This window comes from Fusobacterium necrogenes (genome assembly GCF_900450765.1).
GTDB classification, from domain to species: Bacteria; Fusobacteriota; Fusobacteriia; order Fusobacteriales; family Fusobacteriaceae; genus Fusobacterium_A; species Fusobacterium_A necrogenes.
The window spans coordinates 1,268,772-1,384,114 of record NZ_UGGU01000003.1 but is presented as its reverse complement, the minus strand read 5'-3'; the positions used below and the strand labels follow the sequence as shown (position 1 = coordinate 1,384,114).

Here is a 115,343-nt window from a genome sequence, read left to right as displayed (position 1 = left end):
GAAAAAAGTACATATGCATGGAAATAATAAAAGTATAGAAGAGTTGGAAATGTGTGTTGAATATGGAATAGGTAGTATAATTATAGATAATGAATTAGAAATTGAAAATCTCTCAAAAGTATGTGCTAAGAATAATAAAAAGATGAAAGTTATGCTAAGAATAAATATTGGAATAGATGCACATACACATGAGTATATAAAAACTTCAAAACACTCATCTAAATTTGGAGAGTCAATTTTTGATAAAAGATTAGTAGAAATGGTAAAAAGAATTGTAGAAGATAAGAATATGGAGTTTCTTGGATTTCATTGTCATATAGGATCTCAAATATTTGATACGCAGGCTTTTCATGAAGGAATAAAAGTAATGGTAGTAGAAACTAAGAAAATGGAAGAAAAATTAGGAATAAAAATACCAGAAATAAATTTAGGAGGAGGATTTGGAGTATATTACACTGCTGAAGATGTAGAGATAGATATAGAAAGCTTTATGAAGAGTATGATCGAAGTGCTTGAAAAAAATTTACATAAATATGATTTAGATGTGGAAAGAGTATCTATTGAACCAGGAAGAAGTATAGTAGGAAATGCAGGAAGTACTCTTTATACAGTTGGAGGAATAAAACAAACTTATGGTGGAACAAAATATATTTTTATAGATGGAGGAATGACAGATAATATAAGGCCAGCATTATATCAAGCTCAATATGAAGCTACTATAGCTAATAGATTAAATGAAAAAGATAAAGAAATAGTGACGGTTGCAGGGAAATGCTGTGAGTCTGGAGATTTAATTATAAAAAATAAAGAGTTACCAAAAGGAAAAGTAGGAGATTTATTACTAGTTACTACAACTGGAGCCTATGGTTATTCAATGGCTAGTAATTATAATAAATTAACAAGACCAGCAGTAGTATTTGTAAAAAATGGAAAGGCTTCTTTAGTTATAAAAAGAGAGACTTTTGAAGATTTAATAAAAAATGATTTGCTAATTGAATTATAAATTATTTTTAATAAATTAAGTAGATTTTTATAGAAAGGAGAGAATATGAAATTTTCAAAATTACAAGCTGCAGGGAATGATTTTATCTTAGTTAATGGAGTAGAATATAGAGATTTAAATTTGAGCAGTACAGCAAAAAAAGTTTGTGATAGACATTTTGGAATAGGTGCAGATGGATTCATGACTTGTGAAGAGAGTAAAGTTGCAGATATAAAAATGAATTACTATAATTCTGATGGATCAAGAGGAGAGATGTGTGGGAATGGAATAAGATGTTTTTCAAAATTTGTCTATGATAATGGAGTAGTAAGAAAAGAAAATTTTTCAGTAGAAACTGATGCTGGAATAAAATATATAAATCTTACTTTGGAGAATGAAGAGATAAAATATATATCGGTAGATATGGGAAGAGCCGATTTTAGAGCTGCTTCTGTTCCTTGTACGTTAGATAATGAAATTATTTTAGAAAAAGAGATAGAGGTAGAGGGAGAAAAATTAAAAATTTCATCTGTTTTAATGGGAGTACCTCATACTGTGATTTTAGTAGATGATTATGATAACTATGATATAGATAGATTAGGAAAAGCTATAGAGTATAGTATTGATATTTTTCCAAGAAAAACTAATGTAAATTTTATTCAAGTGGTAGATGATGAAAATATTACTATAAAGACTTGGGAGAGAGGAGCTTCAAGAACATTAGGTTGTGGAACAGGGTGTTGTTCAGCTGCTGTTATAGCTCATAAACTTGGAAAAATTAAAGGAAATAGTGTAAAGCTTACCACAGAGGGTGGAGAGGTTTTTGTAACTTTTGATAATGAATATAATGTCATAATGAAAGGTAGTGCAGAAACAATTTGCACTGGAGAGTTTTTAAAATAGTAAAAAAGGAGAAAAAAACTAATTTAGAGTGTTAGTTGATTATCTCCTTTTTTATTTTTTGAAAACAGGAAATAAAATTTAACTTAATATTTTTATAAAATTATAATTATTTTTGTTTTATAATTCTTTTAAATTATTCTATAATAGTACTTTTGTTATGAAAATATAAACATAAAAATCTAAAATAGGAAAAAATATTTTTGAATTTGGTGTACAATAAATTAGAAGTGGGGTATACAAGATTTTTTACTACAAAATTGGATTAAGGTAAGTACTGTTGTAGAAGTAATTACCTTTTTTCTATTTAAATAGATAGAAATATGGGTTAGGGAGGAATAGAACAGATGGATTTTAGGTTATATGAGAAAACATTAAAACGCTATTTAAAAAGAAAAAAAAGTGTTACAATTTCTCTAATTGTTTGTTTTTTAATAACGGGAGGAATTGAAGGAACAGAAGAGATAGCTTTAGCAAGAGACTTAAGAAGTAGAGGCATAGAAGCTAATAGTATTAGAGTTACAGGGGAAACTACACTCAATAACTCAGCTAATGGAATAGATGTAATTAATATTGTTACTCCAGATAAGCATGGTATTTCTCATAATAAATTTACTGATTTAAGTGTTGGTACTGGAAATGGATTGATTTTTAATAATAGTACTGAACATGGAATTTCTAAGATAGGTGGGTATGTTACTAAAAATTCAAATTTAAAAAATAATGCTTCTGTTATTTTGAATGAAGTTATGGGGAATAGAGCATCAAATATAAATGGAAGTATTGAGATTTTTGGTAAGAAAGCTGATTTTATTCTTGCCAATGAAAATGGAATAAATGTTAATGGGGCTACTTTTATTAATACTAATGGAATTACATTAACTACTGGTAGTGTATTAAAAGATAGTAGTGGAATAAATTTTGATGTACAGAAGGGGAATATTTTTTTAAATGGAGTCGGAACTAGTGGGAATTATTTCAATGTTTTAGCTAAAACTATAGAAATACATAATGAAATATCTCCTATAAATGGAGAAGAAAAGCCTGATATAACATTAATTTCAGGACAAAATAAAATTGAATTAAAGAAGGGAGATTTTAGTAATCCTATTATAAAATCTTCTTCTGATAGTAAACAAGATAAGTATGGTATATATGCAACAGAGTTAGGAGCAATGTATGGAAGAAATATCAGACTTATTAGTACTGGACAAGGACTTGGTGTAAAACATGAGGGAGCTATTTTCAGTGAAAAGGATATAGTAATTGAGTCAAATGGAGATATCTCAGTTGCTACTCTTAATTCTAGAAGAGATATAAAAATAAAAGGAAATAATTTTGAAACAAAAGAGGGAGTTGTAAAAGTTGCTAATAAGGAACAAATTAATTCTATTTCATCTAAAAATAATATCTCTTTAGATCTAAAAGGAGATGTAAGGTTAAGATCAGCAGTACAATCAACTAATGGAAATATAGTTATTACAGCTAGAGGTCTAACTTTACAAGATAAGAGTTCTGCGAGATTAATATCAACTAACTATATAACTATAAAACTTTCAGAAAGGCTAGATGTACAAGGGGTATTGATACCTACTATTTCAGGAGTAGATTCTGAAAATCTAGCTATCACTTCAAATCCTGATGGATCACTTCAAGTAAAAGATATTAACACTGGGAAGATTTACTCATCTGATCAGATTACTTGGCAAAGTACAGGGATTTTTGGTAAAGATGTAGAAATATTTGTAAAGGAATTAACTAATAAAGGAATAGTGTCAGCTGAAAATAAGTTAACTATTACTGCTGAAAATCTATTAAATGAAAAAGATGCTCTATTGAGAGCTAGAAATTTTGAATTAGGAGTTGGATATTCTTTTGTTAATAAAGGAGAAATAAGAGTAGATAGAAGAACTTTAAATGAAGTAGTAGATCCTAATGGAAAATTAAAAATTGAAGTTTTAAAAGGAAAATTTGAAAACTATGGAAATATATCAGCAAAAGATATAACTATCACTGCTCAAGAACTTATAAATGCTTTAAATGGAAAAGTTATTGCTAGTGATGGAAATATTATTCTAACTACTACTGTTGGAGAATTAGTTAATAATGGAGAGATATTAGCTACAAAAGATCTTAAGTTAATAAGCGCAAATAATCTAACAAATACAGGAAAACTAGGTGCAGATTCTATATTAATTCAAGCTGTACAAGGTAAATTTTTAAATGCGGGACATATAACGGCTGTAAAAGATTTAGTTATAAATGTTAAAGAACTTCTCAATGCTGGAAGCTCAGAAGAGATAGAGAAATATTTAGGAGCTCTATATCAATATTCTGAGGAGGAGTTAACAAAAGTAGAAAATTCTATATCAGAGTTAAATAAGAAAATAGCAGCTGAAAAAGATTCAGCGCAACTTGCAGAATTAAAAGCTACTTTAAGTGGATTAGAAGAGGTTAAAAATAAATTAAATAATTTAAAAGATATCTTATCTAAAACAGGAATGCTTGGGGTATTATCTGGAGATAATGTTAAAATAACTACAAAAGAATCTTTTGAAAATAAAGGAGTTGTTACTTCACAAAAAGATCTTACTCTAGAAACTGGTAGCGTTATTAATTCAGGGGTATTACAAGCTGGAGATAATCTTTTAATTGAAGCTCTTGGAAAAATAGTGAATACTCAAAGAATAACTGCTGGGAAGAAAATTATAATCAGTGGTGATAGTTTTGTTTCTAATGGAAATGAAGAAAGAATAAAAGAGTATTTAGAGTTATTACAAAAGTTAAATTCAGAAAATTTAAGCGCGGAAGAATTAGCAGAGCTAAAAGCTAAGATAGCAGCTTTTTCTGATTTAGGTGTGATAGAAGGAGAAACTTTAGCAATAACAACTAAAACAACTTTAGAAAATAATGGAATAGTAATAACTAAAGGTGATGTAAGTTTAAAATCAGAAGATTCAATAAAAAATAATGGAGTAATGTCAGTAGGAAAGAACTTAGATGTTAAGGGTAAGAGTTTTAGTTCAAAAGATTTAACAATTAAGGAGAACTTAAGCGCAAATATATCTGGAGATTTTAATTCATACAATTTAAGTGTTGGAGGTAATGTAGATGTTACTTCATCTAAGTTAGAAAACTCTGGTAAATTAGAAACTGGAGGAGGTTTAAATCTGACAGGAGACTTCTCAAATAAATCAGGAGCTACAGCATCTGTAGGAAAATCCTTAAATATAAATGGAGGAGTTAATAATAGTGGAGAACTATTAGTTGGAGAAACAATTAAGATAAATAGTGAAAATAGAAATAATGGAGAGAGTTTTGCAAATTCAGGAAATATTAATGCTTCTGGAGAGATAGAAATTGGTGGTAGTTCATTTGATAATACAGGAAAGATAACTACTGGTTCTAAATTAGATATAAATGTATCTGGAGATATAGATAATAGTGGAAATATTGAAGCTAAAAATGATATTTCTCTTGCTGGTAAAAACTTAAATAATAAAAATGGAGATCTTGTAACAGAAGGAAATCTAACAGCTAATATTTCGGAAAAAGTAACTAATGGTAATATGAGTGTTGGAAATGATATAAATATTACAAGTAATGGATTTCACAACTCTGGAAGTACAGTAGCTGGTGGAAATATTTCTCTCAATACTAAGACTGGTGATTTTGGAAATAGTGGAAAACTTCATGCTGCTGGTAAGATCGATTTAGATTCTAGAAGTGCTGCTAACAGTGGAGAAATTATTGGTAATGGAGTAGATATAAGTACTAAAGGAAGTTTCTTTAATACTGGGTCACTTCAATCAAAAGGAAGCATAGTTATAAACAATACTGGAGATGTCATCTTAACAAGTGGAGAGGTAAAAGCTTCTGGTGATATTTCTATTACAGGAAATAATTCTGATATAAAATTAAATGGAAAAGTACTAAGTGAAGGTAAGATAGATGTTAAGAGTAAAACTGGAGATATTGAAACAGGAAAAGTTCAAGCTTTAGGAGATATATCTATCTCTACTGAAAAAGATATTATCAATAAAGGTATGATAGTAAGTAATAGCAACATTAATTTAAGCGCTGATGGTATAGTTAACGAAGAAGGAAATACTATCTGGGCTGGAAAAGATGCTGTACTTAATGCTATGAGAGAGATATACAATAGTTTAAATGCTAATATTGTTAGCCAAAATGATATGAAATTAAGTGCTAAGTCTATTACAAATGATGCTGGAACTATTGCTGCTGGTGGTAATTTAGATATAAAAGCTGATAACTTAACAAATAAGAGTAGAGTTGATGTTAAATATGAAATTGTAGATACTGAAAGTTCTAAACAAACAGTTAGATGGGATGATACTTTTAACTACCATCTTGATTCTACAGAGATTTGGATACCAGTTATTGAAAATAAAAGTGTAGTTACTGATAAAGCAACTATAGAAGCAGAAGGAAACTTAAATATCTCTGGATTCTCTTCGGATAAAGCTAAGGTTAATAACTATTCTGGAACTATATTAGCTGGAAAAGATATGACAATCAAGGGAGATATTCTCAATGAAACTGCATACCAAAATTTAAATGTAGTTGATCTATTGAAACTTATACAAGTTAGACTTTCTTGGGAAACTAGACTTTACTTAACTAATGCTTATGGAAACTCTGGAGTATCTTTTGAAGGAAGTCTATATGATGCACTGACTAAAGGATATTTTGGAAGAGGTAGAGAAGCTTATTATAAGGCATTAGCTTTAGTAGATAATCCTTTACTTAACAAAGTACTTTCAAGTGTTCTTGGTAGCGACTGGAAAGGTAAAGATAAACCTATTTCTCAAGATAAATGGAATTTTGACGGTAGCTTCAAATATTATGCAGCTAATGGAAATGCGCAAATAATAGCAGGAGGAAACTTTACTCACACTAATGGAAGTTTAGTAAATAATGGTGGAGAAAGTGGAGGAAATAAAAATGTAAATGTCAATATTGGAGATAACTCTATAGAAGGAGTTGGCTCTAATCTAGATGTTGATATTTCAGATATTAATAGTATTAAAGAGGTTGGAGGAGTAAAATATCCTCATGATGTAGAATTAGCAACTGGAAGTATAACTATAGATGGAGTGACTATAACTGCAGAAACAGGAAACTTAGCAGGGGCAATAGCTGTATCAGGAACTGTAAACCCTATAATCTTTATAGATATACCAAAAGGTGAGAATGGTATATTTAAACCTGTAGAGGGAGAGCCACAACCTGGAAAACCTATTTATGAAACTAATATTGATTTTATTGACCCAGATAAATTCTTTGGTTCAGATTATTTCTTTGAACAATTAGGATATGATAAAAATAAAACATCTGCTGTTTTAGGAGATGCATATTATGATTATTTATTACTTAAGGACATAATTCAAAAAGGACTTGGTTACACTGGAAATGTTAGTGCTGAAGATATCCAAACTCTTATTGATAACGCAGCAGAAATATCTGCCACACTTGGATTAGAACTTGGAAAAGCTCTAACTCAAGACCAAATTAACAACTTAGAACATGACATAGTATGGTATGTTGAAGTAGAAGTTAATGGACAAAAAGTATTAGCTCCGCAACTATACTTAGGTAAGAATAGTAGAATAAATATAGCGCAAAACCAAGGTAATGGTGGAACTTCAACAATAAAGGTAGGAGGCGACTTAGTAAGTGACAACACGTCATTTGATAATACTAATGGTAATATTGATGCTGGGGGCAATATTATTATCAAATCTTCTGGAGATATTAATAACAATAGCTCTGGCGGAATGGGGGGTGGAATTAGCTCAGATAAAAACATTGCCGTAGATGCTGCTGGTGACGTTAATATGATAGGTGGTAGCCTTAAAGGAGATAATGTAATTGTTAGTGGAGATAATGTAAATATTGAATCTACACTAGGTGTTGATGAGAAAGGAAATCAAATTATCTCTGATAAAGCAGGTATAGAAGCTGATAATGGAATTCAAATAGATGCGAAAAATGATGTAAATATTAAAGGAGGTTCTTTAACTGCTTCTGGAGAAGAAATTAAACCTGAAGAGGAAGGTGGGGCACCTGGATTTGAAGAGCCTGCACCTGAACAGCCTGAAGTAGTAAAAGATGTTGATTACTATAAAGAATTATTTAAAAAAGAGTCAGCTGATATAATTGAAGGAGATGCTGGTAGCATAAATATTAATGCTGGTGGAGATGTAAATATTAAAGATATTCATACTGTGTCTTCTGAATTTAAACATGAATATGACAATGGAGGCTTTGCTCAATCTTCATCAACTTCTGCTACTTCTAATGGATCTAATCTTCAAGGATCTAATATTAATATAAATGGAGAAAATGTAAATATTGTAGGTAGCGATTTATCAACTAACGATACAAAAGAGGATGCTAATAAAGATGCGCTTCCAGGATCTATAAATATTAATGCAAAAAATGATGTTAATATAGAGGATTCAAAAGATCTTATTCATCAAGATCAATATCAGAAAAATTTAGGAACTGTAAATGGATTACTAACTCAAGAGTCTTCGCGTAAAGAATTAGAGGCTTCATTATCTCATGGATCAAGTATTAAAACTTCAGGAGATTTAAATGTTTCAGCAGGAAATGACGTAACTCTAAAAGGTAGTGATGTTACTGTTGGAGGAAATGCTAACATAGATGCTGAAAATGATTTAAATATACTTGATGGTAGAAATGAAGTTAAAGAGGAATTTAATGAATCTAGATACCAAGTTTTTGGTGGAGGAAGAACTGATGTTAAGAAGTCATCTTCTACGTCTGTTGGAAGTAATATATCAGTAGGTGGAGATTTAAATGCTAATGCTGGAAATAATATAAAAGTAGTTGGAGGAAATATTTCTGCAAATGGGGATACTAATCTATCTGCTGGTAATGATATTTCAATAGAAGCTGGTAAAAATGAATACCATGAAGAGAAAAAAGAGCTTAATATAGGACTATATGTTGAAGGAAGTGCTGGAATTGGTGGAGTTGGAGTCACTGGAAGTGCAAGCACAGCAGATATGTCAACAAGTAGTGAGATAAGTACTGAATGGGGTGGAGAGAGTGCCGCTGGTGAAAACTTAGACGGATCTAATGAAAAAACTCCAACAACTTCAGGTAGACCTCATATGGACCAAATTGTAAGTGGTGAATTTGGTGTTAAATTAGAAAGCAAAAATACTACTATAGATGAAACTACTTGGACAGAAAGCCAAATCTCAGGAGATAATATAAATATTAGCGCAGGAAATAAAGTTGATATAGGTGGAGGAGATTATAAGGCAACTGGTGATATAAGCATAAGCGGTAAACAGGTAGACTCTACTAAGTATACTGATGAAAGAACTGAAAACTCTTCAGGATTCTCAATAGCTGTAAAAAATACTGCAGGGGTTAATAGTGCTATTGTAGATACAATTAATAAAGGTGTTCAAATGGATAGTTCTATTAAGAGTGGAAATGCCAATGATGGTATTCTTGCAGCTCAAGGTGTAGGTGCTGTTACAAATGTAATCTTTAACGATGCGATAGGTGTAACTAATAAACAATCTATAAATGTTTCTATCGAGGATAGTACAAGTAAAACTACTAGTGAAAATGTAAGCTCTGTAGATGCTGGTGGAAGTGTAACAATTAAAGCTACTGAAGGAGATATTAATCTAAATGGTGTAGATGTAAAAGCTGAAGATAATATCAATTTAGATGCTAAAAAAGATATAAATATAACTGCAGCGAAGAAAACATCAACTGAAAATGGATTTAAAGTAGATTTAGAAGCTCAATTAGAAGAATCAGCAGGAGTAAGTGCACTTTGGGGAGCTAATACTGACATAGGAGTTGGAGGAAGTGCAAATCTAGATATTACAAAGAAAAATTCTACTGATTATGAAAATTCAACTATTAGCGCTGGAGGAAATATAAGTATCAAGTCTGGCGGAGATACTAATATTGATGGTGGAAATGTAGAAGCTAAGAAAGATGTAAATCTAGATATAGGTGGAAACTTAAATATAATAAGTAAAAAATCATCACATGATAACCACGAAATAAATGCAAATGCAGGAGCTAATGTTTCTATAGGAGCCGCATCTAATACTATAGGAAAAGGAGAAGTAGGATTAAGCGGTGGAGGAGGAGATATCTGGAGTAGTGGAGAAACAGTATCTCAATCTGGAATAAAAGCAGGAGGAAACCTAAATGCTGATATAGAAGGAGACTTGAATATAGAAGGAGGAATCCTAGGATCAGAAACAGGAGCAGGAAAAGTAGATGTAGGTGGAAATATCAACATAAAAGATATAACAACAAAAGAGCAAGCAGGAGGAGCGCATATAACTGGTTCTGGAGGATTTACAGGAGACTTTGGAGCAGACGGAACTATAGGAGATATAAAAGATAAAGAGGTAGTAAGTAAAGGAGTTATAGGAGTAGATAACATCACAGCAGGTGGAGATGTAAATATAAATGGAGAAGTAGGAAGTGTAGAAGATATCTATAAGGATATGGAAAATACACAAATAGTAACAAAAGATATCTACCAAAAAGGAGGAGATATTAGCTTATCAGGATCAACAAGTAACATAAAAGATGTAAAAGATAAGGTAGATAGTATCTCAAGTAAGTTTGGAGGAACATCAAAGACATCAGGAATAAATAAAGGAAACGATTCGGATGGAATAAATGTGGGAGGAAAATCAGTAGGAGATAGTGATAGAAATAGCATTATCAAAGGAGGAGACGATAAATATTCAGTATTGGATAAAGATAATGCATTTGATTTTCCACAAAGAGAAGATACTGGAACAGGAGATGTAGTATTAAAAGATACAGCAGGAGAAACTATTATTATTCCTGAAAATTATATACCATTAGGAATGAATCCTCCAGATAAAGAAGCTTCTCAAAATGATAGTTTTATGAATCAGAGCATAGATGAGGTTATTTCAAGCGTAGATGAAAGAATAAATGATATTTTGGCTAGGCAAGATGAACTAATTGAGAGACAGGTTGCTGGTGAAAAAGTAGAGAAAGGTTATTTAGATAAAAAATTAGAGAAACTTAAAGAAAGTATTGAGAGGTATATAGAAGCTAATAAAGATAAAAATCTATCTGATGACCAAAAACAAAAAGTTGAAGAACTTCTAGAGAGGTTTAATGAATATGATCAAAATAACGACAACTATCTTGAAGGAAATCTTCAAGTTAAAAGGAAAATAACAGATGATGTAAGTATTTTGGTTAGAAGTAATAAAGATATACGTCAAAATCTTAAAACTATAGCTAAAGAGAGTGATAAAATTCCTAAGGAACATTTACTAAATTATTTAGATGGAGTTTTAAATGACGAAGGGAAAAATAAAGCTTTAGAGGATGCATTAAAAAATACACCTAAGGGAGAAAAAACTATAATTTTACAAGCTCCTACTATTGAACATGATAAAGAGTCAGAAAAAAATTTAAATACAATTTATAAGGATATTTTTGATAAAACTGATGATGGTATAAGAAAAACTCTAGATGATAAATTTAAGGATAGAGTAGAAAATGATCAAGATATTAAAAAATTAGTTTCTGAAGGAGATACTTCACCTGAGAAGGTATTAGAACTTGCAAAGAAACTACAACAATTAAAAGCCGAAACATTTAAAGATGTGGTAGGTGCAGAGTATAAAAAAATACCAATAGATATTTATGAGGGTTATGGGAACATACTTGGAGGAAATGACGGTGTTAGTCTAAAAATTTACTTGGATAGTAATTATAGCTTTGATTATATATTTGGAACAATAGTTCATGAGTTGACACATCAAGATCAAAGAAGTTTAAAAGACTTAAAAATTGAAGGATTTAACGATAGAAATAAGTTATATGATTTGAACTTTTCAAAGGGTGGATATATAGCTTCTGATAGTGAAGATTACGAAACGCAACCAATTGAGAAAGAGGCATATGAGTCTGAGAAACTAGCTCATATATCTTTAAAGAATATTAAGGAAAAACAAGAAGCAGAGAGAGATTTAGATGAAGAAGTAAGAGTGTTAATGGATAGACAAATTGAATTAGCATCTAAAAAAGATAAAAGTGAAGCAGATAAAAAAGAGCTAAGTAATATAGAAAAGAAATTGATGGAAGTAATGGAAAAAATTAATGCTCAAATCAAGAAAGAGGATAAGAATTTAGCTGAAACAGATGATAAATATGATGTGCTTGATAGATCAAATGCTTTTGACTTACCACAAGATGATGGAATAAGGGCAGAAATAAAAGATATAGCAGGGGAAGAAGTGATAATTCCAGAGCACTATGAACCACTAAATGGAAATCCAGATAAATATAAAAAAGCTAAAGCTCCGCAAATATCTGCACCTATGAAGCATACAGTAACTATAAATGGAGAAAGAGTTCATAGAGAAGAAAATAATGCTTCTAATAGTACTTTTATCGATAAAAGAGGAGCAGTTGCTACAAATGTTGAGATTACATCTCCTTTAAAATATCCAGAATTGCTTGAATTAAAAAAGCCTTTAATTATAACTTCAAGTAAAGATAAAGAAAGTTTTGATGGAATTTCATTTAAAGATATTTTGACTTCATTAGATTTACAAGATAGCAATTTAGAAAAATTAGCTACCGAATTTTCAACAAAAAATTTAAACGAAGTAAATCTTGATATATTATTAAAGGAAGATAAAGAAGAGTTGAGTGAATTAGAAAAAGATATTTTAAAAAATACTCTTGGAACACAACTTGGAGCTCAAGGATTACAAAAAATTCATCAAAGTTTGAAAGAGTTAGAAAAAAATTCTAGTGATACTATTGCAAAAGAAAAACTTAGTGAGGGGATAACTGAAATTAAAGTTTCAATAGATAATACAACTTTAGATTTATTACTAGAACATGGGCACAAAGTATATGTTTCTCTTGCGGAAGTGATAACAGATTCATCAGGAAATGTAAAATTAGAAAATGTTTCTAAAATATTTGATCCTAATGAACCCAACTTTGAAACTGAAGAATATCAAAAATTAAGACATCTAATAGAAAAACATTTAGGTAATCTAAATTTAAAATTTGCTGTAGATAAGCAGGTTATTGATTTACCAAAAGATATAAAAAATATTAAATTTAATGATAAAGGTATAAAAAAAGATAAATATGTTTTATTAGATAAACCTAATCCATTTGACTTACCACAAGATGATGGAATAAGGGCAGAAATAAAAGATACAGCAGGGGAAGAAGTGATAGTTCCAGAGCACTATACACCATTAGGAATGAATCCTCCAGATAAAGAAGTTTCTCAAAATAATAAATTTAAGGATCAGGGTGTAGATGAGGTTATTTCTAGTGTGGATAGACAAATAACTGATATTTTAGATAGACAAAATGTATTAATTGAGAGACAATCTGGAGGAGAAAAAGTTGAAAAAACTTATTTAGATAATGAATTAGACGAACTTAGAAAAAATATTGAGGAATATATAGAAGTCAATAAGGATAAAAAATTATCTAATGAACAAAAGCAAGAAATAGAAGAGATTTTAGAGAAATTTAGTAAGTATGAAGAGAGTAATCAAAAATATTTTGACGGTAAGCCTCAGAGAATATTTGAAGTGGATGAAAAGATAAGTGTTTTAACAAGAAGCGATAAAGATATATATCAAAATCTTAAAACTGTAGCTAAAGAGAGTGATAAGATTCCTAAAGAGCACTTATTAAATTATCTAGATAGACTTTTAAAAAATACAGAAAAAAATGAAGTATTAGAGAAGATAACAGAAAGTACAGATGAGAAAAAAAATAAACAGACAATTCTTGAAAATCCTTTAATTGATCATAATAAAGAGTCAGAAAAAAATTTAAATAAAGTATATAAGAGTATTTTTGATAGAACTAATGGTTCTGTAAGAAAGGCTTTAGATACTGAATTTAGATATATAGCAGAGTATGATCAGAATATTAAAAGAATGGTTTCTAAGGGAGATACTTCACCTGAAGGAGTAAGAGAACTTGCAGAAAAATTACAAGAATTAAAAGCTGAAGCATTTAAGGCTGTACTAGGTGTAGAATATGAAAAAATACCAATTGAAGTTCAAAAATCGGATGGTAATTTTGCAGGTGGAAATGATGGTATTAAATTAAAAATTTATTTGGATGATGAAGATAGTTTTGACTATGTATTTGAAACAATAGTTCATGAGTTGACACATCAGGATCAAAAAAATTTGCAGAAAATTAATATTCAAGGCTTTGAAGATAGAAATAAATTATATGAGTTAAATTCTTTAGAAGGAGGTTATATATCTACTTTTGGTAAAGACTATGAAACACAACCAATTGAGAAGGAGGCACATGATTCTGAAAAAATAGCTGAGGAGGTATTAAAGAGTATAAGAGAGAGTGAAGATGCAGCAAGTTATGAAGACTCTTATGATGAGGATAATAGATTTGATATACTTGATGAACCCAATGCTTTTGACTTACCACAGGATGATGGAATAAGGGAAGAGATAAAAGATACAGCAGGAGAGGAAGTAATAGTTCCTGAATATTATGAACCTTTAACTGGAAATCCTGAAGATTATAAGGAAAAAAAGAAAAGTAACAATTTACTTGATAAAAATGAGAATAAAGGATTGGGAGAAACGCCATTAATCTATGGAACACAGAAAGGAAGAGCGATTCTTATTAATGAGGCCATGAGGTCTGAAAATAAAAATGTTCATGTTGCTAATGGATATTTAGGACAATTTAATTTGGAAGTTAAACCTCTTATTATTTTTGCAGAGAAAATTTTTACGAGTAATTTAAGTAATATGGAAATAGAAAAAATCTTAAAATTTACAGAAAGTGAGGAGTTCAAAAATTTATTTGAAGGTAAAAAAGGACAAACTTTATTATACAAATATGAAAAAGAGCAAATTTCTAGAGTTTCAGAGGAAGCTAATAGAAAAATTTTAACTTTACTCTTGGAAAATGAAAAGATTAAAACAATTTCAAAAGATATTTTAAAAGCATGGGATAAGTATAGTAAAAATTCTGAAAAAAGAGTTGAAAATAAAAAGGAATTAAATAAAGCAATTGATAGATTTTTTGAACTAAAAACAGTTACTATATTAGAAGAAACATTCAATAATGGTGGGAAAATATATTTTTCATTAGATGAAATTGCAACTTCAAATGGTAAAATTAATTTAGATAAGGTTTTAGAAGTTTTTAATGAGTCTCATCCTATGTATCATTCGATTACTTCAGCAGAATTAAGAACAGCTTTTAGAAAATATTTAGATCACCCAGATTTAAAATTTTTCTTATCTAAACAAGTTATAGAGCTACCTAATGAATTAAAAGAAAAAATTAAAAAAGAAGTAGAGTTTGAAAATTTTAAAAATCAAAACCCTATAAATAATAAAAATCTTTTATCTTTTATACCTGAAAGAGATTTGGGAAAAACAGCTCTTGTCTATGGAACAAAATTTGGTAGAGGAGGACTTTTAAGAGAAAGTTCAAAATCTTTGAATAAAAATCCACATTTTACAGATGCCTATTTAGGAAAATTAAATTTAGGAAATGAAAATCAAGAGATGATAAAATTTGCAGAAAAAGTAATTAATGGAACTCTTACAGATAAAGATAAAGAAGAGATTATTAATCCTTTTCCACTTTTAAAAAACTATAAAACTGATTATACTGAGAATCAAATTGGAAGAGTAAAAGAAAAAGCTAATGAAGAATTATTAAATTTGGTATTAGAAAAAGATGAAGTATTAAAGGCTCTTAATCAAATAACTTCAGGTGCCGAAAAGATAAAAAAAGATAAAAATAGTATAGAAGGAAAAAAAGAGATTGAAGAAGGAGTTCAAAATTTTATTAAGGAAAAGCAAATAATCATTTTAGAAAAAACTTTTGAAAGAGGAGGAAAGATATATTTTTCATTAGATGAAATAATTTTAACTCAGAATAAGGATATTAATTTTGATAGACTTTTAGAAGTGTTTGATAAATCTAGTAAAAATTATAATTCGATTACCTCTAGTGAGTTGAGGACTGTATTTGAAAAATATTTAGAACATCCAAATTTGAAATTTGTTTTAGGAAAGCAAGTTATAGAATTACCTCAAAAAACAAAAGAAAAAATAAAGGATATGGTAAGTAAAAATAATAGTCAAGAATTAATAAGTTTAGGTAAAGAGAAAAAACTAGAACAAGAGATGTATCAACCGGATGATGAACAAGCTGAGACATCAATGGATACAACACCGCCACCTCCAAGGAAGTTAACAGCAGATGAAATTATTAACTCAACAGATTTCCGTTATAATTTTGAAAAAATGAAAGAGTACTTAACCCAAAGATATGGAGTCGAGAGTGCTAGAATCATATATGAAGAGTTAAATTTGGATAATCCTATGATAAAAGAAAGAATTAAAATAGAGTTAGAGAATGAAATGCTTCAGAGAGAGGGAGGCATAACAGATGAAAATTTATTGGCTTTTTTAGATGAAATGGCTTCAAAATATATAAATTTTGAAAAAGAAAATCCAAGTGAGTATGAGCAGAGGAATGGTTTTGGCGGAAAAGTTTTTGTTAGAACTCGTGAGGGTATAAGGAAACAACTAGAAACTGTTGCTAAAAATAGAGATAAAATTCCAGGAGAACATCTTCAAAATTTTTTAGCTAATATCTTTATGAATAAAGAGGCTAAAGTAATTCAAAAAAATGGGATTGAAGGGAAAGCGATGATAGCAAGCGACTTGAAGCTTGGTAAAACTTATATAGATGATATCTATTTAAGTTCAATTTTTGAAATGATACCAAATAAATTTTCTGAAACTAGAAAAGAAATGAATAATTTACTTGTAGCAGAGTTAGGAGAGAATGAGTATTTAAAAGATTTTATAACACGGGAAGCAGGATTTAAAAAAGAAGCATTGACAAGAGCATATTCAAGAAATCCTGATTTACTTATAAACATGTTATACTCTCTAAATGCTAAGCAAATTCCAAATGATGTTATTGAAAAATTACTAAAGGAAATAGATGAAACAAGAGGAAAATATTTTGAAGAAAAAGTAGGGTTACCTTATAATCCAAATAAAATTAAATTTGTTGAAAATCCTAAGTTAAAGGGACAAGTAGCTCATCATGATCAAGCTACAGGAACTATAACAGTTTATAAAAGTAGTATTACAACACTAGGAAATCTAATTGATATGTTATTACATGAATCTCAGCATCATGAACAAGGAATAATCGCTACAAGTAAAGAAAAAGGAAAAGTTAGTGAGGAGGTTAGGGAATTTTATGATCTTGGACGTTTTGCTTATATAGATGGTAAAAAACCTACTGAACATTCTTTAAATATGTATAAACTACAACCTATAGAAAAAGAAGCATTTGAAGTTATGAGAAGTAAAGAGATAATAAAAGCTTTAGTAGAAAGTATAATAGCAGGGAGAGAAACTAATAGGGGATCAAAAGTAACTAAAGAAAATAATGGATCAACGGGGTATGGAAACTTTTATGGAATAAATAATGTATCTAGTAAATTTGATTTATTAGATAAACCAAATGCTTTTGACTTACCACAAGATGATGGGGTAAGAATAGAGATAGATGATACAGCAAATGAACCAGAAATAGTTGCAGAACATTATGAACCTCTCACAGGATTACCAGAGAAATATAGAAAGGAAGAAAAAGTTTCAAAAAATAATAGGAATATAGAAGCTGATGTTAAAAATGAGAAATTAGGGGATAGTCCTTTGAGTTATGGTCCTACATTGAGTAGAGGATATTTGTTAGAAGCAATTGAAGATTCTCCAAATAAAAATAATAAAACTGCAGATTCTTATTTAGGAAAATTGAATGAAGGAAATAATTATGAACATCTAATTGAGCTAGCAACAAAGGTAACTTCGAAAACTCTAACTTCTGAAGATATAGAAAAAGTACTAGATTTTGATTCAAGTAGTTTTAAAACTGCGGATAAAAGATATCAGAGAGAATACAAAAAAGTAAATAGTGAAGTGAATAGAGAGCTCCTTCAAGAGATTATAGCAGATAAAAGAGTTCAAAAGATATTTGAAAAAATTTCTAAAAGTGCTGAAAACATAGCTAGTGGAAAAAAAACTTTAAAGGATGAAATTACTTTAAATAACTCAATTCATGATTTTTTTATTGCAAAAACTAGTATTGTTTTAGAAAAGACATTGAAAGGAAATGGACAGGTTTATTTTTCTATAACTGAAGTTATAGCAGATAAAAAAGGAAATATTAATTTTGATAAATTATTAAATGTTTTTAATCCATCTAGTGTAAATTATGACTCAGTTACATCTGCTGAATTAAGAGTTATATTTCAGAAATATTTAGATCATCCAAATTTGAAATTTGTAATAGGTAAACATGTGATTGAATTACCTAGTGAAATAAAAGAAAAAATAAAAAAAGAAAGTTTATTATTTAATAAAAAGTATGCAAAAAATATGAATATGCTAGATGGAGAAGCTTCTCCTGAAATTGATATGGATACATATGATTCACCTTTGAATGTTGATGATATTTTAGATTCGGAAAACTTAGGACGTTTTGTTGCAAGAGTTAAAAATTCAATACTTTTGAGATATGGACCTGAAAATTTTAACAATGTAAAAGAGTATTTTAATTTAGAAAATCCAATTGTTAGAGATATGGTAAGAAAAGATTTAGAAAAAGCATTATTACTTAGTAATGAACTTGTAACAGGAGATAATTTAGATGCTTTTCTCTCAAAAAATATTTTAGAGAATATAAGAAAGCAAACAGAAAGACGTATTGAAGAATATACACTAACACCTGGATTAGAAGGAATGGTCTATAATAGAATGCATAGTGAAATAAAAAAACAACTTCAACTAGTATCAGAGGTGGCTGATAAACTGCCTTCTGAACATCTGCAAAATTTTTTAGCTAATATGTTTATGAATAAAGAAGCTAGAAAAACTTATGAAGTACATGGTAATGAAAATAAAAAAATAATAATTAATAAACAAGGTATGAAATTAGAAACTGAAGATTATATTGCTTTGGGAAATATTTATAAGTATATTAGGAATGACTTTGCAGAAGCTAGAGCGATGATGGATAATAAATTAATAAATGAATTAGCTACAAATAGAAAGCTTCAAGATTTTATTACACAGAATGGAATCATTGATAAAAACTTATTGAGAGAGGTCTATCTTGAAAATCCAGAGTTTGTGATTGAGAAAATATATAATTTAAATGTAAAAGATATTTCAGATGAAGATATAAAATTGTTATTGTCTGTAATTAGTGAAGAAAGAAAAAAAATTTTTGAGGAGTTATTACAAGTGAATTATACAGAAAGTCCACTTAATATTTTTGATTCATCTCCAATAGGGCAAGAAAAACAATTAGGTTTTCATAATGCAGTTGATGGAAGTATTAATATAGTTCGTACTGGAATATCAACTCTTGGAGTTTTGTTGGAAACAGTATTACATGAAACCCAACATCAAGATCAAAAGCTATTATCTGAGAATAAAGATTCGAATATGATTCCTGAAGCTACAAAAGAGTTGTATTTATTAAATCATTATGCGTATATTCAACCTGGGGATCTTCCACCACAATTATTTTATTTATATGAAAAGCAACCAAATGAGAAAGAAGCTTTTTCTGTAACAAGAATAAAGGAACTCATTAAACTATTAGTAGAAGATATGATAAATTAATTCCTAAAAAAGAATTTAAAAAATTGATTTTAAAAGTCAACTTTATAAAATGTTTTATATTAGATAAAAATGTTTTATTTATAAAAGAAAGGATGGTAAAAAAGATTAGTGAAATTCTTTAAATCAACATTAATGTTTTTATATAAAACTTAAAATGAAACTTTATTTTAATTTCTTAAAAAGAAAAAAAATTTTTATAAAGTATGATAAAATTAGTATGATTTCAAATATTTATTTTACTTATTGACAGAAGACTTTACTAGAAGGTACAACTGCTCCATACTGTTATATGGATTAATATAGTTGTACCTTCTACTTTTCTGAATATGATAAGATGTTTTAGGGGATATTTGGGTATGAGGTGATTTAATCAAATGAAAGACTTTAAACTGTCAGAAAAAATTTTAAAACACAATCTTAAAAAAAGAAAGAGTATTACACTAGCTCTAATCGTTAGCTTCTTAATTACTGGGGGATTGGGGACTACTGAAGAAGTTATTTTAGCTAGAGATTTGAGAGCTAGAAACACTGTTATTCCTGTTCAGGGAAACAATGCTCCAACTTTAGGAAATTCTGCTAATGGAACAGATGTTGTTAATATTGTTAATCCTGATAAAAATGGGATTTCTCACAACAAATTTACTGATTTAAGTGTCGGTGCAGGGAATGGGCTTATATTTAACAATAGTACTGAGCATGGAGTCTCACAAATTGGTGGGTATGTAACTAAAAACCCTAACTTAAATAGTAGTGCTACTACTATTTTGAATGAAGTTAGTGGAAATAAAGTATCTAATATAGATGGAACCATTGAAGTTTTTGGTAAAAGAGCTGATTTCATACTTGCTAATGAAAATGGAATAAATGTCAATGGAGCTACCTTTATTAATACTAATGGAGTTACTTTAAGTACTGGTAAAGTTCTAAAGGATGACTCTAATATTAATTTTGATGTACAAAAAGGAAATGTTCTTTTAAATGGAGTTGGAACTAGTGGAGATTATTTCAATGTTTTGGCAAGAAGTATTGAGATACACAACGAAATATCTGCTATAAAGGAAGAAAAAACTCCTGATATTACTTTAATCGCAGGACAAAATAAAATTGAATTAAAGAAGGGAGATTTTAGTAATCCTATTATAAAATCTTCTTCTGATAGTAAACAAGATAAGTATGGTATATATGCTACTGGATTAGGTGCTATGTATGGAAGAAATATTAGACTTATCAGTACTGATCAAGGACTTGGAGTAAAACATGAAGGAGCTATATTCAGTGAAGGTGATATAGCGATTGAAGCTAATGGAAATATTTCAGTAGCTACACTTAACGCGAAGAAAGGTGTAAAACTCAAAGGAAAAGATCTAGAAACAAAAGGTGGAATCATAAAAGTTGCTGGAAAAGATCAAATTAATTCTATTTCAGCAGAGAATGATATTACTCTTGAATTAGAAGGAAATGGAACTATAAGATCAGCCGTTCAATCTACTGGAGGAAATATAGTTATTTCTGCTAAAGGATTAACTTTACAAGATAAGACTTCTGCTAGATTGATAAGTAAAAATTCTATAACTTTAAAGCTTTCAGAGAAGTTAGATGTACAAGGAGTACTAATTCCTACAGTATCAGGAGTTGATTCTAATAAGTTAGTAATAGTATCAAATAGTGATGGATCACTTCAAGTAAAAGATATTGAAAGTGGAAAAGTTTATTCTTCAGAAGAGATTACATGGGTAAGTACAGGAATAATAGGTAAAGATGTAGAAATATTTACTAAAGAATTAGTAAATAAAGGAATTATTTCTGCAGATGGAAAATTAACTATTACTGCTGAAAGCTTATTAAATGAAAAGAATGCTTTATTAAAAGGAAGTGATCTTGAGTTAACAGCTAATTCTTCTTTTGTTAACAAAGGAGAGATTAGAGAAAATAAAAAAGAGTTAAATGAGGTAGTAGATCCTAATGGAAAATTAAAAATTGAAGTTTTAAAAGGAAAATTTGAAAACTATGGAAATATATCAGCAAAAGATATAACTATCACTGCTCAAGAACTTATAAATGCTTTAAATGGAAAAGTTATTGCTAGTGATGGAAATATTATTCTAACTACTACTGTTGGAGAATTAGTTAATAATGGAGAGATATTAGCTACAAAAGATCTTAAGTTAATAAGCGCAAATAATCTAACAAATACAGGAAAACTAGGTGCAGATTCTATATTAATTCAAGCTGTACAAGGTAAATTTTTAAATGCGGGACATATAACGGCTGTAAAAGATTTAGTTATAAATGTTAAAGAACTTCTCAATGCTGGAAGCTCAGAAGAGATAGAGAAATATTTAGGAGCTCTATATCAATATTCTGAGGAGGAGTTAACAAAAGTAGAAAATTCTATATCAGAGTTAAATAAGAAAATAGCAGCTGAAAAAGATCCAGCGCAACTTGCAGAATTAAAAGCTACTTTAAGTGGATTAGAAGAGGTTAAAAATAAATTAAATAATTTAAAAGATATCTTATCTAAAACAGGAATGCTTGGAGTATTATCTGGAGATAATGTTAAAATAACTACAAAAGAGTCTTTTGAAAATAAAGGAGTTGTTACTTCACAAAAAGATCTTACTCTAGAAACTGGTAGCGTTATTAATTCAGGGGTATTACAAGCTGGAGATAATCTTTTAATTGAAGCTCTTGGAAAAATAGTGAATACTCAAAGAATAACTGCTGGGAAGAAAATTATAATCAGTGGTGATAGTTTTGTTTCTAATGGAAATGAAGAAAGAATAAAAGAGTATTTAGAGTTATTGCAAAAGTTAAATTCAGAAAATTTAAGCGCGGAAGAATTAGCAGAGCTAAAAGCTAAGATAGCAGCTTTTTCTGATTTAGGTGTGATAGAAGGAGAAACTTTAGCGATAACAACTAAAACAACTTTAGAAAATAATGGAATAGTAATAACTAAAGGTGATGTAAGTTTAAAATCAGAAGATTCAATTAAAAATAATGGAGTAATGTCAGTAGGAAAGAACTTAGATGTTAAGGGTAAGAGTTTTAGTTCAAAAGATTTAACAATTAAGGAGAACTTAAGCGCAAATATATCTGGAGATTTTAATTCACACAATTTAAGTGTTGGAGGTAATGTAGATATTACTTCATCTAAGTTAGAAAACTCTGGTAAGTTAGAAACTGGAGGAGGCTTAAATCTGACAGGAAACTTCTCGAATAAATCAGGAGCTACAGCATCTGTAGGAAAATCCTTAAATATAAATGGAGGAGTTAATAATAGTGGAGAACTATTAGTTGGAGAAATATTAAAGGTAGCTAATGGAAGTACTTTAAATAACGGAAATATTAATGTAAATGGAGATATAAATATAGGAGGATCATCTCTTACAAATGCTGGAAAATTGATTGCTAATGGTAAAATAGTAACTGATGTATCTGAAGATATAAGTAATAGCGGAGATCTTTCTTCAACTGATAAAATAAGTTTAAAATCTAAAAACTTTTTAAATAGTGGAGAAGTTGTTGGAAATGGAGTTTCAATAACCGTTGATAATTCTTTCTCTAATACTAACTCTATCCAATCAAATTCAGAATTAAGTATATCTAATTTGGGAAATGGAATAACTCAATCAATGAAAGAGTTAAAAGCTAAAGGTAATATAGATATAGAAGCTTCTTCTAGTGATGTATCATTAGCTGGTAAAGTTCAGACTGAAAATAATTTGAAAGTAGATTCTAAATCTTTCACAAATACTGGAGAGCTTTCAGCTAAAAATATAGATGTAAAGACAGGATCATTAAATAATACAGGTACATTAATGACTGGTGAAAGTACAAGAGTTTCGCTTGATTCTTCAAGACAAAATTTAAGTAGTGGATTCCGTAGTAGTTTTGCTAATTCAAGCGCTAATACTGTTGCTGGTACTATGATAAGTAATGGAGATATCACTCTTGAAAATGTTGTTGGAGATATTAATGTTAAAAAATTCCAAACTCCTGGAAGTATAACTATATCAACTTCTGGAGATATAGTTAATGAAGGAATGATAGTTGGAAATAAAGATGTTAATTTAAAAGCTACTAATGTTTTAAATCAAGAAGGTACAACTATTTGGGCTGGACAAAATCTTCTTATAGAAGCTCTTGAAAAAATATATTTAAAATTAAACTCTCTTATTATGAGCAAAGGAGATATGAGTCTAAAAGCTAAAGCTATTATAAATGATGCTGGAACTATAAGTAGTGGTAAAGATTTAAGTATTAAAACAGATGTTCTTCTTAATAAGAGTAAAGTTGATATCAAATATGATGTTGTAGGAACCGAAAATTCAAAACATACAGTAAGATGGGATGATACTTTCAATTATCACTTAGATACTACAGAGGTTTGGGTACCAGTTATTGAAAATAATAGCGTAGTAACAGATAAAGCAACAATAGAAGCTGCAGGAAATATAAATATAATTGGTGATACAGGAGCTACAACCAAAGTTTTAAATGAATCTGGTACTATTGCAGCAGCTAAGGATATAACTATAAAAGGGGATATTCAAAATAATACATCTTATAAAGAAGTTGATGTAATAGAACTTTTAAAACTTATTAAAGTTAAACTTTCATGGCAAACAAAACTTTATTTAACTAATGCGCATGGAAATTCTGGAGTATCTTTTGAAGGAAGTCTATATGATGCATTGACTCAAGGATACTTAGGAAAAGGAAGAGAAGCATATTATAGAGCTTTAGCTTTAAATGATAATGAACTACTTAATAAGGCACTTTCAAGTGTTCTTGGTAGCGATTGGAAAGATAAGAGTAAACCTATTTCTCAAGATAAATGGAATTTAGATGCTAATTTTAAATATTATGCAGCTAATGGAAATGCTCAAATATTAGCAGGAGGAAATTTTACTCACACTGATGGAAGTTTAGTAAATAATGGTGGAGAAAGTGGAGGAAACAAAAGCGTAAATATCACTATAGGAGAGAATGTTGTTGATGGTATCGAAGGAAGTTTAGGAGTAAATATTGCAAATATAAACGATATCAAAGAAGTGAATGGTATAAAATATCCTCATGATGTAGAATTAGCAACTGGAAGTATAACTATAGATGGAGTGACTATAACTGCTGAAACAGGAAACTTAGCAGGAACAATAGCTGTATCAGGAACTGTAAATCCTATAATCTTTATAGATGTTCCAACTGGTGAAAATGGATTGTTTAAACCTGTAGTAGGAGATCCACAACCTGGAGAGCCTTTATTTGAAACTAATATAGAATTTATTGATCCTAATAATTTCTATGGTTCTGATTATTTCTTTGAGCAATTAGGATATGATAAAAATAAAACATCATCAGTTCTAGGGGATGCATATTACGATTATTTATTAATTAAAGATATGATTCAAAAAGGACTTGGTTATGTAAAAGATATTAATGCACAGGATATTCAAGCTCTTATTAATAATGCAGCAAAAGTGTCTACTGCACTTGGACTTCAACTCGGAAAAGCTTTAACACAAGAACAAATTAACAACTTAGAGCATGATATAGTATGGTATGTTGAGGTAGAGGTTAACGGACAAAAAGTTTTAGCTCCACAATTATATTTATCTAAAAATAGTAGAATAGATATAGCGCAAAATCAGGGTAATGGTGGAACTTCAACTATAAAAGCTGGAGGAGACTTTATAAGTGACAATACATCATTTAGTAATACTAATGGAAATATTGATGTTGCTGGTAATGTTATTATAAAATCTTCAGGAAATATTACTAATAATAGTTCTGGTGGAATGAGTGGAGGAATTAGCGCAGATAAAAATATTGCTGTAGATGCTACTGGTAATATTAATATGATAGGTGGTAGCCTCAAAGGTGATAATGTAATTGTTAGTGGAAATGATGTCAACATAGAGTCTACATTAGGAATTGATGAAAAAGGAAATCAAATTATTTCTGATAAAGCAGGTATAGAAGCTAATAATGGAATTCAAGTAGATGCTACTGGTAATATTAACATAAAAGGTGGGTCGTTAACAGCTTCAGGATATGAAGTTAGAACTAATGATACACAAGAGGCAACAACTACTCAAGATGTTAGTCAAGGTAATGGAAATGAAGTAGTTGAAAATGTAGAAGTAGTAAAAGATATAAATTATTATAAAGAACTTTTTGCTAAAGATTCTAAAGATGTTATAGCAGGAGATGCTGGAAGTATTTATATTAATGCTGGTGGCGATGTTAATATAGAAGATATATACACTGTCTCTTCTGAATATAAGCATGAATATAGTGATAAAGGATATTCTAATGAATCAGGAAGTAGTGCTCTTTCAAATGGAACAGAAGTTAAAGGTTCAAATATTAATATTAGTGGAAAAAATGTAAATATAAAGGGAAGCGATTTATCAACAAATGATGTAGATGAAAAGATTGCAGAGAAAAGTAAATCAAATACAATAAGTATAAGCGCAGAAGATAATGTTACTGTAGAAGATTCAGCTGATGTAGTACATATTTCAAGCTCAGGAAGAACTTTAGATACAGTAAGAGGGTTATTAACATCAGAATATAGATCAAAAGATTTTAATGCATCATTATCACATGGATCAAATATAAATACAAATGGAGATGTATATATATCAGCTGGACATGATGCGACAATAAAAGGAAGTAATATTAATTCAAATGGAAGCACTAATATTTCAGCAAAACATGATGTAAATATAATAGATGGAAGAGATGAGATAAAGGAAAGTACAAGAAAAGATGTATATCAAGTATTTGGAGGTAGTTCAACAAAAACAAGTAAAGAAGCATCATTAAGTAAAGGAAGTAATATAACTGGTGATGGAGATTTAAATATAAGTGCAGGAAATGACATCAAAGTAGTTGGAGGAAAAGTAGAGGTAAAGGGAGAAGCTAATTTTGATGCAGGAAATAATGTAACATTTGAAGCTGGTAAAAATGAGACAAAAGAGAGTGTACGTTCTATTGGAGCTGGAGTATTTGCAATAGGTGAAGGTGGACTTGGAGGTGCCATTTATCCGGTTGATGGTGTTTCTTTCAAAGAAACATGGGATGCACTTGGAATGCCAGCACCTGTAACTACTACAAATGCAAAAGGGCAAAACTTTGCAAGTGGAAATGGTGGAGTTATACTTGATGCCATTGTAGTATTGCAAGCTGGGGTAAAAGTTGAGAATTATTGGAGTGACAAAACAGCTACAACTTGGACTGAAAGTGATATTTCTGGAAAGAATATCAATATAAATGCTAGAAATAGTGTAGATATTGGGGGAGGAAATTTTGGAGCAGCAGGAACACTTAATGTAAATTCAAAATATTTAAAATCTACAAAATATGAGGATATTATTAAAGAAGAAAAAACAGGATTTAATATACACCTTAAAGAACTTTTTGGAGCTGAAAGTAGTTTTGTTGATGCTGCAGCTAAAATTGTCCAATCTGTAGAAGCTGGAGGAGATTTAAATCCAGCAGTGGGAGCAGCACAAGGAGTTGGAATTGCTACAAATTTATTATTTGCTAATTTATTTGGAGCTGGTGTTCAAACAATGCTTGGATATGAAATGGGACATGATACCTCAATTTCTTCGAAAGAAAATATTACAAATATTACTGCTAAAAATGTTAACTTTACAACAGAAAAGGATATGAGTTTAAATGGAGTTGATATATCAGCTACTGATGATGTAACATTAAATGCTGGTGGAGATATTAAAATTACTTCTGCAAAGGAAGAGAGTTCAAGAAATGCTTATTCTAGTTCTGGGGATGTAAGATTTCATCAAGGAGCTGGTGTTCATATGATATACGGAGCAGGAGTAGGAGGACATATTGGATTAAACACTAGGGTTGATGTAAATAAAGATAATACAAATTCGACAGTTAATTCCAATATATCATCAGGTGGAAATTTAGTTGTTAAAACTAAGGGAAGCCTTGATATTGATGGAGGACATCTATCAGCTGAAAAAGATGTTAATTTGGAAGTAGGAAAGGATTTGAATATTAAGAGTGATATAACAACAAGTTCTAAAAATACTTATTACGCTACAGCTTCTCTTAGAGCTGGAGTAGATTTAACTACGAATACTGTTATTAGAGGTCAGCTTTCTGTTGCTGCTGGAGGGGGACATACATATAATGATCAGCAAAAAATAGATGAGTCTGGAATAACTAGTGGTGGAAACTTTATTGCTAAAGTTGGAGGAGATGTTGATTTAGATGCCGCTAAACTTGGAAGTGAAACTGGAAAAGGATCACTTGAAGTAGGTGGAGATATAAATCTAAAATCTGAAACCATTAGAACTGATGCAGCTGGAGCGGATATTGTTGCAGGTATAGGAGAAATTGGAGAAATGGGAGTTTCAGGATATATATCTGATACAATAAAGAAACAAGAGAAAGTAAATTCTGCTATAGGAGTTGATTCAGTAATTGTTAAGGGAGATGTAGCTATAGATGGAGAGAAAAAAGATGTTACAGATATTCCTAATGATATAAATAACAATAGAGAAGTTCAAGAAGATTATTTCTCTAAAGGAGGAGCATTCTCTGGAATTGCACCTGTTAAAAAAGGATATAATGCAGTAACTCCACATAAAAGAGGTAGTTACGATGTAAATCCTTAATAGATATGATTTCCAACCTAATTTTTAAAAAAGGGAGTGTTGCAACTTTGTTGCAAAAACTCCCCCTTTTTTATTGAAATAGATATTTTATTTTTTAAATATTAAATAGTTACCTAAAGCAAGTGGTGCTATTTCATAAATATTTTCATAAAATTTAGATCTTTTTATTTCGTAGTTTTGTTCATCTAAAGTAATTTTACTTATCTTATTTAGGAGATTTCTAAATATATATTCATTTTGAAAAAAATCTCCATATAGTATTATTTTTTCAGGGTTGATTATAGAGATTATCATGTCAATAGCATAAGCTATATATTGTGCAGCTTCATCAGTGACTGATAAGGATAACATATCTTTTTCTTTTACTCCTTTTAAAACATCTTTTATTTCAAGTTTTTTTCCTTCATCTAAGATTTTTTTTAAAGAACTATATTGATTATTTATTCTGATTTGCGTTATTATTTTTTTTATAATAGCTCTATTAGACACTTCGGTTTCTAAACAGCCTCTTTTTCCACAGGAACATTTTTCTAAGCTATTTCTTTTTACAACTATGTGACCTAATTCACCAGACATAGACTTATACCCATGATATAGCATATTATTTAAATAAATACTTCCACCTACACCCTCTTCTACATTAAGAACTACAAAATTATAATTTTTTTTGCATTCTCCAAAAATTTTCTCTGTTAAAGCCATTGCTCTTACATCATTTTCAATATATACTTTTTTATTAAACTTTTTTTGAAACATTTCAACGATATGGATATTTTTGGTATTATAATGTGGTGAAAAAATTGATATTCCTTTGTCACTATCTACTAGACCGTTCATAACTACAGATATTATTTTAATTTCAGGATTTTTTAATAATTCTTTCTCCACTATGATTTCAGTTTCTCTTATGATATTACCACCTAAATCACCGAGTCTATATCTTTTTGTTGAAATTATTTTCCCATTAATATCTCCGCAAGTAATTTGAACAAAAGTGGGAGCAAAATATATCCCAAGAATTACGCCTATTTTATTTTGATTTATATTCAAAAGTACTGGTTTTCTTCCACCAGTTGATTCTCCTTCTTTTTCTTCAATTATAATTTCTTTATCTAAAAATTCTCCAATTATTTTTCCAACAGCTGCTGGTGTAATATTAAACTCTCTAGATATATCTATTCTAGATATACCATTTTTTTCTTTTATTAACTCTAGTATTTTTGATCTTAGATTTTCCTTTTCCAAAAATAATACCTCCTATACTTTATGTATATATTTTACTCTATTTAAGATAAAATTCCAAACTTATTTTAGTATTGAAAAAAAGTTTGAAGTTTTTCTTTTTTTATTCTTGAATAAATACAAAAATAATATATACTAGTAGTAAATAGAATAAGATAGTCGGAGGTTATACATGATTCAAGAATTAATAAAAGAATTTGAGAGAATTTTTAATTATAGTGGAAAAGTGGAGGTATTTTTCTCTCCAGGAAGAGTAAACCTTATTGGGGAACATACAGATTATAATGGTGGTTTTGTTTTTCCATGTGCTCTTGATTTTGGTACTTATGGAATTGCAGTAAAAAGAAATGACAATAAATTTAGAATGTACTCAATGAATTTTGTGAAAGAGGGAATAAAAGAGTTTACTTTAGATAAATTAGAAAATAAAAGAGAGGATAGTTGGGCTAATTATCCAAAAGGAGTTATTAAAACTTTTATAGATGCTGGATACAATATTAATTCTGGATTTGATATCTTAATCAATGGAACTATTCCAAATGGAGCTGGACTTTCTTCTTCTGCATCATTAGAATTATTAACCTCTGTTATTTTAAAGGAGTTTTTTAACTTAAATATAGATATGATAGAGATGGTAAAGCTATCTCAAAAAGCCGAAAATCAATTTATCGGAGTAAATTGTGGAATTATGGATCAATTTGCTATCGGTATGGGTAAAAAAGATAATGCTATTCTACTTGATTGTAACTCTTTAAATTATCAATATGCTCCTATATCTTTAAATGGAGCTTCAGTAGTTATAGCTAATACTAATAAAAAAAGAGGACTTGCCGATTCAAAATATAATGAAAGAAGAGCTTCTTGTGAGGCTGCTGTAAAAGTTTTAAATGAAAATGGAATAAATATTAAATATTTAGGAGAACTTTCAGTAGAAAAATTTAATGAAGTAAAACATTTTATAACTGATGCGGAGCAATTAAAGAGAGCTACTCATGCTGTAACTGAAAACGCAAGAACAGTTGAGGCAGTACAAAAATTAAAAGAGGGAGATATCAAAGCTTTTGGAGAACTTATGAATAGGTCTCATATCTCTTTAAGAGATGACTATGAAGTTACTGGATTTGAACTTGACTCTTTAGTAGAAGCTGCTTGGGAAGCTGAAGGAGTAATCGGAGCTCGTATGACTGGAGCTGGATTTGGTGGTTGTACAGTAAGTATAGTTAAAGATGAAAATATAGATGCTTTCATTAAATCAGTAGGGAAAAAATATACAGCTAAAACAGGACTCGTAGCTGATTTCTATGTTGCTAAAATCGGAGATGGAAGCAGAAAGCTAGGTGAGTTTTAATGAGTATATTTAAAGATATCAAACTTTTACTTACCTTTGGATTAAAAAATGGACTAATAGGAAAGTATGATAAAATAATTGCTAGAAATGAAATACTATATCTTTTAAAATTAGATGATTGGGAAAATGTAGAATATAAAGAAGAAGAGATTCCTGAATATCCAACAGAAATTTTAAATAGAATATGTGATTATGCAGTAGAAAAAGGTATCATAGAGGATACAGTTACTATGAGGGATCTTTTTGATACAGAGATTATGGGAAAATTAACTCCTACTGCTACCCAAATAATAGAAAAATTTGAAAAAATCTCTCAAGAAAAGGGAATAGAAGAAGCTACTAATTTCTATTATGATTTTGCTCAAAAATCTAACTATATCAGAGCTGATAGAATAGCAAAGAATATGCACTGGTATTCAGCTACTGAATATGGTAATATGGAAATAACAGTAAATCTTTCTAAACCTGAAAAAGATCCTAGAGATATAGCAAAAGAGAGATTAATGCCTCAGTCTTCATACCCAAAATGCCTACTTTGTTATGAGAACGTGGGATACTCTGGTAGGATAAATCATCCTGCACGTCAAAATCACAGAGTTATTCCACTAACTCTAACAAATGAGCCTTGGTTTATTCAATATTCTCCGTATGTATATTACAATGAACATGCTATTGTATTTTCTAGAGAACATAGACCTATGAAAATTACTAAAGAAGCGCTTGATAGACTTACAAGTTTTACTGAGAAATTTCCTCACTACTTCTTAGGTTCAAATGCAGACTTACCAATAGTTGGAGGTTCTATACTAAGTCATGACCATTATCAAGGTGGACATCATGAATTTCCTATGGCTAAGGCTATGGTAGAGAAAAATATTACTTTTAAAGGTTATGAAGATATTACAGCTGGAATTGTAAAATGGCCTATGTCTGTAATTAGAATTACTGGGAAAGATAGATTAAAACTTGTAGAGCTAGCTGATAAAATTTTAAAAGCTTGGAGAGAGTATAGTGATGAATCACTTGAAATATTTGCTTATACTAATGATACTCCGCACAATACAGTTACTCCAATAGCTAGAAGAAGAGGAGAAAACTTTGAACTAGATTTAGTTCTTAGAAATAATAGAACAAGTGAAGAACATCCACTTGGAATCTTCCATCCTCATGCTGATGTTCATAATATCAAAAAAGAAAATATAGGACTTATTGAGGTAATGGGACTTGCTGTATTACCTGGAAGATTAAAAGAGGAGTTAGAAATTTTAAGTAAATATATAGTTGAACCTGACTATGAAGATAAGATTAAAAATGATAATAAAGTAGAAAAACATTTAGAGTGGGTAAAAGATATTATGAAAAAACATGAAAATATATCTTCTCAAAATGCTCATGATATATTAAAATCTGAAGTAGGAATTACTTTCTCAAGAGTTCTTGAAGATGCTGGAGTATATAAGAGAGATGAGAAAGGACAAGCTGGTTTAATAAGATTTGTTGACCATGTAAATAGTATTTAAAATAATTACTTAGATATAGATAACTAATTGCTATGAAAATTTAAGGAGGCTATAAAATGGCAGTATTAGTATGTGGAGGAGCTGGTTACATAGGAAGCCATGTAACTAGAGCTTTAATAGATAGTGGAGAAGAGGTTGTAGTATTAGATAACCTTATAACAGGGCATGTGGATGCTGTTCATAAAAAGGCAAAACTTGTTCTTGGAGATTTAAGAGATGAAGAGTTTTTAGATAAAGTTTTTACAGATAACAAAATAGAAGGGGTTATAGACTTTGCTGCTTTCTCACTTGTTGGAGAAAGTATGGTAGAACCATTAAAATACTTTGAGAATAACTTCTATGGAACTCTTTGCTTATTAAAAGCTATGAGAAAACACAATATAAAAAATATAGTTTTCTCTTCAACAGCAGCAACTTATGGAGAGCCAGAAAATATCCCTATACTAGAAACTGATAGAACTTTCCCAACTAACCCATATGGAGAAAGTAAATTAGCAGTTGAAAAAATGATGAAATGGTGTGATGTAGCTTATGGAATAAAATTCACAGCACTTAGATATTTTAATGTTGCTGGAGCACATCCTACTGGAGAAATTGGAGAAGACCACAATCCAGAAAGCCATCTTATCCCTATAATTTTACAAGTTGCTCTTGGAAAAAGAGAGAGCATAGGAATCTATGGAGATGACTATCCTACTCCAGACGGAACTTGTATCAGAGACTATATCCATGTAATGGACTTAGCTGATGCTCACATCCTTGCTCTAAAAAGACTTTACAATGGAGGAGAAAGTGCAATATTTAACTTAGGAAATGGAGAGGGATTCTCTGTTAAAGAGGTTATTGAAGTTACTAGAAAAGTAACTGGACACCCTATCCCTGCTGTTGTATCTCCTAGAAGAGCTGGAGACCCTGCAAAACTTGTAGCTACTTCTGAAAAAGCTATGAGAGAGTTAAATTGGAAACCTAAATATAACTCACTTGAAAAAATTATAGAAACTGCTTGGAATTGGCATAAATCTCATCCAAATGGATATGAAGATTAATTTATAATTAGCTTATAAAAAATAGCCAAATAAAAAAGAGTGTAAAAAAGACTGAAGGTATTAGCTTTCAGTCTTAAAAATAACTAATTGTTATGATTTTTACACCCTTACTAAAAAATTCTCTCTAAATTTGGCTATTTTTTATTTTTAGAGTTAATTATATAATACTAGTTTTGGCTAGCTGTTAACATGAAAGGAACTACTTGTTTTTTTCTAGATACTACTCCCTCTAACCAAGCTGTTTTATTTTCTAATTTAACGTTGAAAGCCTTTTCAACTAATTCTGGATATTTTCCAACAGCTAATGCATAAGAACCGGCTTTTATGATATCGGTTATTATAAGTACAAATAAATCATAATTAGATTTTTTACTCATAGAATCCATAGCAGCTTCTAATTTAGCTTGAGTAGTTAAAAGTCCAGCTACATCAACAGTATTAACTTGAGCAACTGCTACTTTTTTATTATTCATATCAAACTCTTTCATATCTATCGTGATAATCTCTTCTGGCGTTTTATCAGATAATGAAGTTCCTTCTATTAATAATTTCATTCCGTAATCTTCATAATTTTCCTCTCCACAGATTTTAGAAAGTTCTTTTACAGCTTCTACATCTTCTGGAGTGCAAGTAGGAGATTTAAATAATAATGTATCAGATATTATAGCACTCATCATAAGACCAGCAGCTTTTTTTGATGGAGTAATTCTAGCTTGTTTGAATAGTCTATATATTAAAGTACAAGTACATCCAACAGTATCTGCTGTAATTTTTAATGGTTCATCAGTAGTTAAAGCAAATTTATGATGATCTACAATTTCTAATATTTTAGCTGTTTCAATCCCATCAGCTGTTTGTTGTCTTTCGTTATGGTCAACTAAGATAACCTCTTTTTTTCCATTTTCATCAGCATTTACATTTTCTATAAATAAAGGTGCTTCTGCTCCAAAATAATTTAAAGCAAATTGAGTTTCTTTGCTAACATTTCCTAATCTACAAGGAATAGCATTTACTCCTTGAGCATTTTTTAACTCTGAAAATGAGATAGCTGAACATATAGAATCAGTATCTGGATTTTTGTGTCCAAAAACAAGAATTTGTTTCATAAGTCCTCCTTAAAATAATATGTATTTATTTACATATCATATCATTTTTTTTAAAATTTAGGAATAGGCAAATTATAAAAAACTTTAGACAAAACAGAAGAAATTATATTATAATTAGATGTAAAATTTAATTAAAAGGAGAAATATTGTGGAAAAATATATAAAAGAGTTGAGAGAAAGATTAAAAAAATACAGTGATTATTATTATACAAATAATGAAAGTTTAATATCTGATTTAGAGTTTGATAAGTTGTTAGCTGAATTAAAGGAGTTAGAGAAAAAATATCCAGAGTATAAAGAGAAAAACTCTCTCACAGAAGTTGTAGGAGCCACAAGCCTTAAAGAAACAAAATTTAAAAAGGTTGCTCATAAAAAACCTATGTTAAGTTTATCAAATTCATATAGTGAAGCCGATATATCTGAATTTATAGAAAGAGTAAAAAAACTTTTACCGGAAGAGAAAAATTTAACTTATGCTTTAGAGTTAAAATTAGATGGTTTATCATTGAGTATTCAATATGAAGAGGGGAAACTTATAAGAGCCGTAACAAGAGGAGATGGAACAGTAGGAGAAGATGTTACAGAAAATATCCTAGAGATAGAATCTATTCCTAAAATTTTAAAAAAGAAAGTAAGTATGGAGATAAGAGGAGAGGTAGTACTACCTTTATCTAAATTTGAAGAATTAAATAAAAAAAGATTAGAAAATGGAGAGGAAGTTTTTGCTAATCCAAGAAATGCGGCTGCTGGGACTTTAAGACAATTAGATTCAAGCATTATAAAAGAAAGAGGATTGGATGCTTATTTTTATTTTTTAGTGGATGCTCAAAATTATGAATTGAAAACTCATAGCGAAAGTATAGAATATCTTGCTAAACTTGGAATAAAGACAACTGGAGTATGTGAAGTATTGAATAACTCTTCTGAACTCATATCAAGAATTCAATATTGGGGAGAAAAGAGAGAAAGTTTAGACTATGAAACCGATGGAATGGTAATAAAAGTGGACAATATAGAGTTATGGGAGAAATTAGGAAATACTACTAAAAGTCCTAGGTGGGCAATAGCTTTTAAATTTCCGGCAAAACAAGTTACAACAAAAATATTAGGGGTTACTTGGCAAGTAGGAAGAACAGGTAAGATTACACCAGTAGCGGAACTTGAAGAGGTTGAGTTATCAGGAAGTAGAGTAAAAAGAGCGAGTTTACATAACTATCAAGAAATAGAAAGAAAAGATATCAGAATAGGGGATAGTGTATTTATAGAAAAAGCTGCAGAGATAATACCTCAAGTAGTAAAGTCTGTAAAGGAGTTAAGAGATGGAAATGAGATAGTAATAAAAGAACCTACTCATTGTCCAATATGTAATACAGAGGTAGAAAGAGAAGAAGGACAGGTAGATATAAAGTGTCCAAATGTAAGCTGTCCGGGTAAGATAGAAGGGGAACTAATCTATTTTGTATCTCGTGATGCTATGAATATAGCTGGTTTTGGTAGCAAGATAGTGGAGAATATGTTAAGACTTGGATTTATAAAGAATATTGTAGATATATATGAGTTAAAAAAACATAGAGAAGAGTTAGAAAAACTAGAAAAAATGGGTAAAAAAAGTGTGGATAATCTTCTTACAGCTATTGAAAATAGTAAAACAAGAGAGTATTCAAAAGTTTTATGTGCTTTAGGAATACCTTTTGTAGGTAAAACTTCAGCAAAACTTCTAGCTGATTCAAGTGAAAATATTGATAAACTTATGAGTATGAGTGTAGAAGAGCTAATGGAGATAGAGGGAATAGGAGATAAGATGGCACAAGCTATCTTTGATTTCTTTAGAGATGAAGAGAAGAAAAAGCTTATAGAGGGATTAAAAGCACATGGACTTACTTTTGTTCAAGAGAAGAAAGAGGAGTTACCAGTCCAAGAGAAAATATTTATAGGGAAAACATTTTTATTTACAGGTACATTACAAAATTTTACAAGAAATGAGATAAAAGAAGAGATAGAAAAACTTGGAGGAAAAAATCTTTCTACTGTAAGTAAAAATTTAGATTATTTAATAGTGGGAGAAAAGGCTGGAAGTAAGTTAAAAAAAGCTCAAGAATTAAAAACAATAAAAATAATATCTGAAGAAGAGTTTATGAAGATATGCGGAAAGAAGAATTAAAACTATACCTTTATTTGACTAAAACACTATTTTGTGATAGCATATAGTCTGAAGGAGTGTATTTTTTAAAAAATTTGAAGAGAGGAATATCAATGATAGGAGATATTATTAAAAAAATTTTTGGAACTAAAAATGATAGAGAGGTAAAAAGAATAAGAAAAATAGTTGCTGCTATCAATTCTTTAGAGCCAGATTTTGAAAAGTTGACAGATGATCAATTAAAAGAAAAAACAGCAGTTTTTAAAGAGAGATTAGCTCGAGGAGAGACATTAGATGATATCATGGTTGAAGCTTTTGCTACTGTAAGAGAGGCCTCAAAAAGAGTTCTTGGGATGAGACACTATGATGTTCAACTTATTGGTGGAATAGTGCTTCATGAAGGAAAAATAACAGAAATGAAAACTGGAGAGGGAAAAACTTTAGTTGCAACATCACCAGTATATTTAAATGCTTTATCTGGAAAAGGTGTTCATGTTATCACGGTAAATGATTACTTAGCAGCAAGGGATAGAGAGATAATGGGAAAACTTTACTCTTTTTTAGGTCTTACATCTGGAGTTATTTTAAATGGAATATCAGGAGATCAAAGAAAAGCTGCATATAATTGTGATATTACATATGGTACAAATTCTGAATTTGGATTTGATTATTTAAGAGATAATATGGTTGGAACTTTGGAGGAAAAAGTACAAAGACCACTTAATTATTGTATAGTTGATGAAGTTGATTCAATTCTTATAGATGAGGCTAGAACTCCTCTTATAATTTCTGGAGCAGCAGAAGATTCAACAAAATGGTATCAAGTATTTTATCAAATTGTTTCTATGTTAAATAGAAGTTATGAAACTGAAGGTATAAAAGATATAAAATTAAAAAAAGAATTACCAGCTGAAAAATTTGGAGATTATGAAGTAGATGAAAAAGCAAAGAATATAGTTTTGACAGAAAAGGGAATAGTAAAAGTAGAGAAGTTTTTGAAAATAGATAATTTATATTCTCCTGAAAATGTAGAGTTAACTCACTATTTAAATCAGGCTTTGAAAGCTAAAGAGCTATTTAAAAGGGATAGAGATTATTTGGTAAGAGAAGGACAAGTAGTTATCATAGATGAGTTTACTGGAAGAGCTATGGAAGGTAGAAGATATTCAGATGGACTCCATCAAGCAATAGAAGCTAAAGAAGGAGTAAATATTGCTGGAGAAAATCAAACCCTTGCAACTATAACATTACAAAATTATTTTAGAATGTATGAAAAACTTTCTGGGATGACAGGTACAGCTGAAACAGAAGCAGCAGAATTTGTACATACTTATGGGCTACAGATAGTTGTTATACCAACAAATAAGCCAGTTCAAAGAATAGATCATGCTGATCTAGTTTATAAAACACGTAAAGAAAAAATAGATGCTATTATTAAAAGGATAGAAGAGCTACATGCTAAAGGACAGCCTGTACTCGTAGGTACCATTTCTATCAAAAGTTCAGAGGAATTATCTGAGTTATTAAAAGCTAGGGGAATAAAACATAATGTCTTAAATGCTAAATATCATGCAAAAGAGGCTGAGATAGTTGCTCAAGCTGGAAGATTTGGAGCTGTTACTATTGCTACAAATATGGCAGGAAGAGGAACCGATATTATGCTTGGAGGAAATTCAGAGTTTCTAGCTATGGCAGAAGTAGGGAGTAAAGATGCTGAAAACTATGAAGAAATACTAAAAAAATATGAAATTCAATGTAAAGAAGAAGGAGAAAAAGTGAAGTCTATAGGAGGACTTTTTATCCTTGGAACCGAAAGACATGAATCAAGAAGAATAGATAATCAGTTAAGAGGAAGAGCAGGAAGACAAGGAGATCCTGGAGAATCAGAATTCTATTTATCACTTGAAGATGATTTGATGAGATTATTTGGTTCTGATAGAGTAAAGGCCGTAATGGAGAGATTAGGACTCCCAGAGGGAGAGCCAATAACTCATTCTATGATAAATAAAGCTATTGCTAATGCTCAAACTAAAATAGAATCTAGAAACTTTGGAATAAGAAAAAATTTATTAGAATATGATGATGTTATGAATAAACAAAGAACTGCAATCTACGACAGTAGAAATGAAGTCATGGCTAAGGAAGATTTAAAAGAAAGTATTCTTAGAATGTTGCAAGAAGTTATTTATAATCAAGTATCTATAAGATTTGTTGGAGAGTATAAAGAAGATTGGGATATGTTAGGACTTGCTGAATATTTAAGAGATAACTATGGTTATATAGTAGATGATATGAATGAGTATAAATCTATGAGTATAGAGGATTATAGCAAAAAAATATATAATACAATTTGTGCTAGATATGATGAAAAAGAGCAAAAAGTTGGAAAAGATTTAATGAGAAGACTTGAAAAATATATTTTATTTGAAGTTATTGATTCTAGATGGAGAGAACATTTAAAGGCATTAGATGGGCTTAAAGAAGGGATATATCTAAGAGCTTATGGACAAAAAAATCCAGTTATAGAGTATAAATTATTATCTGGAGAGCTTTATGAACATATGATTCAGACGATAAAAGAGCAGGCGACATCATTTTTATTCAAAGTAATAATAAAAAATCATGAAGATGAAGAATTACCTGTAAAAGAAGAAAATGAAGAGCTAAAATACACATCAGAAAATGAAAGTGGGATTGAAGTAGAAACAGCAAAATTAACACCAGATTCTCTATGTCCTTGTGGAAGTGGAAAAAAATATAAAAATTGTTGTGGGAGAGTATAAGGAGGCTAATCATGAAAAAAATAACAACAGGAATTTTAGCTGTAGTTTTATTTGCAGCTTGTAGTTCTTTAGAAAAGGGAGCATCATTAGAAGAGAAATACTCTATTACCAAGGAATCAGCAAAAGAGTGGGATAAAGCGATAATTAAAGTAGTAGAGGGAGAATCTTTAATAGAGGATTGGTATGGAAATGAAAATCCTATCATTTATTTAAGAAAAACTGGAAAAATGACAGAAAAAGATTTTATCTTTTTGACATCATTAGAAAAAAAAGATGCTACAGCAATAAGTGATGATGAATATAGTAATTTTATTGATTTAGTAAATAAGTATAATAAGAAATTACCTAGAAAATTTTATTTAGCAGATGAAAATTTAAAAAATCCTAAAGGACTTGTTGATAGAATGGTAAGAGAGTCATTTGTGAAAATCGATAATCCATCAACACATATAAAAAATGTAGTAGCAACTCAACAAGAATGGGAGCAAATAGTTGCTTTCTCTAAGCAAAAGGATTTATCAGAAAAAGATACTAAGAAATTAAGAAAACTTTTAAATAAATTTATAAAAAGAGATGAGTTTTATAATGAAAGAGCTTGGTATAATAGAGAAATATCAGATAGAGTTGTAAAAATAACTAATATAGATGCTAAAGAAAATAGAACTTCATTAGAGAAAAATAATGTAAATGCAAAAGCACTATATATTGCATATCCAGAATATTTTTCAACTTTAGATAAATGGAATGATTAGAATATAGATGTATTCAATGTTTAATTTAAAAGGGGGAGAGGAGAAAAATATTTATCTCTCCTTTTATTTTTGTGAGGAGAAAAATGGAAGTAGATATGCATATCCATACTATAGAGTCAGATGGAACTTATACTCCAGAGGAGATTATAGTTAGAGCAATAAAAAATAATGTAATAGCTTTGGCTATTACTGATCATGATACTGTAGCTGGAGTGGAGATAGGAAAAGAGATAGCTGGCAAATATGGAATGGAGTTTATAAAAGGTATAGAGATATCTTGTAATGAAGGCAATTTAGAGATACATATATTGGGATATTTTTTAAATTTGGATGATGAAAAGTTTTTAACAGAATTAGCCGAATTAGAAAAGGCTAGAGATGAAAGAAATAGAAAAATTATAGAAAAATTTGAAAAAATTGGTATAATAATAGATATAGAGAAACTTAAGAGTTTTGCTCCTGGTAAAATTATAAGTCGTTTACATTTTGCTAATTACCTTTTAGAAAAAGGTATAGTTAATAGTAAAAATGAAGCCTTTAGTAAATATTTAGGAAATAATGGATTAGCTTATGTTCCTAAAGAGAATTTTCCGCCAGAAAGAGCTGTAAGAATGATAAAAGAAAATGGTGGCTTTGTATCTCTAGCACATCCTAAACTAATTACTTTAAATGAGGAAGTATTGAATGATCTTATTATAAGATTAAAAGAGTGTGGATTAGATGCTCTTGAAGCTCAATATAGTTCATTTACAAAATTAGAAAAGCAAAAATATAAAAGACTTGCTAAAAAACATGATTTATTAGTAACAGGTGGTTCTGATTTTCATGGCGGAAATAGAGAGGGAGTAGATTTAGGAGATGCAGGATTGGAGTACTCCCAATTTGAAAAAATCAAAAAATATTTAAAAATGAAAAAATAGAGGAGGAGAAAGATGATAATTGTAACTGGTGCAGCTGGAATGATAGGGAGTGCAATGGTATGGAAACTCAATGAAATGGGTAGAAATGACATTGTTGTGGTAGATAAACTTAGGACTGAAGAAAAGTGGTTGAATCTTAGAAAAAGAGATTATGCTGATTGGGTAGATAGAGATGAGTTATTTAATTGGTTAGCTAATTCAGCAAATGCTGAAAAAATAACTGGAGTAGTTCATATGGGAGCTTGTTCAGCTACTACTGAAAGAGATGGAGATTTTTTAATGGAGAATAACTATGGATACAGTAAAAAGTTATGGGATTTTTGTGCAATTAGACAAATACCATATATATATGCCTCATCAGCAGCTACTTATGGAGCTGGAGAATTAGGATATAATGATGATGTAACTCCAGAAGAATTAAAAAAATTACAACCGTTAAATAAATATGGGTACTCTAAAAAAATCTTTGATGATTGGGCTTTTAAGCAGAGTATAGCTCCAAAGCAATGGTGTGGGCTCAAATTCTTCAATGTATATGGACCACAAGAGTATCATAAAGGAAGAATGGCTTCTATGGTATTTCATACATTTAATCAATATAGAGATAATGGTGGGGTAAAACTTTTTAAATCTTATAGAGATGAATTTAAAGATGGAGAGCAATTAAGAGATTTTGTTTATTTAAAGGATGTAGTAGATGTAATTTATTTTTTATTAACTGAGAAGGTAGAATCAGGAGTATATAATATTGGAACAGGAAAGGCAAGAAGCTTTTTAGATCTAGCTATGGCAACTATGAGAGCTGCTTCTAATAATTCAGAGTTAAAAGTTGAAGATGTAGTAGAGTTTATTCCTATGCCTGAAGATTTAAAAGGAAAATATCAATATTTTACTCAGGCTACTATGGAAAAATTAAAAAGAGCTGGATATACTAAAAAATTTACATCATTAGAAGATGGAGTAAGAGACTATGTTCAAAATTATCTAGCTAAAGAAGACTCATATTTATAAGGTGATAATTTAATGAATCTTTTTTTTATTGTTATAATACTGGGAATTGTAGAGGGAATGACAGAGTTTTTGCCTGTGAGTAGTACAGGGCATATGATTTTAGTAGAGAGATTTATAGGAAATGGAGATCTTTCTTCTAAATTTTTAGAAAGCTTTTTAATTATTGTTCAATTTGGAGCTATTATAGCTGTTATAATATATTTTTGGAATGACTTAACACCTTTTGTAAAAGATAAAAATCAATTTATATCGAGGTTTAGATTATGGACAAAAGTTATTATAGGTGTATTACCAGCAGCGATTATAGGGTTACTTTTGGATGATTTTATTTCAGCATATTTTTTTGATAATATTTTTATTATCGCTACAACTTTAATATTTTATGGTGTGTTACTTATATTGATAGAGAAATATTATAAAACAGCTGGGAAAATAGATACATTAGGAAAGTTGAGTTATAAATTAGCATTTATGATAGGTTTTTTTCAATGTTTAGCAATGATACCAGGAACTTCTAGATCTGGAGCAACAATCATAGGAGCCTTGTTATTAGGACTTTCAAGGAGTATAGCAACAGAATTTTCATTTTTTTTAGCTATACCTACAATGCTTGGAGCAACACTTTTGAAATTTGTAAAAAATGGTATGAGTTTTACAGCTTTAGAGTGGCAACTTATAGGAGTAGGAACTTTAGTTTCTTTTGTAGTTGCTTATTTAGTAATAAAGTGGTTTATGAATTATATTAAAAAAAGAGATTTTGTTTTCTTTGGAGTATATAGAATAATTTTAGGAATTTTAGTACTAATATTTTTATTCGTTTAGAACAAAATTTTGAACTATTTTGGAAATTGTGCTATAATATTAGAGTTAGAAAGGAGATAAAATGAAGTACCCTATTGATCTACATATACATACTAATGTGAATCCTCATGCTTACAGTACATTAGAAGAAAATATTAGGAGTGCAAAAGAAAAAAAGTTAAAAGTGATAGCTATAACAAATCATGGACCAGCACTTCAAGATTCACCTCATTGGTGGAGCTTAGTAAATATGAGAGTTATACCAGAATATGTTGGAGATTTGAGGATTTTGAAAGGCGTAGAGACTAATATTATAGATGAAAATGGTAATTTTGATATAAATCAAAAAATATATGATGTTATGGATATTATATTGTGTGGCTTGCATACAATAGAGGCTTATGGTGAAACTCAAAATATATTAAAAAATACTAAAGCTGTAATTAATATGATAAAGAGTCAGAAGATTGATATAATGGTACATTTGGGAAATCCAATATTTCCACTAGATTATGAATTAGTTGTAGAAGCAGCTGTGGAAGCTAGTGTAGCAATAGAAATAAATAATTCATCATTAAAAGGTTCGAGAAAAGGGTCGAAAGTAAATTGTAAAAAAATATTAGAACTATGTAAAAAACATGGGGCTTTAGTAAGTTTAGGAACAGATTCTCACATATCTTTTGATATAGGAGAATTTCAAGAGGCTCAAGAGTTAATAGATGAAGTAGGTTTTCCTTATGAAAGAATAATTAATTATTCAGTAGAAAATCTTGAAAAATTTTTAAATGATAGAGAGAAACAAAAAGTTAAAAAAATTTAAAAAACGTATATGATTTAAGTCTTTACTAATAAGCTTACACATGTTATAATTTATCTAGATTTTATGTAGGAGGTAAATTTTAATATGATAAAAATAGGAGACTTAGAGATAAAGGTACCAATAATTCAAGGGGGAATGGCTATTAGAGTTTCTATGGCTAAGCTAGCAGCAGCTGTAGCGAATGAAGGTGGATTAGGTGTAATAGCGGGGACAACTTTGTCTACTGATGAGTTAAAAGCTGAAATAAAAAAGGCTAGAGATATGATTGTAAACGAAGGTGGAGCTTTAGGAGTAAATATAATGTATGCTGTTACAAACTTCATGGAGCTAGTAAAAGCCTCAATAGAAGCTGGAATAGATGTGATAATATTTGGTGCTGGATTTTCAAGAGATATATTTGATGTAGTAAAAGGAACAGGAGTAAAGGTAATTCCAATTGTATCAACATTAAAGCTTGCAAAAATTTCTCAGAAACTTGGAGCAGATGCAATAGTAGTAGAAGGAGGAAATGCAGGAGGACATTTAGGAACAGATTTAGATTCATGGGATATAATGGAAGAGATTACTCAAAATATAGATATACCTGTATTTGGAGCTGGTGGAGTAATAACTCCAGAAGATGCAGAAAGAATGCTTTCGCTTGGTGTAGATGGAGTACAAATGGGAAGTAGATTTGTAGCATCAAATGAGTGTGAAGTAGATGATTACTTTAAACAAATGTATGTAAATGCAAAAGAGGGAGATGTTGTAAGAATGATGAGTTCAGCAGGACTTCCAGCTAATGCTATTATAACACCATTTGTACAAAAAATAATAGATGAAAATCCAGACAAGCCAACAAAATGTATAAAATGCTTAAAAAAATGTTCATATAAGTTTTGTGTAAATGAAAGACTAGTAAGAGGACATAATGGAGATTATAATGGGGGGATATTTTTCGCTGGAAGAGATGCGTGGAAAATTAACGAAGTTCTTTCAGTACATGAGATATTTAATAGATTTAAAAAAGTATTCAAAGAATAAAAAATAGGAGGATTTATGGAAAATAACAAAATCTGTAAACTACTGGGGATAAAATACCCAATATTTCAAGGTGCTATGGCATGGATAGCAAATGGAAATTTAGCTGGACATGTATCAAAAAATGGAGGATTAGGGATAATAGCTGGAGGAGGGATGCCAGTTGAGATATTAAGAGAAGAAATAAGAAAAGTAAAATCAATCACTTCTAATCCTTTTGGAGTAAACCTGATGCTTATGATGGCAGATGTTGAAAAGCAAATTGATGTATGTATAGAGGAAGGAGTACCAGTAGTGACAACAGGTGCAGGAAATCCAGGGCCTTATATGGAAAAATTAAAAGCAGCGGGAATAAAAGTAATTCCAGTAGTTGCTTCAGTAGCACTTGCTAAAAGAATGGAAAAAATAGGTGCAGATGCTGTAATAGCTGAAGGAATGGAAGGAGGAGGGCATATAGGAGCTATAACTACTATGTCATTAGTACCTCAAGTTGTAGAAGCTATAAATATACCAGTAATAGCAGCTGGAGGAATAGCTGGAGGAAAACAATTTTTAGCTGCTTTATCACTAGGAGCAGAAGGAATTCAAGTAGGAACAAAATTTTTAGTAGCTGATGAATGTACTGTGCATGAAAATTATAAAAAAGCAATTTTAAGAGCTAAAGATAGATCAACTGTTTCAACTGGAAATTATACTGGACATCCTGTAAGAGTTATTGAAAATAAATTTGCTAAACAAATTTTAGAGTTAGAAAAGAATGGAGCTCCAAAAGAGGAGATTGAGAAATTAGGAACAGGAAGATTAAGACTTGCAGTAGTAGATGGAGATGTAGAAAATGGAAGTGTCATGGCTGGTCAAGTAGCAGCAATGGTGAATGAGCTTACTACTACTAAAGAGATATTAGAAGGATTTATGAATGAATTAGGAGAGGAAAAGAAAAAACTGATAGAAAGAATGAATTCTTGGAAATAATTTTTAAGAGAGAGGCAGTTGTAATGGCGAATTTACAGTGGCCTCTTTTTATGTTGAAATCAGTTATTCTCTGTGGTACAATATTAAAGTATAGTATAGAGAGATAAAGAGGTAGGAATGAAACGTTTTTCTATTTTAGTTCAATTAAGATTCATTTATATTTATATTGTTATGTATTTAGTGATAGGTTTATTATATGAAAGTTATTTAAAAAAAATAGGATTCTATCTATTTATAGATACATACCTAGGAAAGAGTATTTTTATAATTTTAATGTTAACGATTACAAATATATATTCATTTTTTATAAAGTGTAAAAGAAAAAAAATGGTGTATAATACTAGAGTATTTTTTTTATTAATTTTAAGTATAAGTGTAGTTTTACTTTATTTTATGCATATTTTAGATATACCATTTAAAGAAGAATTGGGGAATAAAGATAATGTTAAAAAAGCTATAGAGTTAATATTTTATGAAAAAAAATTTGGACTTATTATGACATTTTTGTTTTCTTTAATGATAACGAAAATAAAGTTTTTATATATTTACCTGACTTTATATGTTTTAGTATTTATATCTCTATTTTTTATAGCTGCAAAAGGAACTAGAAAGATGATAACAAATATTATTAGAGCTAGAAGATTAAAAAAGAGAATGGAACAAGAAAGAAAAGCTTTACAAGAGCAAATAAGGCTTATGGAGATAATAGAAGAGAAGGAAAAACAAAAAAGGGAGGAAATAAAAAATGATATTGGCATCTAAGTCTCCAAGAAGAAAAGAGATACTAGAAAATATAGGCTTTAATATAATAGTAAAAAGTGAGGATATAGAAGAGATTAGTGAAAAAATAGGAATATTAGAAAATATAAAAGATATTGCTTGGAAAAAAGCAGATGCTGTAGCAAAATCTTATCCCACTGAATTTGTAGTAGGTGCTGATACTGTAGTAGAAGTAGATGGTGAAGTTATAGGTAAGCCTGAGGATGAAGAAGAAGCAAAAGAAATTTTAAAGAAGTTATCAGGAAGAGTTCATAATGTTATTACTGCTTATTCTCTTATCAATAAAGAAAAGAATATAGTGGTTAATGATATTGCGATAACTAAGGTTTATTTTAAAAAATTATCAGCTGCAATGATAGATTGGTACATAGCAAGTAAAGAACCTATGGATAAAGCTGGAGCTTATGGAATACAAGGAAAAGGGGCCATATTTGTAGAAAAAATAGAAGGAGATTTTTTTACTGTTATGGGATTTCCAATAGAAAAATTTATAGAGAGATTAGATAAATTAGGAATAAAATTAAATGATATTGAAAGGATATAATTAGAGGTGGAAAATGAGAAAAATAGTCAATAAATTTTTAGGAATATTTTCAGAGGACTTAGGAATAGATTTAGGAACTTCAAATACACTAATTTGTGTAAAAAATAAAGGAATAATATTAAATGAGCCATCAGTAGTTGCTTTAAATTTAAAAACAAAAGATGTTTTTGAAGTGGGAGAAAGAGCTAAGCTTATGTTGGGAAGAACACCTGGAAATATACAAACAATAAGACCTCTAAAAAATGGTGTTATCGCTGATTATGAAGTTACAGAAAGAATGATAAGAAATTTTTTAAAAAAAGTAAACCCTAAAAAGGGATTAGCCAGTCCAAGAGTAATAATATGTGTTCCAGCAGGGGTTACTCAAGTAGAAAAAAGAGCTGTTATAGATGTGACTAGAGAAGCTGGTGCAAGAGAGGCTTATCTTATAGAAGAGCCTATGGCAGCAGCTATAGGAATAGGATTAAATATATTTGAACCGGAAGGAAATCTTATAATAGATATAGGTGGAGGAACTTCTGAAATAGCTGTGATATCTTTAGGAGGAATAGTAAAAACTTCGTCATTTAGAGTGGCAGGAGATAGATTTGATACAACTATAATAGATTATGTAAGACAAAAACATAATTTATTAATAGGAGAAAGAACAGCTGAAGAGATCAAAAAAAGAATTGGAGCTGTAATAGATTTAGAAGAGGATGAGTACATAGAGATAAGTGGAAGAAATGCTTTAAATGGACTTCCTAGAGATATAAAAATATATTCATCAGAAATAGTAGAAGCATTAGGAGATTTAGCTCAGCAAATAATAGAAGAGATAAAAGTTATATTAGAAAAAACTCCGCCAGAATTAGCATCTGATATCAAAAGAAAAGGGCTGTATATAACTGGAGGTGGAGCTTTATTAAAAGGTATAGATAAAAAAATATCAGAAAATCTCAATTTAAATGTAACTGTTTCAGAGGATCCATTAAATTCAGTAATAAATGGGATACAAGTATTACTTGAAAATTTTGAAACGTATAAGAAAGTTTTAATCTCTCCAGAGAGTGATTATTAATTTGGAAAGAGGGAATGTATGAAAAAATTTATATTAATATATATGCTAACTTATATTTTTTCATATGCTAACTATCTCATTAGTAATAGTGAGATAGTTCTTTTTTATGATGAAAGTTATAGTAGTGTTCATTATGTGAGAGGAGATATTTTTCAAGGAATAGATATTTCAAAAATAGAAGGAAAATTGATACTAGATGGTAAGGATGTAATATCTATAAATCAATATTTTGAAAATGCAACATTGATATCGCAGACCAATATTTTAAAATTAAATTATAATATCAATGGAAAGTACTTAACTGTCAATATTATTCCTTCAATGATAGAAAAAGATAAGTTATATTTTATAGTTGAATTTGTAAATTTTTTAAAAGACAATAGACAAGTAGATTTTGCTTTTAGAATAGCTCCACAATACGATAATAGATATATAGAGTATAATTTTGAAAAAGATTCATATAAATATGATAATTTTTATTTTAAATCTGAGAATTATAGTGGAAAAAGTTATATAGCAAGAGATGGAATAATTGAAGATCTAGTTTTAGAACCAGTAGAAGAAAGAACAAAAAAATATCAAGATGATAATTTATATTACATGATAAAAGATATAGATTACAATAAACCTATAGAGTTTGTAATAAAGTTTTATGGTGATTTTAAAGAAAAAAGGGACAGACAAAATAGTACCGTTCTTGCAAATGAAATTGAATATTGGGAAAAATTTAATGGAGATAAAAAGTTTATAAATAAAAGGATAGAAGCATTAAATCAAATTAGAAATCTTGAAATAATGACCTCAAGAATAGTTGTTCCTAATCAAATTTCATATAATAAAAGTGAAGAAAGTTTGAATACGAAAATAAAGCTTTATTATTTGGATAGTCTCTATGATAGTGAATTTAATCCTAATAAGATGCTTGAAGACTTGTATAGTAAAAAAAATGACAATCAGAAAGTTGTTTATTATAATTTTCTTTTTAAATATCTAAATAGAAGTGGAAATTATATAAATAAAGAAATTTTATCTGGAAAGATTATTCCAGAAATTTTGACATTATTAGAGCATTTAGATAATGAAAATGATAAAATATCAGAAATAAGAGATAATATAAATAATTATTATTGGTATTATGAATTAATAGAGAATATAGAGAATAGAGAGGAATTTTTAGATAAAAAAGAGTTTCTTCTTGAAAGAAAAAATATTCTTCTGAATTATTTAAATAATTATTTTGTCACCGAAGATGGAATTAAAATTAGAAAAGAATATAAGAAAAGTTATTATAAAAATATAAAATTTATAGGTTTTCTTCCAAAAGAGAGACAAAAAGAGATATTGAAAAAAGATTATAAAAAATATTATAACAAACTTTATGGACTCTTAAAAGAGAATAATGAAAAAAAAATAGACCTATCATATAATTTAAATTTTATAATTAAATTATATGAAAATGATGAGAAATATTTAGCAGATATTCTTTTTGCAAATTTAGACACTTACATAAAAAAGAATAGTTATTATATAAATCCAACTATTTATCCAGATAAAGCTAACCCAGCAGGAATATATGGAGAATTATTATATCTTTATTTTGTAGCAGTTGAGCATAAGGAGAGCTATGGAAATAGAAAATAAAATAGAGGCAATTTTACTTTTGGGTGGAGATGAGATCAAAATAAAGGAACTTTGTAGATTTTTCTCTATACCACTAGAAGAGATGCTAAAAATTTTAGAAAATTTAAAAGAAAATCGAAGAGAAACTGGAATAAATATAGAAATAAGTGATGAAGTAGTAAGTCTGGTTACAAATCCGATTTATGGGGAAGTGATAAATAATTTTTTTGAACAGGAAACTAAACCTAAGAAGCTTTCTAATGCAGCTCTTGAAACTTTGTCAATAATAGCCTATCGTCAACCTATAACTAAAGGGGAGATAGAAGCCATAAGGGGAGTATCAATAGATAGAATTATCCAAAATTTAGAGGAAAAAAAGTTTATAAGAGTTTGTGGAAAAAGAGAATCAATTGGTAGACCAAATTTATACGAGGTAACAGATAAATTTTTGAGTTATATAGGAATAAAACATATAGAGGAGTTACCTAATTATTTTGAGATAAAGGAAAGCAGTGAAAATGGAAGAAATTAGAATAAATAAGTATTTAGCTTCTTTAGGTATAGGTTCAAGAAGAGAGATAGACAAGCTTATAGAAGAGGGAAAAATAAGAGTAAATGGAGAGGTAATCAGTGCTGGAATAAAGGTAACTGATAAGGATATAATAGAGGTAAAAGGAAAAAAAATCTCTAAAGATGTGGAGAGAAAAGTATACTATATGTTAAATAAACCTTTAGAGGTACTTAGTTCTGCAAAAGATGATAGAGGAAGAAGAACAGTAGTAGATATAGTAAAATGTAAAGAGAGAATTTTTCCAATAGGAAGATTAGACTATAATACAACAGGACTTATACTACTTACAAATGATGGGGAGCTTTTTAATAAAGTGATACATCCTCGTTCAGAAGTATATAAGGAGTATTATGTAAAGGTAGTTGGAGAGATAAAAGATAGTTCTATAAAAAAATTAGAAGATGGAGTGGAGCTAGAAGATGGAATTACTCTTCCTGCCTATGTAAAACTTATCTCTAGAGAGAGAGGTAAAAGTGAACTTATGGTATCTATTAGAGAGGGAAGAAATAGACAGGTAAGAAGAATGTTAGAAGCTGTAAATACTCCTGTACTTGTATTAAGACGTGAGAGAATAGGAAAATTATCTTTAGGAAAATTAAAGGTAGGAGAGTACAGAGAGCTTACAGAGAGTGAAGTAAAATATCTTTATTCATTATAAAATATTAGTAAAATTTAAAAATATGATATAATTAAATGAAATATTGAATACTAAGGGAGGAAAAAATGGCACTAACAAGAGAAGAGGTTTTAAAAATAGCAAAGCTTGCTAGATTAAAATTTCAACCTGAAGAGATTGAAAAATTCCAAGTGGAATTAAATGATATTCTTGGGTATATTGATATGTTAAATGAAATAGAAACTGAAGAGGTATCAGCACTATCACAGGTAAACTCTCACGTAAATAACTTAAGAGATGACAGTGTAAGAGAATCACTTACTGTGGAAGAGGCACTAAAAAATGCTCCAAATGGAGAAGATGGTGCTATTATAGTTCCAAAAGTTGTAGGAGAGTAGAGAAAAATATTAAGGAGGAATTTTTCTATATGAAAAACTTATATAAATTAACTGCCTCTGAGATAAGAGAAAAAATCTTAAATAAAGAGGTAAAAGTAGAAGAGTTAGTAAAAGAAACTTTTGAAAGAATAGAAAAAGTAGAGGGAAAAGTAGGAAGTTTTGTACATTTAAGAAAAGAAAAAGCTCTTGAGGAAGCTAGAATATTAGATGAGAAAATAGCTAAAGGAGAAAAAGTAGGAGCATTAGCTGGAGTACCTGTAGCTATAAAGGATAATATGGTATCAAAGGGAGATATCACTACTGCTTGTTCAAAAATATTGGGAAACTATGAAGGAATCTATGATGCAACTGTTGTTAAAAAACTAAAAGAGGCAGATGCTATAATAATTGGAATTACTAATATGGACGAGTTTGCTATGGGAAGTACAACAAAGACCTCTTTCCACCATTTAACTAAAAATCCTTGGGATGCTACAAGAGTTCCTGGAGGAAGTAGTGGAGGAGCAGCAGCTTCAATAGCAGCTCAAGAGGTATACATATCTTTAGGGTCAGATACAGGAGGAAGTATTAGACAACCAGCTTCATTCTGTGGAGTAGTAGGAATGAAACCTACATATGGAAGAGTATCAAGATATGGACTTATTGCCTTTGCTTCATCTCTTGACCAAATAGGACCTATGGCTAAATCAGTAGAAGATATAGCTCTAACTATGAATGTAATAGCTGGAGCAGATGACTATGATGCAACTGTTGTAAATTGTGAAGTACCTGACTATACACAATTTTTAAATCAAGATATAAGAGGAATGAAAATAGGAGTACCCAAGGAGTACTTTATAGATGGAATAAATCCAGAAGTAAGGCAAATAATGGAAGATGCAATAGAGAAATTTATCACTTTGGGAGCTGAAATAGTAGAGATATCTCTACCATATACAAAATATGCTGTACCTACTTACTATGTAATAGCACCAGCAGAAGCAAGTTCTAACCTTGCTAGATTTGATGGTGTAAGATATGGATATAGAAGTGAAAATATTCAAAATATCAATGACCTATACGTAAATTCAAGAAGTGAAGGATTTGGAGATGAAGTAAAAAGAAGAATAATGATAGGAACTTATGTTTTAAGTGCTGGGTTCTATGATGCATACTTTAAGAAAGCGCAAAAGGTAAGAACTAAAATAAAAGAGGACTTCGATAAAGCATTTGAAAATGTAGATGTAATATTTACTCCAGTATCTCCAAGTACAGCTTTTAGATTAGATGATAAAAAGACTCCAATAGAGTTATATTTAGAAGATATTTTTACAATCTCTGCTAACCTTGCTGGTATACCTGGAATATCTATTCCAGCTGGGAAAACACAAGGATTACCAGTAGGTATTCAACTACTAGGAAAACCTTTTAGAGAGGGAGATTTAATTAAAGCTGGTTCAGCTTTTGAGAAAGTAAGAGGAGAATGGGAACTTCCTGAATTAGACTAGGAGAAAAGGAGAAAAAATATGAGAGAATGGGAATCAGTAATTGGGCTTGAGGTCCACCTACAATTAAAAACTGGAACAAAGGTTTGGTGTGGTTGTAGTGCTGACTATGACAATGCTGAAGCAAATACACATACTTGTCCTATCTGTTTAGGACACCCAGGGGCATTGCCAAAACTAAATAAAAAAGTAGTAGAGTATGCAGTAAAAGCTGGACTTGCTCTTAACTGTAAAATAAATAATGAGAGTAGTTTTGATAGAAAAAACTATTTCTATCCAGATACTCCAAAGAACTATCAAATTACTCAATTTGATAACTCTTATGCTGGAAAAGGATATCTAGAGTTTAAATTAAATTCTGGAAGAATGGTAAAAGTAGGAATTACAAAGTTACAAATAGAGGAAGATGCAGCAAAATCTATACATGCTGAGCATGAGTCATTAATAAATTTCAACAGAGCATCTATACCATTAATTGAGATAATATCAGAGCCAGATATGAGAAGTTCTGAAGAGGCTTATGAGTATCTTAATACTTTAAAGAGTGTGATAAAATATACTGGTATCAGTGATGTATCGATGGAATTAGGTTCACTTAGATGTGATGCTAATATATCTGTAATGGAAAAAGGGTCAAAAGTTTTTGGAACAAGAGTAGAGGTAAAAAACCTAAACTCATTTAAAGCTGTTGCTAGAGCTATTGATTATGAAATAAGTAGACAGATAGAAACTATTGAAAATGGTGGAAAAATAGACCAAGAAACAAGACTTTGGGATGAGGAAACTCAAACTACAAAGGTAATGAGAAGTAAAGAGGAAGCTATGGACTACAGATATTTCCCAGAGCCAGACTTATTAAAACTTGTTATCACAGATGAAGAGATAGAAGCTATTAGACAAACGATGCCAGAATCTAAAGTTGAAAAGTTAGCTAGATTTATAAGTGACTATGGATTACCTGAATATGATGCTAATATTCTATGTGAAGATATAGAGTTAGCTGATTATTTTGAGAAAGTTGCTAAAACTTCTGGAAATGGAAAGCTAAGTGCTAACTGGATAATGACAGATGTTATGAGAATATTAAAAGAGAAAAATATAGATATAGAAAAATTCTCTATATCTGCTGAGCATCTAGGAGAGATAATAGCTCTTATAGAGAAAGGAACTATCTCTACTAAGATAGCTAAGGAGTTATTTGAGATAAAACTTACTGATGAGAGAGCTCCTGAAATAATTGTAAAAGAAAAAGGAATGGTGCAAGTAGCTGATACTGCTGCTATTGAAGCTATGGTAGATGAGGTAATAGCTAATAATCCTAAGATGGTAGAGGATTATAAAAACTCTGACGAAGGAAGAAAGCCAAGAGTAATTAAAGGGCTGATAGGGCAAGTAATGAAACTTTCTAAAGGAAAGGCAAATCCTACTTTAGTTACTGAGATAATGACTAAAAAATTATCTTAAATAGAGATTTAGACTTAATTAAAAAAGGAGAAAATTTTTATTTTCAATTATTATTGTTCTTAATAATAATTATTAAAGTAAAACTTTCTCCTTTTTTCTATTCTTTATTAAATTAGATCTGTATTTATTTTATTTGAAACTGTCCCATCATTCCCATCTCTTCATGCTCTAAGATGTGGCAATGATAAACAGTAATACCATTAGTTGTATACTCAATTAAAATTTTAACATTATCCCCAGCATTTAGATTGATAGTATCTTTCCATCCTTGTTCATTAAGAGGTGGGATTTCTCCATTTCTTTCAATAACTCTAAATTGTGCTCCATGTACATGGAATGGATGTGGCATATCCATCATACCATTGCTATTAGTAATATTCCAAATCTCTTTTTTTCCTTTTTCTACTTGGAAATTAATTTTATCCATATCATATGCTGTACCATTTATAGTATTAGATTTAGAAGTAGTTTTTAAAATAAATTCCCTTGTTTTTAGTTTTGATAAATCTTCTTTTATCTCAGGTATAGTTGATAAATTCTTAGGTAGTTTATCAATACCTTTTTTAGCTGTTTTTCTAAATTCTAAAGCTTTAGTACCATTAACATAAAGATAATCTTTTTCAGATAAAATCTTACTATTTATAAGAAGTTCTGCACGTTCTCCAGGAGCCAAGATAAGTTTATTCATCTCAATAGGAAAAGTTAAGAGTCCACCATCACTAGCTATCTGATAGAATTTTTTTCCTTGTAAATCTATTTCATAGTTAGTAGCATTACTTCCATTAATAACTCTAAATCTAGTAAAGCCTTGAGGTATCTCTACAAAGGGAGATACAATTCCATTTACCATTAAGTATCCTCCAGATTTTCCATGGATTTTTTCCATATGAGTAGTAGTATATTCTAATTTTCCATCTAAAGATAACTTTTTATCTTGAATTACTAATGGGAAATCATCTACACCATAAGTCTTAGGAAGATTTAGTTTGTCTGTATTTTCATCTTCTAAATATATTAATCCAGCTAATCCTTTATATACTTGTTTTGCTGTTTTGTGCATAGGATGTGGATGGAACCAAAGAGTTGCTTCAGGTTGATTTAAAATAAATTCTACACTTTTAGTTTTATGTGGAAATATATCAGAGTGATGAACTCCATCTACATCTTGAGATACAATAGCACCATGCCAGTGAACAGTAGTTTCTTCATCTAAGTTATTTGTAATATTTATTTTAGTTTTTTCTCCTCTTTTTAAAGAGAGAATTGGACCTAATATAGGACCATTGTATCCATAAGTTTTACTCTTTTTGCCACTTATAAATTCCCACTCTCCTTTTTGAGTTTCTAGGTTAAAGACTCTAGTATTATTTATGATCTCTCCTTCTAATTTACTAGGAAGTAAGAGTTTTCTTTCAAATTGAATATTTTTATTTTTTTCAAACTCTGTATTATGAGAGTGATGGCTCATGTTATGTGAAGTCTTTTGAGTATGAGAGGAGTGGGGGTTATGCTCCATTCCTTTAGTAATAAAAGTTATTGATAATAAAAATGGTATAATTAATAATTTTTTCATAAATTCTCCTTTAGTAATATAATATTTTGATGATTAAAAGCAATTAAAAATTCTAAATAAGTTAAATCTAGGTCCAAAGATAAAAGGAAGATGAAATAAATTTCCTAATATATAGATAATAACTAAGATTATTAATATAGTGAAAATTATATTTCCAATAGATTGAGAATTTTCACAATTACATTTCTTTCTAGAAAAAATATAAAGTAATACCAAGATAATAACCAATAAAATCATTTTTCTTTCACCTCTGAATAAGAATCAACTAGTTTATTAATATTTTCTTTTAAATCCATAGCAGCTTTTGTATAATTTTCAGGATGTTCCAAAATATTTATATAGAGTTTTTTTATTATTTCATTTTTCTTTTTTATTAAAGCATCTTTTTTATCTTCTAATGTTGTTACTTCTTTTTTATTTTGAGCTAATTTTAATTTCCTATCTAAAGTATTAATAGCAAATTCTAGATTTTTCATTAAATTATTAAAAGTTGTTTGTTGTTCTTCTTTTAAAAATATTTTTAATTTTCTATACTCCTTCATATCAATATAATTACCTAGAGCTAATATAGAATTGCTGAATAGAAATATTGTAAGAATTGATTTTTTTATTTTCATTTTTCCTCCTATTGAATTAAAATATTTTCGTACGAAGGAAATATTATCAATTAAATGTGGCCTAAATATGGCAGATTAAAATAAGAGTTATTATAAAAATATTAGTAGACAATTAAAATAGAAGAACTTAGAAAGTTAACAAATTTTGAAAAATTTTGTTAAATATTTGTAACAATTACTATTTTATATTGAAATTAATTTTAAAGTATGATAATATTATACTAAATAAGTAATATTTAAATTTGGAAAGGAGGCTAGAGTTATGATAGGAGATGAGATATTATATAGTTATGCTTATATAGCAGGACTTCTTTCATTTTTTTCTCCTTGTATTTTTCCAATATTACCTATTTATTTTGGAATTTTAAGCACAGGAGGAAAAACTTCAATAATCAAGACAATATTTTTTATTTTAGGCTTGTCTACGGCTTTTATACTATTAGGATTTGGAGCTGGCCTTTTAGGAAATATTTTAGCAAGTAGTTATTTTAGAATTTCTAGTGGAATAATAATTATTTTCTTCGGATTAATTCAAAGCGAGATTTTAAAAATACCATTTTTAGAAAGAACAAAAATGTTACAAATAGAAAGTGGACGAGGAGGTGTAATTGAAAGTTATCTTTTAGGATTCGGATTCAGTTTAGGATGGACTCCATGTATCGGGCCAATTCTAGCTTCCATCTTATTTGTAGCAGGAAATAGAGAAAATATTTTTTATGCAAGTTTTTTAATGATGGTATATGTTATGGGATTAGCAACACCTTTTTTAATTATATCTTTATCGTCTAAATATTTTTTTGAAAAATTATCATTTTTAAAGAAATATTTAGAAAAGATTAAAAAAATTGGTGGAATAATTATTATAATAATGGGAGTCTTACTTATTTTTAATCAATTGAATATTTTTTTATAAGAGGTGAGAAAAATGAAACATATCTACAAATTATTTTTATTATTTATGTTTGTTTTAGGAGGAGTTGCAAGTTTTGCAAAAGATATAGATTTAAGCAAATTGAAGTTAAAAGATATAGATGGAAAAGAATATAATTTTTCAAAAGAAAAAAAGACTTATTTAAAAGCTTGGGCTTCTTGGTGTCCTATTTGTCTTTCATCATTAGAGGAGTTAGATGAGTTCACTAAAGAAGAAGATAGAATAGAAATAGTGACTGTTGTTTTTCCTGGAAAAGCAGGGGAAATGAAAGCAGATGAATTTAAAAATTGGTACAAGTCATTGGGATATAAGAATATAAAAGTATTATTAGATGAAAAAGGTGAAATACAGAAATTAGCAAGAATAAGAGCGTATCCGACAGGAATTTTTATAGATGAAAATGCTAAGATAAAAAATGTAGTTCCTGGACAACTTCCTAAGAGTAATGTTTTGAAGTTTTTTGGATTAGAAGAAAAGAAAGAAGAGATTAAAGAACAGAAAGTTTTGATAGAGCAAAACTCGGCTGTTCAAAAAGAAAATATAAAAGAGATTTATCTAGCTGGGGGATGTTTTTGGGGAGTAGAAGCCTACATGGAGAGAATATATGGAGTAATAGATGCAGTTTCAGGATATGCTAACGGAAAAACAGCTAATCCTAGTTACGAAGATGTTATATATAGAAAGACAGGGCATGCAGAAACTGTAAAAGTAACATATGATAGTTCAAAATTATCTCTTGAAACCTTATTAGAGTATTATTTTAGAATAGTAGATCCTACAAGTTTGAATAAGCAAGGAAATGATAGAGGAACACAATATAGAACTGGAATATACTATACTGATAAAAATGATGAAAAAATTGTAACAGAAGCCTTAGATAATCTACAAAAAAAATATAAGAAGAAGGTTGTAATAGAGAATAAATCATTAGAGAATTTTTATCTAGCAGAAGAATATCATCAAGATTATTTGAAAAAAAATCCAAATGGATATTGTCATATAGATTTAGATAAAGCAAATGATATAATAATTGATCCTAAAAAATATCCAAAATTATCTGATAAAGAATTAAGAGCAAAACTTTCAGAGAAAGAATATAGAATAACACAATTGAATGATACAGAGAGAGCTTTTTCAAATGAATATTGGAATTTTTTTGAGCCTGGAATATATGTTGACATAACTACAGGAGAGCCATTATTTTCATCAACAGATAAATATAATTCTATGTGTGGATGGCCTAGTTTTACTAAACCAATTGTACCAGAAGTTGTAACTTATCATACAGATAAAAGTTTTAATATGGTAAGAACAGAAGTAAGAAGTAGAAGTGGAGATGCACATTTAGGACATGTATTTGAAGATGGACCAAAAGATAAGGGTGGATTAAGATATTGTATAAATAGTGGAGCATTAAATTTTATACCACTTTCTGAGATGGAAAAAGAGGGATATGGATATTTAATTTCACTTGTAAAAGAATAAAATAAATAAGATTAAAAAAAGAGGTGAAAGAAAATGAAAAAGATGTTAGGCATGGTATTGGGAGGAGCAGTCCTAGGAAGTAGTTTGTTTGCACAAGTAGAAGAGCAGAAGAATATTAATTTAGAAATTGCTCATAAGATAGCATTTGAAATTTTGAATGAATCAAAAAAAGAAAATGTAAATGTATCAGTTGTTGTTTTAGATAGAGGAGGGTTTCCAGTTTTAAGTGTAAAAGGAGATAATGCAGGTATTCATACTTTAGATACAGCTGAAAAAAAGGCTTTTACTTCATTGGCATTTAAGATTCCAACTACCGAATTTGCAAGCAGGGTAGAAAATGTTCCGAGTTTATTACAAATAGAAAATACAACGACTTTAGGAGGAGGATTACCAATTAAAGTTGGAGATGAAATAATAGGAGCAGTAGGAGTAGGAGGAGCGCCATCTGGAGCGCTTGACGAGAAGTTGGGAATGGTAGGAATAGAAAAAGCGAAATCCTTATTAAAATAAATAGTAAGATTTTAAAAACTATTTTATTCCTCTTATAATAAAGGCACTTTTAAAAGTGCCTTTATTACTTTGTCTAGATATTTTATTAAATTGAATATATATTGTTGATTTTTAAACCTAAAAATTTTTCAGCAATTATTTTAAAAGAATTTTTATCTCCAGAGATAAAGAAATTTAAATCCCCTGAACTATCAGAATTATTTAAATTATTATTGAATTTAAGTAGATTAAATAACTCTAAAGCAGTTTCTACTGCAGGATCAACTATGTTTCCAGAAAATTGTTTTTCAATATCTTTTCTAATGAGAGGGTAATGGGTACAGCCTAAAATTAGAGTATCTGCTTCTTTAGAAAGTTTACTAATATGTTGTTTTAATAATTCTTCTCTATTTTTAAATTTTTCCCATCCTATTTCTATCATTGTAGAAAATTCTGGACATCCCTCTTGAGAAATTAATATATTTGTTGAAAATTTTGTCAATTCTTTTATGTACGCTCTTGATGAGACAGTAAAAGGGGTAGCTAAAATAGCTATATTTTTATTTTTTGTAAGCTTTAATGCTTCTTTTACTCCAGCATTTATAACACCTATTATTGGTATGGGGTATCTTTTCTTCAAAGACTCAAGAGCAGCGGCTGTGGCTGTATTACAGGCTATGACTACTACTTTACAATTTTTTTCCATAAAAAAATCTAAAATTTTATAACATAAATCTTTAATCTCTTGAGTATTTTTTTGACCATATGGAGAGTTTTTACTATCACCATAATAAAGTATATTTTCATGTGGAAGGATACTCAATATTTCTTTTAGAATCGTAGTTCCACCTACTCCAGAATCAAAAATTCCTATGCTCTGTTTATTTGTCATTAAGTACATCCTCCTATGATAAAAATAATACTATAGTCTATATGGATTTAGAACTATAGCACTTACGTAAATTCTACTATAAAAGTAAAAAAAAATAAAGTATATAAATATTATTTAAGATGAAAGAATTAATAAATAATCTTCAATCCGTTTTTAACACAAGTAACATGTATAGGAGAAATAGGACCTATTTCACCATCAATATCACTATTTAGTTTAAAGTCAGAGTACTCAACTATAAAGTCTGAGCTTTTAAAGTGAATAATATCTTTAGGTTTTTCAAGATGTTCAGATCTGAGAAATTCAAGAAGTGATAATATAGTTGAACGAATATTATCTCCTTTTACAATTATAATATCTAAGAGACCATCATTTATTTCACTTTTATAAGAGATATTTATATTTCCAGCGGTACGTCCATTAAATGTAAAAAAAATAAGAGCATTTCCTTCATAAAAGAATTCATCAGATATGACTTTAATATCCAGTTTTCTAAAAGAAGGGAGTTCTTTTATGCCATTAAGGTAGTAAGCTAATTTACCCAAATTATTTTTTAGTTGTGTAGGTGTTTTTTGAGAAATATCTGTAAAAAGACCAAAACTAAATACATTGATAAAATATTTATCATTAGCCTTACCTAAGTCTATTTTTTTTACTTTTCCAGAGAGAATTTTATTACAAGATTCTTCTATATTAGACGACATTCCAATATATTTAGCAAAGTCATTTGCTGTTCCTGCTGGGAGTAAAGCAAGTGGGATATCAATATTATTATGTTTTATCAAATTTATAATTTGGTTGATAGTTCCGTCACCACCAGCTACTAGAATATGATGGTAAGAGTTATCTATATCAAAAAATGCTTCTTTTAAATTTTGTTCATTAGAAATTCTAAATGGGATTATTGTAAAACCTTTGGTTTGGTATTTATTTATAATTATATCTAGATTCTTTACAATTATTCCTTCTCCGGAAAAAGGATTATATATAAATTTAACTTTTTTCATGTTGTACCTCACTACTTGTTATTAACTCCTTATATAATAGCATATAATTTCAAAAATAGTGTATAAAATTTAATGAAAATTTGGTATAATTTAATATAGATAAAGTTGATGGGGAAGACTTTGGAGGAAAAAATGAAAAATATATTTAAGTCAATAAGAAAATTCTTCAGAGATGGAAAAAAGAGTATGTATTGGAACCTAAATAAGTTTATGTTAAGTAATAATTTAGGGGATAAAAGGTGGAATATAAGAGATAAAGAGGAAACTGTAGAAAAAATTTTGCAAGGTTATTCTATAAGTAGATATGGAGATGGAGAATTTTCTATGATTATTTCTCCTAAAAATATCAGTTTTCAGGAATATGACTCTATTTTATCAAAAAAATTATTTGAGGTCTTAAACTCAAGTTTAGAAAATCATTTGGTAGCAATCCCGACTCCACTTATTAAAGTTGATGATTTAATAAAGGGAGATGGATGGTATTGGAGTAAATATTATTTCCAAAAAAAGAAATATTTAGATAAAATTCTAGATAAAAATAAGGTTTATTATGATGCTATGATTAGTAGATTTTATATGCCATATCTAGAAAAAACTAAAAATATTAAAGTTATTGAAAAACTAAAAAATTATTTTGAAAATAAAGATATTTTAATTTTAGAAGGTGAAAATACAAGATTTGGATTAGGAAATGAACTATTGAAAAAATCTAAAAGAATAAGAAGAATAATCCTACCAGCAAGAGATAGTTTTTCAAAATACAATGAAATATTAGAAGAGGTAAAGAATAACTATTCACAAGATGTGTTATTGTTAATTGCCCTTGGACCTACTGCAACTGTTTTGGCATATGATTTTTGTAAATTAGGATATCAAGCCTTAGATGTTGGGCATATGGATATAGAGTTTGAATGGTATTTAGCAGGAGCTACTCAAAAAATTGATTTGCCAAATAAAAGTGTAAATGAAGTTACAGGTGTTGTAGAAAAGCAAATTCAAGATAGTAAGCTTGAGGATATTTATAATAAGCAAATTGTAAAAAAGATACTTTAAAATTATTTGAAGGTGAAAGATGATAAAAAAATTGAATAGAGCAGTAAAAAGTTTCTTAAGAGAAAAAAGATTGAAATTAGGAAAGTTTTACTGGGATAGAAAAAATAAAAAAGAAAATATAGTATTAGAAAAATTTATAGATAATAATAATATCAAGTCAATTTTATTTTTAAGATATGATGGTAAAATTGGAGATATGGTAATAAATACATTGATGTTTAGGGAAATAAAAAAAAGATATCCTAATATAAAAATAGGGGTTGTAGCAAGGGAATCTAATAAAGATATAATAGATGAAAATAAAAATGTAGATGATATATATATATATGAGAAAAATACTATTAAAATAAAAAAATTAGCTAAGGAAATAAGAGAAAAAAGATATGATTTATTAATTGATTTTTCTGAAATGTTGAGAGTTAATTCAATGATGTTTATAAAATTATGTAATTGTAGATTCAATATAGGATTAGATAAAAAAAATTGGAATTTATTTGATTTAAGTATTAATAGTAATGAAGATTTTAAATGGAATGATCATATAACTAAGAGATACGCTGCGTATTTAAAAAAGCTGGGGATAATGGATAATATTAACTTAAATTATGATCTACCTTATAAAAATATAAATATTGAGGAGATAGTAACAAAAGGTGAAAAAATAGTGATTTTAAATCCTTATGGAGCTAGTAAACATAAAACATTTTCCTTATCAACATTAAGAAAAATAATAGAATATCTAAAAAAATATAGAGTAAAAATTATTTTATTATACTATGGAGATAGATATAAGGAGTTAGAAGAGCTAAGACAGTATGAAAATATTCTTATTCCAAACAAAATAAAAAATATAAAAGATAGTATTAATTTAATTGCAATTTCAGATTTAGTAATAACTCCAGATACTTCAATTGTCCATATAGCATCCGCATTAAAGAAAAGAAATATATCTGTATACCCTCCTAATGGTGGAAATTTTGGTGTAGATCATTTAGTATGGGCACCTTTAACGGAGGGAACTAATGTTATTTTTTGTGAAGATAAAAAAAGTAAATATGATGAGATTGATATCAACACATTTAATTTTTTTGAAATGAAACAAATAATAGATAGATTAATAGAGGAAATATATGATGAAAGATAAATGTCTGAAGGGAAAATATAAGGGATTTAATCTATATTTTTATGATAAAAAATATTTGGAGATAGGGAAAAAAATATTAGATAAAGAATTTAAAAAAGTAAAAATTTTAAAAGATACTAAAAGAAACTATGTTGAAATAATAGAGGTTGAAAATGTAAAGTATGTAATTAAGGAAAATAGAAATGAGCATATTATTCCACAAAGAAAATTAATGACTTTATTTAAGAAGGGGGAAGCTTTAACTACTCTAGAAAATTTATATTTTTATCATGGAAAAGGAATAAATAATTTTGTAACCCCATATTTAGTAATAAATAAGAAAAAATATGGAATGATTACATATTCGGCTTTAGTCATGGAGAATATAGATGGAAAAGAGGATAGGAGATATTTAAATGAAATATTGGAATTAATGAAAAAACTACATAGTTTAAAAATTTATCATGGTGATTTTAATCCTGGAAATTTTCTTTTAGAAAATGGAAATATTAGAATAATAGATACACAAGGAAAGAAAATGAAATTTTTTAATTATAGAGCCCATTATGATATGTTGACTATGAAAATGGATTCATATCATGAGATGGAATATCCATATAAAAAAGATATAATGTATTATCTAGTTTATGGAATAAAGAGATTAAAAAGATTAACTTTTATAAAAAAAATAAAAGAAAAAAAGAAGGAATTGAGAGGCAAAGGATGGAAAATATAAAGAAAAAAAAGATACTTTTTTATAATGGAAGTCTTAGAATGGGTGGAATAGAAAGAGTATTAATTGAAGTAATACAAAATTTAGATTCTAATAAATACGAGATAGACTTAATAATAGAAGATGGAATTAGGAGTTTAAATGTTTTTGAAAAAGATATTCCGGATTATATAAAATTATTTTATCTAAAACCAGAAAATATTATGCAAAAGACTATTTTTTTTAGAGAAAAAAGAAAGAGTAATTTAGTTTATAGAGTAATTTATCAATTAATGATGGAATATGAAAAGTATCTAAAAAAACAGAATTTAAGTAAAATAGTAAAAAATAAAAAGTATGATACAATTATTGATTTTGATATGGGATTATCAAAATATATTGATTTAGTAAATGGAAATAAGAAAATAGTTTGGATTCATTCTAATATAGAAAGTTGGTATAAAAAAAGGTTAAGAATAAAAAGATTAGGAGAAAGATTAAAAAAATATGATGCAGTAGTTACAATATGTGATGCTATGAAGAAAAATACAGAAGAGCTATATCCATTTTTAAAAAACAAACTGATAAGGGTATATAATCCATTTAATTTTCAAAAAATAAGAAAATTAGCAGAAGAAACAGATAAAAATAATGAAGAGTTATTAAAAGAGAACTATTTTGTTTCTATTATGAGGCTTACAATAGCCCAAAAAGATTTTGAAACTCTAATAAGAGGATTTAGTCTAGCTAAGAATAGAGGATTAAAAGAAAAATTATATATTTTAGGAGATGGACCAGATAGAGAAAAAATATCTGAGATGATAGTAAAAGAAAAAATGGAAGAAGAGATATTTTTATTAGGAAATATTAAGAATCCATACCCATGGATAAAAAACTCAAAAGGATTAGTTCATAGTTCTAAGTTTGAAGGTTTTGGATTAGTATTAGTAGAAGCTCTTATACTTGGAAAAACAGTTATTTCTTCAGATTGTCCAACAGGCCCAAGTGAAATATTAGAAGAGGGAAGACTAGGGAAATTATATAGTATAGGAGATTATGATAAATTATCTAAATTATTATTAGAGAGTTTAGAAAATGAAAAAATAATTAATAAAGAGGAAATAAAGAAATATAGTATTGATTATATAATAAAGGAATATGAAAATTTAATTTAGATTATTTAAAGTGGAGAAAATGCGAATGAATAAGTATACACTGTTTATTATAATATTAATAATTTGGAATATTATAATAATTATAAAAAAGAAAAGGAAAGTGAATAAAGAAAGAATAACTGAAATAAAAAATTTCAATCTTGGGAGTTCACATTCATTATGTGCTTTTAGTAAAAATTTGAAAAATAATGTTAACTTAGCAGAAAACTCACAGACTTTTTATTATGATTATAAAATATTGTCTAGATATTTTAATATAATACAAGAGGGAGGAGTTTGTTTTTTGTCTATTAGTTATTTTAGCTTTGCATCTAAAGAATATTGGATAAAAACAGATCTTTTTAAGTATTATAAAATATTAAAGATAACAGATTTTTCTGGAAGAGCAAAATTAGAATGTATAATATATAGGTATTTTCCTTTAATTTGGAGTATCTATAAAAAAATTATAAAAGAAAAAAAAATAGAAGACTCAAAGAAATATTTAGGACATGTCAAAAAATTAGAAGAAAATAGAAATTTAGAATGGAATATAAATATATTAAATAATATTATAGAAAAGTGTAAAGAAAAATCAGTAAAAATAGTATTTTTAACAACACCTTTTAGAAGAAAGTATAATGAATATTTTAGTGAAGAGTTACTTAGAAATAATTTTTATATGATAATTAATAAAATAGCAAAGAAAAATAACATTCTTTACTTGGATTTTTCTCATGATTATTTAAATTATGATGATTCTAAATATTTTAGAGATTTAGATCATCTTTCTGAATTAGGAAGTGAGAAGTTTTTAAAACAATTAAAGAAAGAGTTAGAAAGAAGGGAAATTTATATATGAAAATAACAGTAATAGTGCCTGTATATAATAGATTAGAGCATCTGAGAGCATTATGTCAATGCCTTATAAGACAAGAAGTGCAACCAGATGAATTAATCATTTCAGATGATGGGTCATCAGAAAAAGTTATTGATTATATAGGTGATTTATTGCCAGAAATGAAATTTAAAGTAAAACATATTTATCAAGAAGATTTAGGATTTAGAAAAGCTAGGGCTTTGAATAATGCTGTAAGAGAAGCAGAAGGAGAAATATTAATTTTTTGTGATCAAGACTTAATATTTCCAGAAAATTATATAAAGAATATAAGATTTGAATTAAAAGATAAAAAGTTCCTAATGAGTAGACCTGTTTCAATAACAGAAGAAGAAAAAGATAAAGTTTTAAAATACTTATCTAAAGGTGAAGCATATGAAAAAATATTGGAAATTATACCCAATAAATATCAACTATATGTAAATTCTACTTTGAAAAAAGATAGATTAAGAAGAATTTTAAATGTTTTAAAACTAAATAAGCGTGGGATAAGATTAGTTGGAATGTCTTATGTAATGTATAAGAAAGATTATATAGCGATTAATGGATATGATGAAAAATACATAGGATGGGGTTATGAAGATGATGATTTTGGAAATAGATTATATGTTTATGGAGTAAGAGGAAAGGAATATACAAAAGGTCCTATTCAACTGCATCTTTATCATCCTTTTGATCCTACAAAAAAGCATAGTACAAATGAAGAATATTATTATACACAAAAAAAAGAAATTTTTAATAAAAAGAAATTTTTTTGTAAATATGGCTATAACAATCAGTTGATGAGAGATAAAGTACATGTATTAATTATTAAATAGAATTATAGAGGATGTTATATTTTGATGAAAAGATGGATATTAAATTGGATTATAAAATCTAATAAAAGAAAAGAAATAGATAAAATAAATTTTGAAAAAATATTATTAGAAACCTCGTGGCAATTAGGAGATTGTGTTATTAATTCACCATTTTTAGAAGGACTGGCAAGTAAAAGTAAGAATATAGATATTATAGTAAGAGAAAGTTCGATGGATATGTTAAAATACTATCCTTATATAAAAAATATTTTTCCATATAGAAGTCATAAGAATAAAATATTAAGATATATGTCTAGAATATTTTTTGCCATAAAATATAGAAATAAATATGATATTATTATTAGTTTTGAGAATGAGATTAATACTTTTCATTTGTTTTGGTTAAAATTATTAAATGGAAAATATTTAATGTCATTACCTAAAAAAGAAAAGTATGGAATAAAAAAGGAAGCTATAGAAATAATCGATGATTATTTTAAGAATAATAATGATATTTTAAAAAAATTGAAAATAAAGAACTTTAGTTCAGAATATAGGGTATATTTAGGTCCTTACGAAGAGTTAGCAAAGAATTTTTTTGATAATTCTAAAATTAATGTGATTTTTAATTATATAGGAAGTATAGAAAAAAAAGTTTTAAAAAAAGAAGAGCTTAAAAGTATATTATATTTGTTAGGAGATGAAAATATAAACATTTATGTATCTTCAACTCCAGATAAATACTTTGAAACATTTAAAATTATTAACGAAATAGAAAATAAGAATATAAAGATGTTACCAAAAACAAAAAATATTTTTGAAATAGCTTCGTATGTAAAATATTCTGATATAATTATAAGTGTTGATACTTCTTTAATTCATATAGCATCATCTTATGATAAAAAAATCATAGGATTTTATATGAAAGATAGTAAAATAATAGAGTATGCAAAACCAAATTGTAAAAACTATTTTATAATTAAAAGTAAATATGAAGAAAGAATAGAAGATTTAAATTTAGAGGAGATAAAATCATGTTTAAAAAAGTTTGTGGAGTTAATAAATGATAATAGTTAAAATTATAGTTACTTATTTAATTATGAGAAATATTTATTTAATTATAAAAATAAAGTTAAAAAGAAAGAAAAAATATAATAGTACTAATATTTCGTCTTTTAATTTAGGAAGTTCACATTCAGAATTAGCCTTTAAAAGTTTGAATTCAAGTATTCATCTTAATTTAGCACATCCTTCTCAGACATTGTATTATGATTATATTCTATTGCAAAAGTTTAAAAATAATATAGTAAAAAATAAAGATCTAGTATGCTTTTTAACTATTAGTTATTTTACTTTTTATGCGCCTAAATTATGGCAAAAACAGGATATAAAATATTATTATGATTGTTTAGATATAACGGATGTAGATAGAAAGTATAGATTAGGTTTTTTTGTTTATAAATATTTACATGTTTTTTATAAAAATTATAAAAAAATAAAAGAATTTATTATAAAAGAAAATAAGAAAAATAATATAGAGAATAGGATAAAAAAACAAGTAGTTATACTAAAAGAGCAAAAGAATTTTGATTTTAATTTAGAAATTTTAGAAAAAATAATTACATTTTGTAAGAAGTATAATATTAAAATAATATTATTAACAACCCCATTCCAAAGGGAGTATAATAATTTTTTTAAAGAGGAATTACTTGAAAAAAATTTTTATAAGGTGATTAATAAAATAGTAGATAAATATGAGATAGATTATTTTGATTTTTCAAAGGATTATAAAAATTTTGATAAAAAAATTTATTTTGAAAATTATGATTATGATCATTTGAGCTTAGAAGGTTCTAAAAAGTTTATAAAGATATTAAATAAGAAGTTAATTTTAGAGGAAGAAAAATGAAAAAAATTTTGTTGATGATCCAAAATATTAATCATTATGAGGAAAGAATAATAAATGAATTAAATAATCAAGGGTATAAAGTTGAAGTTTTTGATGTGTTAAATCCAAAGTATTCAAAAGCTAGAAAAATAAAAAATCCTTTTTTACGATTGTATAATAATAAATATTTAAAAAAATATAAGGGAATAAATTTAAAAGATAAATTAGAAGCAGAAGAAATACTAAAAGATTTAAAAAAATTAAATTATGACTATGATATTTTTTTAAAAATAGGTTGTATTTATTTAGCTGAAAATGTTTTAAAATTTATAAAAAGTAAAGTAAAAATTTGTATAAGTCATCATTGGGATTCAAGTATAAGAATGAAAAAATGTAATTTTGAATTAGAAAAAAAATATTTTAATAAAATTTCTTCATATGAAAGAGATGATGTAAAAAATTTTGATTTAAAATATTTATCAAATTTTTATTTTTATAGAAATAAAAATGAAATAATAGAATATGATGTATACACTCTTATGTCTAAAAATGATGAGAGCCGAGAGAACTTACTCTATAAAATAGCTGAGAAACTTTTAAAGGAAAAATTTAAAATAAATTTTATATTATATTCTCCAAATTTAACTATAAAAGAAAAATTAGGGATAAGATTAACTGATAAAGGAATTTCAGTAATAGAAATGGTAAAAGCTGAAAGTAAAAGTAAAGCAGTATTAGAATTATGTCATAGCTTGAATAAGGGATATACTTTTAGAACTTTTGATTGTATTGGAATGAGAAAAAAGTTAATAACTAATAATAAAGATATAATTAATGAAGATTTTTATAATCCAAATAATATTTTGATTATTGATGAAAAAAATATAAATATACCAAGAGAATTTATAGATTCTCCATATGAAGATTTACCAGAGGAGATTTATGAAAAATATAGTTTAGAAAATTGGATAAAACAATTACTAGATGTAAAATAGGAGAGGATAGAATGAAAGGAATAATATTAGCAGGAGGAAGTGGAACAAGACTTTATCCAATAACAAAAGCGATATCAAAACAAATAAATCCAATATATGATAAACCAATGATCTATTACCCTCTTTCTATTCTTATGTTAGCAGGAATAAAAGAGATATTAGTAATCTCTACTCCTAGAGATTTACCTTTATTTAGAGATCTACTAGGAAATGGAGAAGATTTTGGAGTAAAATTAAAATATAGTGTTCAAGAAAAACCAAACGGATTAGCAGAAGCATTTATTATAGGAGAAGAATTTATAGGAAATGATTCTTGCGCTTTAGTATTAGGAGATAATATTTTTTATGGACATGGACTTACAGGAATGTTAAGGGAAGCAAGAGAGAAAAAGGAAGGAGCTACTATATTTGGTTATTATGTGACTAATCCAGAAGATTTTGGAGTGGTAGAGTTTGATAAAGATGGGAAGGTAATATCTTTGGAGGAAAAACCTAAAAATCCAAAATCAAATTATGCAGTACCAGGTCTATATTTTTATGATAATACAGTAGTAGAAAAAGCTAAAAAAGTAAAGCCATCAAAAAGAGGAGAGTTAGAGATAACTTCAATTAATGAAATGTATTTAGAAGAAGGAAAACTTCATGTGGTGAATTTTGGAAGAGGAATGGCATGGCTAGATACAGGGACACATGATGCTCTACTTGAAGCAGCAAATTTTGTAAAAACAATTCAAAGTAGACAAGGAGTAATGGTAGCTTGTCTTGAAGAGATAGCATATAGAAATGGATGGATAAGTAAAGAAAAAGTACTAGAATTAGCTAAGCCATTAATGAAATCTAAATATGGAGAGTATTTAGTAAGTTTAGTGAAATAGGTGGAGTAGATGAGTAAGTTTAAAAGAATAGAAACAGGAATAGAAGGACTATGTGTAATAGAACCTACTGTATTTGGAGATAATAGAGGATTTTTTTTAGAAACATATAATAAGAAAGAATTTGAAGAGTTAGAAATAACAGCAGAATTTGTACAAGATAATCATTCTAAATCTAGAAAAGGAGTATTGAGAGGATTACATTTTCAGACTAAACATTCTCAAGGAAAATTAGTAAGAGTAGTAAAAGGCTCAGTATATGATGTAGCAGTAGATATTAGAAAAAGAAGTAAAACATATGGACAGTGGTATGGAATAGAACTAAGTGCAGAAAATAAAAAGATGTTCTATATACCAGATGGATTTGCTCATGGATTTTTAACTTTAGAAGATGATACAGAGTTTCAATATAAATGTACAGATATATATGCGCCACAATATGATAGTGGAATAATGTACAATGATAAAGATTTAAATATAGATTGGAAATTAGAAGAATATGGAATAACAAAACTTACTCTATCAGAAAAGGATAAAAAACATCAATCTTTTAAAGAATATACAGAAAATTACCAAGGAGACTATGTATTGCTTACTGGTGCTAATGGCCAATTAGGACAGGATTTTCAAAAGTTATTTGATAAATTAGGAGTTAGATATATAGCTACTGATTATCAAGATCTTGATATAACAGATAAAGAAAAAATAAAAATGTATATGAATAGTAATAATTTTACAGTAGTTATTAATTGCGCTGCATATAATGATGTAGATAAGGCAGAAGATGAAGTTGAAAAGTGTTATTCTTTAAATACTTATGCACCTAAAAATTTAGCAGAGATCTGTAAAGAAAAAGATATTATTTTTGTAACCTATTCGACAGATTTTGTATTTGATGGAGAAAAAGAGATACCATATGTAGAAGAAGATATTCCTAATCCTTTATCAATATATTCTAAATCTAAGTTAGAAGGCGAGAAATACTCTTTAAAATATGAGAAGGCTTTTTTAATTAGGACATCTTGGGTATTTGGAATGGGAAACAATAATTTTTGTAAACAAGTAATAAGTTGGTCAAAAGAAAAAGATATATTAAAGATAGTAGATGATCAAGTATCTAGCCCAACATATTCAAGGGATTTAGCAGAATTTTCTTGGGCTTTAATACAAACAGATAAGTATGGATTATATCATTTTTCAAATGCAGGAGAAACTTCTAAGTACGAACAAGCAGAATATATATTAAATAAGATAGGCTGGAGAGGAAAATTAGAAAGAGCAAAGACAAATGATTTTCCATTAAAGGCAAAAAGAGCTAAATATTCAAAATTAGATAGTAGTAAGATAGAGAGATTAGTAAATAAGAAGATACCTCATTGGAAAGAGGGGATTGATAGATTTTTAGAGGAGTGTTTAAATTGAAAAAAAAAGTATTGATGATTTCGCATTCGAGCTTTGGTGGTGGAGCTGAAGTAGTGTTTAATAAAACACTTCAATTACTTCTTAAAAATAATTATGATATTTTTGTTATCTTGCCTAAAAAAGAAGGATGGTTATACAATGAAATAATCAATAATCAGAAAATAAAAAAGATTTTTATATTGAATATAAAAAAATTAAGTCCAAAAGATGGAAAAAAAATTTTTTATAAAAGGATAATTTTTAAGAATATTTTAAAATTTTTAAATATATTTAAAATTGTGAATAAAAATAAAATAGATATATTATACGTAAATACAATTATAAATTTTCCTATGGTTATTCTAGGAGTTATTTTAAAAAAAAGGGTTATTTGGCATTTACATGAGGAATATAATAAGTATGAAAATTGGATAAATAACTCATTAGATAATATTATAACCTTTTTCTATAAAAAAATAGAAGTCATTTATATTTCAAAAAAGATGAAAGATAATTGGGAACAAAGATTTGGAAAACCTTTTGATTCTTATGTTATATATAATCCAATAAAAGAATTAAAATATAAAAATTCAGAAATAATAAATAAAGAATTGAGTATAGGATTTGTTGGAGCCTTTTCAAAAATGAAAAATATTTTTATGTTGATAGAAGTTCTTCAGAAGTTACAGAAGAAATATAATTTTAATATAAAAATGTGTGGGAAGAATATTCCAAAAGAACTTAATAGTTTCATTAAAGAAAAAAAAATTATAATTGATAGATTGGAATTATTTGATCATATAGAGTTAAGTAATTTTTATAAAGAGATTTCAATTCTAGTTTTGCCATCTTTTAATGAGTCTTGGGGCTTAGTTGCATTGGAAGGAATGCAAAATGGAATTATTCCTATAGTTACAGATCAAAGTGCTATAAAGGAATTATTTAATGATAAGAATAGTGTATTTTATTTTAATCCTTGGAATAAAGAAGAGTTATATAAAAAAATTGAAGAGGTAATTAATTTGAAAGATGATGAAAAGAGAAGAATAATAGAAAATAATATAGAATTATTAAAGAAATATAAATTCAATGAAAATTATGAAAGGAGAATTTTAGATGTCTTTAATAAATAAAAGAATAGGAATAATAGAAAATATATTTGTAGTTATTTTAGTATACTTACTTTCTACAAGATATAAAAATAAGTATGATGAATTACTTATTTTTACTTTAGGAGGAATAGTTTTATTAAGATATTATATTGATAAAGAAAAATTGAGAATAAATCAAAGTGGGAAAAAAATATTTTTTTTACTTATAATTTGGACATTTTGTCTCTCTTTTTCCTTTATTAATATATTAAACCAGTATAATAAGTTTGGTTATTATGTAATATTATATAGAAATTTATTAATAGGTGGGATTTTATTATTTATAATAAGTTTATATTTAAGATTAGGTAATTATATAAATAAAAAAAGGATTATCATTTTAATTAATTTATTTTCTATATATTCTGTTTTTAAAGGGTTACTTTTTATAAGTGAAAATGGAGTTTTAAGACGAGGAAGTATTTGGGGAAATCCTAACTATTATTCAATGATAGTAGGTTTATTTATTATTATATCTTATATAAGTTTATTATATGAAAAAAATAAAGTATTAAAGACTCTATATTTTATATTAAATATGCTACAAATATTTTGTTTGATCAGTATAGGTCAGTCAAGGAATGTCTTTTTTAGTTTAATAGCTGTATATATATTGGGAATGTTATTATTTTTAATTATAGAAAAAAAAGTAAAGTTATTTTCAAAAAAAACATTAGGATTATTAACAATAATTTTTATTATTTTAATTAGTATAAATTATCTTGAAATAAATTTAAGAGTTTTTAATGTAGGAGTTGAAGAAGTTGTAGATGATCCGAGAATGTTGATTTGGAAAAAGGCATTAATTGAAGAAAATTTCAATATTTTGCATGGAAAAGGCTTTGCCTACTATACTATGAATAACTTTAAGGATAAGGTTGGAGTTTCAATTGCGGCTTTGCATAATGATTATCTTGAAATTTTTGTAACTCAAGGAATATTTTCTTTAATAAGTTATTTGTTATTTTTTATATTTAGTTTTTTTATAGTTTTAAAGAAACTTTTTAGAGAAAGAGATATTTGTTCGTTTATAACACTGATGATAATTCTTTATTTTGGGGGAATAGGAATGTTTGATAATCCATTATATCAGAAAAGAGTATTTCAGTTTTTATTTCTTTTTTTAGGATTGACATTGAGTAGTGAAATTTTTTATTCAGATAAATTGAAATGTGATAGAGAATAAAAAATTAAAATTTGAATTTATATTAAAATGTAAAAAAAGAGGATTTAGCTAATTATTATAAGCTAAATCTCTCTTTATTTTATTATTATTTTAAATTTTCTTTATTAAATTTTTTAACAATAGCTAAAACCTCATCTGGAGTTTTTTGAGCCATTACTTCTTCGACTAAAGATTCACATTTAGCTTTATCTAAAGCCATAATATTTTTCTTGATTCTAGGTACAGAGATAGCTGACATTGAAAAAGCATCTAATCCCATTCCAAATAGAATGGCAGTAGCATTTTCATCTCCAGCAAACTCTCCACACATAGAGATAGTTATCCCGGCTTCATGAGCTCCTTTTATAGCCATTCTTATAGCTTCTAAGACAGTCGGGTTATAAGTATTGTATAAGTGAGAAATATTTTCATTTCCTCTATCAACTGCTAGTGTATATTGAGTTAAGTCATTTGTTCCTATTGAGAAGAAATCTACTTCTTCAGCAAAGCTTCTAGCTCTAAAAGCAACTGCTGGAGTTTCAACCATTATTCCAAGAGCTATATTTTCATCAAATTTAGCTCCTACTGCTCTTAATTCTTCTTTACATTCTTCTAATATTGCTCTTGCTCTTCTAATTTCTGTTATATCCATAATCATAGGAAGCATGATTTTTATATATCCAAAAGCTGATGCTCTTAATAGTGCTCTAAATTGAGTTTTTAATATTTCAGGTCTATCTAAGCAAACTCTGATTGCTCTCCAGCCAAGGAATGGATTTTCCTCTTTTGGTAATTGCATGTAAGGAAGAGATTTATCTCCACCTATATCCATAGTTCTTATAGTTACAGGTTTGCCTTCCATTTTTTCAGCAACTATTTTATAAGCTTCAAATTGTTCATCTTCAGTAGGGAATCTATCATTATTCATGAATAAGAACTCTGTTCTATAAAGTCCTATTCCTTTTGCTCCATTTCTTAATACTCCCTCTATATCTTTTGGTGAACCTATATTAGCCCAAGCTCCTACTTTTACACCATCTTTTGATATAGCTTCTTTATCTTTTAATTGTTTTAATAGTTCTTTTTCAGCAAAGAAAGCTTCTTTTTTCTCTTGATATTTAGCAATTTCTTCTTCAGTAGGATTTATTATTATATCTCCTTTAAGAGCATCAACTATAACATTATCTCCACTCTTAACTAACGAACAAATATTTCCTGTTCCTACTATAGCTGGTAATTCTAATGATCTAGCCATGATAGATGAATGAGCTGTTTTTCCACCTATTTCAGTTATAAAAGCAACTACATTTTGTAAATCTATTTGAGCCGTATCAGATGGAGTTAAATCTTTAGCAGCTATTATAGTATTTGGAGGTAGTGAACCTAAATCTAATATTTCTACTCCTGCTACATTATATAACCATCTCTTACCAATATCTCTTAAATCTGCTGCTCTTTCTCTTAAATACTCATCTTCTAGATTAGCAAGCATTTCACAATAATCATCTATTCCTTTTTGAAGAGCTATTTCAGCACAAATTTCTTCATCTTCAATAAGTTCTACAACTTCATCAAATAAATCTTCATCTTCTAATAAAGTGATATGTCCATCAAATATAGCAGCTTTGTCTTCTCCTAATTTTTCGGCTGTTTTTTCTCTGATTTTTAAGAGTTGCTCTTTTGCTTTTTCTCTACCACTTAATAATCTTTCTTTTTCACAATCAGAATCACATTTCTTTTTGTCATCAATAACTAATTCGTTTTCTTGATATAGAAATATTTTTCCTATTGCTATGCCTGGTGATGCTTCAATACCCTTAACTATTTTACTCATATTTTCCCTCACAATCATTATCAACAAAATTAATAAAAAAGAAGGTACTGAATAGCACCTTCTACTGTAAAATTAGTCCTTTAAATTTGCTAGAAGGTCTCCTAATTTTTCAACTGCTTCAGCTTCATCAGCACCTTCAGCATATACAGTTACTTTAGTTCCTTTTTTTATTCCTAATGAAAGTAGTTTTAATAGAGATGTTCCTTTTACTTTTTTTCCTGCTTCATTTTCTACTTCAATTTGTGAAGTAAATGTTTTAGCTAAGCTAACGAATTCATTTCCTGGTCTAGTATGTAATCCAGTCTCATTTGTAATTTCAACAGTTTTACTTATCATGCTTTCTCCACCCTCTCTTAACTTTTTAAAAATTCTCTCATTATCTATAGGGTACTGCATTTTACAAAATTTGTCAATTTTTTTTTAAATAAGTTATCAAGTTATTACTAATTTGTTCTATTTTAATTGACAATGTAATTATAATGGTATATTATAAAAATGGAATAATTTACTATATATTTTAAAGTAGGGGGATATTAAATATGGATATGAAAACTTTAAAAGAAAGTGCTAGAGAAAAAATGAAAGGATTTTGTAATCTTTGTAAAGTTTGTGATGGTATATGGTGTGCTGGAAGAGTTCCTGGTATGGGTGGAACTGGTAGTGGTTCATCATTTAAAAGTAATTATGAAAGTTTAAAAAATATAAAGCTTGTTCTAAGAACAATACATAGTGCTACTGAGCCAAAATTATCTTGTACTCTATTAGGTAAAGAACTATCTTTTCCAGTACTTGGTGCTCCTATTACAGGAACAAAGTTTAATATGGGCGGAGGAGTAACTGAAGAGGAATATTGTAATGATATTATTGAAGGATGCTTAGAAACTGGAAGTATAGGTATGATTGGAGATACTGGAGATCCTACTTGTTATGACTTTGGACTTAAAGCTATCAAAAAAGTTGGAGGTTTAGGTATTGCCATTATCAAACCAAGAAGTAACGAAGAAATTATTAGAAGAATTAGAATAGCTGAAAAAGCTGGAGCTGTTGCTGTTGGTGTTGATTTAGATGGTGCTGGTCTTGTTACAATGAAACTTTTCGGACAACCAGTAGGTCCAAAAACTGTTGAAGACTTAAAAATATTAGTAGATTCTACAGAACTTCCATTTATAGCTAAGGGAATTATGAGTGTAGATGAAGCTCTTGCTTGTGTGGAGGCTGGAGTGAATACTATTGTTGTATCAAACCATGGAGGTAGAGTACTAGATTATTGCCAAGCAAGTTGTGATGTGTTAGAAGATATTGTTAAAGCTGTTGGAGATAAAATTACTGTCTTAGCAGATGGCTCTGTTAGAGAAGGAGTAGATGTTTTAAAATATTTAGCACTAGGAGCTAAAGGAGTTTTAGTTGGAAGACCTCTTATTTGGGGTTCTATTGGTGGAAGAAAAGAGGGAGTTCTTACTGTAATGAATACTTTAAAATCTCAACTTTCACAAGCTATGATTTTGACTGGAACTAATGATGTGAAATCTGTTTCTAATAAGATTATTATAAAATAGTATAATTTTATTAGATTAAATAAAAAATAATTTAAGGAGAAAAAATGGCAACAAAAAGTTTAGAAAAGTTAATAGAAGAATTTAATAAGCTTCCAGGGATAGGAAGAAAAAGTGCAGCTAGATTAGCTTTTCATATGTTAGAAATAGAAAAAGAAAAGGTAGAAAATTTTATAAATGTACTTCGTGAAGCTAAAGAGATTATTAAAAGATGTCCAAAATGTGGAGATTTTTGTGAGAATGATCTATGTGATGTTTGTGGAGATGACTTAAGAGATAAGCAGACTATATGTGTAGTTGAGGATAGCAGAGATGTAATTTCATTTGAAAAAATGGGAAAATATAAAGGAGTATACCATATTTTAGGAGGAAAAATTGCTCCGCTTAATGGAATAACACCAGATAAGTTAAATATTAAATCATTGCTTGAAAGAGTAACAATTGATAATGTAAATGAGGTAATACTTGCTCTAAATCCAGATTTAGAAGGAGAAACGACATCTTTATATCTTACAAAATTATTAAAACCATTTGGAATAAAAGTAACTAAAATAGCGAGTGGAATTCCAATAGGAGGGAATATAGAATTTGCAGATAGTGCAACAATCTCAAAAGCTTTAGAAGGAAGACAAGAAGTATAAGACACATAAAAGACATAAAAAAATAGTATAATAAAGGAGATAATATGGTAGATACACCAAGAGGAAATAGAGTTCATATAGCAATTTATGGAAGAACTAATGCAGGAAAATCAAGTCTTATAAATAGAATTACTAATCAAAATATATCACTTGTATCAAAGATGAGAGGAACTACTACTGACCCAGTTTATAAGGCTATGGAGCTTTTACCAATAGGTCCAGTTTTATTTATAGATACAGCAGGTATAGATGATATAACTGAGCTAGGAAAGCTAAGAATAGAAAAAACAAAGGAAATTCTGAATAAGATGGATATAGCTCTTTTAATTATTTCGACTGAAGTAATTTTAGAAAATAAAGAGTTAAATTATGAAAAGGAATGGTTAAGAGAAATAAAAAAAAGAGAGAAACCATTTATTGTTATCTTAAATAAGATTGATTTAGTTTCTGAACAGAAATTATGTGAAATAAAAAAGAGAATAGAAGAGGAATTAAGTTGTGAAGTAAGTAGTGTAAGTGCTTCGAGAGAAGAAAGTATAAAAATTATAAAATCTAAGTTGTTAAAATATGCTCCAAAAATATTAGCTGAAGAAAAACTTATAGGTGATAAGATAAAAATAGGAGATAGAGTTTTATTAGTTGCTCCACAAGATATACAAGCGCCTAAAGGAAGATTAATTTTACCACAGGTACAAGTAATTAGAGATATTTTAGATAATGGTGGAATACCAACAATTGTTACACTTGATAATCTAGAGGAAGGATTAAATATATTTCAAGGAAAGCCAGATTTAGTAATTACTGATTCTCAAGTTTTTAAAAATGTAGACAAAGTTTTGTCTAAGGATGTACTACTTACATCTTTTTCAATTATAATGGCAAGGGCTAAAGGAGATTTGAATATTTTATACAATGGAGCTAAAAAAATAAATGATTTAAAAATAGGAGATAGAGTTTTAATAGCAGAGGCTTGTACTCATCATCAATTAAAAGGAGATATAGCAAGGGAAAAGTTACCGATGCTATTACGAAAAAAGATAGGGAGCTTACAAATAGATAATTATTCTGGAAAGGATTTCCCTGAAGATATATCAAAATATAATTTAGTTATTCATTGTGGTTCTTGTATGCTAAATAAAACTGAAACTATTAATAGATTGGGTACGTGTTCAGAAAATAAAGTAGCTGTAACGAATTTTGGAATGGCTATTGCAGAAATTAATGGAATTTTGGATAGAGTAATGGAGATTTTTAAGAAGGAGTGAGTGATTAATGAAAAAGATTATCATCATATCAATGTTAGTAATTGGTAGTTTAGCACATGCTAGTTGGTGGGGAGAGTTAAGTGGTGGAAGTAGAGCAGCTGTAATTGGTGGATCACTTATTTTATTAGGTAACTCCTATCAAAATAGTGAATTAAAGCATCAAAGAGATTTAGATGAATTAGATACTCAAATAAGAAGAGATTACGAAAGACAAGCAGTAGTCCAAAATGCTCATAAAAAATATGGTGATTCTGGAGTACCAGCAAGATTAAAATATCCTACTGCAAATAATTATAGTGGTCAAGGATATGAAAGAGATTTTGGAAATTCTAGTTCTAGACAGGGGAAAATAATATTTTCAGATGACAAAACACAAATAATAGAGCTAGCAGATGGAACAAGAATAATATTAAATCAATAGTTATTTAGAGATAGAGTCCATTTTGAAAGGACTCTATTTTTTAGATATAATATATCACTTAATATTTATTTTAGCTATAATTTTTTACCTATTTTTGCAATACTCATAGAGTCCTCTTACATGAACTCCAGAAGCACCTTTTTTATACCATTTACTTGAATTATTATAAGCTGTTCCAGCTATATCCATATGTGTCCAAGGTGTTCCTTCAGCAAATATCTCTAAAAATTTTGCTGCTGATATAGCTCCTCCCCATCTAGCTCCCATATGTTTTAAATCTGCTACTTCAGATTTTAAATTTTCAGCAAACTCTTCATTTAATGGCATTCTCCAAATTCTTTCTCCATGTTTATTGCATGATTTTTCTAAAAGAGAGTAATTTTTATCTTTGTTAGAAAATACTCCAGTAATAAAGGTTCCCAAAGCTACCATCATAGCTCCTGTAAGTGTCGCTACATCTATTACTTCTGATACTTTTTCATTTCTTACTATATATGTAATAGCATCAGCTAGTGCAAGTCTACCTTCTGCATCAGTATTTATTATTTCCACATATTTCCCATTCATAGATCTTATAATATCTCCTGGTCTATATGAATTCCCATTGATAGCATTTTCGCAAGCTGCAACAACAGCTACTACATTTTTCTTAAGTTTATTTTTAGCGATAGCACACATAGCTCCTATTACTGTAGCTCCACCTGTCATATCATCTTTCATATTCATCATAGAATCAGCTGGCTTTATACAAAGTCCTCCAGTATCATATGTAAGTCCTTTTCCTACTAATCCTATTATATTTTTAGAATTTCCATCTCCGAAATATCTCATAACTATAAGCCTTGGCTTTGTAACAGAGGCTTTCCCTACACTATATAATAAATTCATTCCTAACTCTTGTATCTTATTATCATCTAGTATTTCAACTTCAAATCCAAACTCTTTTCCTAATTCAACTGTTCTTTCAGCTAAAGTTATCGGATTGATTATATTTGCTGGTAAATCTACTAAATTTCTAGTTACATCAGTAGCTTCATTTAAAATGAGAGCTTCAGAAATATCAGGTTGTTCTACATCAAAGAATTCTATATCTATCTTTTCAGATTTCTTTTCTTTAAACTTATCAAAAGAGTAGTTAATAGTTCCAATTATTTCACAGAGTATATTTATTCTATTTAACTCTCTTCTATTTGTTGTAATTAGGATATTTCCTTTTTTATCAGAAAGATATTTAAATAAAGTCTCTCTAAATAAATTATCTGTAATTTCCTCTTTTTTTCCAAAACCTAAGACATCTATAGAGATTAGGTTATTTTTTTTAAGAAATTCAATAGTTAAAATCTCTCCCTTTCTTCCATTAAATCCATTTTTTTTCATTAGTTTCTCTACTAACTCTTTTTCACTTTTTAGCATATTTTCATAGAAACTTTTTTCTCCTTCTATTACTAATATAAGTTTTTTATCATAATTTTTTTCTATATTACTTATTATTTTCATATCCTGCTCCTTTTTCTTAATATAATATTATGATAAAAAGGCTACCATTTGGTAGCCCTTTATTTTATTCAGTTACTTTTTAGATGGTTCAATATGACCATAATCTCCATCTTTCCTTTTATAAACTATATTCATTTCTCCAGTTTCTGCATTTGTAAATGGGAAGAATGCTTTATTTAAAATTTCTAATTGAAGTATTGCTTCTTCTACATCCATTGGTTTAGGTGGGAGATAGACTTTTACTACATTTACTGCTGCTTCTTTTTCAACAGTATTTGTATTAGGGTCATACTTAACTTTTCTAATCATTGGTTCTCTCGATTGAACAGCAGTTCTTATTTTATCTTTATGTTTTTTTAACTGACCTTCTAGCACATCTGAAACACCATCTATAGCTGCATATAAATCTGCATCTGTACAAGAAGCTTTTACAGTGCTTCCACCTAGATAAGCTAATACTTCTGCTGTATGATAATTACCAGTTTTTAATTTTACTGCTGATAAATTAATCGCTAGTTCTATTATACCATCGTGATACTTTTCAACCCTCCCTAATTTAGTTTCTGCATAATTGTTGATTGCATCTGTTATAACTAACTGTTTTCCATGGATAGTCATTTTCATAATACCACTTCCTTGTTGTATCTTTTATTTTGTTACTTTATTATACCACACAAATTAGTAATTTCCTTTTTTTATTTAAAATTTTTTTTATTTTTTTACTTCTCTACTAAAACTCCCTTTTTTAAATAAAGTTGTTTATCAGAAATCTCTGCTAAATCTTTAGAGTGAGTAACAACTATTATGGTTTGTTTCTCATTTTTATTGATATCTTTTAAAATTTTAAATATCATCTCACTTGTTTCTTCATCAAGATTTCCAGTAGGTTCATCTGCTAATAATATTTTAGGGGAGTTTATAAGAGCTCTAGCTATTGCTACTCTCTGTTTTTCCCCACCAGAAAGTTGTGATGGCTTATGATTCTCTCTTTCTCCTAGTCCTACCTTTTCAAGTAACTCTTTAGCTCTTTTCTCTATCTCTAATTTTTTATCAAAATTATTTAAGAGTGCTGGTAACATTACATTTTCCAATGCTGTAAACTCTGGTAAAAGATAATGAAACTGAAATACAAAACCTATCATCTGATTTTTTATTTTATCTCTTTCCTCTTCAGAAAGTTTATCTACTTCCTGTCCGCCGATAAATATTTTTCCACTATCTACTCTATCTAGTAGACCCATTATATTTAAAAGTGTAGATTTACCAGAACCTGAACGTCCAAGTATAGATATAAATTCTCCCTCTTCCACTGAGAAACTTAAATTATTTATTATATGTAACTCTTCTACACTTCCACTATACTTTTTTTCTATATTCTCCAGTTTTAAAATTTCCTTACTCATGTCTTAATGCCTCCACTGTTTCCATTTTTGCTCCTCTATATGCTGGAAATATACTTGATATAAATATTATTCCAAAATTAGCTCCTATAATTATAATAATTTCTTTAAAAGATATTTCCACAGGAATTTTAGTAATATAATATATAGAAGTTATAAAGTCCAATGTGTTATTTTTTATATACCAAAGAAATGTAAGGGAGATAAGAGTTCCTATTGCTATACCTATCCCACCTAATATCATTCCTTGTATTAAAAATATCTTCATAATATTTTTTTTAGAAAATCCCATTGCTCTCATTATTCCAATATCTTTTATCTTCTCTCTCACTAACATATTGAGAGTTACCCATACTACAAATCCAGCTATTACAACTATCAAAGAAAAAACAAGTATCATTACAGTCTTTTCTAAAGAGAGAGCTGATAAAAGATTTCTATTCATCTCTCCCCAAGTCCTTGAATATATTCCTGTAACTGCCATTATCTTATCTGATACCTCAGGAGCTCTATATGGATTAAATAGTGTTACATCTATCTTAGATGATACATCCTCTCCATAGGTTAGGTACTGTACAGCTTTTAGTGGAAGTATTACCATATTTATATCATAATCATAATAACCACTTTGGAATACTCCCTCTATCTCAAATTTTATTTCCTTATTCTCAGAAGAAATTATACTGACCTTATCTCCTATCTTTGCCCCTATGGAATTAAAGAGTTCTTTTCCAATAAGGATACCATTTATTTTATCTGAAGAAATATTTCCAGCTACAATTTTTTTACCTAAATCCATAGCTTTTTTAGCACTCTCTAAATCATAGCCTTCTATTTTTACTCCAGAAACATAACCGCCATAAACCCCACTATATTTAAAAATTCCTTGGGTAGATATACTTGGTACTGCTCCCTTTACTCCCTCTATCTTCTCTATATCTCTTTTTATATCTTTATAATTGCTAATCTTCTCTCCATTGGATACCATTATATGACTTGTTACTGAAAGTATACTATTTATCATATTTTTATCCAATCCATTAGCTATTCCAATAGATACCATCAGTACAACTACTCCAATAGTTATCCCCACTACTGATATTAAGCTCTGCTTTTTCCTCTCTATTATATGCTTCTTAGCTATAAAAAACTCTATCATCAGTTACCTCTTTTCCTTATGTATTACTTTTCCTTAGCAATTAATTTTACCATATTTTGCAATATAAGTCTATTTTCCTCTCAATATATAAAATTTTACCTCTACTACCTCTCCACTTTCTGAAACCAGTGTAAGTCTATGCTCTCCTTCTAAAAAATCAAAAGCTCTCTCACTATCTCTACCACTAAAAATATATTTTCCATTGTGATACCAATAAAGTTTTTTATTTTTAGGATTAGCTACTTTCACTATCAATCTTTTTCTCTCCTCAAAATCTTTAGGCAAAAATATTTTTATATTATTAAGTGGATAGATAATTTTTATCTTTTCATCTCTTACATTGGATATGGATATATTTTCTCTAGCCATATAGTCTAATAGTTCTATTGGATAACTTAAAACTATTTTCTCTCTACTCTCTATAAACTCTTCGCTTCTTGAGTCTATCTCCTCTCCTTTGGAGTTTATAAAAACTTTTTTATAATAGGGGGATACTTTCAAACTTTTAGCATCTTTTGGATAATATATCTCTTCACTAGGTACATCATATCTCAATCTATACCCTGTTTCACTATCTATCTTTATTTTTTTTAGCTCTTCACTTGGTTTTATAAAGCTCTCATTTTTATTTGGAAGTACCTTAAAGATTTTAAATAACAGCTGTCCAGCAGTGACTACTCCAGAGATATTTCTATTTCCCTCTCCAGTGAAGTTTCCACACCAAACCACTACTGTCCATCTAGGAGATATTCCCCCAGCCCAAGCATCTCTTTGTCCATAACTAGTCCCTGTCTTCCAAGCTATTCCATCTCTACCTAAATAGAGATTATCTATCCCATATCTTTGTACCCCTTGCATAGCTTCAAGAGTGAGGTAACTAGCCCCTTTAGATATAAGCTTTCTTCCCTCTATTTTTTTATCATCTCTTATATACTTTAAATCTTTAAACTCTCCATATTGGGAAAGTCCATAATAAAGCTTGGCAATATTTTCTACACTCATCTCTTTAGTTCCCAATATAAGAGATAATCCATAGTTAGAATAATCTCTTTCTGGAAAATTTACTACATCTTTTAGAAAGTAAAAAAATTTATCTACTCCATACTCATCTAAAAGCTTTACAAAAGGAATATTTAGAGATTTTTTTAGAGCCTCTCTTGCTTCTACTAATCCTTGATATTTTTTATTGGCATTTTGAGGATTGAAGTTTGAAAAATAAAGAGGTACATCTAAAAGTTTTGACTTTGGAGTAATAAGCCCTTCATCAATAGAAAGAGCATAAAGGAAGGGCTTTAACACAGAGCCTACTGACCTTTGAGCTACTACACCATCCACCTGTCCATTTCTTTGAAAATCATAAAAGTTTTGTGAGCCTACATAGGATTTTACCTCTCCACTATGATTATCTACCACTATGATAGCTGTATTTTTTATTCCTCTATTATTTAGATAATCTCCATACTCTCTAGCTATTCTTTCAATATTTTTTTGTAACTCACTATTTATTGTACTTTTTATTATTCTATCCTCATATTCATTAACTAATCTTCTAGTGAGATGTGGAGCTAAGGAGTTAAAATATTTTCTCTCCTTTGGTAACTCCTCTTTTATAGAGAGTCTATACTGCTTTTCATCTATCACTCCTCTTTCATACATATTTTTTAGAAGATTATTTCTCTTATTTAAAAGCTTATCTCTATTTTTCTCTATCCATATAAGTCCAGGAGAGTTAGGAAGTACTGCTAGAGTAGCTCCTTCAGCCCAAGTAAGATTTTTAGCACTCTTTCCAAAATAAAGTTGTGAGGCTGTTTCATATCCTACTATGTTACTTCCATAGGGAGCATTATTTAGATAGAGTTCTAAAATCTCATCTTTAGAGAGATATTTTTCTAACTTATAACTCTCTATTATCTCCTCTATTTTACTAAGATATGTTCTCTCTCTCCTCTTATAAAGTTTTACTCCCTGCATAGTTATAGTACTAGCTCCCACTCTTCTTTTTTCTAAAAGATTTGTTTTTACTGCTCTTACTATTGCAAGATAGTCCACTCCATTATGAGAATAAAATTTTCTATCTTCATAGTTAAGTACCGCTAATTTTAATCTAGGGGGTATCTCTACCCCCTTGATTTGCCACTGCTCCTCACTATTTAAGTAAGCCCCTATTATATTATCTCTATCATCTAGTACAACTTGGCTGTATCTTTTTTCTATCTCATCTCTCATCTTTTCAATATCAAATTCACTATATATTTTGATACAGAATATTATAGGTATGATGAGGATTAGAGGTAAAAAGCTTAATTTTCTCATTATTTTACCTCTACACTAAAGCCATTTAAATAAGCTCTATACTCATTATTATACATTCCCTCTGCCTTAGCTCCTGAAAGATTATATTTTCCCTTAGTTACAGCATTAAGCTTGATGAAGAAACTCTGTCCCTGTTTATTGTAATTGTTAAAATCAAAGAAGAAATTAACTCTATCATCTCTTATATCTTCATATTCCAAATTATTGTTAGAAGTTTTTTCTACTACCCATTGAGGTGGATTTATTTTTAATAGCCTACTATTTTCTATCTCCCAACCACTAGGAATAATTTGTGTAAGAGCTATATTATCTTGATAGAAATATCCATTTACATCATCAGCAGGTAAAACTTTTAATTCCATATAGAAACTACTTCCTTTTACTAGTGATTTTACATCTATTTCCTCTCCATTATCTCCATAGAATTTTCTCTCTATTTTTATATTTTTACTCTCGTCACTTTGAGTATAATTGATAGGTATTCCTTCCCAATATTGATTTACATAGAGTTTATCTCCTATGACTTTTACCTCTTTCATATTCTCTTCTGAGTACTTCCATACTCCATCTTTTTCATCAAAACTTATCTCTTTGCCATCTACTATTAGTTTTCCTACTACCTTTTCTCCCTTACTATTTTCTACAACTTGTGCTATAGAGATTAGAGAGTAACCTATACTTTGAGTAGATAACCAATTTTGTGATTGTAGTGTACTAACTATATCTTCATAAAGTTTTTTATCTACTTTATTATAGATAGTATAGTAAGAGTTAAGGACAACTGCCTTATCTCTTAATTTTGAACCATAGTTATCTGTATAATAATCAAAAGGCTTATCTTTTATCTCTGTTGAAAGTTTGTCGGCAATCTCTCTAGCTATCTCTTTTTCTCCTATCAATGCATAAGCAGAAGCTAGATACCATTTAGATATCTCATCTAAATCTTTAAGATTATTATCATAGATATAGTTCATCTCACTTATTTGTGCTTCTTGTCCAAGGGCTAATATATATAATAAATATGTTTTATAGTCTAAGTTATAGCTACTATCCTTACTTTTCTCAATTGAAAACTTAAGCCAAGAGTTATATAGAGAATCTGGAACATAGTAACCTTTTTCTTTTGCCATTACAATAAAGTGTCCTACATAGTTAGTTGCCCATAAATCTCCATCACTATTTCCAGCCCAATAACTAAACGAACCATCTTCTAATTGGAAACTACTTAACTTAGCTATACCAGCATTTACATTTTTTACACTTTGCTCCTTAGATATATCCTTACTATTTGATAGTATATCAATAAATAGTTGTGGGAAAATAGTAGATATAGTTTGCTCTACACAGCCATATGGATATCTAATCAGCTCTTTTAATCTATTATCTATTGCTAAAATTGGAGTTGAAGAGATAACAACCTTTCCATTTGCACTTCCTATTATACTTTCTTCTGGGAATTTAAAAGTTTTTTCCTTTTCTACATACTCAACTTTATTGATATATGTATAAGGATTATTAGAAGTAATATCTATTTTTACTATCTCTTCATTTGAGTAACTTGAAGAGTTTACTCTTAGTTTAGCTTCCCTGTTTCCTATCTCATCTCCTACTTTTACATCAAAGAAGATATCTTTACTCTCTCCATTTTTTAACTCTACACTTTGAGTATATCTCTTACCTAAAAATTCAAACTCTACATCTATCTTTCCTATATTTTCTTCTGTAGCAAAAATTTTTACAGGTACTTGGAACTCATCTCCTACTTTTAATACTCTAGGCATAGAAAAATTTGTTACAATTGGAGCTTTTACTTCCACTCTTTCCTGTGCCATACCATAGCTCTCTCCACTTGCTCCTGTTACCATTACTCTTACAGCTCCTGTATAATTTGGTAATTCTAAGTCTACACTTCCTCTTCCCTCATCATCAGTAGTTAGTACTCCTTTAAATATTGCAAGTGGCTCAAATCTCTCTGATTGCTCAAATCCAAAAGAGTTAGCTGACTTATTCATTCTAGCTTCCGCCATTAGATAACCATCTCCACCAGCAGTTAATACCTGATGTATATCTCCAAAAGTTCTACCTATTATCTCTGAATAGTTGTCATAAGCAGAAAGTTGTAATCCTTCCTTTTGATAAAAATAATCATATGGATTAGGTGCTTTATAGTTAGTTATCTGTAGTAATCCCTCATCTACTACTGAGATTGTATACTCCATTTTTTTATCAGCTTCCACATTGACTTTAAATTTTTCATTAGGTTTTAAAACTACAGGAGTATCTAATTTTATATTCAATTTTTTACTCTCATCTTTTACAACTATTGGTACTGCTCCATAAAGCCTAATCGGTCTATCATTGTTAGAATTTTCATAGCTTTGGAGAAGTGCCACTGTTACATAACCATTTGGGAAAAGTTTTTCATCTACATCTATCTCAATATTAGTACTTGTATCCTCTATATCTTTCCAATATCTTTGTACTATCTCTCCAGATTTTTCTATAGTTACTAAAGCTCTTGTTCCCTTTTCTCCCTCAAAGGTTATCTTAGCTTTTTCCCCTACACTATACTCTTTTTTATCTGCTTCTATTTTTAATTTATCTATTTTCTTACTTACACTTGAATCTTGCCAAGTAGAAGCATATAGATTTACTCCAGCACTTTGATGAGTTTTCATATCTTCTACTTCTACAAATATCTCTCCACTTCCATCTATCTCATAATCTAAAAGATATGGTTTATCAGTTGTAGTTATCTCTCCCTCATATAGAAGAACACTATTTTTATCTGTTTTAATAGATTTTAAGAAATTATTGTAGTCATAGTAATCCCACCACCAAGAGTACTCATTTTTATATACTCTATATTTTAATTTTCTACCACTTATTAATTTTTCTCCATCTTCAGATACAGATACTACTTGTAAGTTTAGTTTATCTCCACTTTTAATATATCTATCTTCAGGATTTTCTATTCCTACATATGAATCAAAACTATTTATTTTAACACTATCTATATCTATTACTGGTCTACCACTTGGTTCTATTACACGAGTTACTATCTCTCCTTCTAAATTTAAATTTTTAGGTATGTTATCTGAAAGATTGAAGTTTATTTTTCCTTTTCCATCATTGTCTAATTCTCCCCTTTGACTCAATCTTATATCAGCTGTATAGGTAGTTGGATTTGAAAAAGTAAACTTTTTATATCTTTCGAATCTTAATTTTTTCTCTCTAATTGTTAAATCACTTTGGTATTTAAGATTTTCAGCTGGTGCTCCAAATAGATATTGTGCTGTAACCTCTCCTAAAAGATTTACTCCATCATCTACACTCTCTGGAAAATCTCCATCTACCTCTATCTTGTATGGTACTATACTTTCAACAGGAAGTTTTATTGAGAACTTTTTCTCCTTTTCTCCACCTACATAGATAGTAGCTTCCCATATTCCAGTTTCACCCTCTTTTTTAGTTTCAAAGGAATAAGTAAAGAATCCATTCTCTCCACTAGTTATTACCTTACCATCTATATATTTATCTCCTCTAGGAGAAAATACATCTATTTTTATAGGCTGTCCCTCTGGGTATTTTCCATCTTTATCTCTAGCTATAACTCCAATATTTATAGTATCTCCAGGTCTATACACTCCTCTATCTGAATAGACAAAAGCTCTCATTCCATCATCTTTATACTCTCCATCTACTAAAAATCCATCATAAGATAGTTTTGAATCAGATAGTTTTAATATAGAGATTTCATCTTTATTTTGAGCTAATAGATAAAATATCTTATCTCCCTTTTCAAAAACAACCTCTCCATTTTTATCTGTCTTTTTCTCCTCTAGGATTTGATTATTTACACTGATAGCTTTTATATCTACATCTTTTAGTGGAGTATTTTTTATGACATCCAAAATATTCACTATGAGTTTATTGTTACTCTCTTTTTGAGCCACTATTCCCATATCAGAGATTAGGATTCCCTTTCCTATTCTTCCCTTTGTATCAAAAAAATTATCTCTTTGCCACTGTGCTACACTACTAGGAAAAGTATAATCCACTCCATCTTTATCAAAAGAGAGTTCTACTATATATATTCCCTTCTCATTGGTAAGATTTTTTAACTCTATCTCATTTTGACTCCAAATATTTTTCTTATAATCTAAAGTATAATCTTTTTCAAAAATAGTTTCTCCTACTTTATAGAAATTATTTTGTACATAGTAGTCAAAAATATTTCCATCTCCTTGAAATTTAAAATCTTGTAAAAATTGTGTAATATTGTTCAAGAATATTTTCTTTATCTTTAAGTTAACCTTCTTAACATTAACTGATTTAAAAGCTATTCTATTTTCATTTAATTTTGGTAAGATTATTCCCTCATTTGAAAAAACAATTTTTGGCTCTACCTCTTTAAATTTTATAGTTTCCTTTTTATTCTCAGCTAGTTTACTCTTCTCTCCTTTTAATCCCTTGAGTAACTCTATCTCATACTCACTATTTATATCAAAATCTCCAGTAATTATAATATGCTCTCTCATTTTTAAAGCTTTATATTTTACTTTTGGATTTACTTTAATATATCCCTCAAGATTTTCCTCTTTTATCTCCTCACTCATAGTGATATCTATACTTGGGTTTCCTCCAGTTGTTGTAGATATATTTTTTATTTCTAAATTTCTCTCCTCTTTTGCTTCAATATTTTTTTCCTCTACTACCTTTACCTCTTTCTGTTCCTCTATCTCTTTTTTTTCTCCATTACACGCTACCAATAAAAGAGATAAAAATAGTGCCATCTTCTTTTTCATCTACCTCACTCCTTCTCAATTCCTCTCGGTATATTTTATCTTAGATTATTAAAGTTTCATAGAGTATATCCTTTAATTTTTCATTATCTATATTTAGTTTCAATCTTTTTTTCAATTTTTCTATTTTCTCATCCTCTAACCATTCATATTTACTTTCTTCTTTTTCTAATCTAGCTATATCCTCATCACTATATCTATTTATTACTTTTAAAAATTCTTCTCCATAATTTTTAAATTTCTGATTTCCAACTCCACGTATTTTAAGCATCTCCCATCTATTTTTAGGCTTATACTCTGCCATTTCAAGTAGTGTCATATCAGAAAATACTATGTATGGAGCTACATCTTCTCTCTTTGCTATCTCACCTCTTAGCTGATTAAGTTCTTCAAATAACGAATCTTCAAAGTAATCAAAGCTAATCTTCTCATCTATTCTTCTAAATACTGAGATTTCATTTTTTAAAACTCTTCTAGACTTATCATTAAATCTAAGCACAGGAAAACTTCCAGCACTTTGCTCAAAATATCCTTCAGAGATTAAAAAATTCACAAACTCCTCTATCCAATTTATCTCTTTATCACTCATAATACCAAAGGTAGAAAGTTTATTAAACTCCTTTCTATCCATCTTAGTATCACTTCTTCCATAGAGAATATTTACAAGGGTAGATATCCCAACACTCTCCTTTGCCCTTCCTATGCAGGAAATTACTTTCTGAGCTTCTATTGTCAAATCCTCTACATTTTTAAGGGTTTTACAATTTCCGCACTTGCCACAATAGTTTTTTATTCTCTTATCTCCAAAATATTTAAGAATATACTCTCTATAACAACTTTCTAAATAGGCATACTCCACCATAGCATCAAGCTTTTTCATCTTTTCTCTCTTTAAATCATCACTTGTTTCTTCGTTGCTATCTATTAAAAAAGTTTGTGTACTTACATCCTCTTCATAAAACATAAGAATAGCTTCTGCTGGTGCTCCATCTCTTCCAGCACGTCCAGCCTCTTGATAATAACTTTCCATATCCTTAGGAATATTTCTATGTATTACAAATCTTACATTGGATTTATCTATTCCCATTCCAAAAGCATTAGTTGCGACCATTATCTGTATCTCATCTTTTATAAATCTCTCTTGATTTTCACGTCTTTCATCTTCTGTAAGTCCTGCATGATATTTTCCTACACTTATATCTCTAAGTTTTAAATAAGCATAGAGATTATCTACCTCTTTTCTAGTTGAGGCGTAAATTATTCCAGATTTTTTTTGAGCTTTTTTCAGATAGTCAACTATATAAGCTTCAGCTACTACATTCCTCACTACTTTAAAAAATATATTCTCTCTATCAAAGCCATGAACATAAGTAAATGGATTATGTAGTGTAAGTTTATCCTCTATATCTTTTCTTACCTCTTTTGTTGCTGTAGCTGTCAAAGCTAATATTTGTACTCTCTGCCCTATATTTTGCATAAATGTAGGTATTTCTAAATAATTTTTTCTAAAGTCATGCCCCCATTGTGATATGCAGTGTGCCTCATCTACAGCTATCATAGAAATTTTAAATCTCTTTATAAACTCTACAAATTTTTCATTAGCTAATCTTTCTGGAGCTACATATACTATTTTAGCTTCTCCGCTTTTTAATTTTTTTACACTTACCAAATACTCTTCCTTTGAAAGTGTAGAGTTTATATAGATGCTCTTTACTCCCAAGAACCTTAAACTATCTACTTGATCTTTCATAAGGGAGATCAGTGGAGAGATTACAATAGTTATTCCTTTAAAAAGAAGAGCTGGTACTTGATAACAGATAGATTTTCCTCCACCTGTACTCATTACTCCCAGTGTATCCCTTCCTTTCAAAACTGAATCTACTATTATTTTTTGCCCTCTTCTAAAATCATCATATCCATATATCTCTTTTAACAGTTTTCTTGCTTCCTTTATCATCACTTGTCCTCTAATTTGTAAAAAAGGAACTGTCTAAAATTCTTGCTCTAACAGTTCCTCTTATTTTATAATTTTATATAATCATTTATCTATTCAAGATAGTAAAAATATAGATAAACTTTATTTTATATTATTATAGCATTTTCAAGCTCTAATGTAAACTATTCACATTTAGAATATCTCTTTTTTATTTTTCCTTATTGAGATTATTAAAGTGAAATCTTTATAATTTTATATAAATATTTTATTTTTTCTTAGAGAGTTAGTGTTGTTTTTATTTTAATTATTCAAATATATTTATACTTATGTTATAATATATAGCAAATTGTTGTTTGAAAATTAAGGAGAGTTGAGATGGATAAGATAAGTTTTGAAGATTTTTTAAAAGAAGAGAGTGTTGTACTAATAGATGTAAGAACTCCTAAAGAGTTTTTATTAGAAAAAGTTCCAAATTCAATTAATATCCCAGTATTACTTGATGAAGAAAGAGTTAGTGTAGGAACAACTTATGTACAACAATCAAAGGAAACTGCAAAAAAAATTGGAGTAGAGTTTATCTCTAAAAGATTACCGAAAATTTTTGAGCAGGTACAAGAACTTTCAAAAAAATATTCTAAACTTGTTTTTATGTGTGCTAGAGGAGGAATGAGAAGTTCATCTATCACAGCTCTTTTTGCTAGCTTAGGATATAGAGTACTAAAATTGGATGGAGGATATAAGGCCTATAGAGATTTTATATTAAATAGATTACCTATAGAAAATGAAAAATTTAAATATTTAGTTATACATGGAAGGACTGGAGTTGGAAAGACAAAAATTTTAAATAGAATGAATGAATTGGGGGTTTCTGTGATGAATTTAGAAAAAATGGCATCACATAAAGGTTCATTTTTTGGAGCTTTAGGAGAAAAATTTCCTCAAAGTCAGAAAAGGTTTGATGGAGAGATTTTTGAATTTTTAAGGACTTGTAAAACTAAATATATAGTTGTTGAAAGTGAGAGCAAGAGAATTGGAAATTTATATGTGCCAGAGTCAGTTTATTCTTCAATGACGGGGGGGAAACATATTTTTATAAATACAAGTATCTCAAAAAGAGTAGATATTTTAATGGAAGATTATGGGAATGTTGCTATTGAAGAGATGGAGAAATGTATTATGAAGGTTGCTCGATATATTTCTAAAGAAAAATTGAATAACTATTTAAAGTTATTATATTCTAAAAAATTAAGAGAATTAGGGGAACTTTTAATTATTCAATATTATGATCCCTTATATGAGATAAGTATCAATAAACATGAATTTGAATTCTCTATAGCTTATGAAGAGATAGAAGAATGTGCTCAGAAATTAAGCAAATATTTCTTTGAATTAGAAAACGAGGATAATCATATATAAAATATTTTTAAATGTTTATCTATATTATAAAAATATAAAGAAGAGAAAGATATTATTTTATCAATCTCTTCTTTGATTTATTAACTATTTAAAAAAGTCCTGGAATATTGATTCCACCAGTTATTTTACCCATTTCAGTTTCAGCTAATTCATCAGCTTGTCTCATTGCTTCCCTTACAGCAGAAATTATTAAGTCTTCTAACATTTCTTTATCTTCGCTAGCTTCTTTAACTATATCATCAGTCAATTTAATTTCTAATAATTCTTTTTGCCCATTAACTTTAACAGTTACAGCTCCACCACCAACAGAAGATACAAGTTCTTTATCTTTTAACTCCTCTTGAACTAGTAACATTTGTTGTTGCATAGCTTGAGCTTGTTTTAGTATATTCATTTGGCTTTCTGCACCTTGAGATGTTTTTCCACCCTTTAACTTTCTAACCATTCTGACTATCCTCCTGATATTTTTGATCCTTAAAAGTGATTATATCACAAATCATTGCAAGTTTTCAATAGTTTTCTATATCTTATACGGGAAAAAGTAAATAGGATTAAATAATAATTCTTTTTCCTCAGTAAGAGTAGATATATTTTTTAATACTGCTTTAAAAGGAAGATATTGCTTAACTATTGTATCTAGTTTATCATTTTCAATTACATCAACTACTTCATACTCATTCAATTGTAAATCTTCAGCAAGTGTAATTATTGCTTTTTCAAGTCCACCAAGTTCATCAATTAATCCAAGTTCTTTTCCTTCTATACCTAACCATACTTTTCCTTGAGCTATTGAATGAACATATTTTCTGTCTAAATTTCTACTTTGTGCTACCACATCTAGAAATTCATTGTAAACTTTTAAACTAGAGGCATATATTTTTTCTCTATCATCTTCTGTAAATTCTTTTGTTAAAGAAAATAAATCAGAATATTCACCTTTTTTTACATTTTCTATATTTATATCTATTTTTTTAGTAAGTTCATTAAAATTAGGAATTAAACTAACTACACCTATTGAGCCAGTTATGCTTTCTTTATCAGCAAAAATTTTATTGCCAGCTGATGCTATGTAATATCCACCAGAAGCAGCTACTCCACTAATAGATACATATATGGGTTTTATTTTACTAGCTTCTTTTATTTTGTAATATATTAAATTAGATGCAAGCGCAGAACCACCAGGAGAATTTATTCTTAATACAATTCCTTTAATATTAGAGTCTTTGAGAGCTTTATCTATTTCAGTATTTATTTTATCAGGAGTAATACTATTTCCTATTCCTGATTTTTCATTATTAAATAAAATATTTCCTTCAGCATAGATAAGAGCCAATTTGTTATTAGAGATATTAACTTTTTCTTGATATTTTTCAATAGGAAACCATCTTTTTTCTCCTATTACTTCTTTTATTTGTGTCTCATAAAGTTGTTTATCTATTAAATTAAATTTTTTCATTTGATAAGGTTCTGAAGAAACAAAATCACCATTTAAAATTTTGGTATTTATAAAATTTTTATCTACTTGTCTTGCATCAACAAGTTTATTTAAAAAATTGTTATATATTTTGTCTTGAAGCCTAATAATATTTTCTTTATATTCAGATGACATTTCTTTTCTAATAAAATTCTCACCGTAGGCTTTGTAATCTCCTACATGTATAACATTGAATTTTACTCCAAGTTTATCAGCTAAACCTTTGTAATAAGCTAATTCAGTATAGTAGCCTGTAATATTGACATTAGCACCCATAGTAGGAGGCATTATTATTTCATCTGAAGAAAGAGCTAGTAAATATCCTTTATTATCCAAAGAATTAGCATATGAAATAACTTTTTTCCCAATTTTTTTTATTTCATCTAGTTTTACACTCAGCTCTTCAATTTGAGCTCTATTCAATGAAATATTATCTAATTTTAAAAAAATACTACTAATGTTTTTATCTTTTTTTATAGAATCAAGTCTTCTTATGAGGGAATAGAAATTTATCTCACTGTCTAAAAAAAATTTAGGAAGAGGCTTTGATTTTTCAGTATACTCCTTACTTAAGTCGACAAAAACAACACTATTTTTTTCTAAAGAAAGATTTTCACTTTGAATAGAATATTTTAATATACTTACTGTAATTGCAGTAATAATTATAAATAAAAGAAAAATTTTAATTATAAATGAAAAAAATTCTTTAGTAATAAATAGTAATGTTTTTAATATCAATTTTTTTAGAAATTTAAAAAATACCATATACACCATCCTTATTTAATCTTTTCAATTAATAATATCATATTTTTTAATATAGTCAAGTATTTAAAAAGACCCAATGAAATACTTTATTTAAAGAAATTCTTTTTATTTTTCAAAATTTATTATATAATTCTAAATGAGGCCATAATAAAGCATTTTAGGAGGGATTTATGCAATATTTAGGAGAGATTTTTGCACTTGTTACATCACTTGGGTGGGCCTTGAGCTCACTTTTTTTTGAGAAAGCTTCAAGGAGAGCTGACAGTATTTCAGTAAATGTAATTAGATTAGTAATAGGTATTGTTTTTCTAGGAATTTTTACCTTTATGGATAGGGGAGCTGTTTTGCCATTAGATGCAACGCCACAAAATTGGAAAATATTAGGAATATCAGGCCTTATAGGATTATTTTTAGGAGATCAATTTTTGTATGAAGCCTATGTTATGATAGGGGCTAGAATATGTATGCTTTTTATGACAATGACTCCCCTAGTAGTAGGAGTATTTGGTTATCTTTTTTTAGGGGAAGCATTGACACTAATTCAAATTGCAGCTATGCTAATAACCTGTAGTGGAGTACTATTAGTAGTAATCAACCCTAAAAATAAAAATGATGAGAAAAAATTATCATCAAAGGGGATACTATTTATCTGTGTAGCAATAATTTTAGAGGCAACAGGAATAGTATTTACTAAGATGGGTTCAATGGGATATGACCCTAGTTCATCTACTCAGATAAGAATGATTTGTGCTTTAGGTGTCTTTGTAATTTTTCTTACTTACAAAAGATTGTGGAAAAAAGTCTTTAATGTATTGGAGGATAGGAAAGTTATATTGTTAATAATAGGTGGAACTATTACAGCCACAGCTGGAATAACTTTTTTAGTAGCAGCTCTTAATTTAGGAAATGCTGGTATTATATCTACAATTTCCTCAACGAGCCCAATTCTTATAATTCCCATATCATATTTAATATTTAAAGAAAAAATAAGAATAAAAGAGATAATAGGGGCTTGTATCTCTGTTTTTGGAATAGCTTTATTTTTCTTGTAAATTACAATAGATTTTAAAAGGAGTTGGGAATATGAGAAATAAAATGGTTGGTTGTTTATTGGAAAGTTTAGTTTACTCTTTTCTTATATATTTAATTTTTTTTAAATATCTAAGATTTGGAGATAGTTTTTTAGAGATGAATCTTCATCCTTTTGTAATAATGGTAGGATTTATAGCATTAAAGTATGGAGCATACTTGGGATTAATAGGAAGTTTTATAGCTACAGGGGTATATCTTTACACATATTTATCCTTAGGAAATGATTTAGGATTATTTTTTATAAGTGTAGATTACTATAAATTTTTCTTGATATTTCTATTTGTAAATTTAGTTTTAGGAAAGTTTAAAAATATTTTTGATGAAAAGATAGAAGAGTTAAATAATGAGAAACATCAGTTGAGTAAGAAGTATAGAGAGGAAAGGGATAAAAATTTAGAATTAACTATTTTAAGTAATAAATTGAAAAACCAGATTGTAAATAGTAGACATAGTTTAATAACATTGTATCATATAAAAAACTCTCTAAAAAATAAAAATATAGAGCAAGTTTATACAGAGATTATGATTCTTTTCAAAGATTTTTTGGAGTGCGAGTCTGCATCTATATATAAATTAGTTGATGACAAAAGATTAGTGAATATTCTATCTTTTGGAAATAGAACTTTAGACTATAGTATAGACTTTGAAAGTGAAATAGCTAAACAATTTAGAGAGGTATATAAAAGTAGAAAACCACAGGAGTATCCATTAAATACAGCATTAAAAACTCCTATATATGTTGCCCCGATTTTTGATAGAGATAAGATTATTGGTTTTATCAATGTGGAAAAATTAAGTTTTAATGTAAAAGAGAGATATACCTTTGAACTTTTTAAAATAATTGTTGAAGAATTAAGAGATGCAATGATTGAGATTTTAAAAAGAGTTGAAGTAGAAAATAGTAAATATTATATAGAATCAGCTCCAAAAATTTTACAAAAAGAGTACTTTGATAGTGTAGTAGCTGAGAATAAGAGAAGAGAGGAGATTCTAAAAGAGAGCTATGTTTTACTAGAGGCTAAGAATAAAGGTTTTACTCCAAAAGAGATTTCTGATGCTCTAAGTGACAAAATAGAGGGAAACATCTATATTACAGCAGATGAAAAATATATACAAGTACTCTTTTCTATGACAAAAAAAGAAAAAATAGACTCTTTAATTTTAAAATTAAAAGAGTGTTTAAAAGAAGTTGATTTTTATGAAATCTAGATATTTTATATTTTTAATTTTATTATTAGCAGGAATAGTACAAGGAATAAGATTTTTAGATAAGGGAGATTATTTTTCTTTAGAGCAAAATCATAGATTTATATCTCCAACAATTAAAAAAGAGAAAACTACTTTAGAGAACTACCAAAAATATTTAGTATTCTATTCTAAAAATAATAGCCTATCCCAAGAGATATTGGATAATTTAGAAGAGGTTTTTAAATTTAATAAAACCCCTTATGATAAAGTGGAAATAGGGGAAGATATAGATATCTCTCTATATCAAAACTTTATTTTTACAACAGATACATTTTTAGGATTTAGAAAAAATATCTATTTAGCTATGAGGGAGAAGATAAAAAATGAAGGGGGAGGGATATTTTTATTTACAAATTCTCTTTACTCTCCTTTCCATAGATTCTTAGGAATAGAAAGTATAGATTTAAAAGAGAGTTATATAAGTAATGGAATGAGTTTTTCTGAAAAGTTTTATCCAGGGCTAGATTCTTTAAGTATAAAAGATGGAAGTATAAGTGGATATACCCACTCTCCAAAATTAAGTAAGGATGTAAAAATTATAGCTAAGGATAAAAAGGAAACACCTCTCATATGGAAAAAAGAGTTAGGAAAAGGAGAGATTTTTTATGTAAATACCTCACTTTTGGCAGAAAAGGTAGGAAGAGGAGTTATGACACAACTTATCTCTTTAGGAAGTCCTTGGTATATAGGAGTTACTTTGAATAGTAAATTGGTACACTTAGATGATTTTCCCTCTCCAATTCCTAGATATAGAGATGATATTATCTATAAAAGCTATGGAATGGATACCCACGACTTTTATAATCAGATTTGGTGGCAGGATATGAAAGCTCTTGCTAGAAGAAGAAATCTTAAATATTCAGCCTTTATGATTGGAGATTATAATGACGATATGTCAAAGTCTAGTATGAAAGAGTTAAATCGTACTACTATGAGAGATTTAGATAAAAGAGGGAGAGAATTATTTTTGCAAGGTGGAGAATTGGGAATACATGGCTATAATCATAATCCTTTAGCCTTTGAAGGAGATATAGATTTTAAATCTCTCAACTATAATCCTTGGAAAAATGAAGAGGATATAGAAGCTGGTCTTACTAAACTAGATAATATTATAAAGGAGCTGTGGGGGGATAATGTTGAAATCTACTCATATGTTCCACCAAGTAATATTTTAACCACTAGAGGAAAAAAGGTATTATATAAACATTATCCAAATTTAAAAATTATATCTTCACTTTTTTATGGAGCTGGAGATGGTAGTTTTGTAACAGAAGTAGGTAGAGATAGGGATTTTCCATCAATTTATCTATTACCTAGATTTTCATCAGGATTTTCAGCTACCGAAGAAAAAATGTGGAATATTTATAATGCCTTAGCTGTATATGGATACTACTCTCACTTTATACACCCAGATGATATTTTATCTGAAGATAGAGGTTATGGAAAAGATTGGGAACAGCTTTTAAGAGAGTTTGAAAATATGTTAGAAGAGGTAGATAAAAATTTACCATATCTAGAACCAACTCTCAATTATGAGTTGTTAGAAAAGTATAAAAATGTGGAGAATATAGAGTTATATTCTAAGAAAATAGGAAATAAAATTATAATAGAAACTAAAAATTTTAATTCTCCTTTTGAAATAACCTTTAGATTAAAAAATAATAGAATAAAAAATGTTAGCTCTAATAGGATTAGAGTAATAGGGGAGTATAAAAATAACACCCTTTATCAATTGAGTATAGATAGAGAATATTTTGAAATAGAACTAGAGGAGGGAAAATATGAAAAATAAGATTATAAATATAATTATTCTTCTAGTTTTTTTTGGGATAGAGATATACAATTTTAAAGAAAACTATAATACTATCTCTTTTGACAGTTTAAGAAGTAATTTTTGGCTATTTCATATGGGAATATCTGCTATCTATATAGTAATTAGTACCTATATATTAAAAGCTGATATAGGATATTATGACTTGATTTTATTTTTTCTTCCTCTTGTAGGAGGGATTATTCTTCTGTGTGAGCTGGTATTTTCCATTTTTAAAGATGAGATAAAAAATAATATAGAGGAAGCTTATGATATGGAAAAATATATAAAAGATAGTGTAGAAGAGCAATTGGAATTACAAAAAAGTTTAAATACCATAGCTGCCTATGACTCTCTTAATGTAAAAACAACAGAGGAAAAGAAAAAATTTATATTTGAATTTAATCCACCTAATATAGATTTTAAAGTTGAGATATTAGAAAAAGCATTAAAAGATGAGGATATAAATGTTATACACTATGCTGCTGTAGAATTAAATCGAATAGATGTAGAATTACAAAAAAATATAAAGGAAGCAGAGAAAACAGGGGATAAGTATAAACTATATCAAGCTTATAGAGAGTATATAAATTCAGGGATATTAAAAAATTTTATGCTGACTTTCTATTTAGAAAAGACTTTAGACTTACTTTTAGAATTAAGTGGAGAGAAGGGGGAGCTAAGGGAGGAGTTACTAACTATTTATGAGAGATTGGATAAAAAAGATGAATATGAAAAACTTTTACAAAATCTTATAGCTGAAAGTGAAAAAAGAGAGTTAGTAGAACTGATGTTAGAATTTCTTTATAAAGAGAATAGATATGAGGAGATGTTGAAATATTATAAAAAATATTCAAACTCAGGAGCAGTATTGCCTGAAATTTTTCAAGGGGAGGTAAGCCAATGAAAACAGTATGTATAATATGTGAAGGAGCCTACCCATATATAGTAGGTGGGGTTTCATCTTGGGTGCATGAGATAATTACCTCTAGTCCAGAATATAATTTTAAGGTTTTATGTATCATTCCAAATAAAGAGTTTGCTCAATTAAAGTATGAGCTTCCTAAAAATGTAGTAAGCGTAGACAATATAATTTTAAATCCAGAGATAGATTTCTCTATTTTTCAAGTGCTAAAAAATAAATTTATGGAGAGTAAAGAGAGAGAAGAGGCAGTAAGGGAACTTTTAACTTTTAATAAAATAATAACAAGTAAAGCTTTGGAAATAGTGGAAAAAATATTTGAGAAAAATATAGGAAAACCTTTAGAGGTTATATTGAGCAGAGATTATTGGAATACCCTTGTTGAAAATTATGAAAAAAATTATAGTGGAAGAAATTTTAATATCTATTATTGAACATATAGAAATATCATTTTAAATCTCATACTCATAGGACAGAGTAAGATACCAGAAGCAGATATATATCATCCAGTAGCAACTGGATATGCTGGTTATGTAGCTGCTCTTGCCGCTCACAGGAAAATGGGAAGAGTAGTCTTAACAGAGCATGGAATCTATCCTCGTGAAAGAGAGGAGGAGATAATTATAGCTAAATGGATAGATAAAGAATTTAAAAGTATATGGATAGAGTATTTTTATTATCTTTCAAAATTAGCTTATGAATATAGTGATATTATTATATCTTTATTTGAATATAATAGACAGGCTCAAATAGAGAATGGAGCAGATGAGAAAAAAACTGTAGTTATTCCCAATGGGATTGATGGGGAGATTTATAGTAAAATCCAAAGAGAGAAAAGAAGTGGATTTAATGTTGGCTCTGTTTTAAGAGTAGTTCCAATAAAAGATGTAAAGATGATGATAAAGGGATTTAAACTACTTACTCAGAGGGTAGAAGACACAAAACTATGGATAATAGGACCATATGAAGAGGATAGAGAATACTATGAGGAGTGTTTACAACTTGTAAAAGATTTGGGAATAGAGGATAAAGTTGTTTTTACTGGGAGAGTTGATGTAAAAGAGTACTATAAATTTCTAGATGTAATAGTGCTTTCATCTATATCAGAAGGACAACCACTTAGCATATTAGAGGCTATGGCAACAGGAATACCAGTTATTACAACAGATGTTGGAAATTGTAGAGAGGTAATAAAGGGGTGGAAAGATATAGGAGAAGCAGGGAGTATAATACCTCCTACCTCTTATACAGCTTTAGGTGAGGAGCTGATAAAATATGCTTATAATCCTGAAAGAATAAAAGAGTATGGGGAAAATGGTAAAAAAATTGTATTTAAAAAATATAAGAAATCTTATTATATAAATAAATATAAAGAGATTTATAGAGAGTTGGGTGAAAGAAAATGGCAGGAATAGGATTTGAATTGAGAAAACTTTTTTCTGAAAAGGATAAACCTTTTGGAGATGTAAAAGCGATAGCTTATTCAACAATAGTTAGTGTAGGTCCGTGGATTATAACAAGTGTCAGCTTGAATATAATCATATTATTAGCTAAGGCTGTAAATATAAATAGATTTGAAAGAGTCCTCTATACAAGTACTATACTATATGCTTTTGTTTTTTCTCAACTTCTCACAGGACCATTTCAATATTTAGTTACTAGATATGTATCAGATTGTGTTTTTAGTAAGAATATATCTAAAATAAGAGGGGCATACATAGGAATAAGCAAAATAATAATTATTCTTGGCTTTTTTATGAGTTATTTTTTTATAAGGAGAGGGGAGTTATCCACAAACTATAAATTAGTATGTATAGTTCTATTTATCACTATGAGTCTTTCTTGGATAACTATGATTTTTGTCTCTCTTTTAAAAAATTATAACTTTATGATAAAAAGTTTTTTTATAGGAAATATTATTGCTATTGGTTGTGTATATGTATTTTTTAAATATCCAAATCTATATGAAAAAGAGAGTATCAGTTTTGTGATGGTACTAGGTTATACTATTGGTATTGTTTTAAATTTTTTATTTAATTCTATCTATCTTTTGAAAGTGTTCAAGGGGGAGAGCACAGAGGATTTTGGATTTTTAGGATATTTTAAAGGCTATTTTAATCTATTCTTTACAGGATTATTTTATTTTTGGGGAATGTGGTCCCACGTAATAGTAAATTGGTATTTAGGTAACTCTTATATAACAGCTGGTGTATTTAGAATCTCTCCCCTCTACGAAATAGCTGTATTTTATGGATTTTGTACTGCTATTCCAAGTATGGTTTATTTTATGATTTTTTTAGAGACAAGATTTTTACCAGTGTATCAAAATTATTACAAAGAGGTATTTTATACTGGAAATTATGAAGATATAAAAAAAGCTTTAAGAGAGATGTACAAAGCTTTAAGTGAAGAGATATTTTATTCTATGGAGTTACAATTTATGGTATCAATAACCTTTGTTCTTGCTGGAGATTTGATTTTTGATTATTTTGGAATGGACTTATATCTTTTAGATATATTTAGGTTGACTGTTCTTTCAGTATATTGTGCTATATTTGTAGCTATATATATAACTATATTTTTATATTTTGATTTCAGAGGTTACTCAGCTTTTACAGGATTGATTTTCTTTTTGACTAATACGATTTTTTCTATAATAACTGGGAAAATGTCTGAAAACTATTTAGGATTGGGATTTTTTATATCAAGTTTTATTACTCTTTTGATAGCTGTATATTTTAATAGAAGAATTTTTGAGAATCTGACTTATATTACTATGTTTAGAAGAAACTATGAAGTAAAAATAGGAGAAGATTTTTCTAGAGGTTTAAGTAGAGTGATGAATAAAAAAGTATATATAATTTTAGTAGCCTTAGTTATGCTAATATTTGGAGGATGTACCTCTTATGATAAAAAAGGATTTAATAACGTAACTAAAAGAAATTGGCATACAATGGGAATATATAGTTTAGAGGGATATGACTATGAAGGATTTAATTCAGAAGGAGTCAACTCTTTAGGGTTTAATAGAGCTGGATGGAATGAATTTACAGATACTGCCTATGACTATAGAGGATTTGATGAAAATCATATTCACAGAGAAACAAGAAAAAGTTATGATGAGAGAGGGTTTGACTATCAAGGAAAAAATGTCTATACCAATAGTCCATATGATAAATTAGGATTTGATGCAGAGGGAAAACATAGAGAAACAGGTACAGAGTATGATAAGGCAGGTTGGACATACTATGGATTAAATAAATATACTCAAAGTTACTATGACAAAGATGGGTATAGTATAGATGGAATAAGAGAAGATGGTTTTAATAAATCTGGTTGGAACATATATACAAAAAGTAAATATGATGGTAGAGGGTTTAATAAAAATCGTATCCACAGGGAAACAGGAAAAAGTTATGATGAGAGAGGGTTTGACTATCAAGGAAAAAATGTCTATACCAATAGTCCATATGATAAATTGGGATTTGATGCAGAGGGAAAACATAGAGAAACAGGTACAGAGTATGATAAGACAGGTTGGACATACTATGGATTAAACAAATATACTCAAGACTACTATGACAGAGAGGGATATAATAGAGAAGGAGTGAATATAAATGGTTATAGAAGGGGAGAGAAGGAGGCAATAGAAGAAAAGGAAGAGATTAGTGATGGATATAATAGAGATTGGTTAGATGATGAGGGATTTAATAGAGATGGAATATATATAGGGGGATATTAATATGAAAATAAAATATATGACAGCAGGTATTTTAATCTCTACATCTCTTTTTGCAAAGGAGCTAGACTTATACTCCAAAGATTTTGTAAAGTATAAAGGGGTAGATATTTTAAATTTTTATATTCCAGTAGAGGAGAAAAATAAATTTAGAACATATATTGATTATGAAAAAACAGATGATTTAGATACAATTACTTGGAATATAGGCGAGGGATATATAGAATTAGATAAAAGATGGGAGCTAGAATATGATGTAGAGAGAAAATTTTATAGAGGAGATGCTAATTATAGAGGTTGGAATAGCACTTTTACCTTTGTGAGAGATGAGATAAATACCAATTTTTTTGGAAAAAGTTGGGATACTAGCTTTGTATTTGGATTGGAGCAGGAAACCCTAGAGGATATACCTTTTAATTTTGAGAGGTATAAGCTTTATGGTGGATATAGGTTTAGAACCCCACTTGATATAGGTATGGGAGGAACATATTTTGGATTTGATATCTTGGGGAAAAAAGTTTTTAGTACAATAGAAGATGGAGTTTCTGGAGAGATAAATTTAGTTAGTTCTACAAATTTAGGTTATGGATTTCAATTTTTTAATACGATTTATAATGAGTATATGTCTTATGATAATAATGAAGGATATAGAGTAGGTTTAGAATCTTATTTGAGATGGACTTATGAGTTGGGTATGGATTTTGCTTTTGCTGTTGAATTTGGAATAGATAGTGATAAATATTTTGGTTCAACTAATTTAGATTATAGTAATGAGCTATATTTCCTACCATATATATTATATTCTCATAACTTCACACAGAGGTTTAGAGTATTTGCAGAATTAGGTTTACCAGGATATAAGATAAAAGAAAATAAAGCAAAATCATATGATTCTAACGATAGTGGTATTTACTACTATGGAAAAATAGGTGTTGAATATATTTTCTAATGGAGGAGATATGAAAGAGCTAATAATACTTTTTCTATTTTTTTCCTCTCTCCTTTTTGGAGAGAGTTTTTCTTTAATTAAGATGCGAGAGTTAGTTGAAGAGATAGCTAGAAAAGATGAAGAAAAAATCATAATATTACAAAATGGAAGTAATATTTATTATAATGATGGGATTTTAGATAAAAAATTTTTAGAGTATGTAGATGGTGCTGGACAGGAGTCTTTTTTATATGGAAGTGATGAAGAGGTAGGGAGAGCTACCTCTCTACAAGATAGGGAGTATCTATTAAAGAGATTAATACCTCTTGAAAGAGAAGGAAAGAAAATATTAACAATAAACTATTCAAATAATAAAAAAGATGACAACACAATAAAAAAAATTAATAAAAAATATAACTTTATAGGAGAGAGAATAAAAACCTTTTCAGCTAATTACTTTAATACTCCATTGAATCCATTCAGTAAAAAAAATATTCAGAGTATAAATGAGGTAGAGAATTTTTTATATATTCTTAATCCAAATAAATTTAAAAATAAAAAAGAATACTATAATGCCTTAAAAAATACAAATTATGATTTAATTATAATAGAGCCTTCTTTTAATGGAGAGTTTTTCAGTAAGAGTGAAATAGAGAGATTAAAATATAAAAAAAGTGGAGAGAAGAGATTATTAATCGCTTATTTTAGTATAGGAGAAGCTGAAAACTATAGAGAATATTGGGAGAAAAAATGGGATGAAAAACTTCCAAATTGGATAGTAAAAGAGAATGAAAATTGGGAAGGAAACTATATAGTAAAATATTGGAGTGCTGAGTGGAAAGAGATTATTAAGAAGTATCAAGATAAATTAGATGAGATAGGAGTAGATGGGTATTATTTAGATACGATAGATAGTTTTGAATTTTTTGAATAACTTTTAAATAAAGAATAGGCTACATATTTCAGAATAGGATCATTAATAGATTTTTAAAAATTTTGTAAATAAAATAAATATAAAAATTTGAATGCTGTATGACTAATGGAAGCAAAAAACGATAAAGAAGTCCCTTCGGCCTCAGGACTTCTTTATACGTAGAAATTAAAATGTAATTTAAGGAAATGTCTTATGACAATATTATTATATCATATTATTTGATATTGTCAATAAATATTTTGTTTAACTAAATAATTTTTGATTGGAATTAAACATATCTAAAAGATATAAAAAATATATTGTACAAGAAATATAAACTAGAGTATACTGATAAGAGACAGGATAGAGGAGCAAAGGACAAGAGTAGAAGTATCTAGCTTGGCAGGCGTTATGATATTTTGAAAGGGGAATTTGCCGAAATAAAGGAGAGGGCTGAACTCTTTTGTTGGCAGTGTGGAGAATATCTACAATGTTGTCATTGAAAATTTTCAATGGAGAGCTATCTGTGAGAAATGTAGAGGGATTGATTTATCTTTTTTGTAATTTATCACAGTTGAGTCAGCTGTGATTTTTTTATTTTGCTAAAATTTTTAGGAGGTATAAAATATGATTAATGCAATTTGGTGTGGACTTATAGTGATAGGAGTATTGGTGGGGATATTTACTGGAAATGTACAAGCAGTTACAGATTCAGCTATTGAATCAGCAGGAACAGCTGTAACTTTATCTTTAGAGATGATAGGGGTAATGGCTCTGTGGCTTGGACTTATGAAGATAGCTGAAGAGGCAGGAATGGTAAAAGCAATGGGAAATTTAATGAAACCACTTTTGGTAAAACTATTTCCTGAGATACCAGCTGACCACCCAGCTATGGGAAGTATAGTAGCTAATATGGCGGCTAATTTTTTTGGATTAGGAAATGCGGCTACTCCAATTGGAATAAAAGCTATGCAGGAGTTACAACTTTTAAATGATAATAAAGATGAGGCATCAAACTCTATGGTAATGTTTTTAGCTATTAATACTTCATCTGTAACTTTAATTTCATCTAGTACGATAGCATATAGAGTGGCAGCTGGTTCAGCTAACGCCACTGAGATAATAGCTCCAACAATAGTAGCGACAATTATGTCAACAACTGTAGCTATAATCTCTTGTAAGTTTTTAGAAAAGTTACCTAAATATAAAAGAGAAAAGATAGAGATAGAAAAATAAAAGTAAGAAAAAGTTAGTTATTGAAATAATAAAAAATTTTTAGTAAAATTTAGGAGGAAGAAATATGTTCGTAAGAATAATGGAAAATATATCACTTTATGCCATACCTTTAATTATATTAGTAATAGTAGGATACGCTTATTTTGTAAAGAAAATAAAAGTTTATGAAGTATTTTGTGAAGGAGCAAAAGAGGGGTTTAATACAGCTATTAGAATCATTCCTTTTTTAGTAGCTATGTTAGTGGCAATAGGTATTTTTAGAGCTTCTGGTTGTATAGATATTATGATGAAAATATTAGACCCAGTTTTCTCATTGATAGGAATGCCAGGAGAGGTATTACCTATGGCTATATTAAGACCTCTATCTGGAGGAGGGGCTACTGGGGTAATGAATGATTTAATGCTTACATATGGACCAGACTCTTTAATAGGAAGAATAGCTTCTACTATGATGGGTTCAACAGAGACAACTTTCTATGTTCTTGCAGTATATTTTGGAGCAGTGAGCATAAGAAAAACAAGACATGCAGTAGCGGCTGGGCTATTAGCTGACTTAGCTGGACTTTTAACAGCTGTATGGATTTGTAGAATTATGTTTGCTTAAAAACTATAATTTGGAGAAGAGAATGAAAAAATTAAGAACACTTGTATTAGCTTTAATATTTTTATCAAGTTGTACTAATAATGAGATAAAAGATATCCCAGTGAAAATTGAAAATAAAATAGAAGAAGAAGTAAGAGCTGAAAAGATAGAAACACCAAGTGAAATTTTAAAAAGCTTGGAGCAAGAGATTGGTGTAAAAGAAAATATTGATGAAAATAGAGAAGAGATAGATGAAACAGCTTCAGAAAAGATTGAAAATACAGTTGAGGGAGATGTAGTTAAGGAAAAAATAGAGGAGAAACAACCAGCTCAAAAAGAGGAGAAAAAAGATATCTCTTCAGAAAAAATTGTCTTACTTAAAACTAAGGGAGAAAAAGCAATAAAAAGCTTTAGTAATCTAGAGATGTTAGAGCATAGTAATATTGGTATAGAGGTAAGAGAGATAGAGAGTGGAGAGATAATAGCTCAGTATAATAAAGGAGTTGCAATAACTCCAGCTTCTATATTGAAAGTAATTACTTCAGCTACTGCTTTAGAAGTTTTAGGGGCTGATACAAGATTAGAAACAAAAGTAGTATATGATGGGAAGATAGATGGAGAAGGGACTCTTACAGGAGACATATATATTATCGGTGGTGGAGACCCTACTTTAGGTTCTGATGGAATAAAAAAAGAGCAGACTGCTTTTATGACAGAGTGGATAAGTAAGGTAAAATCCTCTGGAATAAAAAAGATAAAGGGAGATATCATTGTAATAGATAATCTTTTTGGTTATGTAGGAGTAGAGGAAAAATGGTTGTGGGAAGATTTTGGTACTAACTATGGGCAAGGAACTTATGGAATAAGTGTATTTGATAATCTATACACTCTATACCTATCTTCAACTGATAAAAAAGTTAATATATTAGGAACAAAACCTGAGATTGATGGATTAAAATTTGAGAATAGATTGAAAATATCTCCTAGAGGCAGAAGAGATTTCTCAGTAAGAGGTTTACCTTTTGAGAATAAAAGAGTATTAAATGGAGAGGTTCCAGCTAATCTGAAAAAAATTGTAACAAAGAGCGATATTCCAAATCCAGCTTTATTTTTAGGGCAATATTTTAAGAAAAGTTTAAAAAATTCAGGAGTATCAGTTAATGGAGATGTAAAGACTTCAAGAAATAGTAATAAAAGACCAAAAAATCCTAAAACTTTAGCTATAACAAAATCAGCCACAATAGAAGAGATGGTAAGAGTATTACTAAAAAGAAGTGATAACCATTATACAGAGCATCTATATCAACTTTTAAAACTTAAGGATGTAGATATTGATAAGTTTTGGGAAGAGAAAGGGATAGATACTAAAGCCTTGGTAATGGTTGATGGAAGTGGATTATCTCGTGGAGACTATGTATCAGCTAGTATCTTAACAGACATATTAGTTTATATGAATGATAACTACCCAGAGTTTGAAAAGTTACTACCAAGAGGTGGTTACGAGGGAACTGTTTCAGATTTCTTAGAACCAGAGGTTTTTGATGGGATAGTAAGAGTAAAAAGTGGAAGTATGAGTGGAATACAATCTTATACTGGATATGTGGAAAAAGATGGAACTAAATTAGCTTTTACAATAATTGTAAACCATTGGAATAGAAATAGAAATAGATTAAAAGATGAGATGGAGAGATTTATCAACAGTTTATTTTAGGAGTAAGAGATGTTAGGAAAAGTTTTAAAAAAAGGGGATACTATTGGAATAATAGCTCCTGCTAGTTGCAGTAGTTATGAAAAAGTATTAGAAGCTAAGAGAAATATAGAGAGTATGGGATACAAGGTAGTTCTAGGAGAGTGTACACAAAAACAGTGGTACTCCTATGCTGGAGAAGATGAGGAAAGAGCAAGGGAGATAAATAACTTTTTCTCTGATAAAAAAATTGATGCTATTCTCTGTATGAGAGGGGGCTATGGTTGTAATAGACTTATAGAGCTTATAGATTTTGAAACAATAAAAAATAATCCTAAAATCTTTGTGGGATATAGTGATATTACAACTTTACACATGGGAATAAATGAAAAGATAGGATTAGTAACTTTTCATGGACCTATGGCAGTAAGTAATTTTACTGGAGAGTATAATAGAGATACATATAATAATTTTGTTGAAATTTTATCTAATCCTTTAGAGCAAAGAGTAGTAAATAATTTTTCTAAAGAGCTAGGAGTAATCAGTAAAGGAAGGGCTAAAGGAAAGTTGGTAGGGGGAAATTTAGCAACTCTTATAGCTACTCTTGGAACAGAGTATGATTTAGATTATAGAGGAAAGATACTTTTTCTTGAAGAGATAGGAGAAAAAACTTATAAGGTAGATAGATTTTTAAATCAATTGAAGAAACATGGAGTTTTTGAAAGGATAGAGGGGATTGTTTTAGGAGATTTTAAAAATTGTCCTCCAGATTCAGAAAAAGATATGACACTGATGGAAGTTTTCCAAGATTATTTTAGAGATTTAAAGAAGCCAGTAATATATAATTTGGAGAGTGGTCATAGTGAGCCTATGCTAACTCTTCCCCTTGGAGCTATGTGTGAAATAGATAGTTATGAGAAAAGAATTACAATACTAGAAAAGGTAGTTAAATAGATTTCTTAAATTGAAATCAAAAAATAAAAATATTTAAAAATATAAAAGGAAAAAAGTTTACTTCCAATCGCTAGTGCTTACGCAATGCTCATTACAGTAAATTTTTTTCCTTTTTCTTTACTCTTCCTATATCACGATTTCAATTTAAGAAATTTACTAGGAGAGAGAATAACATTCAAGAATGACGAAGATTGAGAAGAATAAATAGAGTAAGTCAGTGAAATCGAACGCTAAAAAACACAACTGTTTGAGCGAAGCGAGTTTTGTGTTTTTAGTGAGATGAGCCTACTTACTCTTTATTCTTTGAACGAAAGTCATTCTTGAATTATTTATAGTTAATTTTATATTATTTATTTTTATTTGATAAATAAATTCTAAAAATGTGAATAATAATATTTTTAAAAACTTAATAAAAATAATATTTAAATAAAAAAATATGAATAAAAAATAAAAATAATTGATAGATAGGAAGTGAAGAAAAAAGTTGTTATAATTTTATTTAGATAGAATTTCTATAAGCCTGCCATTATAAAATAGAAATTTAAAAAAATATTGAATTAAAACAAAAAAAGTATTAAAATAAAAGGGTTAAATAATAAAAATCTGGAGGGGTTTCATGAAAAAGGAAACTGTAGCAGATAATCTTAAACTTTTACAAAAAGGAAGTGGAAAGTTATATCTGCTATGTATTATCGTGGGAGCTTTGACAGGATTTACAGTCTCTCTATATAGATGGGCGCTTAACTATGCCAATCATTTTAGAGAATTTATAGTAAAAAACTCTTTGTCAGAAGGAACACTAACTATTTTTCTTATTTGGATATCTTTTATTTTAATTGGACTTATTATAGACTATATTTCAAAAAAATATCCGAAAATTTCAGGAAGTGGAATACCACAAGTGAAAGGGATACTTTTAAGAAAGTTAGACTATGTAAATTGGTTTCAAGAGTTAATAGCTAAATTTATAGCTGGGCTTATGAGTATAGGAGCTGGACTTTCATTAGGAAGAGAGGGACCTTCTGTGCAATTGGGTTCATATATAGGTTTTGGAATTACCAAAATTTTTAAAAGAGATAGTATCGAGAAAAAATATTTAGTAACAAGTGGTTCTAGTGCTGGGCTTGCTGGTGCTTTTGGGGCACCTCTTTCAGGAGTGATGTTTGCTCTTGAGGAGTTACATAAATATATTTCGGCAAAACTTTTAATCTGTACTTTCTTAGCAAGTATAGCTTCTGATTTTGTAGGAAGACGCATGTTTGGAATGGACACATCCTTTAATCTGATAGCTAATTATCCTAAAAATATAAATCCTTATTATCAATTTATCCTCTATATAATTTTAGGAATAGTGATAGCTTTCTTTGGTAAATTATTTACTTTAACTTTAATTAAAGTACAAGATAAATTTAAAGAGTTAAAAATTTCAAGATGGATAAAAATATCTTTTGTAATGTCTACTTCACTACTATTTTGTTATTTTTTACCAGAAGTAACAGGAGGAGGACATGAATTAGTAGAGGAGATGGCTGGAGGAAATAGAACAATACAGTTATTGATTTTAATTTTTCTGGCAAAACTTTTTTTCACTGCTCTATGTTATGCAACTGGATTTGCTGGTGGAATATTTTTGCCAATGTTAGTATTGGGAGCTATTATAGGGAAAATCTATGGATTAACACTTATTAAATATTTAGGTGTTGGATTAGATTTTGTTCCTCATTTTATGGTGTTAGGAATGGCTGGATATTTTGTTGCAGTGGTAAGGGCACCTATTACAGGGGCTGTTCTCATATTAGAGATGACAGGAAATTTTGACCATCTACTTGCTTTAGTTACAGTTTCAGTAGTAGCTTACTATGTAACAGAACTTTTAGGACTAGAGCCTATTTATGAAATTTTATTTAAACGTATGCCAAAAGATACTCCTATGAAAGAGGAAGATTCTGGAAAGAAGACAATAATAACAGTACCTGTGATGGCTGAATCTGAATTAGATGGGAAAACTATTTCAGAGATAAAATGGGCTGAAGATGTCTTGGTAGTGGCAATATGTAGAAATGAACATGAGATAATTCCTAAAGGAAATAGTGTGATAGAGAGTGGAGATGTTCTTACACTATTACTTCCAGAAGTAAAGGTCTATGAAATGAAGGAGATTCTATATAAGCAAGGAAATACGAAGTAGGAAAATGAGGAATTTCAAAAAATAAAATAACTTAGGTTTGTAACATTAACGACATATATTAATGTTATACTTAAAACATACTAAATCTTTCCCCAAGATATTTTATATAGATAAAGTAAAAAGGACTTGTTAACAAGTCCTTTTTACTTTATAACAATAACTTAATCTTTTACTAAATTTTATAAATAAATTTAATAGGTTTCATAATTTGATAACTAAATATTTTTTTTAAAGAAAGTGTATTTTATTGTTTTGTGAATTTTTTGAAATTTTCTATGTGTATATCTTCTTAGTTGTTTTGAAGAGCAGTCTCTGTGCTGAGCTTTATGCTCTATTTTGTTAAACTAAGTATTGCCCTAGAGTATTTAATCTATCTGACATTATCATTCTTTTCAAGCTTTATATGACATATTCTTTTTTTATAGATTATTAAAATTAATTAAAATATGAAATAATTAATATTTTTTACTTTTTCTTATCCACTTTTACTAGCTTTTTTCTTATTTTTTTTCGTTCAATAGTAGTTTTTTTAGCTACTGAATATCCAAAACTTCCAATAGATATTTTTGGTACAGAAAAATATTCTCCATGAGAGTATGTAATTAAATTTGCCCATTCAAAGTGTATTTTTCCATTTTCATCTATTAATTTTTTATCTATATGGGAACATAGGACCTCGGCTATAAATAAATCATGCGTTCCTAGTGGAATAATAGATTTAACTTTACACTCGATATTAATGGGGCATTCTTCTATATACGGACTCTTAACTTTTTTTCCAGCTTTCATAGTAAAATTCATTTCTGCTATTTTATCTATTTTTCGTCCAGAACGAACACCACAAAAATCAGTTTCTCTAGTTAGTTTTTTGGTAGGAAGATTAATAGTAAATTCCATACTTTCTTTAATATATTCGTACGATAGTCTTTCTGGTCTTATAGAGATAGACAATAATGGTGGTTTTGTACATATGGTACCAATCCAGGCTACTGTAAAAACATTAGTTTTCCCTTCATTATTTCTA

76 protein-coding genes, 1 pseudogene and 1 riboswitch (2 of these 78 cut by a window edge) are annotated in these 115,343 nt (G+C 28.6%); of the genes and pseudogenes, 59 read left to right on the top strand and 18 right to left on the bottom strand.

From position 1 onward, the window contains the following. The 4 genes from lysA to DYA59_RS06500 all read left to right on the top strand — a co-directional run. On the top strand, nucleotides 1–1,003 hold the 3' portion of the coding sequence (lysA, locus tag DYA59_RS06515; RefSeq protein ID WP_115270550.1) for a diaminopimelate decarboxylase. The gene continues 302 nt to the left of window position 1, outside the view; the window shows 1,003 of its 1,305 coding nt (coding positions 303–1,305); its start codon lies beyond the left edge, outside the window; the stop codon is at nucleotides 1,001–1,003. Nucleotides 1,004–1,048: 45 nt separating this feature from the next. Beyond that, nucleotides 1,049–1,885 carry a diaminopimelate epimerase gene (dapF, locus tag DYA59_RS06510; protein WP_115270548.1) on the top strand — a complete coding sequence of 279 codons (837 nt, stop codon included), beginning with the start codon at nucleotides 1,049–1,051 and terminating at the stop codon, nucleotides 1,883–1,885. Nucleotides 1,886–2,229: 344 nt separating this feature from the next. Further along, nucleotides 2,230–19,659, top strand: coding sequence for a hemagglutinin repeat-containing protein (locus DYA59_RS06505; RefSeq protein WP_115270546.1), 17,430 nt, complete (start codon nucleotides 2,230–2,232; stop codon nucleotides 19,657–19,659). A 374-nt stretch (nucleotides 19,660–20,033) separates the two neighbouring features. Continuing rightward, entirely contained in the window at nucleotides 20,034–28,319 is an 8,286-nt protein-coding gene (locus tag DYA59_RS06500) for a two-partner secretion domain-containing protein (protein WP_115270544.1), read from the top strand. Between the two features lie 87 nt (nucleotides 28,320–28,406). Here DYA59_RS06500 and DYA59_RS06495 read toward each other — a convergent pair whose 3' ends face one another. After that, nucleotides 28,407–29,564: an ROK family protein gene (locus DYA59_RS06495; RefSeq protein WP_115270542.1), complete on the bottom strand. Its 1,158-nt coding sequence runs from the start codon at nucleotides 29,562–29,564 to the stop codon at nucleotides 28,407–28,409. A 169-nt stretch (nucleotides 29,565–29,733) separates the two neighbouring features. Here DYA59_RS06495 and DYA59_RS06490 point away from each other — a divergent pair, with 169 nt between their 5' ends. Genes DYA59_RS06490 through galE form a run of 3 tightly spaced genes read left to right on the top strand, consistent with a single transcriptional unit; the run spans nucleotide 29,734 to nucleotide 33,475 of the window. Beyond that, the gene (locus DYA59_RS06490) at nucleotides 29,734–30,909 is read left to right on the top strand and encodes a galactokinase (RefSeq protein ID WP_115270540.1); all 1,176 of its coding nucleotides are present in this window, start codon (nucleotides 29,734–29,736) and stop codon (nucleotides 30,907–30,909) included. After that, entirely contained in the window at nucleotides 30,909–32,429 is a 1,521-nt protein-coding gene (gene galT, locus DYA59_RS06485; protein ID WP_115270538.1) for a UDP-glucose--hexose-1-phosphate uridylyltransferase, read from the top strand. Before DYA59_RS06490 ends, galT begins: the two co-directional genes overlap by 1 nt. Nucleotides 32,430–32,485: 56 nt before the next feature. Beyond that, nucleotides 32,486–33,475, top strand: a complete 990-nt coding sequence (gene galE, locus DYA59_RS06480) for a UDP-glucose 4-epimerase GalE (RefSeq protein WP_115270536.1) — start codon at nucleotides 32,486–32,488, stop codon at nucleotides 33,473–33,475. A 167-nt stretch (nucleotides 33,476–33,642) separates the two neighbouring features. Here galE and DYA59_RS06475 read toward each other — a convergent pair whose 3' ends face one another. Continuing rightward, nucleotides 33,643–34,581 (bottom strand): manganese-dependent inorganic pyrophosphatase, encoded by a 939-nt coding sequence (locus DYA59_RS06475; RefSeq protein WP_115270534.1) that lies wholly within the window; start codon nucleotides 34,579–34,581, stop codon nucleotides 33,643–33,645. A 148-nt stretch (nucleotides 34,582–34,729) separates the two neighbouring features. Here DYA59_RS06475 and ligA point away from each other — a divergent pair, with 148 nt between their 5' ends. The 18 genes from ligA (at nucleotide 34,730) to gatB (ending at nucleotide 54,337) form a co-directional block, all read left to right on the top strand. After that, nucleotides 34,730–36,742, top strand: a complete 2,013-nt coding sequence (ligA, locus tag DYA59_RS06470; protein ID WP_115270532.1) for an NAD-dependent DNA ligase LigA — start codon at nucleotides 34,730–34,732, stop codon at nucleotides 36,740–36,742. A gap of 92 nt (nucleotides 36,743–36,834) precedes the next feature. Beyond that, a complete protein-coding gene (gene secA / locus DYA59_RS06465) occupies nucleotides 36,835–39,504 on the top strand; it encodes a preprotein translocase subunit SecA (protein ID WP_115270530.1) in 2,670 nt (889 codons plus the stop codon). Nucleotides 39,505–39,515: 11 nt separating this feature from the next. Beyond that, the gene (locus DYA59_RS06460) at nucleotides 39,516–40,256 is read left to right on the top strand and encodes a hypothetical protein (RefSeq protein ID WP_115270528.1); all 741 of its coding nucleotides are present in this window, start codon (nucleotides 39,516–39,518) and stop codon (nucleotides 40,254–40,256) included. Between the two features lie 83 nt (nucleotides 40,257–40,339). Continuing rightward, on the top strand, nucleotides 40,340–41,176 hold the full coding sequence (locus tag DYA59_RS06455) for a PHP domain-containing protein (RefSeq protein WP_115270526.1): 837 nt from the start codon (nucleotides 40,340–40,342) through the stop codon (nucleotides 41,174–41,176). Between the two features lie 12 nt (nucleotides 41,177–41,188). After that, nucleotides 41,189–42,187 (top strand): ADP-glyceromanno-heptose 6-epimerase, encoded by a 999-nt coding sequence (gene rfaD, locus DYA59_RS06450; protein ID WP_115270524.1) that lies wholly within the window; start codon nucleotides 41,189–41,191, stop codon nucleotides 42,185–42,187. Nucleotides 42,188–42,199: 12 nt separating this feature from the next. After that, a complete protein-coding gene (locus DYA59_RS06445; protein WP_115270522.1) occupies nucleotides 42,200–43,009 on the top strand; it encodes an undecaprenyl-diphosphate phosphatase in 810 nt (269 codons plus the stop codon). 61 nt (nucleotides 43,010–43,070) lie between these two features. Further along, complete coding sequence (locus tag DYA59_RS06440; protein WP_115270520.1) at nucleotides 43,071–43,808, top strand: phosphatase; 738 nt, start codon at nucleotides 43,071–43,073, stop codon at nucleotides 43,806–43,808. 84 nt (nucleotides 43,809–43,892) lie between these two features. After that, nucleotides 43,893–44,831 (top strand): NAD(P)H-dependent flavin oxidoreductase, encoded by a 939-nt coding sequence (locus tag DYA59_RS06435; RefSeq protein WP_115270518.1) that lies wholly within the window; start codon nucleotides 43,893–43,895, stop codon nucleotides 44,829–44,831. Nucleotides 44,832–44,846: 15 nt separating this feature from the next. Further along, on the top strand, nucleotides 44,847–45,800 hold the full coding sequence (gene fabK, locus DYA59_RS06430) for an enoyl-[acyl-carrier-protein] reductase FabK (RefSeq protein ID WP_115270516.1): 954 nt from the start codon (nucleotides 44,847–44,849) through the stop codon (nucleotides 45,798–45,800). A gap of 117 nt (nucleotides 45,801–45,917) precedes the next feature. Beyond that, entirely contained in the window at nucleotides 45,918–46,562 is a 645-nt protein-coding gene (locus DYA59_RS06425) for a hypothetical protein (protein WP_115270514.1), read from the top strand. Next, a complete protein-coding gene (locus tag DYA59_RS06420; protein ID WP_115270512.1) occupies nucleotides 46,546–47,124 on the top strand; it encodes a Maf family protein in 579 nt (192 codons plus the stop codon). The genes DYA59_RS06425 and DYA59_RS06420 overlap by 17 nt, the downstream gene beginning before the upstream one ends. A gap of 13 nt (nucleotides 47,125–47,137) precedes the next feature. Next, a complete protein-coding gene (gene mreB, locus DYA59_RS06415; RefSeq protein WP_115270510.1) occupies nucleotides 47,138–48,184 on the top strand; it encodes a rod shape-determining protein in 1,047 nt (348 codons plus the stop codon). Between the two features lie 18 nt (nucleotides 48,185–48,202). Next, complete coding sequence (locus DYA59_RS06410; protein ID WP_115270508.1) at nucleotides 48,203–49,825, top strand: hypothetical protein; 1,623 nt, start codon at nucleotides 48,203–48,205, stop codon at nucleotides 49,823–49,825. Further along, nucleotides 49,809–50,336 (top strand): SMC-Scp complex subunit ScpB, encoded by a 528-nt coding sequence (gene scpB, locus DYA59_RS06405; protein ID WP_115270506.1) that lies wholly within the window; start codon nucleotides 49,809–49,811, stop codon nucleotides 50,334–50,336. Before DYA59_RS06410 ends, scpB begins: the two co-directional genes overlap by 17 nt. Continuing rightward, nucleotides 50,323–51,033 (top strand): pseudouridine synthase, encoded by a 711-nt coding sequence (locus DYA59_RS06400; RefSeq protein ID WP_115270504.1) that lies wholly within the window; start codon nucleotides 50,323–50,325, stop codon nucleotides 51,031–51,033. The genes scpB and DYA59_RS06400 overlap by 14 nt, the downstream gene beginning before the upstream one ends. A 65-nt stretch (nucleotides 51,034–51,098) precedes the next feature. Then, complete coding sequence (gene gatC, locus DYA59_RS06395; RefSeq protein ID WP_115270502.1) at nucleotides 51,099–51,389, top strand: Asp-tRNA(Asn)/Glu-tRNA(Gln) amidotransferase subunit GatC; 291 nt, start codon at nucleotides 51,099–51,101, stop codon at nucleotides 51,387–51,389. A 29-nt stretch (nucleotides 51,390–51,418) separates the two neighbouring features. Beyond that, entirely contained in the window at nucleotides 51,419–52,876 is a 1,458-nt protein-coding gene (gene gatA, locus DYA59_RS06390; RefSeq protein ID WP_115270500.1) for an Asp-tRNA(Asn)/Glu-tRNA(Gln) amidotransferase subunit GatA, read from the top strand. Nucleotides 52,877–52,894: 18 nt separating this feature from the next. After that, a complete protein-coding gene (gene gatB, locus DYA59_RS06385; protein ID WP_115270498.1) occupies nucleotides 52,895–54,337 on the top strand; it encodes an Asp-tRNA(Asn)/Glu-tRNA(Gln) amidotransferase subunit GatB in 1,443 nt (480 codons plus the stop codon). A 124-nt stretch (nucleotides 54,338–54,461) separates the two neighbouring features. Here the strand turns inward: gatB and DYA59_RS06380 are convergent, their stop codons facing one another. Further along, complete coding sequence (locus tag DYA59_RS06380) at nucleotides 54,462–55,910, bottom strand: multicopper oxidase family protein (protein ID WP_115270497.1); 1,449 nt, start codon at nucleotides 55,908–55,910, stop codon at nucleotides 54,462–54,464. 233 nt (nucleotides 55,911–56,143) lie between these two features. After that, nucleotides 56,144–56,527: a hypothetical protein gene (locus DYA59_RS06370; RefSeq protein WP_115270493.1), complete on the bottom strand. Its 384-nt coding sequence runs from the start codon at nucleotides 56,525–56,527 to the stop codon at nucleotides 56,144–56,146. A gap of 262 nt (nucleotides 56,528–56,789) precedes the next feature. Here DYA59_RS06370 and DYA59_RS06365 point away from each other — a divergent pair, with 262 nt between their 5' ends. The 3 genes from DYA59_RS06365 to DYA59_RS06355 are packed head-to-tail and all read left to right on the top strand — an operon-like array spanning nucleotide 56,790 to nucleotide 59,453. Further along, on the top strand, nucleotides 56,790–57,440 hold the full coding sequence (locus DYA59_RS06365) for a cytochrome c biogenesis CcdA family protein (RefSeq protein ID WP_115270491.1): 651 nt from the start codon (nucleotides 56,790–56,792) through the stop codon (nucleotides 57,438–57,440). A gap of 12 nt (nucleotides 57,441–57,452) precedes the next feature. Further along, entirely contained in the window at nucleotides 57,453–58,943 is a 1,491-nt protein-coding gene (gene msrAB / locus DYA59_RS06360) for a bifunctional peptide-methionine (S)-S-oxide reductase MsrA/peptide-methionine (R)-S-oxide reductase MsrB (protein ID WP_115270489.1), read from the top strand. 33 nt (nucleotides 58,944–58,976) lie between these two features. After that, the gene (locus tag DYA59_RS06355; RefSeq protein WP_115270487.1) at nucleotides 58,977–59,453 is read left to right on the top strand and encodes a GlcG/HbpS family heme-binding protein; all 477 of its coding nucleotides are present in this window, start codon (nucleotides 58,977–58,979) and stop codon (nucleotides 59,451–59,453) included. Nucleotides 59,454–59,538: 85 nt separating this feature from the next. Here the strand turns inward: DYA59_RS06355 and murI are convergent, their stop codons facing one another. After that, nucleotides 59,539–60,324: a glutamate racemase gene (murI, locus tag DYA59_RS06350; protein ID WP_115270485.1), complete on the bottom strand. Its 786-nt coding sequence runs from the start codon at nucleotides 60,322–60,324 to the stop codon at nucleotides 59,539–59,541. 128 nt (nucleotides 60,325–60,452) lie between these two features. After that, nucleotides 60,453–61,331, bottom strand: a complete 879-nt coding sequence (locus DYA59_RS06345; protein ID WP_115270483.1) for a YegS/Rv2252/BmrU family lipid kinase — start codon at nucleotides 61,329–61,331, stop codon at nucleotides 60,453–60,455. 132 nt (nucleotides 61,332–61,463) lie between these two features. On the opposite strand from DYA59_RS06345, the gene DYA59_RS06340 reads away from it, so the two are divergent. The 13 genes from DYA59_RS06340 to DYA59_RS06280 are packed head-to-tail and all read left to right on the top strand — an operon-like array spanning nucleotide 61,464 to nucleotide 74,561. Beyond that, nucleotides 61,464–62,384, top strand: coding sequence for a GT-D fold domain-containing glycosyltransferase (locus tag DYA59_RS06340; RefSeq protein ID WP_115270481.1), 921 nt, complete (start codon nucleotides 61,464–61,466; stop codon nucleotides 62,382–62,384). Nucleotides 62,385–62,403: 19 nt separating this feature from the next. Next, nucleotides 62,404–63,528 (top strand): glycosyltransferase family 9 protein, encoded by a 1,125-nt coding sequence (locus tag DYA59_RS06335; RefSeq protein ID WP_115270479.1) that lies wholly within the window; start codon nucleotides 62,404–62,406, stop codon nucleotides 63,526–63,528. Beyond that, entirely contained in the window at nucleotides 63,515–64,243 is a 729-nt protein-coding gene (locus tag DYA59_RS06330) for a lipopolysaccharide core heptose(II) kinase RfaY (protein ID WP_407918892.1), read from the top strand. Before DYA59_RS06335 ends, DYA59_RS06330 begins: the two co-directional genes overlap by 14 nt. Continuing rightward, complete coding sequence (locus DYA59_RS06325) at nucleotides 64,231–65,394, top strand: glycosyltransferase (protein WP_115270477.1); 1,164 nt, start codon at nucleotides 64,231–64,233, stop codon at nucleotides 65,392–65,394. The genes DYA59_RS06330 and DYA59_RS06325 overlap by 13 nt, the downstream gene beginning before the upstream one ends. A gap of 25 nt (nucleotides 65,395–65,419) precedes the next feature. Beyond that, nucleotides 65,420–66,235 (top strand): SGNH/GDSL hydrolase family protein, encoded by an 816-nt coding sequence (locus tag DYA59_RS06320; RefSeq protein ID WP_115270475.1) that lies wholly within the window; start codon nucleotides 65,420–65,422, stop codon nucleotides 66,233–66,235. Beyond that, on the top strand, nucleotides 66,232–67,089 hold the full coding sequence (locus DYA59_RS06315) for a glycosyltransferase (RefSeq protein WP_115270473.1): 858 nt from the start codon (nucleotides 66,232–66,234) through the stop codon (nucleotides 67,087–67,089). The genes DYA59_RS06320 and DYA59_RS06315 overlap by 4 nt, the downstream gene beginning before the upstream one ends. A 24-nt stretch (nucleotides 67,090–67,113) precedes the next feature. After that, the gene (locus DYA59_RS06310) at nucleotides 67,114–68,145 is read left to right on the top strand and encodes a glycosyltransferase family 9 protein (protein ID WP_115270471.1); all 1,032 of its coding nucleotides are present in this window, start codon (nucleotides 67,114–67,116) and stop codon (nucleotides 68,143–68,145) included. Continuing rightward, the gene (locus DYA59_RS06305) at nucleotides 68,132–68,977 is read left to right on the top strand and encodes a hypothetical protein (protein WP_115270469.1); all 846 of its coding nucleotides are present in this window, start codon (nucleotides 68,132–68,134) and stop codon (nucleotides 68,975–68,977) included. The genes DYA59_RS06310 and DYA59_RS06305 overlap by 14 nt, the downstream gene beginning before the upstream one ends. Further along, a complete protein-coding gene (locus tag DYA59_RS06300; protein ID WP_115270467.1) occupies nucleotides 68,974–69,951 on the top strand; it encodes a hypothetical protein in 978 nt (325 codons plus the stop codon). The genes DYA59_RS06305 and DYA59_RS06300 overlap by 4 nt, the downstream gene beginning before the upstream one ends. Nucleotides 69,952–69,962: 11 nt before the next feature. Beyond that, nucleotides 69,963–70,826, top strand: a complete 864-nt coding sequence (gene rfbA, locus DYA59_RS06295; RefSeq protein ID WP_115271506.1) for a glucose-1-phosphate thymidylyltransferase RfbA — start codon at nucleotides 69,963–69,965, stop codon at nucleotides 70,824–70,826. Between the two features lie 9 nt (nucleotides 70,827–70,835). Next, a complete protein-coding gene (rfbD, locus tag DYA59_RS06290; RefSeq protein WP_115270465.1) occupies nucleotides 70,836–72,245 on the top strand; it encodes a dTDP-4-dehydrorhamnose reductase in 1,410 nt (469 codons plus the stop codon). Further along, entirely contained in the window at nucleotides 72,242–73,357 is a 1,116-nt protein-coding gene (locus DYA59_RS06285; RefSeq protein WP_115270463.1) for a glycosyltransferase family 4 protein, read from the top strand. The genes rfbD and DYA59_RS06285 overlap by 4 nt, the downstream gene beginning before the upstream one ends. Continuing rightward, the gene (locus tag DYA59_RS06280) at nucleotides 73,341–74,561 is read left to right on the top strand and encodes an O-antigen ligase family protein (protein ID WP_115270461.1); all 1,221 of its coding nucleotides are present in this window, start codon (nucleotides 73,341–73,343) and stop codon (nucleotides 74,559–74,561) included. Before DYA59_RS06285 ends, DYA59_RS06280 begins: the two co-directional genes overlap by 17 nt. Nucleotides 74,562–74,646: 85 nt before the next feature. On the opposite strand, the gene ptsP is transcribed toward DYA59_RS06280, so the two are convergent. Together ptsP and DYA59_RS06270 are read right to left on the bottom strand one after the other, a co-directional pair. Continuing rightward, on the bottom strand, nucleotides 74,647–76,374 hold the full coding sequence (gene ptsP / locus DYA59_RS06275) for a phosphoenolpyruvate--protein phosphotransferase (RefSeq protein ID WP_115270458.1): 1,728 nt from the start codon (nucleotides 76,372–76,374) through the stop codon (nucleotides 74,647–74,649). Nucleotides 76,375–76,446: 72 nt separating this feature from the next. Further along, nucleotides 76,447–76,710 (bottom strand): HPr family phosphocarrier protein, encoded by a 264-nt coding sequence (locus tag DYA59_RS06270; RefSeq protein ID WP_115270457.1) that lies wholly within the window; start codon nucleotides 76,708–76,710, stop codon nucleotides 76,447–76,449. A 203-nt stretch (nucleotides 76,711–76,913) separates the two neighbouring features. On the opposite strand from DYA59_RS06270, the gene DYA59_RS06265 reads away from it, so the two are divergent. Genes DYA59_RS06265 through DYA59_RS06250 form a run of 4 tightly spaced genes read left to right on the top strand, consistent with a single transcriptional unit; the run spans nucleotide 76,914 to nucleotide 80,254 of the window. Next, complete coding sequence (locus tag DYA59_RS06265) at nucleotides 76,914–77,930, top strand: alpha-hydroxy-acid oxidizing protein (protein WP_115270455.1); 1,017 nt, start codon at nucleotides 76,914–76,916, stop codon at nucleotides 77,928–77,930. 44 nt (nucleotides 77,931–77,974) lie between these two features. After that, entirely contained in the window at nucleotides 77,975–78,568 is a 594-nt protein-coding gene (gene recR / locus DYA59_RS06260; RefSeq protein WP_115270453.1) for a recombination mediator RecR, read from the top strand. Between the two features lie 44 nt (nucleotides 78,569–78,612). Beyond that, nucleotides 78,613–79,833: a [FeFe] hydrogenase H-cluster maturation GTPase HydF gene (hydF, locus tag DYA59_RS06255; protein WP_115270451.1), complete on the top strand. Its 1,221-nt coding sequence runs from the start codon at nucleotides 78,613–78,615 to the stop codon at nucleotides 79,831–79,833. Between the two features lie 7 nt (nucleotides 79,834–79,840). Beyond that, nucleotides 79,841–80,254, top strand: coding sequence for a hypothetical protein (locus DYA59_RS06250; protein ID WP_115270449.1), 414 nt, complete (start codon nucleotides 79,841–79,843; stop codon nucleotides 80,252–80,254). 84 nt (nucleotides 80,255–80,338) lie between these two features. Here the strand turns inward: DYA59_RS06250 and DYA59_RS06245 are convergent, their stop codons facing one another. From DYA59_RS06245 to recQ, 7 genes are all read right to left on the bottom strand, one after another. Then, nucleotides 80,339–81,751, bottom strand: a complete 1,413-nt coding sequence (locus DYA59_RS06245; RefSeq protein WP_115270447.1) for a leucyl aminopeptidase — start codon at nucleotides 81,749–81,751, stop codon at nucleotides 80,339–80,341. A gap of 72 nt (nucleotides 81,752–81,823) precedes the next feature. Then, nucleotides 81,824–82,375, bottom strand: coding sequence for a ribosome hibernation-promoting factor, HPF/YfiA family (gene hpf, locus DYA59_RS06240; protein WP_115270445.1), 552 nt, complete (start codon nucleotides 82,373–82,375; stop codon nucleotides 81,824–81,826). A 95-nt stretch (nucleotides 82,376–82,470) separates the two neighbouring features. After that, on the bottom strand, nucleotides 82,471–83,154 hold the full coding sequence (locus DYA59_RS06235; RefSeq protein WP_115270443.1) for an ABC transporter ATP-binding protein: 684 nt from the start codon (nucleotides 83,152–83,154) through the stop codon (nucleotides 82,471–82,473). Next, nucleotides 83,147–84,310: an ABC transporter permease gene (locus DYA59_RS06230; protein ID WP_115270441.1), complete on the bottom strand. Its 1,164-nt coding sequence runs from the start codon at nucleotides 84,308–84,310 to the stop codon at nucleotides 83,147–83,149. Before DYA59_RS06230 ends, DYA59_RS06235 begins: the two co-directional genes overlap by 8 nt. Nucleotides 84,311–84,379: 69 nt before the next feature. Continuing rightward, nucleotides 84,380–86,623: a penicillin-binding protein 1C gene (pbpC, locus tag DYA59_RS06225; RefSeq protein WP_115270439.1), complete on the bottom strand. Its 2,244-nt coding sequence runs from the start codon at nucleotides 86,621–86,623 to the stop codon at nucleotides 84,380–84,382. Continuing rightward, nucleotides 86,623–91,431, bottom strand: a complete 4,809-nt coding sequence (locus DYA59_RS06220; RefSeq protein ID WP_115270437.1) for an alpha-2-macroglobulin family protein — start codon at nucleotides 91,429–91,431, stop codon at nucleotides 86,623–86,625. The genes pbpC and DYA59_RS06220 overlap by 1 nt, the downstream gene beginning before the upstream one ends. 40 nt (nucleotides 91,432–91,471) lie before the next feature. Further along, nucleotides 91,472–93,385 (bottom strand): DNA helicase RecQ, encoded by a 1,914-nt coding sequence (gene recQ / locus DYA59_RS06215; protein ID WP_115270435.1) that lies wholly within the window; start codon nucleotides 93,383–93,385, stop codon nucleotides 91,472–91,474. Between the two features lie 354 nt (nucleotides 93,386–93,739). Here recQ and mnmH point away from each other — a divergent pair, with 354 nt between their 5' ends. After that, complete coding sequence (gene mnmH, locus DYA59_RS06210) at nucleotides 93,740–94,780, top strand: tRNA 2-selenouridine(34) synthase MnmH (protein WP_115270433.1); 1,041 nt, start codon at nucleotides 93,740–93,742, stop codon at nucleotides 94,778–94,780. An 88-nt stretch (nucleotides 94,781–94,868) separates the two neighbouring features. Here the strand turns inward: mnmH and DYA59_RS06205 are convergent, their stop codons facing one another. Together DYA59_RS06205 and sppA are read right to left on the bottom strand one after the other, a co-directional pair. Beyond that, nucleotides 94,869–95,225, bottom strand: coding sequence for a YbaB/EbfC family nucleoid-associated protein (locus DYA59_RS06205; RefSeq protein WP_115270431.1), 357 nt, complete (start codon nucleotides 95,223–95,225; stop codon nucleotides 94,869–94,871). 75 nt (nucleotides 95,226–95,300) lie between these two features. Continuing rightward, entirely contained in the window at nucleotides 95,301–97,019 is a 1,719-nt protein-coding gene (gene sppA, locus DYA59_RS06200; protein ID WP_115270429.1) for a signal peptide peptidase SppA, read from the bottom strand. 170 nt (nucleotides 97,020–97,189) lie between these two features. Here sppA and DYA59_RS06195 point away from each other — a divergent pair, with 170 nt between their 5' ends. The 13 genes and pseudogenes from DYA59_RS06195 (at nucleotide 97,190) to DYA59_RS06135 (ending at nucleotide 114,319) form a co-directional block, all read left to right on the top strand. Next, a complete protein-coding gene (locus tag DYA59_RS06195) occupies nucleotides 97,190–98,071 on the top strand; it encodes a DMT family transporter (protein WP_115270427.1) in 882 nt (293 codons plus the stop codon). Nucleotides 98,072–98,102: 31 nt separating this feature from the next. Further along, nucleotides 98,103–99,320 carry a hypothetical protein gene (locus DYA59_RS06190; protein ID WP_115270425.1) on the top strand — a complete coding sequence of 406 codons (1,218 nt, stop codon included), beginning with the start codon at nucleotides 98,103–98,105 and terminating at the stop codon, nucleotides 99,318–99,320. Next, complete coding sequence (locus tag DYA59_RS06185) at nucleotides 99,310–101,151, top strand: DUF2194 domain-containing protein (protein WP_115270423.1); 1,842 nt, start codon at nucleotides 99,310–99,312, stop codon at nucleotides 101,149–101,151. The genes DYA59_RS06190 and DYA59_RS06185 overlap by 11 nt, the downstream gene beginning before the upstream one ends. Continuing rightward, nucleotides 101,141–102,076, top strand: a complete 936-nt coding sequence (locus tag DYA59_RS06180) for a tetratricopeptide repeat protein (protein ID WP_115270421.1) — start codon at nucleotides 101,141–101,143, stop codon at nucleotides 102,074–102,076. Before DYA59_RS06185 ends, DYA59_RS06180 begins: the two co-directional genes overlap by 11 nt. Then, nucleotides 102,073–103,506: pseudogene (pelF, locus tag DYA59_RS06175) on the top strand (GT4 family glycosyltransferase PelF). Before DYA59_RS06180 ends, pelF begins: the two are co-directional and overlap by 4 nt. Then, on the top strand, nucleotides 103,494–105,833 hold the full coding sequence (gene pelG, locus DYA59_RS06170; RefSeq protein ID WP_115270419.1) for an exopolysaccharide Pel transporter PelG: 2,340 nt from the start codon (nucleotides 103,494–103,496) through the stop codon (nucleotides 105,831–105,833). Before pelF ends, pelG begins: the two are co-directional and overlap by 13 nt. A gap of 1 nt (nucleotide 105,834) precedes the next feature. Then, the gene (locus DYA59_RS06165; protein ID WP_115270417.1) at nucleotides 105,835–106,779 is read left to right on the top strand and encodes a hypothetical protein; all 945 of its coding nucleotides are present in this window, start codon (nucleotides 105,835–105,837) and stop codon (nucleotides 106,777–106,779) included. 10 nt (nucleotides 106,780–106,789) lie between these two features. Then, complete coding sequence (locus DYA59_RS06160) at nucleotides 106,790–107,692, top strand: endo alpha-1,4 polygalactosaminidase (protein WP_147368827.1); 903 nt, start codon at nucleotides 106,790–106,792, stop codon at nucleotides 107,690–107,692. 335 nt (nucleotides 107,693–108,027) lie between these two features. Further along, nucleotides 108,028–108,202, top strand: a riboswitch (Lysine riboswitch). 96 nt (nucleotides 108,203–108,298) lie between these two features. Beyond that, on the top strand, nucleotides 108,299–108,907 hold the full coding sequence (locus DYA59_RS06155; protein ID WP_115270415.1) for a nucleoside recognition domain-containing protein: 609 nt from the start codon (nucleotides 108,299–108,301) through the stop codon (nucleotides 108,905–108,907). Nucleotides 108,908–108,971: 64 nt separating this feature from the next. Continuing rightward, nucleotides 108,972–109,511 (top strand): spore maturation protein, encoded by a 540-nt coding sequence (locus DYA59_RS06150; protein WP_040493632.1) that lies wholly within the window; start codon nucleotides 108,972–108,974, stop codon nucleotides 109,509–109,511. A 22-nt stretch (nucleotides 109,512–109,533) separates the two neighbouring features. Further along, a complete protein-coding gene (gene dacB / locus DYA59_RS06145) occupies nucleotides 109,534–111,201 on the top strand; it encodes a D-alanyl-D-alanine carboxypeptidase/D-alanyl-D-alanine endopeptidase (protein WP_115270413.1) in 1,668 nt (555 codons plus the stop codon). A gap of 9 nt (nucleotides 111,202–111,210) precedes the next feature. After that, nucleotides 111,211–112,131 carry a S66 peptidase family protein gene (locus DYA59_RS06140; RefSeq protein ID WP_115270411.1) on the top strand — a complete coding sequence of 307 codons (921 nt, stop codon included), beginning with the start codon at nucleotides 111,211–111,213 and terminating at the stop codon, nucleotides 112,129–112,131. A 616-nt stretch (nucleotides 112,132–112,747) separates the two neighbouring features. Continuing rightward, nucleotides 112,748–114,319: a ClC family H(+)/Cl(-) exchange transporter gene (locus tag DYA59_RS06135; protein WP_115270409.1), complete on the top strand. Its 1,572-nt coding sequence runs from the start codon at nucleotides 112,748–112,750 to the stop codon at nucleotides 114,317–114,319. Nucleotides 114,320–114,784: 465 nt separating this feature from the next. Here the strand turns inward: DYA59_RS06135 and DYA59_RS06130 are convergent, their stop codons facing one another. Next, nucleotides 114,785–115,343, bottom strand: the 3' portion of a protein-coding gene (locus DYA59_RS06130) for a flavin reductase family protein (protein WP_115270407.1). 65 nt of this gene lie beyond the right edge of the window; only the last 559 of its 624 coding nucleotides appear in the window; its start codon lies beyond the right edge, outside the window — the gene reads right to left on this strand; the stop codon is at nucleotides 114,785–114,787.

Coding starts and splice junctions, on each gene's coding strand:
- scpB (WP_115270506.1), top strand. CDS start 49,809: ATGGAAATAGAAAATAAAATAGAGGCAATTTTACTTTTGGGTGGAGAT.
- DYA59_RS06435 (WP_115270518.1), top strand. CDS start 43,893: ATGATAAAAATAGGAGACTTAGAGATAAAGGTACCAATAATTCAAGGG.
- dacB (WP_115270413.1), top strand. CDS start 109,534: ATGAAAAAATTAAGAACACTTGTATTAGCTTTAATATTTTTATCAAGT.
- DYA59_RS06270 (WP_115270457.1), bottom strand. CDS start 76,710: ATGATAAGTAAAACTGTTGAAATTACAAATGAGACTGGATTACATACT.
- DYA59_RS06365 (WP_115270491.1), top strand. CDS start 56,790: ATGATAGGAGATGAGATATTATATAGTTATGCTTATATAGCAGGACTT.
- rfbD (WP_115270465.1), top strand. CDS start 70,836: ATGAGTAAGTTTAAAAGAATAGAAACAGGAATAGAAGGACTATGTGTA.
- DYA59_RS06280 (WP_115270461.1), top strand. CDS start 73,341: ATGTCTTTAATAAATAAAAGAATAGGAATAATAGAAAATATATTTGTA.
- DYA59_RS06335 (WP_115270479.1), top strand. CDS start 62,404: ATGATAAAAAAATTGAATAGAGCAGTAAAAAGTTTCTTAAGAGAAAAA.
- fabK (WP_115270516.1), top strand. CDS start 44,847: ATGGAAAATAACAAAATCTGTAAACTACTGGGGATAAAATACCCAATA.
- DYA59_RS06305 (WP_115270469.1), top strand. CDS start 68,132: ATGATAATAGTTAAAATTATAGTTACTTATTTAATTATGAGAAATATT.
- DYA59_RS06355 (WP_115270487.1), top strand. CDS start 58,977: ATGAAAAAGATGTTAGGCATGGTATTGGGAGGAGCAGTCCTAGGAAGT.
- mnmH (WP_115270433.1), top strand. CDS start 93,740: ATGGATAAGATAAGTTTTGAAGATTTTTTAAAAGAAGAGAGTGTTGTA.
- DYA59_RS06380 (WP_115270497.1), bottom strand. CDS start 55,910: ATGAAAAAATTATTAATTATACCATTTTTATTATCAATAACTTTTATT.
- DYA59_RS06180 (WP_115270421.1), top strand. CDS start 101,141: ATGAAAAATAAGATTATAAATATAATTATTCTTCTAGTTTTTTTTGGG.
- rfaD (WP_115270524.1), top strand. CDS start 41,189: ATGATAATTGTAACTGGTGCAGCTGGAATGATAGGGAGTGCAATGGTA.
- DYA59_RS06490 (WP_115270540.1), top strand. CDS start 29,734: ATGATTCAAGAATTAATAAAAGAATTTGAGAGAATTTTTAATTATAGT.
- DYA59_RS06315 (WP_115270473.1), top strand. CDS start 66,232: ATGAAAATAACAGTAATAGTGCCTGTATATAATAGATTAGAGCATCTG.
- dapF (WP_115270548.1), top strand. CDS start 1,049: ATGAAATTTTCAAAATTACAAGCTGCAGGGAATGATTTTATCTTAGTT.
- DYA59_RS06340 (WP_115270481.1), top strand. CDS start 61,464: ATGAAAAATATATTTAAGTCAATAAGAAAATTCTTCAGAGATGGAAAA.
- DYA59_RS06320 (WP_115270475.1), top strand. CDS start 65,420: ATGAATAAGTATACACTGTTTATTATAATATTAATAATTTGGAATATT.
- DYA59_RS06410 (WP_115270508.1), top strand. CDS start 48,203: ATGAAAAAATTTATATTAATATATATGCTAACTTATATTTTTTCATAT.
- hydF (WP_115270451.1), top strand. CDS start 78,613: ATGGTAGATACACCAAGAGGAAATAGAGTTCATATAGCAATTTATGGA.
- DYA59_RS06300 (WP_115270467.1), top strand. CDS start 68,974: ATGAAAAAAATTTTGTTGATGATCCAAAATATTAATCATTATGAGGAA.
- DYA59_RS06165 (WP_115270417.1), top strand. CDS start 105,835: ATGAAAATAAAATATATGACAGCAGGTATTTTAATCTCTACATCTCTT.
- murI (WP_115270485.1), bottom strand. CDS start 60,324: ATGACAAATAAACAGAGCATAGGAATTTTTGATTCTGGAGTAGGTGGA.
- DYA59_RS06160 (WP_147368827.1), top strand. CDS start 106,790: ATGAAAGAGCTAATAATACTTTTTCTATTTTTTTCCTCTCTCCTTTTT.
- pelG (WP_115270419.1), top strand. CDS start 103,494: ATGGCAGGAATAGGATTTGAATTGAGAAAACTTTTTTCTGAAAAGGAT.
- DYA59_RS06325 (WP_115270477.1), top strand. CDS start 64,231: ATGGAAAATATAAAGAAAAAAAAGATACTTTTTTATAATGGAAGTCTT.
- DYA59_RS06150 (WP_040493632.1), top strand. CDS start 108,972: ATGTTCGTAAGAATAATGGAAAATATATCACTTTATGCCATACCTTTA.
- DYA59_RS06135 (WP_115270409.1), top strand. CDS start 112,748: ATGAAAAAGGAAACTGTAGCAGATAATCTTAAACTTTTACAAAAAGGA.
- DYA59_RS06425 (WP_115270514.1), top strand. CDS start 45,918: ATGAAACGTTTTTCTATTTTAGTTCAATTAAGATTCATTTATATTTAT.
- gatC (WP_115270502.1), top strand. CDS start 51,099: ATGGCACTAACAAGAGAAGAGGTTTTAAAAATAGCAAAGCTTGCTAGA.
- DYA59_RS06140 (WP_115270411.1), top strand. CDS start 111,211: ATGTTAGGAAAAGTTTTAAAAAAAGGGGATACTATTGGAATAATAGCT.
- rfbA (WP_115271506.1), top strand. CDS start 69,963: ATGAAAGGAATAATATTAGCAGGAGGAAGTGGAACAAGACTTTATCCA.
- recQ (WP_115270435.1), bottom strand. CDS start 93,385: ATGATAAAGGAAGCAAGAAAACTGTTAAAAGAGATATATGGATATGAT.
- DYA59_RS06460 (WP_115270528.1), top strand. CDS start 39,516: ATGAAAAAAATAACAACAGGAATTTTAGCTGTAGTTTTATTTGCAGCT.
- DYA59_RS06345 (WP_115270483.1), bottom strand. CDS start 61,331: ATGAAAAAAGTTAAATTTATATATAATCCTTTTTCCGGAGAAGGAATA.
- DYA59_RS06265 (WP_115270455.1), top strand. CDS start 76,914: ATGGATATGAAAACTTTAAAAGAAAGTGCTAGAGAAAAAATGAAAGGA.
- DYA59_RS06475 (WP_115270534.1), bottom strand. CDS start 34,581: ATGAAACAAATTCTTGTTTTTGGACACAAAAATCCAGATACTGATTCT.
- ptsP (WP_115270458.1), bottom strand. CDS start 76,374: ATGAGTAAAATAGTTAAGGGTATTGAAGCATCACCAGGCATAGCAATA.
- DYA59_RS06505 (WP_115270546.1), top strand. CDS start 2,230: ATGGATTTTAGGTTATATGAGAAAACATTAAAACGCTATTTAAAAAGA.
- DYA59_RS06420 (WP_115270512.1), top strand. CDS start 46,546: ATGATATTGGCATCTAAGTCTCCAAGAAGAAAAGAGATACTAGAAAAT.
- DYA59_RS06400 (WP_115270504.1), top strand. CDS start 50,323: ATGGAAGAAATTAGAATAAATAAGTATTTAGCTTCTTTAGGTATAGGT.
- DYA59_RS06250 (WP_115270449.1), top strand. CDS start 79,841: ATGAAAAAGATTATCATCATATCAATGTTAGTAATTGGTAGTTTAGCA.
- DYA59_RS06445 (WP_115270522.1), top strand. CDS start 42,200: ATGAATCTTTTTTTTATTGTTATAATACTGGGAATTGTAGAGGGAATG.
- secA (WP_115270530.1), top strand. CDS start 36,835: ATGATAGGAGATATTATTAAAAAAATTTTTGGAACTAAAAATGATAGA.
- recR (WP_115270453.1), top strand. CDS start 77,975: ATGGCAACAAAAAGTTTAGAAAAGTTAATAGAAGAATTTAATAAGCTT.
- DYA59_RS06310 (WP_115270471.1), top strand. CDS start 67,114: ATGAAAAGATGGATATTAAATTGGATTATAAAATCTAATAAAAGAAAA.
- DYA59_RS06455 (WP_115270526.1), top strand. CDS start 40,340: ATGGAAGTAGATATGCATATCCATACTATAGAGTCAGATGGAACTTAT.
- sppA (WP_115270429.1), bottom strand. CDS start 97,019: ATGGTATTTTTTAAATTTCTAAAAAAATTGATATTAAAAACATTACTA.
- DYA59_RS06245 (WP_115270447.1), bottom strand. CDS start 81,751: ATGAAAATAATAAGTAATATAGAAAAAAATTATGATAAAAAACTTATA.
- gatB (WP_115270498.1), top strand. CDS start 52,895: ATGAGAGAATGGGAATCAGTAATTGGGCTTGAGGTCCACCTACAATTA.
- DYA59_RS06190 (WP_115270425.1), top strand. CDS start 98,103: ATGAGAAATAAAATGGTTGGTTGTTTATTGGAAAGTTTAGTTTACTCT.
- galT (WP_115270538.1), top strand. CDS start 30,909: ATGAGTATATTTAAAGATATCAAACTTTTACTTACCTTTGGATTAAAA.
- DYA59_RS06370 (WP_115270493.1), bottom strand. CDS start 56,527: ATGAAAATAAAAAAATCAATTCTTACAATATTTCTATTCAGCAATTCT.
- DYA59_RS06230 (WP_115270441.1), bottom strand. CDS start 84,310: ATGATAGAGTTTTTTATAGCTAAGAAGCATATAATAGAGAGGAAAAAG.
- DYA59_RS06220 (WP_115270437.1), bottom strand. CDS start 91,431: ATGAAAAAGAAGATGGCACTATTTTTATCTCTTTTATTGGTAGCGTGT.
- msrAB (WP_115270489.1), top strand. CDS start 57,453: ATGAAACATATCTACAAATTATTTTTATTATTTATGTTTGTTTTAGGA.
- gatA (WP_115270500.1), top strand. CDS start 51,419: ATGAAAAACTTATATAAATTAACTGCCTCTGAGATAAGAGAAAAAATC.
- DYA59_RS06500 (WP_115270544.1), top strand. CDS start 20,034: ATGAAAGACTTTAAACTGTCAGAAAAAATTTTAAAACACAATCTTAAA.
- pbpC (WP_115270439.1), bottom strand. CDS start 86,623: ATGAGAAAATTAAGCTTTTTACCTCTAATCCTCATCATACCTATAATA.
- mreB (WP_115270510.1), top strand. CDS start 47,138: ATGAGAAAAATAGTCAATAAATTTTTAGGAATATTTTCAGAGGACTTA.
- DYA59_RS06205 (WP_115270431.1), bottom strand. CDS start 95,225: ATGGTTAGAAAGTTAAAGGGTGGAAAAACATCTCAAGGTGCAGAAAGC.
- DYA59_RS06440 (WP_115270520.1), top strand. CDS start 43,071: ATGAAGTACCCTATTGATCTACATATACATACTAATGTGAATCCTCAT.
- DYA59_RS06185 (WP_115270423.1), top strand. CDS start 99,310: ATGAAATCTAGATATTTTATATTTTTAATTTTATTATTAGCAGGAATA.
- DYA59_RS06155 (WP_115270415.1), top strand. CDS start 108,299: ATGATTAATGCAATTTGGTGTGGACTTATAGTGATAGGAGTATTGGTG.
- galE (WP_115270536.1), top strand. CDS start 32,486: ATGGCAGTATTAGTATGTGGAGGAGCTGGTTACATAGGAAGCCATGTA.
- DYA59_RS06330 (WP_407918892.1), top strand. CDS start 63,515: ATGATGAAAGATAAATGTCTGAAGGGAAAATATAAGGGATTTAATCTA.
- hpf (WP_115270445.1), bottom strand. CDS start 82,375: ATGAAAATGACTATCCATGGAAAACAGTTAGTTATAACAGATGCAATC.
- DYA59_RS06235 (WP_115270443.1), bottom strand. CDS start 83,154: ATGAGTAAGGAAATTTTAAAACTGGAGAATATAGAAAAAAAGTATAGT.
- DYA59_RS06195 (WP_115270427.1), top strand. CDS start 97,190: ATGCAATATTTAGGAGAGATTTTTGCACTTGTTACATCACTTGGGTGG.